Origin of the sequence: Luteimonas huabeiensis HB2 (assembly GCF_000559025.1) — a bacterium.
Classification (GTDB): Bacteria; Pseudomonadota; Gammaproteobacteria; order Xanthomonadales; family Xanthomonadaceae; genus Luteimonas; species Luteimonas huabeiensis.
The window spans coordinates 1-110,485 of the sequence record NZ_JAAN01000021.1 but is presented as its reverse complement, the minus strand read 5'-3'; the positions used below and the strand labels follow the sequence as shown (position 1 = coordinate 110,485).

At 73.1% G+C, this 110,485-nt stretch carries 109 protein-coding genes, 2 tRNA genes and 1 riboswitch (1 of these 112 cut by a window edge); of the genes, 79 read left to right on the top strand and 32 right to left on the bottom strand.

Going from position 1 to position 110,485, the window contains the following annotated elements; genetic code table 11:
* Positions 1–865, bottom strand: partial view of a long-chain fatty acid--CoA ligase gene (locus tag Z164_RS0108910; protein WP_024890360.1) — the 5' portion only. Its footprint begins 824 nt before the window's first position; 865 of the gene's 1,689 nt are visible here — the first part of the coding sequence; the start codon lies at positions 863–865; its stop codon lies beyond the left edge, outside the window.
* Positions 866–1,019: 154 nt separating this feature from the next.
* Here Z164_RS0108910 and Z164_RS0108905 point away from each other — a divergent pair, with 154 nt between their 5' ends.
* On the top strand, positions 1,020–1,463 hold the full coding sequence (locus Z164_RS0108905; RefSeq protein ID WP_024890359.1) for a DUF4440 domain-containing protein: 444 nt from the start codon (positions 1,020–1,022) through the stop codon (positions 1,461–1,463).
* A 22-nt stretch (positions 1,464–1,485) separates the two neighbouring features.
* Here the strand turns inward: Z164_RS0108905 and Z164_RS0108900 are convergent, their stop codons facing one another.
* The 3 genes from Z164_RS0108900 to Z164_RS0108890 form a co-directional block, all read right to left on the bottom strand.
* The gene (locus tag Z164_RS0108900; RefSeq protein WP_024890358.1) at positions 1,486–2,076 is read right to left on the bottom strand and encodes a manganese efflux pump MntP; all 591 of its coding nucleotides are present in this window, start codon (positions 2,074–2,076) and stop codon (positions 1,486–1,488) included.
* An 86-nt stretch (positions 2,077–2,162) separates the two neighbouring features.
* A riboswitch (yybP-ykoY riboswitch) is annotated at positions 2,163–2,256 on the bottom strand.
* Positions 2,257–2,292: 36 nt separating this feature from the next.
* The gene (locus Z164_RS0108895) at positions 2,293–2,868 is read right to left on the bottom strand and encodes a YiiX/YebB-like N1pC/P60 family cysteine hydrolase (RefSeq protein ID WP_024890357.1); all 576 of its coding nucleotides are present in this window, start codon (positions 2,866–2,868) and stop codon (positions 2,293–2,295) included.
* A complete protein-coding gene (locus Z164_RS0108890) occupies positions 2,865–3,266 on the bottom strand; it encodes a DUF4878 domain-containing protein (RefSeq protein WP_024890356.1) in 402 nt (133 codons plus the stop codon). The genes Z164_RS0108895 and Z164_RS0108890 overlap by 4 nt, the downstream gene beginning before the upstream one ends.
* Positions 3,267–3,404: 138 nt before the next feature.
* Between Z164_RS0108890 and Z164_RS0108885 the strand changes: the two genes are divergently transcribed.
* A complete protein-coding gene (locus tag Z164_RS0108885; RefSeq protein ID WP_024890355.1) occupies positions 3,405–3,926 on the top strand; it encodes a hypothetical protein in 522 nt (173 codons plus the stop codon).
* A 35-nt stretch (positions 3,927–3,961) separates the two neighbouring features.
* Complete coding sequence (tadA, locus tag Z164_RS0108880; protein WP_024890354.1) at positions 3,962–4,456, top strand: tRNA adenosine(34) deaminase TadA; 495 nt, start codon at positions 3,962–3,964, stop codon at positions 4,454–4,456.
* Between the two features lie 9 nt (positions 4,457–4,465).
* Here the strand turns inward: tadA and Z164_RS0108875 are convergent, their stop codons facing one another.
* Positions 4,466–4,957 carry a DUF2721 domain-containing protein gene (locus Z164_RS0108875; protein WP_024890353.1) on the bottom strand — a complete coding sequence of 164 codons (492 nt, stop codon included), beginning with the start codon at positions 4,955–4,957 and terminating at the stop codon, positions 4,466–4,468.
* Between the two features lie 91 nt (positions 4,958–5,048).
* Between Z164_RS0108875 and orn the strand changes: the two genes are divergently transcribed.
* Entirely contained in the window at positions 5,049–5,615 is a 567-nt protein-coding gene (orn, locus tag Z164_RS0108870; protein ID WP_024890352.1) for an oligoribonuclease, read from the top strand.
* 261 nt (positions 5,616–5,876) lie between these two features.
* On the opposite strand, the gene ppsA is transcribed toward orn, so the two are convergent.
* On the bottom strand, positions 5,877–8,252 hold the full coding sequence (gene ppsA / locus Z164_RS0108865) for a phosphoenolpyruvate synthase (protein ID WP_024890351.1): 2,376 nt from the start codon (positions 8,250–8,252) through the stop codon (positions 5,877–5,879).
* 101 nt (positions 8,253–8,353) lie between these two features.
* Here ppsA and ppsR point away from each other — a divergent pair, with 101 nt between their 5' ends.
* Entirely contained in the window at positions 8,354–9,193 is an 840-nt protein-coding gene (gene ppsR / locus Z164_RS0108860) for a posphoenolpyruvate synthetase regulatory kinase/phosphorylase PpsR (RefSeq protein WP_024890350.1), read from the top strand.
* A gap of 98 nt (positions 9,194–9,291) precedes the next feature.
* Positions 9,292–9,780, top strand: coding sequence for a DUF1249 domain-containing protein (locus Z164_RS0108855; protein ID WP_024890349.1), 489 nt, complete (start codon positions 9,292–9,294; stop codon positions 9,778–9,780).
* Positions 9,781–9,810: 30 nt separating this feature from the next.
* On the opposite strand, the gene Z164_RS20255 is transcribed toward Z164_RS0108855, so the two are convergent.
* The 6 genes from Z164_RS20255 to Z164_RS0108825 form a co-directional block, all read right to left on the bottom strand.
* Positions 9,811–10,479, bottom strand: coding sequence for an SAM-dependent methyltransferase (locus Z164_RS20255; RefSeq protein WP_024890348.1), 669 nt, complete (start codon positions 10,477–10,479; stop codon positions 9,811–9,813).
* On the bottom strand, positions 10,476–11,843 hold the full coding sequence (locus tag Z164_RS0108845) for an APC family permease (protein ID WP_024890347.1): 1,368 nt from the start codon (positions 11,841–11,843) through the stop codon (positions 10,476–10,478). Before Z164_RS0108845 ends, Z164_RS20255 begins: the two co-directional genes overlap by 4 nt.
* 210 nt (positions 11,844–12,053) lie before the next feature.
* Positions 12,054–12,129, bottom strand: a tRNA-Glu gene (locus Z164_RS0108840).
* A gap of 46 nt (positions 12,130–12,175) precedes the next feature.
* Positions 12,176–12,251 (bottom strand) — tRNA-Ala (locus Z164_RS0108835).
* A gap of 89 nt (positions 12,252–12,340) precedes the next feature.
* Positions 12,341–14,458, bottom strand: a complete 2,118-nt coding sequence (locus tag Z164_RS0108830; RefSeq protein WP_024890346.1) for a copper-transporting P-type ATPase — start codon at positions 14,456–14,458, stop codon at positions 12,341–12,343.
* Between the two features lie 190 nt (positions 14,459–14,648).
* On the bottom strand, positions 14,649–15,095 hold the full coding sequence (locus tag Z164_RS0108825; protein ID WP_024890345.1) for a heavy metal-responsive transcriptional regulator: 447 nt from the start codon (positions 15,093–15,095) through the stop codon (positions 14,649–14,651).
* Between the two features lie 258 nt (positions 15,096–15,353).
* Here Z164_RS0108825 and Z164_RS20250 point away from each other — a divergent pair, with 258 nt between their 5' ends.
* From Z164_RS20250 to Z164_RS0108810, 3 genes are all read left to right on the top strand, one after another.
* Positions 15,354–15,791 (top strand): response regulator transcription factor, encoded by a 438-nt coding sequence (locus Z164_RS20250; RefSeq protein ID WP_024890344.1) that lies wholly within the window; start codon positions 15,354–15,356, stop codon positions 15,789–15,791.
* Positions 15,792–15,907: 116 nt separating this feature from the next.
* Positions 15,908–16,861 (top strand): hypothetical protein, encoded by a 954-nt coding sequence (locus tag Z164_RS0108815; protein WP_024890343.1) that lies wholly within the window; start codon positions 15,908–15,910, stop codon positions 16,859–16,861.
* Between the two features lie 26 nt (positions 16,862–16,887).
* Positions 16,888–17,358, top strand: a complete 471-nt coding sequence (locus tag Z164_RS0108810) for a hypothetical protein (RefSeq protein ID WP_024890342.1) — start codon at positions 16,888–16,890, stop codon at positions 17,356–17,358.
* A gap of 47 nt (positions 17,359–17,405) precedes the next feature.
* On the opposite strand, the gene Z164_RS20245 is transcribed toward Z164_RS0108810, so the two are convergent.
* The 8 genes from Z164_RS20245 to Z164_RS0108770 form a co-directional block, all read right to left on the bottom strand.
* Entirely contained in the window at positions 17,406–18,542 is a 1,137-nt protein-coding gene (locus tag Z164_RS20245; RefSeq protein WP_043689641.1) for an aldo/keto reductase, read from the bottom strand.
* A gap of 104 nt (positions 18,543–18,646) precedes the next feature.
* A complete protein-coding gene (locus Z164_RS0108800) occupies positions 18,647–20,314 on the bottom strand; it encodes an ABC1 kinase family protein (RefSeq protein WP_024890341.1) in 1,668 nt (555 codons plus the stop codon).
* Positions 20,315–20,405: 91 nt separating this feature from the next.
* Positions 20,406–20,612, bottom strand: coding sequence for a hypothetical protein (locus Z164_RS23330; RefSeq protein ID WP_024890340.1), 207 nt, complete (start codon positions 20,610–20,612; stop codon positions 20,406–20,408).
* Between the two features lie 348 nt (positions 20,613–20,960).
* A complete protein-coding gene (locus Z164_RS0108790) occupies positions 20,961–22,256 on the bottom strand; it encodes a replication-associated recombination protein A (protein WP_081770132.1) in 1,296 nt (431 codons plus the stop codon).
* A gap of 127 nt (positions 22,257–22,383) precedes the next feature.
* Positions 22,384–23,010: an outer membrane lipoprotein periplasmic chaperone LolA gene (gene lolA, locus Z164_RS0108785; protein WP_024890338.1), complete on the bottom strand. Its 627-nt coding sequence runs from the start codon at positions 23,008–23,010 to the stop codon at positions 22,384–22,386.
* A gap of 102 nt (positions 23,011–23,112) precedes the next feature.
* Positions 23,113–24,240: a serine hydrolase domain-containing protein gene (locus Z164_RS0108780; RefSeq protein ID WP_201769585.1), complete on the bottom strand. Its 1,128-nt coding sequence runs from the start codon at positions 24,238–24,240 to the stop codon at positions 23,113–23,115.
* Between the two features lie 87 nt (positions 24,241–24,327).
* Positions 24,328–26,694, bottom strand: a complete 2,367-nt coding sequence (locus Z164_RS0108775; RefSeq protein ID WP_024890336.1) for a DNA translocase FtsK — start codon at positions 26,692–26,694, stop codon at positions 24,328–24,330.
* A gap of 89 nt (positions 26,695–26,783) precedes the next feature.
* Positions 26,784–27,851, bottom strand: coding sequence for an alanine dehydrogenase (locus tag Z164_RS0108770; protein WP_024890335.1), 1,068 nt, complete (start codon positions 27,849–27,851; stop codon positions 26,784–26,786).
* A gap of 213 nt (positions 27,852–28,064) precedes the next feature.
* On the opposite strand from Z164_RS0108770, the gene trxB reads away from it, so the two are divergent.
* From trxB to infA, 4 genes are all read left to right on the top strand, one after another.
* Complete coding sequence (gene trxB / locus Z164_RS0108765) at positions 28,065–29,018, top strand: thioredoxin-disulfide reductase (protein WP_024890334.1); 954 nt, start codon at positions 28,065–28,067, stop codon at positions 29,016–29,018.
* A 49-nt stretch (positions 29,019–29,067) separates the two neighbouring features.
* A complete protein-coding gene (locus tag Z164_RS0108760) occupies positions 29,068–30,207 on the top strand; it encodes a GNAT family N-acetyltransferase (protein WP_024890333.1) in 1,140 nt (379 codons plus the stop codon).
* Positions 30,208–30,219: 12 nt separating this feature from the next.
* Positions 30,220–30,969 (top strand): leucyl/phenylalanyl-tRNA--protein transferase, encoded by a 750-nt coding sequence (gene aat / locus Z164_RS0108755; protein ID WP_024890332.1) that lies wholly within the window; start codon positions 30,220–30,222, stop codon positions 30,967–30,969.
* A gap of 96 nt (positions 30,970–31,065) precedes the next feature.
* On the top strand, positions 31,066–31,284 hold the full coding sequence (gene infA / locus Z164_RS0108750; protein WP_024890331.1) for a translation initiation factor IF-1: 219 nt from the start codon (positions 31,066–31,068) through the stop codon (positions 31,282–31,284).
* A 74-nt stretch (positions 31,285–31,358) separates the two neighbouring features.
* Here the strand turns inward: infA and clpA are convergent, their stop codons facing one another.
* On the bottom strand, positions 31,359–33,638 hold the full coding sequence (gene clpA / locus Z164_RS0108745; protein WP_024890330.1) for an ATP-dependent Clp protease ATP-binding subunit ClpA: 2,280 nt from the start codon (positions 33,636–33,638) through the stop codon (positions 31,359–31,361).
* Positions 33,639–33,755: 117 nt separating this feature from the next.
* Positions 33,756–34,082: an ATP-dependent Clp protease adapter ClpS gene (gene clpS, locus Z164_RS0108740; protein ID WP_024890329.1), complete on the bottom strand. Its 327-nt coding sequence runs from the start codon at positions 34,080–34,082 to the stop codon at positions 33,756–33,758.
* A gap of 90 nt (positions 34,083–34,172) precedes the next feature.
* Here clpS and Z164_RS23325 point away from each other — a divergent pair, with 90 nt between their 5' ends.
* From Z164_RS23325 to Z164_RS0108710, 6 genes are all read left to right on the top strand, one after another.
* Positions 34,173–34,658 (top strand): hypothetical protein, encoded by a 486-nt coding sequence (locus Z164_RS23325; RefSeq protein ID WP_024890328.1) that lies wholly within the window; start codon positions 34,173–34,175, stop codon positions 34,656–34,658.
* Positions 34,655–35,113, top strand: coding sequence for an NUDIX hydrolase (locus Z164_RS23320; RefSeq protein ID WP_024890327.1), 459 nt, complete (start codon positions 34,655–34,657; stop codon positions 35,111–35,113). Before Z164_RS23325 ends, Z164_RS23320 begins: the two co-directional genes overlap by 4 nt.
* A 112-nt stretch (positions 35,114–35,225) precedes the next feature.
* Positions 35,226–36,341 carry a tRNA 2-thiouridine(34) synthase MnmA gene (gene mnmA / locus Z164_RS0108725; protein ID WP_024890326.1) on the top strand — a complete coding sequence of 372 codons (1,116 nt, stop codon included), beginning with the start codon at positions 35,226–35,228 and terminating at the stop codon, positions 36,339–36,341.
* 9 nt (positions 36,342–36,350) lie between these two features.
* Positions 36,351–36,962, top strand: coding sequence for a high frequency lysogenization protein HflD (hflD, locus tag Z164_RS0108720; RefSeq protein ID WP_024890325.1), 612 nt, complete (start codon positions 36,351–36,353; stop codon positions 36,960–36,962).
* 78 nt (positions 36,963–37,040) lie between these two features.
* Complete coding sequence (locus tag Z164_RS0108715) at positions 37,041–38,234, top strand: methyl-accepting chemotaxis protein (protein WP_024890324.1); 1,194 nt, start codon at positions 37,041–37,043, stop codon at positions 38,232–38,234.
* Entirely contained in the window at positions 38,234–38,449 is a 216-nt protein-coding gene (locus Z164_RS0108710) for a hypothetical protein (RefSeq protein ID WP_024890323.1), read from the top strand. The genes Z164_RS0108715 and Z164_RS0108710 overlap by 1 nt, the downstream gene beginning before the upstream one ends.
* A 453-nt stretch (positions 38,450–38,902) precedes the next feature.
* On the opposite strand, the gene Z164_RS0108705 is transcribed toward Z164_RS0108710, so the two are convergent.
* Complete coding sequence (locus tag Z164_RS0108705) at positions 38,903–41,677, bottom strand: bifunctional diguanylate cyclase/phosphodiesterase (RefSeq protein WP_024890322.1); 2,775 nt, start codon at positions 41,675–41,677, stop codon at positions 38,903–38,905.
* A gap of 158 nt (positions 41,678–41,835) precedes the next feature.
* On the opposite strand from Z164_RS0108705, the gene Z164_RS0108700 reads away from it, so the two are divergent.
* Positions 41,836–42,594, top strand: a complete 759-nt coding sequence (locus Z164_RS0108700) for a sensor histidine kinase (RefSeq protein ID WP_024890321.1) — start codon at positions 41,836–41,838, stop codon at positions 42,592–42,594.
* Positions 42,595–42,633: 39 nt separating this feature from the next.
* Positions 42,634–44,364 (top strand): EAL domain-containing protein, encoded by a 1,731-nt coding sequence (locus Z164_RS0108695; RefSeq protein WP_024890320.1) that lies wholly within the window; start codon positions 42,634–42,636, stop codon positions 44,362–44,364.
* 15 nt (positions 44,365–44,379) lie between these two features.
* Here the strand turns inward: Z164_RS0108695 and Z164_RS0108690 are convergent, their stop codons facing one another.
* The 4 genes from Z164_RS0108690 to flgA form a co-directional block, all read right to left on the bottom strand.
* A complete protein-coding gene (locus Z164_RS0108690; RefSeq protein ID WP_043689639.1) occupies positions 44,380–45,591 on the bottom strand; it encodes an ATP-binding protein in 1,212 nt (403 codons plus the stop codon).
* Positions 45,592–45,658: 67 nt separating this feature from the next.
* A complete protein-coding gene (locus tag Z164_RS0108685; RefSeq protein WP_024890318.1) occupies positions 45,659–46,006 on the bottom strand; it encodes a flagella protein in 348 nt (115 codons plus the stop codon).
* Positions 46,003–46,317 (bottom strand): flagellar biosynthesis anti-sigma factor FlgM, encoded by a 315-nt coding sequence (flgM, locus tag Z164_RS0108680; RefSeq protein ID WP_024890317.1) that lies wholly within the window; start codon positions 46,315–46,317, stop codon positions 46,003–46,005. Before flgM ends, Z164_RS0108685 begins: the two co-directional genes overlap by 4 nt.
* 100 nt (positions 46,318–46,417) lie before the next feature.
* Positions 46,418–47,071: a flagellar basal body P-ring formation chaperone FlgA gene (gene flgA, locus Z164_RS0108675; RefSeq protein WP_152540897.1), complete on the bottom strand. Its 654-nt coding sequence runs from the start codon at positions 47,069–47,071 to the stop codon at positions 46,418–46,420.
* Between the two features lie 93 nt (positions 47,072–47,164).
* Between flgA and Z164_RS0108670 the strand changes: the two genes are divergently transcribed.
* From Z164_RS0108670 to Z164_RS0108390, 57 genes are all read left to right on the top strand, one after another.
* Positions 47,165–48,112, top strand: a complete 948-nt coding sequence (locus Z164_RS0108670) for a chemotaxis protein (protein WP_024890315.1) — start codon at positions 47,165–47,167, stop codon at positions 48,110–48,112.
* A gap of 54 nt (positions 48,113–48,166) precedes the next feature.
* A complete protein-coding gene (gene flgB / locus Z164_RS0108665; RefSeq protein WP_024890314.1) occupies positions 48,167–48,565 on the top strand; it encodes a flagellar basal body rod protein FlgB in 399 nt (132 codons plus the stop codon).
* A gap of 4 nt (positions 48,566–48,569) precedes the next feature.
* The gene (flgC, locus tag Z164_RS0108660) at positions 48,570–48,977 is read left to right on the top strand and encodes a flagellar basal body rod protein FlgC (RefSeq protein ID WP_024890313.1); all 408 of its coding nucleotides are present in this window, start codon (positions 48,570–48,572) and stop codon (positions 48,975–48,977) included.
* Between the two features lie 17 nt (positions 48,978–48,994).
* The gene (locus Z164_RS0108655; RefSeq protein ID WP_024890312.1) at positions 48,995–49,663 is read left to right on the top strand and encodes a flagellar hook capping FlgD N-terminal domain-containing protein; all 669 of its coding nucleotides are present in this window, start codon (positions 48,995–48,997) and stop codon (positions 49,661–49,663) included.
* Between the two features lie 35 nt (positions 49,664–49,698).
* Complete coding sequence (gene flgE / locus Z164_RS0108650) at positions 49,699–50,922, top strand: flagellar hook protein FlgE (protein ID WP_024890311.1); 1,224 nt, start codon at positions 49,699–49,701, stop codon at positions 50,920–50,922.
* A gap of 164 nt (positions 50,923–51,086) precedes the next feature.
* The gene (locus Z164_RS0108645; RefSeq protein WP_024890310.1) at positions 51,087–51,812 is read left to right on the top strand and encodes a flagellar basal body rod protein FlgF; all 726 of its coding nucleotides are present in this window, start codon (positions 51,087–51,089) and stop codon (positions 51,810–51,812) included.
* Positions 51,813–51,987: 175 nt separating this feature from the next.
* Positions 51,988–52,773 (top strand): flagellar basal-body rod protein FlgG, encoded by a 786-nt coding sequence (gene flgG / locus Z164_RS0108640; protein WP_024890309.1) that lies wholly within the window; start codon positions 51,988–51,990, stop codon positions 52,771–52,773.
* Between the two features lie 8 nt (positions 52,774–52,781).
* The gene (flgH, locus tag Z164_RS0108635) at positions 52,782–53,477 is read left to right on the top strand and encodes a flagellar basal body L-ring protein FlgH (protein ID WP_024890308.1); all 696 of its coding nucleotides are present in this window, start codon (positions 52,782–52,784) and stop codon (positions 53,475–53,477) included.
* A 26-nt stretch (positions 53,478–53,503) separates the two neighbouring features.
* Entirely contained in the window at positions 53,504–54,676 is a 1,173-nt protein-coding gene (locus Z164_RS0108630; protein ID WP_081770130.1) for a flagellar basal body P-ring protein FlgI, read from the top strand.
* Positions 54,676–55,791 carry a flagellar assembly peptidoglycan hydrolase FlgJ gene (gene flgJ / locus Z164_RS0108625; RefSeq protein WP_024890306.1) on the top strand — a complete coding sequence of 372 codons (1,116 nt, stop codon included), beginning with the start codon at positions 54,676–54,678 and terminating at the stop codon, positions 55,789–55,791. Before Z164_RS0108630 ends, flgJ begins: the two co-directional genes overlap by 1 nt.
* Before the next feature lie 8 nt (positions 55,792–55,799).
* Positions 55,800–57,677, top strand: coding sequence for a flagellar hook-associated protein FlgK (gene flgK, locus Z164_RS0108620; RefSeq protein ID WP_024890305.1), 1,878 nt, complete (start codon positions 55,800–55,802; stop codon positions 57,675–57,677).
* Positions 57,674–58,876, top strand: coding sequence for a flagellar hook-associated protein FlgL (flgL, locus tag Z164_RS0108615; protein WP_024890304.1), 1,203 nt, complete (start codon positions 57,674–57,676; stop codon positions 58,874–58,876). Before flgK ends, flgL begins: the two co-directional genes overlap by 4 nt.
* 500 nt (positions 58,877–59,376) lie before the next feature.
* Positions 59,377–60,546, top strand: coding sequence for a flagellin (locus tag Z164_RS0108610; protein ID WP_024890303.1), 1,170 nt, complete (start codon positions 59,377–59,379; stop codon positions 60,544–60,546).
* 283 nt (positions 60,547–60,829) lie between these two features.
* Positions 60,830–62,212, top strand: coding sequence for a flagellar filament capping protein FliD (gene fliD, locus Z164_RS0108605; protein ID WP_024890302.1), 1,383 nt, complete (start codon positions 60,830–60,832; stop codon positions 62,210–62,212).
* Between the two features lie 17 nt (positions 62,213–62,229).
* The gene (gene fliS / locus Z164_RS0108600) at positions 62,230–62,646 is read left to right on the top strand and encodes a flagellar export chaperone FliS (RefSeq protein WP_024890301.1); all 417 of its coding nucleotides are present in this window, start codon (positions 62,230–62,232) and stop codon (positions 62,644–62,646) included.
* On the top strand, positions 62,643–62,945 hold the full coding sequence (locus Z164_RS0108595; RefSeq protein ID WP_024890300.1) for a hypothetical protein: 303 nt from the start codon (positions 62,643–62,645) through the stop codon (positions 62,943–62,945). The genes fliS and Z164_RS0108595 overlap by 4 nt, the downstream gene beginning before the upstream one ends.
* Positions 62,942–63,502, top strand: coding sequence for a PilZ domain-containing protein (locus Z164_RS0108590; RefSeq protein WP_024890299.1), 561 nt, complete (start codon positions 62,942–62,944; stop codon positions 63,500–63,502). The genes Z164_RS0108595 and Z164_RS0108590 overlap by 4 nt, the downstream gene beginning before the upstream one ends.
* A gap of 79 nt (positions 63,503–63,581) precedes the next feature.
* Complete coding sequence (locus Z164_RS0108585) at positions 63,582–64,214, top strand: response regulator (RefSeq protein ID WP_024890298.1); 633 nt, start codon at positions 63,582–63,584, stop codon at positions 64,212–64,214.
* A 193-nt stretch (positions 64,215–64,407) separates the two neighbouring features.
* Positions 64,408–65,817, top strand: a complete 1,410-nt coding sequence (gene rpoN, locus Z164_RS0108580; protein WP_024890297.1) for an RNA polymerase factor sigma-54 — start codon at positions 64,408–64,410, stop codon at positions 65,815–65,817.
* 9 nt (positions 65,818–65,826) lie between these two features.
* The gene (locus Z164_RS0108575) at positions 65,827–66,222 is read left to right on the top strand and encodes a response regulator (protein ID WP_024890296.1); all 396 of its coding nucleotides are present in this window, start codon (positions 65,827–65,829) and stop codon (positions 66,220–66,222) included.
* A complete protein-coding gene (locus Z164_RS0108570) occupies positions 66,219–67,640 on the top strand; it encodes a sigma-54 dependent transcriptional regulator (RefSeq protein WP_024890295.1) in 1,422 nt (473 codons plus the stop codon). Before Z164_RS0108575 ends, Z164_RS0108570 begins: the two co-directional genes overlap by 4 nt.
* A 172-nt stretch (positions 67,641–67,812) precedes the next feature.
* Positions 67,813–68,193, top strand: coding sequence for a flagellar hook-basal body complex protein FliE (gene fliE, locus Z164_RS0108565; RefSeq protein WP_024890294.1), 381 nt, complete (start codon positions 67,813–67,815; stop codon positions 68,191–68,193).
* A gap of 25 nt (positions 68,194–68,218) precedes the next feature.
* Positions 68,219–69,910, top strand: coding sequence for a flagellar basal-body MS-ring/collar protein FliF (gene fliF, locus Z164_RS0108560; RefSeq protein ID WP_024890293.1), 1,692 nt, complete (start codon positions 68,219–68,221; stop codon positions 69,908–69,910).
* Entirely contained in the window at positions 69,894–70,910 is a 1,017-nt protein-coding gene (gene fliG, locus Z164_RS0108555; RefSeq protein ID WP_024890292.1) for a flagellar motor switch protein FliG, read from the top strand. The genes fliF and fliG overlap by 17 nt, the downstream gene beginning before the upstream one ends.
* Positions 70,907–71,512 (top strand): FliH/SctL family protein, encoded by a 606-nt coding sequence (locus tag Z164_RS0108550; RefSeq protein ID WP_024890291.1) that lies wholly within the window; start codon positions 70,907–70,909, stop codon positions 71,510–71,512. The genes fliG and Z164_RS0108550 overlap by 4 nt, the downstream gene beginning before the upstream one ends.
* Positions 71,509–72,930, top strand: a complete 1,422-nt coding sequence (locus Z164_RS0108545) for a FliI/YscN family ATPase (protein ID WP_024890290.1) — start codon at positions 71,509–71,511, stop codon at positions 72,928–72,930. Before Z164_RS0108550 ends, Z164_RS0108545 begins: the two co-directional genes overlap by 4 nt.
* The gene (gene fliJ / locus Z164_RS0108540) at positions 72,927–73,379 is read left to right on the top strand and encodes a flagellar export protein FliJ (RefSeq protein WP_024890289.1); all 453 of its coding nucleotides are present in this window, start codon (positions 72,927–72,929) and stop codon (positions 73,377–73,379) included. Before Z164_RS0108545 ends, fliJ begins: the two co-directional genes overlap by 4 nt.
* Complete coding sequence (locus tag Z164_RS20240; RefSeq protein WP_024890288.1) at positions 73,376–74,389, top strand: flagellar hook-length control protein FliK; 1,014 nt, start codon at positions 73,376–73,378, stop codon at positions 74,387–74,389. Before fliJ ends, Z164_RS20240 begins: the two co-directional genes overlap by 4 nt.
* A gap of 216 nt (positions 74,390–74,605) precedes the next feature.
* Complete coding sequence (locus Z164_RS0108530; RefSeq protein ID WP_043689637.1) at positions 74,606–75,082, top strand: flagellar basal body-associated FliL family protein; 477 nt, start codon at positions 74,606–74,608, stop codon at positions 75,080–75,082.
* 10 nt (positions 75,083–75,092) lie between these two features.
* Positions 75,093–76,103, top strand: coding sequence for a flagellar motor switch protein FliM (fliM, locus tag Z164_RS0108525; RefSeq protein ID WP_024890286.1), 1,011 nt, complete (start codon positions 75,093–75,095; stop codon positions 76,101–76,103).
* A complete protein-coding gene (gene fliN, locus Z164_RS0108520; protein WP_024890285.1) occupies positions 76,100–76,438 on the top strand; it encodes a flagellar motor switch protein FliN in 339 nt (112 codons plus the stop codon). The genes fliM and fliN overlap by 4 nt, the downstream gene beginning before the upstream one ends.
* A gap of 86 nt (positions 76,439–76,524) precedes the next feature.
* Entirely contained in the window at positions 76,525–76,914 is a 390-nt protein-coding gene (gene fliO / locus Z164_RS0108515) for a flagellar biosynthetic protein FliO (protein WP_043689657.1), read from the top strand.
* A 55-nt stretch (positions 76,915–76,969) separates the two neighbouring features.
* A complete protein-coding gene (fliP, locus tag Z164_RS0108510) occupies positions 76,970–77,671 on the top strand; it encodes a flagellar type III secretion system pore protein FliP (protein ID WP_081770129.1) in 702 nt (233 codons plus the stop codon).
* Between the two features lie 141 nt (positions 77,672–77,812).
* Positions 77,813–78,082, top strand: coding sequence for a flagellar biosynthetic protein FliQ (locus Z164_RS0108505; RefSeq protein ID WP_024890282.1), 270 nt, complete (start codon positions 77,813–77,815; stop codon positions 78,080–78,082).
* Between the two features lie 7 nt (positions 78,083–78,089).
* Entirely contained in the window at positions 78,090–78,881 is a 792-nt protein-coding gene (gene fliR, locus Z164_RS0108500; RefSeq protein ID WP_024890281.1) for a flagellar biosynthetic protein FliR, read from the top strand.
* 175 nt (positions 78,882–79,056) lie between these two features.
* A complete protein-coding gene (flhB, locus tag Z164_RS0108495) occupies positions 79,057–80,190 on the top strand; it encodes a flagellar biosynthesis protein FlhB (protein WP_024890280.1) in 1,134 nt (377 codons plus the stop codon).
* Positions 80,187–82,265, top strand: coding sequence for a flagellar biosynthesis protein FlhA (gene flhA / locus Z164_RS0108490; RefSeq protein ID WP_024890279.1), 2,079 nt, complete (start codon positions 80,187–80,189; stop codon positions 82,263–82,265). Before flhB ends, flhA begins: the two co-directional genes overlap by 4 nt.
* 138 nt (positions 82,266–82,403) lie before the next feature.
* A complete protein-coding gene (gene flhF / locus Z164_RS0108485; RefSeq protein ID WP_024890278.1) occupies positions 82,404–83,732 on the top strand; it encodes a flagellar biosynthesis GTPase FlhF in 1,329 nt (442 codons plus the stop codon).
* On the top strand, positions 83,719–84,582 hold the full coding sequence (locus Z164_RS0108480; RefSeq protein ID WP_024890277.1) for a P-loop NTPase: 864 nt from the start codon (positions 83,719–83,721) through the stop codon (positions 84,580–84,582). The genes flhF and Z164_RS0108480 overlap by 14 nt, the downstream gene beginning before the upstream one ends.
* Positions 84,579–85,334, top strand: a complete 756-nt coding sequence (locus tag Z164_RS0108475) for an RNA polymerase sigma factor FliA (RefSeq protein ID WP_024890276.1) — start codon at positions 84,579–84,581, stop codon at positions 85,332–85,334. Before Z164_RS0108480 ends, Z164_RS0108475 begins: the two co-directional genes overlap by 4 nt.
* Positions 85,335–85,364: 30 nt before the next feature.
* The gene (locus tag Z164_RS0108470) at positions 85,365–85,757 is read left to right on the top strand and encodes a chemotaxis response regulator CheY (protein ID WP_024890275.1); all 393 of its coding nucleotides are present in this window, start codon (positions 85,365–85,367) and stop codon (positions 85,755–85,757) included.
* Positions 85,754–86,383 carry a protein phosphatase CheZ gene (locus Z164_RS0108465; RefSeq protein WP_024890274.1) on the top strand — a complete coding sequence of 210 codons (630 nt, stop codon included), beginning with the start codon at positions 85,754–85,756 and terminating at the stop codon, positions 86,381–86,383. The genes Z164_RS0108470 and Z164_RS0108465 overlap by 4 nt, the downstream gene beginning before the upstream one ends.
* 4 nt (positions 86,384–86,387) lie before the next feature.
* Positions 86,388–88,226, top strand: coding sequence for a chemotaxis protein CheA (locus Z164_RS0108460; protein ID WP_024890273.1), 1,839 nt, complete (start codon positions 86,388–86,390; stop codon positions 88,224–88,226).
* A 279-nt stretch (positions 88,227–88,505) separates the two neighbouring features.
* Positions 88,506–89,246 (top strand): flagellar motor protein, encoded by a 741-nt coding sequence (locus tag Z164_RS0108455; RefSeq protein ID WP_024890272.1) that lies wholly within the window; start codon positions 88,506–88,508, stop codon positions 89,244–89,246.
* Position 89,247: 1 nt separating this feature from the next.
* Positions 89,248–90,204 carry a flagellar motor protein MotD gene (gene motD / locus Z164_RS0108450; RefSeq protein ID WP_024890271.1) on the top strand — a complete coding sequence of 319 codons (957 nt, stop codon included), beginning with the start codon at positions 89,248–89,250 and terminating at the stop codon, positions 90,202–90,204.
* On the top strand, positions 90,204–90,983 hold the full coding sequence (locus tag Z164_RS0108445) for a ParA family protein (protein ID WP_024890270.1): 780 nt from the start codon (positions 90,204–90,206) through the stop codon (positions 90,981–90,983). Before motD ends, Z164_RS0108445 begins: the two co-directional genes overlap by 1 nt.
* Positions 90,980–91,609: a chemotaxis protein CheW gene (locus Z164_RS0108440; protein ID WP_024890269.1), complete on the top strand. Its 630-nt coding sequence runs from the start codon at positions 90,980–90,982 to the stop codon at positions 91,607–91,609. Before Z164_RS0108445 ends, Z164_RS0108440 begins: the two co-directional genes overlap by 4 nt.
* A gap of 147 nt (positions 91,610–91,756) precedes the next feature.
* Complete coding sequence (locus tag Z164_RS0108435) at positions 91,757–92,050, top strand: STAS domain-containing protein (protein ID WP_425477220.1); 294 nt, start codon at positions 91,757–91,759, stop codon at positions 92,048–92,050.
* The gene (locus tag Z164_RS0108430; RefSeq protein ID WP_024890267.1) at positions 92,047–92,412 is read left to right on the top strand and encodes a response regulator; all 366 of its coding nucleotides are present in this window, start codon (positions 92,047–92,049) and stop codon (positions 92,410–92,412) included. Before Z164_RS0108435 ends, Z164_RS0108430 begins: the two co-directional genes overlap by 4 nt.
* A gap of 23 nt (positions 92,413–92,435) precedes the next feature.
* A complete protein-coding gene (locus Z164_RS0108425) occupies positions 92,436–94,394 on the top strand; it encodes a chemotaxis protein CheA (RefSeq protein ID WP_024890266.1) in 1,959 nt (652 codons plus the stop codon).
* A gap of 56 nt (positions 94,395–94,450) precedes the next feature.
* Complete coding sequence (locus Z164_RS0108420) at positions 94,451–95,224, top strand: flagellar brake protein (RefSeq protein WP_024890265.1); 774 nt, start codon at positions 94,451–94,453, stop codon at positions 95,222–95,224.
* Positions 95,225–95,325: 101 nt separating this feature from the next.
* Complete coding sequence (locus tag Z164_RS0108415) at positions 95,326–95,805, top strand: chemotaxis protein CheW (RefSeq protein WP_425477219.1); 480 nt, start codon at positions 95,326–95,328, stop codon at positions 95,803–95,805.
* A gap of 98 nt (positions 95,806–95,903) precedes the next feature.
* Positions 95,904–96,287, top strand: coding sequence for a hypothetical protein (locus Z164_RS0108410; protein WP_052338392.1), 384 nt, complete (start codon positions 95,904–95,906; stop codon positions 96,285–96,287).
* Between the two features lie 70 nt (positions 96,288–96,357).
* Complete coding sequence (locus Z164_RS0108405) at positions 96,358–98,730, top strand: methyl-accepting chemotaxis protein (protein ID WP_024890262.1); 2,373 nt, start codon at positions 96,358–96,360, stop codon at positions 98,728–98,730.
* Positions 98,731–98,774: 44 nt separating this feature from the next.
* Positions 98,775–99,647 carry a CheR family methyltransferase gene (locus Z164_RS0108400; protein ID WP_024890261.1) on the top strand — a complete coding sequence of 291 codons (873 nt, stop codon included), beginning with the start codon at positions 98,775–98,777 and terminating at the stop codon, positions 99,645–99,647.
* Positions 99,644–100,246 (top strand): chemoreceptor glutamine deamidase CheD, encoded by a 603-nt coding sequence (gene cheD, locus Z164_RS0108395; protein WP_024890260.1) that lies wholly within the window; start codon positions 99,644–99,646, stop codon positions 100,244–100,246. The genes Z164_RS0108400 and cheD overlap by 4 nt, the downstream gene beginning before the upstream one ends.
* Positions 100,243–101,295, top strand: a complete 1,053-nt coding sequence (locus Z164_RS0108390; RefSeq protein WP_024890259.1) for a protein-glutamate methylesterase/protein-glutamine glutaminase — start codon at positions 100,243–100,245, stop codon at positions 101,293–101,295. The genes cheD and Z164_RS0108390 overlap by 4 nt, the downstream gene beginning before the upstream one ends.
* 133 nt (positions 101,296–101,428) lie before the next feature.
* Here Z164_RS0108390 and acnB read toward each other — a convergent pair whose 3' ends face one another.
* The 3 genes from acnB to Z164_RS0108375 are packed head-to-tail and all read right to left on the bottom strand — an operon-like array spanning position 101,429 to position 104,716.
* Complete coding sequence (gene acnB / locus Z164_RS0108385) at positions 101,429–104,026, bottom strand: bifunctional aconitate hydratase 2/2-methylisocitrate dehydratase (RefSeq protein ID WP_024890258.1); 2,598 nt, start codon at positions 104,024–104,026, stop codon at positions 101,429–101,431.
* 40 nt (positions 104,027–104,066) lie between these two features.
* Entirely contained in the window at positions 104,067–104,471 is a 405-nt protein-coding gene (locus tag Z164_RS0108380) for a type II toxin-antitoxin system VapC family toxin (protein ID WP_024890257.1), read from the bottom strand.
* The gene (locus Z164_RS0108375; protein ID WP_024890256.1) at positions 104,468–104,716 is read right to left on the bottom strand and encodes an AbrB/MazE/SpoVT family DNA-binding domain-containing protein; all 249 of its coding nucleotides are present in this window, start codon (positions 104,714–104,716) and stop codon (positions 104,468–104,470) included. The genes Z164_RS0108380 and Z164_RS0108375 overlap by 4 nt, the downstream gene beginning before the upstream one ends.
* A 140-nt stretch (positions 104,717–104,856) precedes the next feature.
* On the opposite strand from Z164_RS0108375, the gene acnA reads away from it, so the two are divergent.
* Positions 104,857–107,619, top strand: coding sequence for an aconitate hydratase AcnA (gene acnA, locus Z164_RS0108370; protein ID WP_024890255.1), 2,763 nt, complete (start codon positions 104,857–104,859; stop codon positions 107,617–107,619).
* A gap of 337 nt (positions 107,620–107,956) precedes the next feature.
* Here acnA and Z164_RS0108365 read toward each other — a convergent pair whose 3' ends face one another.
* Together Z164_RS0108365 and Z164_RS0108360 are read right to left on the bottom strand one after the other, a co-directional pair.
* Entirely contained in the window at positions 107,957–108,634 is a 678-nt protein-coding gene (locus tag Z164_RS0108365; RefSeq protein WP_024890254.1) for a YiaD family glycine zipper/OmpA-like lipoprotein, read from the bottom strand.
* A gap of 167 nt (positions 108,635–108,801) precedes the next feature.
* Complete coding sequence (locus tag Z164_RS0108360) at positions 108,802–110,232, bottom strand: cryptochrome/photolyase family protein (RefSeq protein ID WP_024890253.1); 1,431 nt, start codon at positions 110,230–110,232, stop codon at positions 108,802–108,804.
* Between the last annotated feature and the right edge of the window lie 253 nt (positions 110,233–110,485).

Below are 110,485 nucleotides of genomic sequence, written 5' to 3'. Positions count from 1 at the left end.
CGCGCGGGTTGGTGATCAGCAGGTTCTTGCCGCCGAGCTTCATGAAGACCAGGCCGTTGGCCGTCAACGCGAAGATGTGATAGAGCGGCAGCGCGGTGACGATGGTTTCCTCGCCCGGCCTGACGACCTGGCCGATCCAGGCCGAGGCCTGCTGCATGTTCGCCACCAGGTTGCGGTGGGTCAGGATCGCGCCCTTGGCCACGCCGGTGGTGCCGCCGGTGTACTGCAGGAAGGCGATGTCCTGGGCGTCGATGGCGACTTCCGGCAGCGGGTGCCGGCGGCCGGCGGCGAGCGCGTCGCGGAAGCGCACCGCGCCCGGGATGTCGTAGTCGGGCACCATCTTCTTCACGTGCTTGAGCACGAAGTTCACGATGGGGCCCTTGGGGAAGCCCAGCAGGTCGCCGAGCCCGGTGGTGATCACGTGGCGGATGGCGGTGTCGGGCAGCGCCTTCTGCACGGTGTGGGCGAAGTTGTCCAGCACCAGGATCGCGGTCGTGCCGGAGTCGGCCATCTGGTGCTTGAACTCGCGCACCGTGTACATCGGGTTGACATTCACCACCACCAGCCCGGCGCGCAGGATGCCGAAGGTGGCGATCGGGTACTGCAGGCAGTTGGGCATCATGATCGCCACGCGATCGCCCTTCTTGAGCTTCAGCTCGCCGAGCAGATAGGCGGCGAACTGGCGGCTGGCCTCGTCGAGCTCGGCATAGGTGATCGCCTTGCCCATGTTGGAGAACGCGGCGCGGTCGCGGAACTTCTCGATCGCGCCCTGCAGCACGGCGGGGATCGAGGGAAACTCGTCGACGTCGATCTCGGCGGGTACGCCGGCAGGGTACTGCGCCAGCCAGGGCCGGTCGTGGCTCATGCGGAATCTCTCCCTTCTGTCTGCGCTCGCGCGCGCCCTCTCACGTGGACGGGATCGTCGCACAGCTCCCGGGGGCTGGCAAAGCGTGCGCGCGCCGGATGGCGCCGATATGCTGCGAATGCACCGCGAACGGGTCGCGAACGGAGAGACGACGTTGCAACGCACCATCCGACGCCGCGCCGCCGTGATTCTGGCGGCTTGCGCGCTGCTGGCGGCCTGCGCGCGCACGCCGCCCGAGCAGGCGCTGCGGCGGACCCTGGACGCGATGCAGGAGGCGGCGACCGCGCGCGACGCCGCCGCGTTCTCGGCGTACCTGGCCGACGACTTCGTCGGACCGGGCGGCATGGACCGCGACGCCGCGCGGCGCACCGCGGCCCTGTACTTCCTGCAGCACGCCCGCATCGGGCTGGAGACCGGGCCGTTGACGATCGAGATGGGGCAGGGGCACGCGACGGTACGCTTCGCCGCCGCCGCGACCGGCGGCAGCGGGCGCCTGCTGCCCGACCGCGCGCAGGTGTACCAGGTCCGCAGCGGCTGGCGGCTGGAAGGCGACGAGTGGCGCCTGACCAGCGCCGAGTGGACGCCGACGCTGCGCTGATCCGGCGCCCGCGCCGGGGTCGTCAGCCGGCCGCGCCGTAGACGTGTTCATAGACGATGGTGGCGCCGATCAGGATCAGGATCGCGCCGCCGACGATCTCTGCCCGCTTGCCGACGATCGTGCCGAGCACGCGGCCCAGCATCACGCCCGCGGTCACCATCGCCAGCGTGCACAGGCCGATGATCGTCGCCACCACGGCGATGTTGACGTCGAGGAAGGCCAGGCCGACGCCGACCGCCAGCGCGTCGATGCTGGTGGCGAAGCCGGTCGCGGCCAGCGTCCAGAAACCGTGCCGGCGCCCCGGCGAGGCCGGATCGGCCTCGGCCTCGTGTTCGTCGGCGCCGGCGAGGCCGGCGTGGATCATGCGACCGCCCAGCAGCACCAGCAGGCCGAAGGCGATCCAGTGGTCGAAGGCATCGACCAGCGGCAGCGCGCTGCGGCCGAGCCACCAGCCGATGACCGGGGTCAGCGCTTCGATGACGCCGAAGATGAGACCGGCGCGCAGCGCATCGCGCAGGCGCGGCTTGCGCATCGCCGCGCCCTTGCCGATGGCGGCCGCGAAGGCGTCCGTCGACATCGCGATGCCGATGAGCAGGATGGAGAATGGGTGCATGGGGGAGGGATCGGCGGCCGGGCGGACGCAGGCGCGGCCACGGACACGCCCGACCGCTCGTGCATCCGCGAACCGCTGGTCTCGCCAACCCGGACTGGTTGCCCGCGCCACGGCCAGGACAGGCCGAGCATGTTGACGCGGGCGCTTCCGAGAGCCGGAAGCAGGCTACTCCCCAAGGGGACGCGCATGGTAGCACAGCGGCCGCGTACCGCGGCCTCAGCGCAGCGGCAGGCGGCGCAGCCGGGGCGACGCCATCAGCTCGCCCGGCAGCAGGTAATCGCCCTGCATCAGCGGCAACGCCAGGCGCACGAAGCGCACGTCGAGATCGACGCCGGCAGCCCGCCACGCGTCCCAGACCAGCGCGGTGCAGTAGGTGCCGGACGGGTCCGCCAGCCGGAAGCGGCGGCCGACGCGCTCGCGCGCATGCGCCAGCGCGCGGGCGCGCTGCTCCTCATCGGCGCGCACCGCGTAGACGACGTGGCGCCGGGCGCGCTGCGGGTCGAGGAAGAACGCGAGCGGATCGATCACCACCCCGTCCGGCCGTCCCGGGACTTCGGACGGCGTGGCGTGCAGGACCTGCCAGCGGCCCGGGCCGCCCAGCAGCATGCCGACGTGGCTGTAGCCCGACCGGTCCACGGCGATCACCGCGGCGCTGACCGCCTCGGTGCCCTCGCGGAAGATCAGGTCGCCGGCCCGCGCGCCGGGCGGCAGCGGGTCCGCCGCGGCAAGCGCGGCTAGCGGCGCGAGCAGCAGCGCCGCCAGCCACGCCCCGAGGCGGCGCGTCGCGCTCACCGCAGGACGATCTTCCAGTCGCCGTCCTCGCGGACCAGCCGGTGGGTCTCGCTCGTATCCTTGCCGTTGCCGAAGACCAGGCGGGTACGCACGCGCGCGGTGTCGCCGGCCTCGTCGATCTCGGACTCGACCACCTCGATCGCGTCCAGGCCGTCGTTGGCCTCGACCCGGCTCTGCATCTCGCCGACGATCATCTGCACCTTGCCCTTGGCCTGCACCATCTGGTTGGCCGGGACATCGGCGAAGGAGATCTGCGCGGTGGCGCGCTCGACGTCGCCCTTGGCGGCGGCACGGTAGAACGCCTCCACCGTCGCCTCCGGCTTGGAAGACGAACAGGCGGACAGGCCCAGCGCCAGGCACGCCAGGAACAGGAAGGAAAGAACACGGAAGGCGCGCATGGCCGGCTCCGAAGAGGTGGGAAGGTCGGAACATCGTACTCCCCCGCGAGGTCCCTGCCGGCCGCCTGCGGGGACGTGTCCGCGCCTTCATGCCGGCGCCGCCAGAATCGCCGCGAGGCATCTGCGCGAGGCACGCCCATGCGATCTCCCGACATCCTTCGGCTCGAACCCGGCAGCGGGCGCATGACCCATCCGCGCCTGCCGGTGGTGATCCATCGCCGCGTCCTGGCCGGCGCCGGGCGCGAGGGCACGGCTTCGGCGTTCGAGCGCCTGTTCGCCGCCAACGCCTGGCCGCCGCGGTGGCGCGACGGCATCTTCGGCTACCACCACTACCATTCCACTGCCCACGAGGCCCTGGGCGTGGCCGGCGGCGAGGCGCGCGTGCAGCTCGGCGGGCCGGGCGGCGAAATCGTGGCGCTGCGCGCGGGCGACGTGCTCGTGCTGCCCGCCGGCACCGGTCACCGGCGCGTGCGGGCCTCGCCGGATTTCCTGGTCGTGGGCGCCTACCCGCGGGGCCAGGACTACGACCTGCGCACGCAGCCGCCCACGCCGGCGATCCTGGCCCGCATCGAAGCGGTGCCGATGCCGGCGGCGGATCCGGCGCACGGCGGGGCGGGGCCCTTGCCGGGCGCCTGGGAGGCGGGCGAGGGCACGGGCTAGAATGGCCGCATGAGCCTGTCTTTCGCCGTGCGCGCTTGATCCCGCCTCCGGAACCTGCCGACGACGACGAACGCTGGATGCGCCATGCGCTGGCGCTGGCCGAACGCGCCGAGCGCGAGGACGACGAGATCCCGGTCGGCGCGGTGCTGGTGTCGGCCGCGGGCGAGGTGCTGGGCGAGGGCTGGAACCGCAACATCGGCGAGTCCGATCCCAGCGCGCATGCCGAGATCGTGGCCTTGCGCGCGGCCGGGCGGCGCCTGGGCAACCACCGCCTGCTCGGCACCACGCTCTACGTCACCCTGGAGCCCTGCGCCATGTGCGCGATGGCGGTGGTGCACGCGCGGGTGGCGCGGCTGGTCTACGGCGCGGCCGATCCCAAGACCGGCGCGGCCGGCAGCGTGTTCGACCTGCTGCTGGATCCGCGCCACAACCACCGCGTGGCGGTTTCCGGCGGCGTGCTGGCGCACGAGGCAGGCACGCGGCTGAGCAACTATTTCCGCCGCAAGCGCGGCCGCGCGCCGCTGCCGTAGGCGGCCGCTCTACCGATCCGCCTGCCGCGCCCGGTTCCTGCGGTTGGCCTTGACGTAGGCGTCGTCCATCTCGTGGTTGACCGCGGCCACGGCGTGCGAGGCCTCGCTGGCGAGCAGCACACTGGCGGCCAGCATCGACAGCACGCCGAACACCGCCAGCACCGTGGGCAGCTGGGCCACGCGGTGGCCGAGGAAGGAATCGCCGGCCACGCTCAGGCTGGTGCCCACGAAGCAGCTGATCGCCACGTACAGCAGCTGGCTGGCGCGCAGGATCATCCGGCTGCGCGTGCGCTGCAGGCGGATGCGCTGCTCGATGATCGCGCGGTCTTCGGCGTCCTCGCTTTCCTCCAGCTCGCGCAGCAGCGCGCGGCTGCGGTCGATGACCCGGGCCAGGCGCGCGTTGGCCGAGGTCAGCAGGCCGGCGGTGGCGGTCAGGAAAAACGCGGGCGCCAGCATCGCGGTGAGGATGGCGTAGTGGTTCGGCTCGGTCGTCAGGGGCATCGGGCGGGCGCGGCGCGGGCGTATGGCGGGAAAGGGCTGCGATATCATGCGCCGTCGCGTCCGCCGGTGCGAACGCACGGATCCCGAGGAGATGTCAGTGGAGCACGAGGGCGAAGGCCGGCTGGTCTGGATCGACCTGGAAATGACGGGGCTGGACACCGACCGCGACTCGATCCTGGAGATCGCCACGGTGGTGACCGATTCGCAGCTCCGGGTGCTGGCCGAAGGCCCCGAATTCGCGATCGCCCATCCGCTCGACGCGCTGGAAGCGATGGATGAGTGGAACCGCAACCAGCACGGCCGCTCCGGCCTGTGGCGCCGGGTGCTGGAGGAAGGCGTGCCGATGGCCGAGGCGCAGGCGCGCACGCTGGCCTTCCTGCGCGAATGGGTGCCGCCGCGGGCCTCGCCGATGTGCGGCAACTCGATCTGCCAGGACCGGCGTTTCCTGCACCGGCAGATGCCGGAGCTGGAGCGCTACTTCCACTATCGCAACCTCGACGTCAGCACCCTGAAGGAACTGGCGCGGCGCTGGGCGCCGGCCGTGCTGCAGGGCGTGCGCAAGCAGTCGGCGCATACCGCGCTCAGCGACGTGCGCGATTCCATCGAGGAACTGCGGCACTACCGCCGGCACCTGGCGGACTTCGCCATCGCCGACTGAGCGGGACCTGCGGGCAGCCGGCGCGAAGGCGCCTTCCCCGCAAGCGGGAGCATCCTGTTTTTGCCTTCCCCCGCAAGCGGGGGGGCATCTTGTTTTTCCTGCTCGCGGGAGAAGGGACGACATGCACCCGCTCGCGGGAGAAGGGACGACATGCACCCGCTCGCGGGAGAAGGAACGACGTGCCGTACAGGCCAAGAAGCGGCGCGGAAATGGACCGCTCGGCGAGGCGCGCAGCCCGGACGGCTTCCGCCGCCCGCGCTCCTAGCCGCGGGCCTTGAGCTTGGCCAGGCGCAGCCAGGTGTCGACGACGGTGTCCGGGTTGAGCGAGACCGACTCGATGCCTTCCTGCATCAGCCACTCGGCCAGATCCGGATGGTCGCTGGGGCCCTGGCCGCAGATGCCGACGTACTTGCCCCGGGCGCGCGCGGCCTGGATCGCCATCGAGAGCATCTTCTTGACCGCCGGATCGCGCTCGTCGAACAGGTGCGCCACCACCGAGGAATCGCGGTCCAGGCCCAGGGTCAGCTGGGTCATGTCGTTGGAGCCGATCGAGAAGCCGTCGAAGATGTCGAGGAACTCGTCGGCCATCAGCGCGTTGGACGGGACCTCGCACATCATGATGATCTTCAGGCCGTCCTCGCCCTGGCGCAGGCCGTTGGCGGCCAGCACCTCGACCACCTTGCGGCCTTCGTCGAGGGTGCGCACGAACGGGATCATCACCCAGAGGTTGTCCAGGCCCATCTCGTTGCGGACCTTCAGCACCGCGCGGCACTCCAGCGCGAACGCGTCGGCGAAGGAGGGATCGACGTAGCGGCTGGCGCCGCGGAAGCCGATCATCGGGTTCTCCTCCTCCGGCTCGTAGCGCTGGCCGCCGATGAGGTTGGCGTACTCGTTCGACTTGAAGTCCGACAGCCGCACGATGACCGGGTTCGGCGCGACCGAGGCGGTGAGGGTGGCGATGCCCTCGGCGAGACGATCGACGTAGAACGACACCGGATCGGCGTAGCCGGCGGTGCGCGCGTCGATGGCCTTCTTCGTGGCCGCGTCCTGCTGGTCGTATTCGAGCAGCGCCTTCGGGTGCACACCGATGTGGCTGGCGATGATCATCTCCAGCCGCGCCAGCCCGATGCCGGCGTTGGGCAGCTGGCCGAAATCGAACGCGCGCTCCGGGTTGGCGACGTTCATCATGATCTTGAGCGGCGCCTCGGGCATCGAGGACAGGTCGGTGGTGGTGCGCTCGAACGGCAGCCGCCCCTCGTAGATGAAGCCGGTATCGCCCTCGGCGCAGCTGACGGTGACCTCCGCGCCGTCCTCGATCGCCTCCAGCGCGTTGCCGGTGCCGACCACCGCCGGCACGCCCAGCTCGCGGGCGATGATCGCCGCGTGGCAGGTCCGCCCGCCGCGGTTGGTCACGATCGCCGCCGAGCGCTTCATCACCGGCTCCCAGTCGGGGTCGGTCATGTCCGCGACCAGCACGTCGCCGGGCTGGACCTTGCTCATGTCGTCGAGCGAGCGCACCACGCGCGCCACGCCGGAGCCGATCTTCTGGCCGATCGCGCGGCCCTCGGCGATCACCTTGCCGCGCTGCTCCAGCGCGTAGCGCTCGATCTGGGTGGCCTTGCCGCGCGACTTCACCGTCTCCGGGCGCGCCTGCACGATGAACAGCTTGCCGCTGACGCCGTCCTTCGCCCACTCGATGTCCATCGGCCGGCCGTAGTGCTTCTCGATGACGAGCGCCTGCCGGGCCAGCTCGTGGACGTCCTCGTCGGAGACCGAGAAGCGGCCGCGCAGCTCGGCGGGGGTGTCCTCGTTGCGCACGCGCTCGCCGGGCTGGTCGGAATACACCATGCGGATCTGCTTGGCGCCCAGCGAGCGGCGCAGGATCGCCGGCTTGCCCTGCTCGAGGGTGGGCTTGTAGACGTAGAACTCGTCGGGGTTGACCGCGCCCTGCACGACGTTCTCGCCCAGGCCGTAGCTGGCGGTCACGAACACCACGTCGCGGAAGCCGGACTCGGTGTCGAGGGTGAACAGCACGCCCGAGGCGCCGACGTCGGAACGCACCATCAGCTGCACGCCGGCCGACAGGAACACGTCCTCGTGCTTGAAGCCGTGGTGCACGCGGTAGGCGATGGCGCGGTCGTTGTAGAGGCTGGCGAAGACCTCCTTGACCTTGCGCGCCACGTCGTCGGCGCCGACGACGTTGAGGAAGGTCTCCTGCTGGCCGGCGAAGGAGGCGTCGGGCAGGTCCTCGGCGGTGGCCGATGAGCGCACCGCCACCGCCACGTCGCCGCCGCCGTTCTCCTCGCAGAGGCGGGCGTAGGCATTGCGGATGTCGCGCTCGAGCTCGGGGTGCAGCGGCGCCTCGACCACCCAGCCGCGGATCTCGCGGCCGGCGGCGGTCAGCGCACCGACGTCCTCGACGTCCAGGGCGGCCAGGCGGTCGAAGATGCGCTGGTGCAGGTCGTTGTGGGCGATGAATGCCTTGAACGCGTCGGCGGTGGTGGCGAAGCCGCCCGGCACGGACACGCCCAGCTGGGCCAGGTTGCCGATCATCTCGCCGAGCGAGGAGTTCTTGCCGCCGACCTGGGCGAGGTCGTCGAGTCGCAGATCGTGCAGCCAGAGGATGTTGGCGCTCAAAGGGGGGCTCTCCTGGAGGAAAACGGGAACATGCGGCCCGCAGGGCGCGTCCCGGCGGAAGCGGCTATTTTAGCGTTCCCGATGCCAGCGCGCCGAACCGCATGTCCCAGGTCCCCGACCACGCCCCCGTCCGCCCGGTCTTCTACGTCTCCGACGGCACCGGGATCACCGCCGAGACCATCGGCCACAGCCTGCTGACCCAGTTCGTCGGCTTCCGCTTCGTCACCGACCGCATCCCGTTCGTCGACACGCCCGAGAAGGCCCGCGAGGCGGTCGCCGAGATCGTGCGCGCCGGCGAGGTGCACGGCCATCGCCCGATCGTGGTCAGTTCCTGCGTGGACCCGGCGCTGAACGGGGTGCTGGCGCAGAGCGGGGCGCTCATCCTCGACGTCTTCGCGCCCTTCATCGCGCCGATGGAGGGCGAGCTCGGCGTCTCCCGGCAGTCGCGGATCGGCCAGGCCCACGGCATGGTCGATTTCGACACCTACCACCGGCGCATCAACGCGATGAACTTCGCGCTGGCCCACGACGACGGCATGGCGGTGAACTACGACGAGGCGGACGTGATCCTGGTGGCGGTCTCGCGCGCGGGCAAGACCCCGACCTGCGTCTACCTGGCGCTGCATTACGGCGTGCGCGCGGCCAACTACCCGCTGACCGAGGAAGACCTGGAATCCGACCGCCTGCCGCCGCGCCTGCGCCCGTACCGCCGCAAGCTGTTCGGGTTGACCATCGACCCGCAGCGCCTGCACCAGATCCGGCAGGAACGGCGCCCGAACTCGCGCTACGCCGAGCTGGAGACCTGCCGGCGGGAGGTCGCGGCCGCCGAAACGCTGCTGCGGATGGAAGGCATCCCCATGCTCAGCACCACCAACGCCTCGATCGAGGAGATCTCCAGCCGCATCCTGGAAGACCTCGGGATCAACCGCGTGATGTTCTGAGCGACGCGGGCGCGTTCCGGATCGATCCTGAACCCCGTGGCCGCCGCGCGCCGGCGCCGAGGCTGCCCCGGGCTGCGGGCAACGTGTAGGATCGGGACATGTCGCAGGTCCCGTCCCCCGCCACGCGCATCCCCAGGATCGGCCGCTTCGGCTGGCTGATGGGGCTGTACGCGGAGAACCACGCGCGCCTGGTCGCGTTGTTCGATCCCGGCCACCTGGCGGTGGGCGGCTACGTGTCCTCGGTCGGAGACGGCCTCGACGTGCGCCTCGACGTCCTCGACCAGCACCGCTACACGACCGAGCTGCGCCTGTCCTACGCCATGACCGATCCCGTGACCGGCGAGCCCGACCCGTCGGCCTACCTGCGCCTGTACCGCGACGCGCGGCAGGTGGAAGCGACCCACTGCTACGTGGGCCGGCGCTGGCAGGACGTGATCGGCATGTTCCCGCCGCCGGCGGAAGTGGTGGGCCACCGCATGCGCATGAACACCTTCCTGGGCAAATGGCTGCAGTACCTCGGCGAGCGCGGCCACGGCGTGGCCACGCTGGCGCCGGGCGCCGAGGCCGCGCGCCTGGCCGAGGCGTAGGCGCGCGGTCGGCGCGGGGCGCCGGGGCGTTCAGCGCTCCGGCACCGTCCACAGGTAGATCGTGCTGTCGCCGACCTGCTGGGTCTGCTCCGGCTCCCACTCGTTGGCCATGTCGAACGCGTGGCTGACGATGCGGGTGCCCGGGCGCAGCTCGCTCAGCAGCTTCGGCCGCAGCTTCACGTTGAGGCTCTGCAGCAGGTACAGGGTGACCACCGTGGCCTCGCTGATGTCGGCCTCGAACAGGTCTTCCTCGCGGAAGCTCACCAGGTCCGTCACCCCGGCGCGCTGCGCGTTGGCGTTGGCCTCGCGGATGCGCACCGGGTTGATGTCGATGCCGACCGCGCGAATGCCGAACTCGCGCGCGGCGGTGACCGGAATGCGGCCGTCGCCCGAGCCGAGGTCGTAGAGGACGTCGTGCTCGTTCACCCGCGCGAGCTTCAGCATGGCATCCACCACCGGCTGCGGTGTGGGGACGTAGATCACGTCCGGCTCGCGCGCCGGCTTGGGCAGCTCCTCCTCGGCGTAGGGCGAACGCGGCTCGGTGGCCGCGGAAACCGCCGGCATCGCCTGCGCGTCGGCCTCCGCCTGCGGCTCTTCCGCCTGCTGGACCGGCTTGTAGGCATTGATCGCGTCCTCGGCGCAGGACGCAAGCAGGGGCACGCACAGCAGCAGGCAGGCGAACGTCTTCGGAAATCTCATGGCGAGGACTCCTTTCGTTGGCTCGGTACGGGTCGCAGGAACAGCAGCAGCATCGCGCCGAGCGCCAGGACCGCGATGCCGAACAGGGCGCCGATGCCGGTGTAGACCAGGCTCGAGTACAGCAGATAGGCGCTGGTGGCGCAGAACAGCAGGGGCAGGGCGGGGTAGAGCGGCACCCGGAACGGGCGCGGACGCGCCGGATCGCGCCGGCGCAGGACGAACAGCGAGACGCCGACCAGCAGGAAGAACAGCCAGAACACCGGCGCGGTGTACTCGACCGCGGTGCGGAATCCGTCCATCGCGTTCGCCGCCACCGCGACCAGCGCCAGCGACAGTCCGCCCTGGGCCAGCATCGCCGCGCGCGGCGTGCCGCGGGCCTGGTCCCAGCGGCCGATGAAACCCAGCGCGGGATAGTCGCGGCCCACCGCGTAGACGCTGCGCGCGCCGGTGATCATGGTGGCGTTGGCCGAGGTCAGCGCCGCGGCGACCACGATCGCGCTCATCAGCGCCGAGCCGGTGGGGCCGAACACCGCGCGCATGGCGTCGGCGGCCACCGCCTCCGAGGCGGCCATGCCGCCCAGCCCCAGCACGCGCAGGAAGGCCAGGTTGACCAGCACGTACAGCGCGGCGATCGCGATCAGGCTCAGCACCAGGATGCGCGGCATCAGCCGCCGCGCATCGCGCACCTCGGCGGTGATGTAGACCGCCTCGTTCCAGCCGCCGTAGGTCAGCAGCACGAAGACCAGCACCAGGCCCAGCGCGCCCTCGCCGCCGGCGCCGGTGCCGGGCAGGGCCGCGCCGTCCGGGGCGAACAGCAGGCCGGCGACGATGATCAGGCACACCCCGGCCACCTCGATCGCGGTCAGCGCGTTCTGCACCGCGGTGCCCTGGCGCACGCCGAGCCAGTTGACCAGCGTCAGCACCGCGACGATCGCGGCCGCGTAGAGCGACGACGACGCCGGGCCCAGCGCGAACAGCTGGGTCAGGTAGTCGCCGGCCACGTAGGCCATCAGCACGATCGAGCCGGTCTGGATGACGGTCAGCCGCGCCCACGCGTACAGGAACGCCGGCCGCACGCCGTAGGCGCGGCGCAGGTAGCTGTAGTCGCCGCCCGACTGCGGATAGGCGGTGGCGAGCTCGGCATAGCACAGCGCCCCCACCACCGACAGCGCGCCGCCGACCGCCCAGGCCAGCAGCATCATGAAACCGCTGGACGAGGCGCCGGCGACCAGCGAAGGCGTGCGGAAGATGCCGGCGCCCACGACGATGCCGATGGTGATCGCGAACGCCGCGGCGGGATGGAGGATGGGACGCGGCTCTAGGGCCTCGGCGTCGATCGTGGCGCGGGCGACTCGAGAATCCATGAGGCTCCGGTGATCGCGGGGCGATGCGCCGGAACGCACCGCGCAGGTCCGCGTCCGATTGGAGCAGGGGGCGCATTCGCGCAACGTGAACGCAGGGCAACGCCCAGGCCCCGGGCGGCGCGACTCGAACGTTTCCATCGCCTGCGCTCCAGCCGCGCCCGAAACGAAAAACGCCCGCGAGAGCGGGCGTTCGTCGTGCGTCCTGGTGCGTGGCGTCCCCACGGGGATTCGAACCCCGGTCGCCACCGTGAAAGGGTGGTGTCCTAGGCCTCTAGACGATGGGGACGCGGTTCGCGAAGCGGACACCGCACCGGCCTTTGGTGCGGAAACCGTGGTGGAGCCAGGCGGGATCGAACCGCCGACCTCCTGCATGCCATGCAGGCGCTCTCCCAGCTGAGCTATGGCCCCAATGTGTCGGGAGCGCGAGATTGTAATGACGCCTTCGGGAGAGCGCAACCGCTTTTTTCGCGCGATGCGCTCCGCGCGCGAACGCCCGCTCAGGCCGCGCGCGCGGGCGGCTCCGGCCGCTGCGCCGCGCGGTCCTTCGCGCCCAGGCGCAGCGCGTTGCCGATCACCGACACCGAGCTCAGGCTCATCGCCAGCGCTGCCGCCATCGGGCTGAGCAGCAGGCCGGTGGCGGGGTAGAGCACGCCCGCGGCCAGCGGCACGCCGAGCGCGTTGTAGACCAGCGCGAAGCCGAGGTTCTGCTTCATGTTGCGCACCGCCTCGGTGGCGATGCGGCGCGCGCGCAGCAGGCCGCGCAGGTCGCCGCCGACCAGCGTCACCTGCGCGCTGGAGATCGCCACGTCGGTCCCGGTGCCCATGGCGATGCCGACATCGGCCGCCGCCAGCGCCGGCGCGTCGTTGATGCCGTCGCCGGCCATCGCCACGCGCCGGCCCTGCGCCTGCAGCGCGCGCACGATGCCGACCTTGTCCTCGGGCCGGACCTCGCCGTGGACCTCGTCGATGCCGAGGCCCGCGGCGACGCTGCGCGCGGTGGTCTCGCCGTCGCCGGAGGCCATCACCACGCGCAGCCCGGAGGCGCGCAGGCCCTGCAGGGTCTGCGCGGCGCCGGCGCGCAGCGGATCGGCCAGCACCACCATGCCCGCGGCGCGCCCGTCGACGCCCACCAGCACCACGCTGCCGCCTTCGCCGCGCGCGGCCTCCGCCGCAGCGTCCAGCGCCTGCGTGGCGATGCCGGCCTGGGCCATCAGCGCGCGGTTGCCGAGCACCACGTCGCGTCCGTCCACGCGCCCGCGCACGCCGATCCCGGTGGAAGACTCGAACTCCTCGGCATGCGCGAGCGCCAGCCCGCGGCGACGCGCCTCGGCCACGATCGCCTCGGCGAGCGGATGCTCGCTGGCCTGGTCCAGGCTCGCCGCCAGGCGCAGCACGTCGTCCTCGCTCGCGCCTTCGGCCGCGATCACCTCGCGCACCGCCGGCCGGCCCTCGGTCAGCGTGCCGGTCTTGTCCACGACCAGCACGTCGGCGCGGGGCAGGGCCTCGATCGCCTCGGCGTCGCGGAACAGCACGCCGGAGCGGGCGGCGCGGCCGGTGGCGACCATGATCGACATCGGCGTGGCCAGGCCGAGCGCGCAGGGGCAGGCGATGATGAGCACCGAGACCGCGGCCAGCAGGCCGTGGGTCCACGACGGCGGCGGGCCGAACCAGCCCCAGGCGAAGAAGGTCGCCACCGCGGTCAGCAGCACGCCGATCACGAACCAGCGCGCCACGCGGTCGGCCAGCCGCTGCATCGGCGCGCGCGAACGCTGCGCCTGCGCGACCAGTTGCACGATCTGCGCCAGCACCGTGCGCGAACCCACCTGGTCGGCGCGCATCAGCAGCGCGCCGGTGCCGTTCTGGGTGCCGCCGACCACGCGTTCGCCCGGCGTCTTCGGCACCGGCACCGGCTCGCCGGTGAGCATGGATTCGTCCACGTTCGAGCGGCCTTCCAGCACCTCGCCGTCCACCGGCACGCGTTCGCCGGGGCGCACCCGCAGGCGGTCGCCGACGTGGACGTGAGCGAGCGGCACGTCCTCCTCGCCGCCGTCCTCGCGCACCCGCCGCGCGGTCTTCGGCGCCAGCGCCAGCAGCGATTTCAGCGCCGCCGACGTGCGGCCCCGCGCACGCAGTTCCATCAACTGGCCGAGCAGGGTCAGCGACACGATCACCGCCGCGGCCTCGAAGTACACGCCGACCCGCCCGTGCTCGTGGAAGGCGGCCGGGAACGCCTGCGGCGCCACCGTGGCCACCACGCTGTAGGCGAAGGCCATCGAGACGCCGATGCCGATCAGCGTCCACATGTTGGGCGTCAGCGTGCGGATCGAGCGCACGCAGCGCGCCAGGAACGGCCAGCCCGCCCACAGCACCACCGGCGCCGAGAGCGCCAGCTCGACCCAACTGCGGGCCGCCGGCGCCAGCCCCGGCGCGACCCGGTGCCCGAACATCGCCAGCACGAACACCGCCGCGGTCAGCGGCAGCGTCCAGCGGAAGCGGCGACCGAAGTCGATCAGCTCCGGATCGTCCTCGTCCTCCAGCGACGGCATCTCCGGTTCCAGCGCCATGCCGCAGATCGGGCAGATCCCGGGGCCGGCCTGGCGGATCTCCGGGTGCATCGGACACAGATAGACCGCACCTTCGACCGGTGCCGCCGGCACGACCGGCGCCGCCGCGGCATGGCCGCCGTGGCAGCAGGCGTGCGCCGCGGCGGGTGCGGGCGCCTGGGCGTCGTGCGAAGCGCAACCGCCACCGCCGTGCCGGTGCCCATGCGCGGCGGAATGTCCCTCGGGACCGGGCGGGCGGATTTCATGCGGCATGGGAGGTCTCCCGGTCCAGGGCAAGGGATTGCGTGGTCAGCGCCCCCAGGATCGGGCAGGCCGCCGCCGGCCCATGGCCCGGACAGGCTTCGACCAGCCCGGCCAGGGCGTCGCGCACCCGGCCCAGTTCGGCCAGCTTGCGCTCCAGCGCCTGCAGCCGCGCCCGGGCCAGCTCGCGCAGCGCGGTGATGTCGCGATCCGCATCCGGGCGGGCGCCGGCCCGGTCCGACAGCGCCAGCAGCTCCCGGATCTCGGCCAGGGTGAAGCCCAGCGCCTTGGCGCGCGCGACGAAGCGCAACCGCTGGACGTCCGACGCGCCATAGCGCCGGTAGCCGGAAGGCTGCCGCGCCGGCGCGGGCAGCACGCCGTGCCGCTCGTAATAGCGCACGGTGTCGATGGATACGCCGGACAGGCGCGAGAGTTCGCCGATCTGCATGGGAGAAGCCCGTCGTTGGAAGCGGGGCCAGCTTAGACCCTGGAGTCTGGTCCAGGGTCAAGCCAGCCCCTTGTTTTACATAATCTACATTATGCGAAATTAAGGATATCGCCCGGAACCACCCGCGATGGCCGTCGGCTCGCACGCGGCCGACACCGTGCTAGCTCTGCTCGTCGGCCGCCCGGTCGGCGCTGCGCAGGCAAATCCACGGCCGGCGCCGGCGCGTCACACCGAACGTCGCGCTCGCGGACCAGGCACATGGCCAGACTCACGTCCAGGGAATGGGACGTCCTCCGATCGATCGCACGCGGCCGTACGACCGCCGAGATCGCCCGCGAACTCGGCATCGCCTATTTCACCGCGCGCACCCATCGGCGACACCTGCTGGATAAGCTCGACCTGCACAGCGCGGCGCAATTGACCGCCTACGCCATCGAGCACGCCAGCGCTGCCAGCCGGCCGGCGCCACCGGCGAGCGCCCACGGGCTCACACCGCGCCAGCGCGAGATCGTCCTGCTCGTGGGGCGCGGGCTCACCAGCAAGCAGATCGCCCGGGTGCTGGGCCTCAGCCCGGCTACCGTGCGCAAGCACCGGGAACACATCGCCACCCGCCTCGGCCTGCGCTCGCTGTCGGCGCTGATCGGCTATGCGAGGCGGCTGGACCCGGGCGGCGGCGGGCATACGGCAAACGAGTGATTTACCGCCGCCATCCGCGGCGGGATCGTGGCCGGGCCGGAGCGGCAGATGAGGACGAACGCGGGCCCGGCGACCGGCCGCCGAATGGCCCGTACCCCAGCCAAGGAGCATGCGAAATGGGCAAGTCGAATTCGATCGAGCAGCAGCAACGCGAGAACCAGGCCTTCAACGATTATGTCGAGAAGATGCGTCGCGATCTGGACGAGCAGCTGGCGAAGGAGCAGAAGGCGCTCGCCGGCCGCATCGAGGCGCATTACCGCAACTACCGGGACGACAACTCGCTGATCGCCAGCACGTATCAGCACCTGACCACCGTCGACGAGTGGTCGCTGGATTCGGTCAACGCGGCGATCTCGCGTTGCAAGACGGCCATCTTCGGCGGGCAGCTGCCCGACGGCGCCACCCGCGACACGCCCACCCCTGAGGCGAGCGCGGCGATCAAGGCGATGGCCAACCTGGACCTGCTGATCGCCAACGCCGCATTCGACGCGGTGCAGTCGCTGCTGCGCAGCGCCGGCAGCCGGACCGAGACCAGCGTCTTCGCCAAGTCCGACGTGCGTCCCCTCGCCCCCGGGCTGACGCTGTTCATCGCGGTCGTGGAGAACAGCTTCAGCCGCAAGGACTTCTTCCGCAACAAGACGATCGTGCAGAACTTCTTCGTGTTCGATGCGCGTTTCTCGATCAAGGAAGGCCAGACGGTGTCGCAGTTCAACGATCTGCGCGCCTACGAGGACCAGAAGCAGTCCTTCCGCGAACAGCTGCGCAAGATCGACGACATCGTCATGGATCTCGATCCCACCCAGGACGACTACCTGACCCAGCTGGCGCGCTACAGCGGCATCGCCGACACCCTCAACGCCCGGCTCGAACTGATCGACCAGAAGCTGCAGGCCCTGCGTCCGCCCGCGAAGGCCGCCGCGCTCGCGGCCAAGGCGCGCATTCCGGCGTCCCCATCGCTGGGCACGGCCGCGGCCCTGGCCAGCGAGCGCTGGGCGATCGTCGCGCGCGTCCGGTCGCGGTTCGAGACCGCCCTCGCCGCCCGCGACTTCGCCCACGCCGCCTCGAAGTAACGAACCCGCCACCCGGAGAAGACATCATGCAGACCGCAAGAACGATCGCCCTGTTCGCCTGCCTCGCGCTCGCCGCATCGCTGGCCTCCGCCGCGGAACGGGCCTCCCGGACCGTCGCCGGCGCCAGCGTCTACGCCTACGACGCACCGACCGACCAGGCCGAAGTCTTCCGCACCCTGCGCCGGCTGGTCGCCGAGGACGCGAACGCCGGCACGCATCGCCAGATCTACGTCGTCACCGGCACCCACGGCAATCCGGACGGCACGGTCACGGGCGACTGCGCCGAGATCCGGTTCAAGGCCGAGGATCTCGACAGCGCCCGCATCACCCGGTCCCACATCCACATCCGCGATTACCACCTGACCGCACCGAACCGCTGGCGCGAACTGGACGAGCGCGGGCCCAACGCGGTCATCGTGCTCGCCTGGTGCTACAGCCATCAATGGACCCGCAACCCGGGGCCGGACGGCAACGACGGCAAGCTCACCATGCGATGAACCCCGTCGGGCGGGGCGGCGCCGTGCCGCTCCGCCCTGCGGCGCATTCACGGCACCGGCGCGTCCTCGGCCACGATCCCCTCGTGCTTGAGATCGCGCCAGAAGCCGTCCGGGATCGCGACGCGCATCGATTCGGCGTTCGCCCTCGCCTGCGCCGCGGTGCGCGCGCCCGGGATCACCGCCGACACCACCTCCGGGGCGGCGGCGAACTGCAGGGCGGCGGTGCGCAGGTCGATACCGTGGGCGTCGGCGACCGCCTGGGCGCGGGCGCGCTTGCCGGGCGCCCACTCGGGCAGGCGGCCGTCGTAGAGGTAACGGTCGCGGCCGGCGAGATAGCCGGCCAGCAGCGGCGAGCCGACCACGACCGAGGCGCCGCGCTCGGCGATCTTGGGGAAGGTCTCGCGCAGGGCCTGCTCGTGGTCGAGCAGCGAGTACTGGCAGGCCAGCAGGAAGATGTCGGGATCGGCCTCCTGCAACGCGCGCAGCGCCGGCTCCGGGCGATTGACGCCGAAGCCCCAGGCGCGGATCAGGCCCTCCTCGCGCATGCGGGTCAGCTCCGGCATCGCGCCCTTGGCGGCCTCGGCGAAGCGCTGCTCCCAGGGCATGCCCAGGTCCTGCTCGTTGTCGGGCGAGAGATCGTGGATGAAGACGATGTCGATCCGTTCGATGCCCAGCCGCTGCAGGCTGTCCTCGATCGAGCGCCGGGTGCCGGCGGCACTGTAGTCGTAGCGGTAGTCGAACGGCGACGGCTGCTGCCACATGGTCTCGGGCGGCGCGTCGGTGGCGGTGAGCAGGCGCCCGACCTTGGTCGAGAGCACGTAGCTGTCGCGCTCGCGCGCGTGCAGCGCGTGGCCGAAGCGGCGCTCGCTCAGGCCCAGGCCGTACCAGGGCGAGGTGTCGAAGTAGCGGGCGCCGGTATCGTAGGCGGCATCCAGGGTCTCCCGAGCCTGCGCGTCGGTCGTCGGGGCGAAGCCGTTGCCGATCGCCACCCCGCCCAGGCCGAGCCGGAACGGCGGCCGGTAGCGTCCGTCGCGCGGCCGCATCGCCTGCGCCGGCTCGCGCGAGAGGCGGCCCCGGGTGGGCAGCACGCTGCCGGGCGCGGACGGCTGTGCGAACAACGGCGCGGCGGCGATGGCCGCGGTCCCGAGAGCGGCCTGGGACAGAAAACGACGACGTGGGAGCATGGCGCTCTCCTCTGGTTGGCAATGGAAGCGCCGCGCGCGGCGCTGTCGGATGCTGCGCCGGCAGCCGTCGATGCGGCGTCGAACGCCGGCCGCGGCGACATTGCTCAATCCAGCGGCCCGCGCTCCTCGCGCGGGCGTACCTTGCGGTCGGACAGCAGCGCCGAGACCACCAGGGTCACCCCGAGCGCGGCGGCCAGCAGGAACAGCACCAGCGCGAAGGCGGGATAGCCGAACAGGGTGTGCGGGGTGTCGACCCGCGCGAGCATGGCCGCGCCCACCACCAGCGAGGCGGTGATGACCCCGGTGGAGATGCGGTTGGCGATCTTCTGCAGGCTCTCCATGAGGTGCGATTCCTCGAGCCCGGCCAGGCGCACGCGCAGCTTGTTGTCGGCCACCAGCGAGAGGATGTCGGAGACCTTGCGCGGCGCCGCGCGCAGCAGCTGCTGAGTCTCCAGCGCCTCCATGCCCAGCCGCTGCGGCGACAGCGAGGAGCGCAGGCGCTCGCGCATGATGCGGTAGGCGTGGTCCTCCACCGCCGCCTTGACGTCGAGCCCCGGCTCCAGCGCGCCGGCCACCGCCTCCAGGTTGAGCATGGTCTTGCCCAGCAGCGTGGTGGCCGCCGGCAGGCGCAGCCGGCACGCGGTGCCGATCCGCGCCAACTCCAGCAGCAGCCGGCCTTCCGACAGGCCGGCGCGCTCGGAGCGCACCGCGTAGCGCGCCACCAGTTGCGAGACCTCGTGCACGTAGCGCGCCTCGTCGAAGCCCTCCAGCCGCGCGCTGATGGCCATCGATTCGGCCGCCACGTCCTCGCCGCGGCCGTCCACCGCCGCCAGCACCAGCTTCAGCAACCGCTCGCGCTGGCGCGGCGGGACGTGGGCCACCATGCCGAAATCCAGCAGCGCGATCCGGTCGTCGTCGGTCAGCAGCACGTTGCCCGGATGCGGATCGGCGTGGATCTCGCCGTGCACGAACACCTGGTCGAGATAGCCTTTCAGCAGCGCGGTGGCCACCGGACCGTAGGCGTGCTCGGTGCGCCGCAGCCCGCCGATGTCGGTCACCTTGGTCCCCGGCACGTACTCCATCGTCAGTACGTGGCGCGAGGTGTAGTCCCAGATCGGGGCCGGCACCAGCAGTTCGGGATAGACCGCGAGCCGCTCGCGGAAGCGCTCCAGGCTCTCCGCCTCGTCGACATAGTCGAGCTCGGCCAGCAGGGTGCGCTGCATCTCGGCCACGATCTCGGCGAAGCGCATGCGCTGGCCGATCGAGGTGAAGCGATCGGCGCCGCGGGCGAAGCGGTCGAGGACGGAAATGTCCGCGCGGATGAGTTCCGCCACGCCCGGCCGCTGGATCTTGACCGCGACCTCGCGGCCGTCGTGCAAGGCGGCGCGATGCACCTGGGCGAGCGAGGCCGAGCCCAGCGGCTGTTCGTCGAAGGCGGCGAAGGCCTTGCTCAGGCGCACGCCGAGCGAGGCCTCCAGGACCGGCTTCAGCTCGGCGAACGGCAGCGGCTGCACGTCGTCCTGCATGCGCTCGAGCGCTTCCAGGTACGCGGGCGCGACCAGATCGGTGCGGGTGGACAGCAACTGCCCGATCTTGACGAAGGTCGGGCCGAGCTTCTCGATGTCGTCGGCGAACGCGGCGGCCCGCTCGCGCTCGCCGGGCCGCATGCGCCCGACCGCGCTGTCGAACACGCCGGCGCGGTAGTACTTCAGCGCGAAGCGCATGATCCGCGACGAGCGGTCCAGCGCGCCGGTGTGCTGCAGTGGACTCATGCCTGTTCTCTCCCATCTGCCGGCCCGGGGCCGGAGCGGAGAGCGTCTCAGCGGATTCGTGAACAGGACGTGCCGGCGCCCGGGCCCGCGATCAGCCGCGGCGCCAGAACTCCCGCACCTGGGCGCGGGCGCTGGCCCAGTCGTTGCCCGGGCGGCGCTGCCAGACCCGATACAGGATCGGCTCGACCTCGTGCCAGGCGCGGCCCGGGTACAGGTCGCGGAGTTCGCGCGCGTAGAGCGCATACAGCTGCGGCCCGGTGATCACCGCGGGCGGTGCGGGTGCGTCGTGACGGTTCATCGAACGGCCCTCCTGCGGTTCGGATGGCCCCCTGTCCCGGCAGTATGGCCCCTGCCGGCCGGCGGCGGGCGCCGTTCGTCGCCGGCTCCGGCCCGTCGGCTGACTCGTTCATTGTGGACGTTTCCCCCCTGCCCCCCCTCCCGCAAGCGGGTCATGTCGTTCCTTCTCCCGCGAGCGGGTGCATATCGTCCTTCTCCCGCAAGCGGGGGGAAGGAAAAACAAGATGCTCCCCGCTTGCGGGGGAAGGGAAAAACAAGATGGCGCCCGCTTGCGGGGGAAGGAAAAGACGACATGGCCTCGCTGGCGGGGGCGGGGTGCCTTTTCGCACCGTGGAGGCCGATTCGGGCCCTAAGGACCCGCGCCCTCCCCCTCCCCGCGCTCGCCCCGCGCCTGCGCGCGCGCTGCGCGCAGTTGCGCGAGCTTCTCGCCGAGCTTGAGTTCCAGCCCGCGCTGCACCGGCCGGTAGTAGATGCGTTCGCCCATCGCGTCGGGGAAACCGGTCTGGTCCAGCGCGATGCCGCCCTCGGCATCGTGGTCGTACTGGTAGCCGCGGCCGTAGCCCAGCGTCTTCATCAGCTTGGTCGGGGCGTTGCGGATGTGCATCGGCACCTCCTGGGTGCCGTACTCGCGCACGTCGGCGCGGGCCTGGTTCCAGGCCATGTAACCGGCGTTCGACTTGGCGGTGCTGGCCAGGTAAAGGGTGAGCTGGGCCAGCGCCAGTTCGCCTTCCGGGCTGCCGAGGCGATCGTAGGTGTCCCAGGCGTCGATGGCCATCTGCAGCGCGCGCGGGTCGGCCAGGCCGATGTCCTCGACGGCCATGCGGGTCAACCGCCGCGCCAGGTAGGCGGCGTCGCAGCCGCCGTCGAGCATGCGCGCCAGCCAGTACAGGGCGGCATCGGGATTGCTGCTGCGCACCGACTTGTGCAATGCCGAGATCTGGTCGTAGAACTGCTCGCCGCCCTTGTCGAAGCGCCGCGTGCGGTCGGCCAGCACCTGCAGCAGGGTCTGCTCGGTGATCCGCCCGCCCTCGTCCTGGGCCAGCTCGGCGGCGATCTCCAGCAGGGTCAGCGCGCGGCGCACGTCGCCGTCGGCGGCGCCGGCGATCTCGCGCAGGGCGCTGTCCTCGATGCGCACGCCCTGCCCGCCCAGGCCGCGCTCGTCGTCGGCCAGCGCGCGGCGCAACGCGTCCTGGATGTCGTCGGCGGACACCGCCTCCATCACGTGCACCCGGCAGCGCGACAGCAGCGCGGAGTTGAGCTCGAACGACGGGTTCTCGGTGGTGGCGCCGACGAAGACGATGGTGCCGCGCTCGATGTGCGGCAGGAAGGCGTCCTGCTGGGCCTTGTTGAAGCGGTGGACCTCGTCCACGAACAGGACCGTGCGGCGGCCTTCGTCGAAGCGGTGACCGGCCTCGGCCAGGACCTGGCGGACCTCGGGCAGCCCGGACAGCACCGCGGAGACGGCGCGGAATTCGGCATCGGCGTACTGCGCCAGCAGCAGCGCCAGGGTGGTCTTGCCGCAGCCGGGCGGGCCCCAGAGCACCATCGAGTGCACGCGGCCCGATTCCACCGCGCGCCGCAGCGCCGAACCCGGCGCGAGCAGCCGCCGCTGCCCGACCATCTCGTCCAGGCTGCGCGGCCGCATGCGCTCGGCCAGCGGCCGCAGCGCGCTGCGATCCACGCTCAGCAGGTCCTCGCCTTGCGGCGGGCGGGAAGGTTTCCGGGCCACCCGCGCATTCTACCGGCGCGCGTCGCGACCCATGAGACGCGCGTTACTCGCCGATCACGTCCACACCGGCCGGCGGCGTATAGCGGAAGGTGTCGGCGGCGAAGGCGGGGTTGCGGCGCCAGCCGGAGAAGGCGATCTCGGTCCGCTGCCCCAGCGCGTCGATCACCTCCATCCGCGCCAGTCCCTGGCCGTCGAAGCCCAGCCGCGCGGACTGGAAGCTCGCCTCCTGCTCGCGCTTGGGGGTGAGCGTCATCCAGTGCAGGCCGTCGGCCGGCGCCGCTTCCTCGCTGACATCGAAGTCGCGGTCGAGCCGGGCCGGATCGGTCAGCGTGGCCAGCGGGCTGTTCTGCTCCTCGGCGCCCTGCGGCCGCACGGTCACCTGCTCCAGGTCGGGATCGTAGACCCAGACCTTCTCGCCGTCGGCGACGATCAGTTGCGGGTAGGGCTCGACGTACTCCCAGCGGAACAGCCGCGGCGCCGCCAGCGCCACCCGCCCGCTCGAGGTCTCCTTGACCCGGCCGTTGCCGTCGAAGACGCGTTGGGTGAACTGGCCGTCCAGCCCGCGCAGGTCGCGGGTGAAGGCCTGCAGCGTGTCGCGCGCGCCGGCGAACGCGCCGGCGGGCAGCAGCAGGGCGGTGGCGAAGGCGGCGGCCAGCAGGACACGACGCATGGCGGGTCTCCAGGTCAGGATTCGGATGGCGCGCAGTGTGACCGCAGCGGCCTGAACGGGCCAGCCCTCCGGCGCGGGCGATCGGCCGCGCCGCGGCAGCGCTCAGCTCCGGTTGCGCTGCGGCTGCGGGCCGCGTGCCGCGTCGCGCCGGCCCGCCGCCTCGGCCTGGGCCTGCGATGCGCGGCCGGCCCCGGTCCGGCAGTCGCCGGCCTCGACCTGCGCGGCGAGAATCGCGGCCAGGATCGCCTCGGAACGGCGCTGGCCATAGCCGCGGCCGTAGGCCGCGGACGTGATCGCCACGACCAGCTCGCAGGCCGGGGCCACGTAGATCTTGTTGCCGCCGTTGCCGGAGGCGAACCAGACCGGGACCAGCGCATCGCCGATCCGGTGGTCCTTCCGGTACCAGAACCAGCCGTAATCGTCGGCATAGGGGTCGACGTCGCCGATGGCCACCCGCGGCGCCAGCATCCGTCGGATCCAGTCCTCGCCGACCACCTGGCGGTCGCCGGCGCGACCGTCGTTGCGCACCAGCTCGCCGATGGCGGCGAGCCCGCGCGTGGTCAGCCGCAGGTTGCCCTGCCCCTTGGTCGCGCCCGATGCGTCCGCATCCCAGCGCCAGTCCGCGATCCCGAGCGGCGCGAACAGCGCGCGGCCCGCGAGCGCGGCCATCGTCTCGCCGGTGGCGTAGGCCACCGCCAGCCCGGCGACGTAGGCGGTCGCCGAGTTGTAGCGGTAGCGCGTGCCCGGCGGATCCGCCTGCGGCAGGCCGAGGACGAAGGCCTGCGGATCGGCGGCGGCGTCCATCCGGTCCTCGTGGCCGGGCGAATCCGGGTCCTCGTCGAAGGCGTCGAGGCCGGAGCGCATCGCGAGCAGATCGCGCAGCGCCACCGCACCGACCGGGCGGCCCGCCGCCGCGGCCCAGTAGCGCTGGACCGGATCGTCCACCGAGCCGATGGCGCCGCGGTCGATGGCGATGCCGACCATCAGCGCGGTCACGCTCTTGCCGGCCGAGCGGACGTCGTGGAGCTCGTCGGCGCCGGCGCCGTGGTAGTAGCGCTCGGCGACGCGGCGGCCGCGGTGGAGCACGACCACGCCGCGCAAGTCGGGATGCGGGTCGCGGTCCCACCGGGCCAGCAACGCGGGCAGGTCCGGCGGCTCGGCCGCAGCCGCAGGCGGCACCATCCAGGCCAGCACGGCGCAGGCCAGCCACGACGCGATCTTCGAGCGCATGGTCTTTTCACGGAGCCGGCGCGCCGGCGATGGGCCGATGGTAGCTCGCCGCAGCGCGAGCCGGCCGCGGAAAACCGCCTGCGCGGCCTACTTCGGCGGCGGCGGCGCCAGCACCGAGCGGTCGCCGTTGTGCTCGGGCGCGCTGACCACGCCCGCGGCCTCCATCGCCTCCACCAGGCGCGCGGCGCGGTTGTAGCCGATCTTCAACCGGCGCTGCACGCCTGAGATCGAGGCGCGGCGGGTCTCGGTGACGATCTTGACCGCCTCGTCGTACAGCGGGTCGCTCTCGTCCCCCGCCCCGCCGCCGGACTCCGGCAGACCGGTGGCGCCGATCACGGTACCGTCGCCCATGGTCTGCACCTCGTCCAGCACGCCCTCGATGTACTCGGCCTTGCCGCTCTGCTTGAGGTGCTCGACGACGCGGTGCACTTCCTCGTCGCTGACGAAGGCGCCGTGCACGCGCTCGGGCAGCGCGGTGCCGGGCGGCAGGTACAGCATGTCGCCGTGCCCCAGCAGGGTCTCGGCGCCGGACTGGTCGAGGATCGTGCGCGAGTCGATCTTGGAGCTGACCTGGAACGCGATGCGGGTCGGGATGTTGGCCTTGATCAGGCCGGTGATCACGTCCACCGACGGCCGCTGGGTGGCCAGGATCAGGTGGATGCCGGCCGCGCGCGCCTTCTGCGCCAGCCGCGCGATCAGCTCCTCCACCTTCTTGCCGACGATCATCATCATGTCGGCGAATTCGTCGATGAAGATGACGATGTAGGGCAGCGGCTCCAGCGGCTGGGCCACCTCCTCGGTCTCCGGATTGGGCCGGAACAGCGGGTCGAGCAGCGGCTGGCCGGCGTCCTGCGCGTCCTTGACCTTCTTGTTGAAGCCGGCCAGGTTGCGCACCCCGACCGCGCTCATCAGCTTGTAGCGGCGTTCCATCTCCGCCACGCACCAGCGCAGGCCGTTGGCGGCCTCCTTCATGTCGGTGACCACCGGCGCCAGCAGGTGCGGGATGCCCTCGTAGACGCTGAGCTCCAGCATCTTCGGGTCGATCATCAGCATCCGCAGCTCCTGCGGCGTCGCCTTGAACAGCAGGCTCAGCACCATCGCGTTGACCGCCACCGACTTGCCCGAGCCGGTGGTGCCGGCCACCAGCAGGTGCGGCATGCGCGCCAGGTCGGCGACCACCGACTGCCCGCTGATGCCCTTGCCGAGCGCCAGCGTCAGCACGCTGGGCGACTTGTCGTACTCGCGCGAGCGCAGCAGCTCGGAGAGATAGATCATCTCCCGGCGGGTGTTGGGGATCTCCAGGCCGATCACCGACTTGCCCGGGATCACGTCCACCACGCGCACCGACTTCACCGACAGGCCGCGGGCGATGTCCTTGTCCAGCGAGCTGATCTGGCTGACCTTGATGCCCGGCGCCGGCTCCATCTCGAAGCGGGTGATGACCGGCCCGGGCTGCGCTTCCTTGACCTCCACGTCGATGCGGAAGTCCTTGAGCTTGAACTCGATCTGCCGCGACAGCGTCTCCAGCGTCTCCTCGTCGTAACCCTTGGGCTGCGGCTTCGGGTCGTCGAGCAGCGACAGCGGCGGCAGCCCGGAGGCGTCGCCGCCGGTGCCCTTGAACAGCGGGATCTGCTGCTCGCGCTTGGCGCGCTCGCTGCGCTCCACCACCGGCGGCGCGACCGGCGGCTCGATCCGCACGGGGGTGCGCTTGGCGCGCTTCTCGGTCTCGCTGCGGCGCACTTCCTCGCGCTCGCCGCGCAGCTCGCGGGCCTGCTGCCATTCGCTAGCCTGCCGCGTGCCCCGCCGCAGCAGGTCGGGCACCTTCATCGCCCAGGCGCCGATGCGGTCCATCACCCGGAACCAGGACAGCCCGGTGGCCAGGGTCACCGAGACCAGCACCAGCGCCAGCAGGAACAGGTTGCCGCCCACCGGGCCGAAGCCGCCGTAGAGCGAGTTGCCCACCAGCCGCCCGAGGATGCCGCCGCCACCGGCCGACAGGTCGGCGGCGTTGGGAATGCGCAGGGCCAGCAGGCCGGTGGCCGAGACCAGGAAGCCGACGATGCCCACCAGCCGCAGCGCCGGGCCCAGGTCGGCCTTGCCGTCGCCGTCGTGGTCCATGCCGAACATCGCGATCCACGCGATCGCCGCCAGCATCAGCGGCAGCAGGTAGGCGACGAAGCCGAACAGGTGCAGCAGCACGTCGGCGATCCACGCCCCCACCGGCCCGCCGACGTTGTGCAGCGGCGCGGTGACGCTGCCCGAACGCGACCAGCCCGGGTCCTCGGGCGAGAAGGTCAGCAGGCTGGCGAACAGGTACAGCAGCAGCGGCGCGATCAGGATCATCGCGATGTCGCGCCACAGCCGCTGCCGGCGCGGGTTGGGCGCCGACGGCTCGGCGGCGCCCGCGCCGCCGCGGGGACGTTTGCTGCTGCGTTCCTGGAGAGGCCGTGCCACCGTGCGCGATTACCTGAGGTTTGACATGCAGGGCATTGATCTTACTTCAAAAGTTGAAGCCCGAGGGAATTCGATACCGGCACCGTGCTTCAGAGCGCCATGCCCTGCAGCGCGGGGTGCACCAGCCGGCCGTCCTCGACGTTGATGCCGCGCGTGAGCGGCGCATCGTCGCGCCAGTCGCCGGAGGCGAGCTTGTCGACCCACGGCAGGATCGCCGCGCAGATCGCCTGCGAGCTGGTCTGCGGCACCGCACCGGGCATGTTGGTCACCGCGAAGTGGATCACCCCCTCCTCCACGTAGGTCGGGGCCTGCCAGGTCGTGGCGCGCGAGGTCTCGAAGCAGCCGCCCTGGTCGATCGAGATATCGACCAGCACGCTGCCCGGCTCCATCTGCGCCAGGTGCGCGCGGGTCAGCACGTGCGGGGCGACCGCGCCGGTCACCAGCACGGCGCCGATCACCAGGTCCGCGCCGGCGACCTCGCGGGCGACCACCTCGTCGTAGGGATAGAGCGCGGTGACGTTGGGGCCCAGCGCCATCATCTGCCCCATGCGGTCCTGGCGCTTCTCGAACACCACCACGTTGGCGCCGCCGGCGGCCGCCAGCGCCGCGGCGTTGCCGCCGGCCGCGCCGGCACCGAACACGACCACCTTGCCGCGCTCGGTGGACGGCAGGCCGCCCAGCAGCTTGCCCTTGCCGCCCTCGGGCTGGTGCAGCAGGTGGGTGCCGACCTGCACGCCGATGCGCCCGGCGATCACCGACATCGGCGCCAGCAGCGGCAGGTCGCCGTTGTCGAGCTCGACGGTCTCGAAGGCCACGCCGGTCAGGCCGATGTCGAGCAGCCGCCGGGTCAGCGCCGGCAACGGCGCCAGGTGCAGGTAGCAGAACAGCAGGTGCTCGCGGCGCAGGTGCTGCAGGTCGCCCTCGATCGGCTCCTTGACCTTCACGATCAGCTCGCCGCGTTCGTACAGGGCGGCGGCATCGGGCGCGACGCGCACGCCCAGGCGCGCGTAGTCCTCGTCGGAGAAACGCGATTTCTCGCCCGCGCCGGCCTCGATCCACACCTCGTGGCCGCGCTTGACCAGGTCGCCGGCGGCCGCCGGCACCAGGGCCACGCGGCCCTCCAGGGTCTTGGTTTCCTTCGGCACGCCAATCCGCATCGCCAGCTCTCCACTGTCCGGGTCGCGCCGGCCGCGCCGGCGCCACGAAAAAACCCGCACACGGGTGCGGGCGGCCGCTGCGCCGTGGGGTGCGCGCCGGCGAATCGGGATGGACCGTTCCGGCCGCCGGTGCCCGCGCGCCTTGTGCCGGGGCGCCCGCGCCGCCAAGCTATGCGGCTCGAAACCTCACGTTTTCCAGGCCCGCGAGTATACATGAGCACCCCCAAGCACTGCCGTCTGCTGATCCTCGGTTCCGGCCCCGCCGGCTGGACCGCCGCCATCTACGCCGCGCGCGCCAACCTGAAGCCGGTGGTGGTGACGGGCCTGCAGATGGGCGGGCAGCTGATGACCACCACCGAGGTCGACAACTGGCCGGGCGATGCCCACGGGCTGATGGGTCCCGATCTGATGGCGCGGATGCAGGCGCATGCCGAGCGCTTCGAGACCGAGGTGGTGTTCGACCACGTCCACACCGCCGACCTGTCGCAGCGGCCGTTCCGGCTCAAGGGCGACAGCGGCGAGTACACCGCCGACGCCCTCATCATCGCCACCGGCGCCACCGCCAAGTACCTGGGCATCCCGTCCGAGGAGGCGTTCAAGGGCCGCGGCGTGTCCGCCTGCGCGACCTGCGACGGCTTCTTCTACAAGGACCAGGACGTGGCCGTGGTCGGCGGCGGCAACACCGCGGTCGAGGAAGCGCTGTACCTGTCCAACATCGCCCGCAAGGTCTATCTGGTGCACCGCCGCGACACCCTGCGCGCGGAAAAGATCATGCAGGACAAGCTGTTCGCCAAGGTCCAGGCCGGCAAGATCGAACCGGTCTGGCACCACACGGTGGACGAGGTGCTCGGCAACGCGCAGGGCGTCACCGGCCTGCGGGTGAAGTCCGTGCTCGATGGCGCCACCCGCGATCTCGACGTGCACGGCTTCTTCGTCGCCATCGGCCATACCCCGAACACCTCGCTGTTCGAGGGCCAGCTGGCGATGAACAACGGCTACCTGGAGATCCGCTCCGGCCTGGGCGGCGGCGCCACCGAGACCTCGGTGCCCGGCGTGTTCGCCGCCGGCGACGTCGCCGACCAGCACTACCGCCAGGCGATCACGTCCGCCGGCTTCGGCTGCATGGCCGCGCTCGACGCCGAGCGCTTCCTCGACCAGCAGGGCTGACGCGGATCACGCGGCGCCAGCGCCGCGGGGCTTCGGCTAACCTGCACCGATGACGCAAGCGTTCGAGGCCGCCTCACTCGCGGAGATTCCCGCCGACGCCTGGGACGCGCTGCACGACGGCCGCAATCCCTTCGTCGGCCATGCCTTCCTGCACGGGCTGGAACGCGAGGGCTGCCTGCGCGCGGGCTGGGGCTGGACGCCGCGCCATATCCTGCTGCGCGATGGCGACCGCCTGCTGGCGGCGGCGCCGGGCTACCTGAAGACCAATTCCCACGGCGAGTTCGTCTTCGACCACGCCTGGGCGCACGCCTACGCCCGCCACGGGCAGCATTACTTCCCGAAATGGCTGGGCGCGGTGCCCTACTCGCCGGTCACCGGGCCGCGCCTGCTGGCGGTCGACGACGACGCCCGCCGCGCGCTGCTGGCGGCGATCGTGGCGCACGCTCGGGCCGGCGGCCTGTCCTCGGCGCACGTCAACTTCCACACCGAGGCCGAGGACGCCGCGTTCGGCCCGGACTGGCTGCCGCGCGTGGACGTGCAGTACCACTGGCGCAACCCGGGCGGCTGGACCTGCTTCGACGACTACCTGGCGGCGATGGACCACAAGCACCGCAAGAACATCCGCCAGGAGCGCGCGCGGGTGGCGCGCGCCGGGGTGCGTTTCCGCGTGCTGCACGGCGACGAGGCCGGCGACGACGACCTCGACGCGATCTACGGCTTCTACCTGCGCACCTTCGCCGAATACGGCAACTCGCCGGCGCTGACGCCGGGCTTCCTGCGCCACCTCGCCCGCGCCATGCCCCGGCAACTGGTACTGGTGCTGGCCGACCTGGACGGCGAGCCGGCGCCGATCGCCGGCGCCCTGTGCCTGCGCGGCGCCGACACCCTGTACGGCCGCTACTGGGGCGCCGACCGCGCCCTGCCCGGCCTGCACTTCGAGACCTGCTACTACCAGGGCATCGAGTACTGCCTGCGCGAGGGGCTGACGACGTTCGAGCCCGGCGCGCAGGGCGAGCACAAGATCGCGCGCGGCTTCCTGCCGACCTTCGTGCGCAGCCGGCACTGGATCGCCGACGCGGGCTTCGCCGCGGCGCTGCGGCCCTGGTGCGCCGAGGAGGCCGCCTCGGTGCGCGCCTACAAGGCGATGCTGGACGCGCACTCGCCGTTCAAGCCGGTCGCGGCCGGGTAGCGGCCGCCGGCGATGCACCCGCGCCCGTTCCTGCTCGATCCCGATCCCGATTCGCCGTTCCCGCCGGTGGCCTTCGCCCTGCGCGAGCCCGACGGCCTGCTGGCGATGGGCGGCGACCTGACGCCGGCGCGGCTGCTCAACGCCTACCGCCACGGCATCTTTCCCTGGTACTCGCCGGGCCAGCCGATCCTGTGGTGGTCGCCGGACCCGCGCGCGGTGTTCGCCAGCGACGGCGTGCGCCTGGGTTCGCGTTTCCGCCGCACGCTGCGCCGCAGCCGCTGGACCCTGCGCGCGGACACCCGCTTCGAGGAGGTGGTGCGCGCCTGCGCCCGGGCGCCGCGCCGCGGCCAGGGCGGCACCTGGATCACCCGGGAGATGCAGGCCGCCTACGCGCGCCTGCACGCGCTGGGCCATGCCCACAGCATCGAGGTCCTCGACGGCGAGCGCCTGGTCGGCGGGATCTACGGCGTCGCGCTCGGGCGGATGTTCTTCGGCGAAAGCATGTTCAGCGCCGAATCCGGCGGCTCCAAGGTGGCACTGGCCGGGCTGGCCCGCCACCTGGCCGCGCACGGCTGGCCGCTGATCGACGCCCAGGTGGAGAATCCGCACCTGACCCGCCTGGGCGCGCAGGCGTGGCCGCGCCCGCGCTTCGTCGAGGCGGTCGGGCGATTGGCGGCCCAGGACGGCGTGCCGGGCCCCTGGACCGGCTGGTTCGGCGCGCCGGCGGCCGCCTCGCTGGGCGCGCGCGACGGTGCGGCTTAACGGAACTTTTGCCTCGACGGCCCGGACGTGTGAGAATGGCGCGTTTTCCGGGCCGCGAACCCGCGCCCGACATACCCAGAGCGACAACCAGGACGCATGGCGAAAGACGACGTCATTGAATTCGAAGGCACCGTTTCCGAGACCCTCCCGAACACGATGTTCCGGGTCAAGCTGGAGAACGGCCACGAGATCATCGCCCACATCTCGGGGCGGATGCGCAAGAACTACATCCGCATCCTGACCGGCGACCGGGTCAAGGTGGAGATGACTCCCTACGACCTGACCAAGGGCCGCATCACCTACCGCATGAAGTAGGCTCCGGCCCGGACGCGAAGAAGGCGGCCCGAAGGCCGCCTTTTCGTTGCGCCGGTTCCGGACCGGACCGCCCGCTACTCGACGGTCGCCGGCAGCAGCTTCTCCGGCTCCGGCCGGGCCTCGACGACCAGCCGGTCGTCGCGCACGTCGATGCTCACCCGGCCGCCGCCGACCAGCTTGCCGAACAGCAGTTCGTCGGCCAGCGGGCGCTTGACCTGGTCCTGGATCACCCGCGCCATCGGGCGCGCGCCCATCTGCGGGTCGAAGCCGTGCTGGGCGAGCCATTCGCGCGCCTCGGCGGTGGCGGTCATCGACACGTTCTTCTCGTGCAGCTGGCTCTCCAGCTCGATGATGAACTTGTCCACCACGCGCAGGATGTGCTCGAAGCCCAGCGGCTGGAACTGCACGATCGCGTCCAGGCGGTTGCGGAACTCCGGGCTGAAGCTGCGCCGGATCACCTCCATCGCGTCGGTGCTGTGGTCCTGGCGGGTGAAGCCGATCGAGCGCCGCGACGCCTGCGCCGCGCCGGCGTTGGTGGTCATCACCAGCACCACGTTGCGGAAGTTCGCCTCGCGCCCGTTGGTGTCGGTCAGCACGCCGCGGTCCATCACCTGCAGCAGGATGTTGAAGATGTCCGGGTGCGCCTTCTCGACCTCGTCGAGCAGCAGCACGCAGTGCGGCGTCTTGACGATCTTCTCGGTCAGCAGGCCGCCCTGGTCGAAGCCGACGTAGCCCGGAGGCGCGCCTATCAGGCGGCTGACCGAGTGCGGCTCCATGTACTCCGACATGTCGAAGCGCACCAGCTCGATGCCCAGCTGGTGGGCGAGCTGGCGGGTGACCTCGGTCTTGCCCACGCCGGTCGGCCCGGCGAACAGGAAGTTGCCGATCGGCTTGTCCGGGTTGGCCAGCCCCGAGCGGGCCAGCTTGATCGCCGAGGCCAGCGACTCGATCGCCGGGTCCTGGCCGAAGATGACCATCTTCAGGTTGCGCTCCAGGTGCTGCAGCACGTCCTTGTCGGAGGCGCTGACCTGCTTGGCCGGGATGCGCGCCATCTTGGCCACGATCGCCTCGACCTCCTCCACGTCGATCAGCCGCTTGCGCACGTCCTCGGCCAGCAGGCGCTGGCGCGCGCCGGCCTCGTCCATGACGTCGATGGCCTTGTCCGGCAGCAGGCGGTCGGCGATGTGCTTGACCGACAGCTCCACCGCCGCCTGCAGCGCCTCGTCGGCGTAGGTAACGTCGTGGTGCGCCTCGTACTTGGGCTTGAGCCCGCGCAGGATCTCGATCGCCTCGCCGGTGGTCGGCTCGACGATGTCGATCTTCTGGAAGCGCCGCGCCAGCGCGCGGTCCTTCTCGAAGATGCCGCGGTACTCCTGGAACGTGGTCGAGCCGATGCAGCGCAGCTCGCCCGAGGCCAGCGCGGGCTTGATCAGGTTGGAGGCGTCCATGGTCCCGCCCGAGGCCGAGCCGGCGCCGATGATGGTGTGGATCTCGTCGATGAACAGCACCGCGCCCGGGTGCTTGCGGATCGCCGCCAGCACCGCCTTCAGGCGCTTCTCGAAGTCGCCGCGGTACTTGGTGCCGGCGACCAGGGCGCCGAGGTCGAGGGAGTAGATCACCGCGTCGGCCAGCACCTCCGGCACCTCGCCGTCGACGATGCGCTTGGCCAGGCCCTCGGCGATCGCGGTCTTGCCCACGCCGGCCTCGCCGACGTACAGCGGGTTGTTCTTGCGCCGGCGGCACAGCACCTGGATGGTGCGCTCGATCTCCTCGGCGCGCCCGACCAGGGGATCGATGCGGCCCTCGCGGGCGGCGGCGTTGAGGTCGGTCGCGTACTCGGCCAGGGCGTCGCCCTTGCCCTCGCCGCCCTCGCCCGCCGGGCCCTCGGCCTCCTCGCCCGACGGCGCGGCCTCGCCCTCGCCGGTCTTGGCGATCCCGTGCGACAGGTAGTTGACCACGTCCAGCCGGGTGACGTCCTGCTGGTTGAGGTAGTAGACGGCGTGGGAGTCCTTCTCGCCGAAGATCGCCACCAGCACGTTGGCGCCGGTGACCTCCTTCTTGCCCGAGGACTGCACGTGGTAGACCGCGCGCTGGAGCACGCGCTGGAAGCCCAGGGTGGGCTGGGTGTCGCGCCCGTCGGCCTCGTCGAGCTTGGAGACGCTGGTGGCGATGGCCTGCTCGAGGTCGGCGCGCAGGCGCTGGAAATCCACGCCGGTGGCCTTCAGCACGGCTTCTGCGGACGGGTTGTCCAGCAGCGCCAGCAGCAGGTGTTCGACCGTCATGTACTCGTCGCGGGCCTCGCGGGCCCGCTTGTAGCACTGGCCGATGGAATACTCGAGATCCTTGCTGAACATGGGGCGGATGCCTCCGGAAAGTCTACGGCCGATGTGGGGTCGGTCCGCCGCAATTCCATCCGGCGTGACCGCCACCCGCGTTGCGGAACCTCAGCGCTCCGGAGGCTCCCCGTCCTTTTAGGCCCTTTCCATGGTGCACAGCAAGGGATGCTGGTTGAGACGGGAGTATTCGTTCACCTGCGCCACCTTGGATTCGGCCACCTCGCGACTGTAGACCCCGCACACGCCACGGCCGCGTGTATGCACGTGGAGCATGATCTGGGTGGCCTTTTCCATGTTCATGGCGAAAAAGCGCACCAGCACGTCGATGACGAAGTCCATCGGCGTGTAGTCGTCGTTGAGCAGGACGACCGAGTACAGGGGCGGCCGCGCCAGCTCCGGGCGGCCGGTCTCGACGGCGACGCCGTGCTCGTGGTCGTGCGGGTGTGCGGGATCGCGTGGCATGGGCGCAATTATACGTTCCGCCGGCGTCGCCGCATGGACGTCGCCGGGCCCCGGAGCGCAGAATGGAACGCTGTTTCCCGGGATTTCCGCATGCGCCCCGCCCTCGCCACGCTCCTCGCCCTGCTCTGCACCCCCGCCCTCGCGCAGGAGGCGGCGATGCCCGCGCCGCAGCCCGACGACCCGGTCGCCGCGCGGCTGGCCGAGCGCGGGATCGACTACGAGATCGACCGCGACGGCGACTACCGGGTGGTCTATTCCTGGGCGCGCGAGGAACGCAGCCAGCTGGTGTTCGTGTCCGGGCGCGCCGAGGAAATCGCCGGCCAGCGCATCCGCCAGGTGTTCTCGCCCGCCGCACGCCTGACCGGCGACCTCGACGCCGCCGCCGCCAACGGCCTGCTGCGCGACAGCCAGACCCGCAAGCTGGGCGCCTGGGAGGTCTCCGGCGACATCCTCTACTACGTGATCAAGCTGCCGGAGGCGTCGGACGCGGCGCTGCTGGAGCTGGCGATGTCGGCGGCGGCCGAGATCGCCGACGACAAGGAGCTGGAACTGACCGGCGGGCAGGACGCGCTGTGAGCGGCGGCGAGGCGCGCTGGCAGCCCGACGTGACCGTGGCCGCCCTGGTCGCCGACGGCGGCCGGCTGCTGTGCGTGGAGGAATCGATCGGCGAGGGGCTGGTGCTGAACCAGCCCGCCGGGCACCTGGAGCCCGACGAAGGGCTGGTGGAGGCGGCGGTGCGCGAGACCCTGGAAGAGACCGGCTGGACGGTGCGCGCGACCCACTTCGTCGGCGCCTACCAGTGGACCGCGCCGGGCGGCCGCCACTTCCTGCGCTTCGCCTTCGCCGCGCAGCCGCTGGCGCACGATCCGCAGCGGCCGCTGGATGCCGGCATCCAGCGCGCGCTGTGGCTCACGCCGGCCGAGCTGCTGGCCGCCCGCGCGCGCCACCGCAGCCCGCTGGTGTGGCGCGCGGCGGCCGACTACCTGGCCGGTCGCCGCTACCCGCTCGACCTGGCCGCGCGGCTGCCGTGAGCGCGCCTGCGATCATGGCCGGCGCTCGCCCCCTCCCATCCTCCCCCGCAAGCGCGGGAGGTGAACGCGTGCCGTGCGCAATCGGCCACGAGTACATGCCAATTCCCCGAACATGACAGCGAGGATCATCGTCGGTGTTTCAGGCGGCGTGGATTCGTCGGTGGCCGCGCTGCTGCTGCGCGAGGCCGGGGAGCCGATCGCCGGGCTGTTCATGCAGAACTGGGCCGACGACGGCAGCGGCGACTGCCGCGCCGAGGACGACCGCCGCGACGCGGTGGCGGTGTGCGGGCGGCTCGGCATCCCGATCCACTTCCGCGACTTCTCCACCGAGTACTGGCAGGGCGTGTTCGAGCACTTCCTGGCCGAGTACGCCGCCGGGCGCACCCCCAACCCGGACGTGCTGTGCAACCGCGAGATCAAGTTCCGGCACTTCCTCGACGCCGCCCATGCGCTGGGCGCCGAGCGCATCGCCACCGGCCACTACGCGCGCATCGACCGCAGCCGCGGCGCCTGGCGGCTGCTGCGCGCGCGCGATGCCGGCAAGGACCAGAGCTACTTCCTGCACCAGCTCGGCCAGGCGCAACTGGCGGCCACCCGCTTCCCGCTGGGCGACCTGCCCAAGCGCGAGGTGCGCGCGCGCGCCGAGGCCGCCGGCCTGCCGACCGCGGCGAAGAAGGACTCCACCGGCATCTGCTTCATCGGCGAGCGCGACTTCCGCGCCTTCCTCGGCCGCTACCTGCCGGCGCGGCCCGGCGAGATCCGCACCCCCGACGGGCGCGCGGTCGGCACCCACCCCGGGGTGTTCTTCTTCACCCTCGGCCAGCGCGAGGGCCTGCAGCTGGGCGGCGTGCGCGGGTTCGCGGCCGCGCCCTGGTACGTGGTCGGCAAGGACGTGCCCGGCAACGTGCTGGTGGTCGACCAGGACCGCGACAGCCCCTGGCTGATGTCGCGCACGACCTGGACCGAGGCCGCGCACTGGATCGCCGGCGCGCCGCCGGCGGCGCGCTTCGAGGCCCTGGCGCAGACCCGCTACCGGCAGGCGGCCGAGCCCTGCAGCGTGCGCATCGGCGACGACGGCGCGCTGGAGGTGCGCTTCGCGCGGCCGCAGCGCGCGGTGACGCCGGGGCAGTCGCTGGTGCTCTACGACGGCGAGGTCTGCCTGGGCGGGGCGGTGATCGCGCGCACGGATGCGCCCGCGGGGCGGGCGGTCGCAGGCGACACGCTCTAAACTAGCGGGATGAGTGCATCCTTCGACGATCGCGTGCTGGCGCTGGGCGCGCTGGCCCAGTCCCTGCAGCAGGTCCGTTCCACCGCCGAGACCGGGCAGTCGCGCAGCGACGCCGCCGAGGCGGTGCTCGACAGCGTGTTCCGCATCGACGCCGATTCCGTCGCCGACGTCTACGGCGGCGTGCCGCGCCTGCACCCCGGGCTGCGCCTGCTGCGCGACTCCCTGCTCCGCCAGGCCCAGGACGAATCGATCCCGCGGCTGGCGCTGGCGGTCATGCGCCTGGAGCGGCGCTTCAGCGCCGAGCCCGGCGCGATCGAGGCGGTCGCCGCCGGCCTGCAGCGGATCGCGCCGCAGGCCCGGGCCCAGGGCAGCACCCACCCCGAGGTGCTCAACGCGCTGGGCGCGCTGTACGCCGAGACCATCAGCCAGCTGCGGCCGCGGGTCATGGTGCAGGGCTCGCCGCACTACCTGGGCCAGGCGGCGGTGGTGGCTGAGATCCGCGCGCTGCTGCTGGCCGCGGTGCGCGCGGCGGTGCTGTGGCGCCAGCTCGGCGGCAGCCAGTGGGACCTGCTGTTCTCGCGCGGACGCATGCTGGAGTCGCTGCAGCGCCTGCTGCCCTGAGCGCGCCCCGCGCGAGGCCGGGCTAAAGCCCGCCGCGCCGGGGCCGATACCGGGATCGTAGAACCTCCCGGAGCGCCCATGTACGCACGCCTCATGATCCGTCTCGCAGCGCCGCTGTCGCTGACCCTGCTGCTGCCGGTCGCGTTCGCGCTGGGCTGGCCCGCGCCCGTGCGCTGGGCGATCCTGCTGACCCTGGCCGCGAGCTGGCTGGTGCTGGGCTTCTGGCTGGTGCGCCGCGAGACCGGGCGCTCGCCCGAGCACGCGCGCATCCTGCAGGAGCAGGACGAGCTGCTCGGCGAGCTGCGGCAGTTCGTGGGCGCCGAGATCGAGGGCTCGCGGATGGAGGTGGAGCGCGCGCGCGAGCTGATCCGCCAGGCGGTCAGCGGCCTGGGCAGCAGCTTCGAGGCGATGAACCGCAAGTCGCGGCAGCAGGCGCAGGCGATGTCGCGCATCCTCGACCGCACCGGCGATGCCGAGGGCGCCGGCGGCGCCGACGTCGCCCGCTTCGCCCAGCACGCCAGCCAGCGCATGGGGCAGCTGGTCGAGGCGCTGGAGCAGGTCAGCGGCCAGAGCACGGTCACCGTGGCCCACATCGACGAGATGGCCGGGCACCTGGACGGCATCTTCGCCCTGCTCGAGGACGTGAAATCGATCGCCGACCAGACCAACCTGCTCGCGCTCAACGCCGCCATCGAGGCCGCGCGCGCCGGCGAGGCCGGGCGCGGCTTCGCGGTGGTGGCCGACGAGGTGCGCAACCTGTCCGAGCGCTCCACCGCCTTCAACGAGCAGATCCGAAAGCTCGCCCACAGCTCCAAGGAGTCCATCGCCAAGGTCCGCGACACCGTGTCCGGCATGGCCTCGCGCGACCTCGACCGCTCGCGCGAGGCGCGCGCCGAGGCCGCCGGCATGCTCGACCAGGTCGCGGCGATCAACCGCTCGCTCAGCGAGGGCATGCGCGAGATCTCCGAGTGCGGGCGCGCCATCGACGGCAACGTCGCCGAGGCGGTGCGCGCGCTGCAGTTCGAGGACATCGCCACCCAGGCGCTGGGCGGCGTGCATGCGCACCTGGAGCGGTTGAACGCGATCAACCGCGAGGCCATCGAGCTGCAGGACCTGCTGCGCCGCAACGGCGGCGCGCTCGACGAGGAGCTGCTGCGCGCGCTGCAGCGCATCGGCCAGCGCCTGCGCGAGATGCGCCGGACCTGGGAGAAGCCGCCGCACAAGCCGGTGACCCAGGAAGGCATGGGCGCCGGTACCGTCGAACTGTTCTGATGCGCCGGACCGGTGCGCCCGCGGCCTCCGCGCCGCGGGCGCCGCACCCGCCGCCCGCCGCCCCGGCGCGCCGCCGGCACGACGAGGCGCTGCAGCGGCTGGAAGACCTGGCGGCCGAGGAGCTCCGGCGCCTGGCGCGCGCGCACGAAGCCCCGGCCGCGCCCGGCGACCCGCTCGGCGGCTGCATCGACTGGGACCTGGGCATCGCCGGCTAGGAGCGTGGGCGGCAGAAATGTTCGAGGCGAAAAGGCGACTGCGCGAGGACAGATTTTCGACGATTCGCCGGCCTGTAGTGGTGCTACAGGCCCAGAATCGGCGGAAATATGGACCGCGCAGGTGGCTTTGCAGCCCGGACGATTTCTGCCGCCCACGCTCCTATGGCCGGCGGACGCCGTCCGGGCGGCACGGCGCCCCGCGCGTCCATTTCCGCGCCGCGTCTTGGCCTGCAGGCCGACGACAGGCCGGCGAAGCGACACGAACCCCCCTCGCCCGGCACGCCGTTCACCTCGAACGTTGCCGTCGCCCGGGCTCCACGTCGCCAGGCCGTAACGCCGCCAGCGCGCCGCATCGTTCCGCCGGCGTTCGGGCTCTTTTCCGAATGCCCGCGCCGGGACGCGGCACGGGGCCAGGCGCTCGCGCGCCGCAGGAGCCGCCGGCAGCCGGCGCGCTCAGGCGCGCAGCGCGTTCGCGCCGCAGCCGCACCCGGCGGCCGCCGGGTGGCGGTCGCGCCCGCGCAGGCGCAGCCAGTCGGCCATGTCGCGCGCGGCCAGCGGACGCGAGTACAGATAGCCCTGCACCTCGTCGCAGCCGTGCTCGCGCAGCAGCCGCTCGTCCTCCGGCTGCTCCACGCCCTCGGCCACGACCTGCATGCGCAGCGACTGGCCGAGGCCGATGATCGCGCGGGTGACCTCGCCGGCGCCCCGCCCCTGGCACAGCGCCGAGATGAAGCTGCGGTCGATCTTCAGGCGCCCCACCGGAAAGCGGCTCAGGTAGCTCAGGTTGGAGAAGCCGGTGCCGAAGTCGTCGATCGCCAGCGCGATCCCCGCCTCGGCCAGCACGTCGAAGCACGCGCGCAGGGCCTGGGTGTCGCGCAGCAGGGCCGATTCGGTCAGTTCCAGCTCGAGCCGCGCAGGCGGCCAGCCGGCGGCGGCGCAGTGCGCCACCGCGCGCTCGGCGAAACCCGGGTCGCGCAGCTGCATGGCCGAGACGTTGACCGAGATGCGGCCGAAGGCCAGGCCCGCCCGGTGCCAGGCGGCGGCCTGCCGGCAGGCCTCGCGCAGCACCCAGTCGCCGATCGCGACGATGTCGCCGCTGGCCTCGGCGATCGGCACGAACTCGTCCGGCGGGCAGTGGCCCAGGCCGGGCCGGTGCCAGCGCAGCAGCGCCTCGATCGACGGCGGGCGGTCGTCGGCCAGCGAGATCAGCGGCTGGTAGGCCAGCGAGAACTCCTCGCGCTCCAGCGCCACGCGCAGCGCCTGCTCGATGTCGATGCGCCGGCGCGCGCGGCTGCAGCCGTCGGCGGAATGGAACTCGATGCGGTTGCGGCCGCCGCGCTTGGCCGCGTGCAGGGCGCTGCCCGCCGCGCGCAGCAGGTCGTCGAAGCCGGCGCCTGCGGGCAGCATGGCGATGCCGACGCTGGCGCCCAGCCGCAGCGATTCGCCGCCCACCGTCAGTGGCGCGGCCAGCGCCGCGGCGATGCGCTGGGCGGCCGCGAACGCGCCGGATCGATCCCCGGCCTGGCGCAGCAGCACCAGGAACTCGTCGGCGCCGAAGCGCCCGAACGGGTCGCCGGCATCGACGTGGGCGTGCAGCCGCGCGGCGCAGGCCTTGAGCACGGCATCGCCGGTGGCGTGGCCGAGCGATTCGTTGATCCCGGCGAAGCCGTCGAGATCGATCAGCAGCAGCGCCGGAGGCGCCGCGGCGGCCTGCAGCGCGGTCTCCACCTCGCGCCGCAGCAGCGCCCGGTTGGGCAGGCCGGTCACCAGGTCGTAGTGCGAAAGCAGCTCGATGCGCTCGCTGGCCGCACGTTCGCCGGTGACGTCGCGAAACAGCACCAGGTGGCGCGGACGGGCGTCGCCCGGCCGCTCGAAATCGACCACCGCCTGCACCCAGACCTGGCGCCCGTCGGGACGGTAGAAGCACAGCTCCAGCGTCTGCGGCGGCGCCCCGTCGGCGGTGCGCAACAGCGCCGCCTCCAGCGCCTGGCGGGAGTCGCTGGCGTACTGGCCGAGCAGCGCGTCGAGCGCCGGCGGCGCCGCGTCGCGCCCGTGCAGGCGCGCGCATTCCTCGGTCCACTGCAGGGCGCGGGTGGCGGCGTCGATCTCGCAGCCGCCGATGCGGCCGAGCCGCGAGACCCGCCGCAACAGTTCGGTGCGGTGCCGGATCAGCGCGTCGGCGCGGCGCTGCGCGCTAACGTCCTGTACCTGCGCCAGCACCCGCTGCGGCGCCCCGCGCGCGTCCAGGCGGGACTCCGCCCAGACCAGCAGGTGCAGCCGGTCGCCATCCGGGTCGTCGAGCGCCAGCTCGAAGCGCGCCAGTTCCTCGCAGCGGCGCAGCCTGCGCCAGGCTCGGCGCAGGGCGTCGCGGCCCGGCCGGGCGCAGCGCCGCAGCCAGTCGCGCATGCGCAGGCCCTCGCCCAGGCCCACCAGCGCGCGCAGTGGTGCCGAGCACCAGACCACGTCGCTGTGCACGTCCCAGGTCCAGCTGCCCATGCCGGCGATGCGCTGGGTCTCCTCCAGCAGCGCGCGATGCTCGCGCAGCCCCTGCTCCAGCTGCTTCTGGGTGCCGATCTCGGTGTGGGTGCCGGCCATGCGCAACGGCGCGCCCGCCGCGTCGCGCGCGACCACGCGGCCGCTGTCGCGGATCCAGCGCCAGCTGCCGTCGCGGTGGCGGATGCGGTACTCGCACTGGTAGCTGGGCGAGCGCCCGGCCAGGTGCGCCTGCAGGCTGGCGCGCACGCGCTCGCGGTCCTCGCCATGCACGCCCTCGAGACTGTCGGCCAGCGAGCCGGGCAAGGGCTCGTCCGGCGCGTAGCCGAGCATGCTGCGCCAGGACGCCGAGCGCTGCAGCGCGTCCCGGCCCACGTCCCACACCCACAGGCCGTGGCCGGCGTGGTGGATGGCGTCATGCCAGCGCCCGGCGGGCTCGGGCTCCGGCACGCTCAGCGAAAACGCGGCGCCGGCCTCGCCGCCGATGCCGATCGCGCGCATGCATGCCTGCAGCAGGCCATCCGGCCCCGGCAGCAGGCACTCGACCGCGGCCGCGCCCTCGCGCAGCCGCCGGCGGGCATCGGCCAATGCGCCGGCATGCCGCTGCACGGTCCGGTCCAGGCCGAGCGCGCGCGCCGCGGCATTGGCCGCAAGGCAGCGCCCGTCCCGGTCGAGCAGCAGCAGCGCGCTGGGCAGCGGATGCTGCAACAGGCTGGCGATGACGCCGGAATCCATCGAGCCGTCCACTCCCCTCGCTGCGCGTCGCGTCGTCGCCTGCGTACCCATCAACCCCATAGCGGCGGCGCGGCGGCGAAATTGAGCGCGCCGGCGCCTGTTCCCGCGCTTTCGCAGGCCCTAGACTGGCCGGCGAAGTGGAGACGAGGGCGCCGCGCATGGGACCCGGCCGCACCGACGACGGCACCGATCCGAAGCCCGATACCGAATCGCGCCAGCGCCTGGCCCGGCCGCCGCTGGCGTCGGCGGAGGCGCCGCCCGCCGACAGCCGCGAGCTGCGGGCGCTGGCCGCGCGCATCCTCACCGTGCAGGAGGACGAGCGCCGCACGGTCTCGCGCGCGCTGCACGACGACGTCGGCCAGTCGATCACCGCCATCCGCATGTCGGCGGCCGCGGCGATGGACGAGGCCGATCCCGCGCGGCGGCGCGACGACCTGGAGGACATCCTGGTCCTGGCCGACGCCACCCTCGCCCGCCTGCGCGACCTCTCCACCCTGCTGCGCCCGCCGCAGCTCGACGCGCTGGGCCTGGAGGCGGCGCTGCGCTGGCATGCCGAGCGCCTGTTCCGCGGTACCGCGACGACGCTGGAGCTGGACATCGCCGCGCTGCCGCGGCGGCCGGCGCGGGAGATCGAGCAGGCCGGCTTCCGCATCGCGCAGGAGGCGCTGGACAACGCGCTGCGCCATGCCGGCGCCGGCCGGGTGGCGCTGCGGTTGCGGGCGCATGCGCACGGGCTGGACCTGCACGTGGAGGACGACGGCACGGGCTTCGACCCGGCGCGGGCCGGGACGCCGGGGCTGGCGCTCATGCGCGAGCGCGCGCGGCTGGCCGGCGGCGCGCTGCGGATCGAATCGGCACCGCGGCGCGGCACGCGCGTGTCGGCCGCGTTGCCCTACGAGCCGCCCGCCGTCAGCTGAGCGCGCGGCGCGGCGCGCGCGGCCGCTTAGAATGTCGTCATGCTGCACGCCGATCCGGACATTCCGCCGCCCCTGCCCCGCCTCGGCGCCGGGCATCCGGAAATCGCCGCCAGGGTGCGCGCGGCCGCGGAGGGCGGACCGCCGCTGGTGCTGCTGCACATCGACATCGAGCACTTCGCCTCGATCAACCAGAACATGGGCGTGGAGGTCGGCAACGCCGCCCTGCGCACCGTCGGCCAGCGCCTGGCCGGCCGCCTGCGCGGCCGCGGCCGGGTCTGGCGGCACGGCAGCGACGAGTTCGTGGCGGTGGCCACGCTCGAGGACGGCGCCGAACCCGCGCAGGCGCAGGCGCAGGCGTTGGCGCAGTCGCTGGTCGCGGAGATCGAGCAGCCGCTCACCGTGCTGCCCTACACCCTGTTCCTCGGCGCGAAGGTCGGGATCAGCCTGTGCCCGCAGCACGGCACCGATCCGAGCGACCTGCTGCACCTGGCCGAGAACGCGGTGCGCCACGCCTCGCACCTGATGCACGAGCCGGTGCACGTGCACACCGGGGCCGCCAGCGAGCGGGTGCAGAGCGAGAGCGCGATCGCCCGCCAGATCGTGGACGCGCTGCCCAACGGCGAGCTGCGCCTGCGCTACCAGCCCAAGATCAGCGCCCGCGACGGCCGCGTGGTCGGCATGGAGGCGCTGGTGCGCTGGCAGTCGCCGGTGCTGGGCCTGCTGCTGCCCGAGCGCTTCCTGCCCACCGCCGAGCGGCTGGGCGTGATCGTGCAGATCGGCGACTGGATGCTGGAACGGGTGATCGCCCAGGTCCGGCACTGGCGCGAGCAGGGCTTCGACGACTTCTTCGTCGCGGTCAACGTCTCCACCCTGCAGCTGCTGCAGCCGAACTTCGTCGACCGGCTGCTCGGGCAGATGCAGCAGGCGGGCCTGCCGATGTCGGCGATCGTGCTGGAAGTCAACGAGAGCGCGCTCAACAACAACGCGCAGGCGGTGTTCCAGGCGATCAGCGCGCTGCGCCACGAGGGCATCGGCCTGACCCTGGACAACTTCGGCACCGGCGATGCCAGCCTGGGCGCGCTGGTGCGCTACCCCGCCGACATGCTCAAGATCGACCGCAGCTTCATCAACGCCGCCCACGACGGCAGCCGCGAGACCGCGATCGTGCGCGCGATGATCGCCATGGGCCACCAGCTGGGCATGAAGGTGATCGCCAACGGCGTGGAGACCGAGGCGCAGCTGGGCTTTTTGCGCCGCGCCGACTGCGACTGCTTCCAGGGCTACCTGTTCGGCGAGCCGATGAGCGCCGAGGGCGCCGGCCAGGCGCTGCGCCGGCGCTACCTGCGGCCGGAGCTGTTCGCCGCCAGCAAGCCCGACCGCACGCTGCTGCTGGTCGACGACGAGGAGAACGTGCTGCGCTCGCTGGTGCGCCTGTTCCGCCGCGACGGCTACCGGATCCTGGCCGCGGGCAACGTCCGCGACGCCTTCGGCCTGCTGGCCACCAACGAGGTGCAGGTGATCCTGTCCGACCAGCGGATGTCGGAGATGGACGGCACCGAGTTCCTCGGCCGGGTCAAGATGCTCTACCCCGACACCATCCGCCTGGTGCTGTCGGGCTATACCGACCTGGCCACGGTGACCGACGCGATCAACCGCGGCGCGATCTACCGCTTCCTGACCAAGCCCTGGGACGACCACGAACTGCGCGAGCACATCCGCCAGGCGTTCCGCACCTACGACGGCCAGCGCGCGCGCGAACCCGCGTTGTAGCGCCGCGCCGGCGGGTCAGCCCGCGCGCGCGGGCTGGCGCACCGGCAGCACCACCTTGAAGCGGCTGCCCCGGCCCGGCGCGCTGTCGACCTCGATGCGGCCGTGGTGCTTGGCGACGATGCCGTAGGAGATCGACAGCCCCAGCCCGGTGCCGGTGCCCACCGGCTTGGTGGTGAAGAAGGGATCGAAGATGCGCTGCTGCATGTCGGCGGGAATGCCCGGGCCGTCGTCGGAGATCTCGACCCAGACCATGCCGTCGGCGTGCCCGGTGCGCAGCCCGATCGTGCCGCGCTCCTCGATCGCCTGGCCGGCGTTGAGCAGCAGGTTCATGAACACCTGGTTGAGTTCCGACTGCAGGCACTCGACCATCGGCAGGGTGCCGTACTCGCGCTCCAGGGTGACCTTGTAGCGCAGCTCGTTCCAGACGATGTTGAGGGTGGATTCCAGGCCGGCGTGCAGGTCGGCCAGCTTCCACGCGCTGTCGCGGTCGGTGCGCGAGAAGTCCTTGAGGTCGCGCACGATCCGGGTCACCCGCTCGATGCCCTGCCGCGACTCGGTCATCAGCTGCGGCAGGTCGCGGCTGATGAAGTCGATGTCCAGGCGTTCGCGGGTGGTGTCGATCTCCGCCTGCATGGCCTGCGGGTCCGGCGAGTGCAGCGCGCGCTCGTAGACGTCGATCAGCGCGAACAGGCTGCTCAGGTATTCCTGCAGGCTGGCCAGGTTGGAGTGCACGTAGCCGATCGGGTTGTTGATCTCGTGCGCGACGCCGGCGGCGAGCTGGCCGATCGAGGCCAGCTTCTCGGCCTGCAGCAGCTTGGCCTGCGCCGCGGTCAGGCGCACGTTGAGCTCCTCGTGCCGGCGCAGCAGCTCCTGCTCGCCCTCGCGCACCAGTCCCGGGTCCTGCAGCAGCAGCAGGAAGCGGCCCTCGTGCTCGTCGAGCACGTACAGGCGCGCGGCGAGCATGCGGCCCTCGCCGAACGGCAGGTAATCGCTCCAGCGGCCCTCGTCGCGCGCCTGCGGCAGCGCGTGCGGCGGCAGCAGGTCCTCGATCCGGGCATGGGTTTCCGACCACAGCGGGTGCGCCCGGCACAGCACCTGAGCCGCGGGATTGGCGTAGACGAGGCGGCCGTCGTCGGCGTAGAGCAGCACGCCTTCCTGCAGGCGGCACAGTACGGCGGCGAGCAGGTCGGGCGGCAGCGACGCGGAATCCTGGAACGAAGGCGTCACGGCGGGCGGCGGGACGTGGGCATCGGCCGCATTCTACGGGGCCGGCATCGCGCGCAGGCCACGGCGCTCAGGCCACCGCCAGCCGGCGCGGCCCCGGGCCGCGTTCGGCGCGGCCGCTGGCGTCGTAGGCGGGCGCGCTCTCGCTGCGGCCCAGGTGGCGCAGCGCCCAGTTGATCTCGCGCCGCCGGCGCGCCAGCAACGCGCCGTTGGCGCGGTTGCGCTCGGCCAGTTCCGCCAGCGGACCGGCGAGATCGCCGCCGTCGCCGTCGGCCGCGCGGCCCTCCAGCTCGCGCAGGGCGGCCAGCTTGGCCTGGGTCGAGCGCATCAGCGCCTCGGCGTCGCGGCCCAGCAGGGCCTCGCGCTCGTCGGCCAGCGCCCCGGCCAGGCGCTCCAGGCTGGCGGCGAGATCGCTCATCGGCCGCCGAGCCGGGCGTCGAGGTCGAGCATGGCCGCGGCGATGGCCTCGGCATCGACGCGGTAGGTGCCGGCCGCCAGCGCCTCGCGCGCGGCCTGGACCCGCGTCGGGTCGATCGCCGGCTGCGCCGACGCCTCGCGCTGCATCGCCCGCAGGCCGGCGGCCTCGCCGGTCAGGCGCAGGCTGTCGCCGGCGGCGGCGGCCTCGACCGGCGCCTGGCGGGCATCGCCCGCGCGGGCGACCTGGCCGCCGAGCGCAGCGGCGCCGCGCAGCGCGGCCGGCGGCGGCAGGCCTTCGATCTTGTGGCTCATGGCAGGGGTCCTCGCATGCAAGCCGTGAAAGGGGACGTTGCCGGTATCGGCCGATCCGGCGAGGTCTTTAGGGCGAACGTGGAGAGGCCGGCCATGCGGCTCAGCGCCCCACCAGGATATCGCCGTCGGCGCCGACCACGCCCTGCACCACCCGGCGCGAGGACAGGTTCTCGGCGCTGACCCGCTCGCGCTCGCCGGCATCGCCCAGCGCACGGCCGGCCATGCGCACCTCGACGCCGCCGCGGCGCGAGACCAGGGCGACGGTATCGCCGCGGCGCACCAGCCGCGGCGCGGCCAGGTCGTTGGCGGTGAGCACGCTGCCGGCGACCAGGGTGCGCCGCGCCACGCGGCCCTCGGCCTCGGCCGGATCGGCCAGGGCGACGCCGGCGATGCGCCCGGGATCGCGGCGCTCGAGCGCAAACATGCCCGCGGCGACCGGCTCGCCGGCCGCCACCGCGCGCGAGAGCACCAGCACCGTCTGGCTGCGGCGCACCCGCACCGGCACGAACAGGCGCCAGCCCGCCGGGCAGCTCACCTCCACCGTGCCGGCGCCGGTGCGCTGCGCCTCCAGCGGCTGCGCGCAGCGCGGCATGCGCAGCGCCAGATCGAGGGTGGCCTCGGCCTCGCCCGCCTCCACCGCGCCCAGCGCGGCGGCGCGGATCGTCTCCACCGGCTGGAAACCGTCCTGCGCCGCCGCCGGCAGGGCGAGCGTGAAGAGCAGGGGCAGCAGGCGGCGCAGGCGGGCGGGCGGCATGGCATCGGGGCGCGACGGGTTGCCCCTTCCCGGTGCAAGGCCCGTGCCGGGCCGCGCGCTCAAGGGCGCGCGCGCCGGGCCGATACCGGCGGCATGTCGCAGGATCTGCTCGACCGCATCGACCAGCGCACCCGCCTGGCCGGCCACAACCGGCTGGCGCTGCTGCTGTTCCGCCTCGGCGGCCGCCAGCTTTTTGGCGTCAACGTGTTCAAGGTGCAGGAAGTGCTGCGGCGCCCGCCGCTGTTCCGCGTGCCCGGGCTGCCGGCGCAGTTTTCCGGCGTGGCCGACGTGCGCGGACGCAGCGTGCCGGTGCTGGACCTGGGCCTGGCGATCGGCCACCCGGAACGGCGCGACGAGCAGTCGCCCGGCTACCTGGTGGTGACCGAGTTCAACCGCTCGGTGCAGGGCTTCCTGGTCGGCGAGGTGGAGCGCATCGTCAACATCGCGGTGGCCGAGATCCAGCCGCCGCCGGACCTGGGCGCGGAAGGCGGCTACCTGACCGCGGTCACCCGCTACCAGGGCGAGCTGATCCAGGTCATCGACGTCGAGAGCGTGCTGGCCGACATCTCGCAGGCGCGCATGGACGCCGAGCTGCCGCCCGAGTACGCGCTGCCGCCGGGCGCGCCGCCGATGCAGGTGCTGGTGGTGGACGATTCGCGGGTGGCGCGGCAGCAGATCCGCAGCGTGCTCGACCAGCTCGGGGTCGGCGTCACCCTGCTCTCCGACGGCCGCCAGGCGCTCGACCACCTGCTGCAGCTGCACGCCGCCGGCGAACCGCCGGCCCAGCGCTACGCGATGGTGGTCTCCGACATCGAGATGCCGGCGATGGACGGCTACACGCTGACGACGGAAATCCGTCGGCACCCGGGCCTGGCCGACCTGTACGTGCTGCTGCACACCTCGCTGTCGGGGGTGTTCAACACCTCGATGGTGCAGCGCGTGGGCGCCGACGCCTTCGTCGCCAAGTACAGCCCGCACGAACTGGCCGACCAGGTGGTCGCGCGGCTGCGGCGGGTCGCCGAGCGCGCCGGCGCGGCGTAGCGTCTGGCACACGGCTTGCAGCGCCTGCCGACGGGAGTCCGCCGGAGCGCTGCGATGTCCAACCCGATCTCGTCCTACCTCGGCCTGCAGGCCGACGCGCTGCCGCTGCGCGAGCAGCGGCTGAAGCTGATCGCCAGCAACCTCGCCAACGCCGACACCCCGGGCTACCTCGCCCGCGACCTCGATTTCGACGCCGCGCTGCGCGCCGCCGCGCAGGCGCGCGAGGCCGGCCGCCCCGCCGCCGAGCCGCACCCCGGCCACCTGCCGCTGCCGGCGGCCGAGTCGCCGTTCGCCGTCGCCCGCACCGCCGCGCAACCCAGCCTGGACGGCAACAGCGTCGATCCCGACGCCGAACGCGCCGCCTACGGCCGCGCGGCGCTGGAATACCGCGCCTCGCTGAGCTTCCTGGAATCCAAGGTGCGCAGCCTCATGACCGCCATCACCGGACAGTGACCCGATGAGCAACCTGCCGATCTTCGACATCGCCGGCTCCGCGCTGCAGGCGCAGTCGGTGCGCATGAGCACGCTGGCCAGCAACCTCGCCAACGCCGATTCCGTGGCCGGCTCCCCGGAGCAGGTGTACCGGCCGCTGGAGCCGGTGTTCCGCGCGACCGCGCACGCCCACGACCCGGCGCTGACCGGGGTCGAGGTGGGCGGCATCGTGCGCCGCGACACGCCGCCGGTGCAGCGCTACGAACCCGGCCATCCGCTGGCCGATGCGCAGGGCTACGTGTACGCGCCCGACGTCGATCCGGTCTCGCAGATGGTCAACCTGATCTCGGCCTCGCGCAGCTACCAGGCCGGCGTGGAGATCCTCAACACCGCCAAGGACCTGGCCGTGGCCACCCTGACGATGGGCCGCTGAGCGCCCCGGAGCCCCGCATGAGCGCCATTTCCAGCGATCTCCATTCCAGCCTCGGGCTGAGCGGCGCCGCCGCCGGCGCCGACAGGAAGAACGGCGCCCTCGGCCAGGCCGACTTCCTGCGCCTGATGACCGAGCAGCTCAAGCACCAGGACCCGCTGAACCCGATGGAGAACAGCGCCTTCCTCGGCCAGCTGGCGCAGTTCTCGACGGTACAGGGCCTGCAGGACCTCAACGGCACCGTGAACGGCTTCGCCGAGGCCATGAACACCGACCAGATCCTGCGCGGCGCGACCCTGGTCGGGCGCGAGGTGCTGGTGCCCTCGGCCCGGCTGGCGCTGGGCGAGGACGGCGGCGCCAGCGGCCTGGTCGCCGCGCCCGGCCCCGGCACGGTGACCTTCGAGGTCCGCGACGCCAACGGCCAGACGGTGCGCGAGTTCGCCGCCACCGCGACCGCCGCCGGCGAGGTGCCGTTCGCCTGGGACGGCACCGACGCCGGCGGCCAGCGCCTGCCCGCCGGCCAGTACGCGATCAGCGCGCGCTACACCGGCGCCGACGGCAGCGGCGGCTCGCTCGAGACCTACGTCCGCGGCCGCGTCGAGAGCGTCTCGGTCGGCAGCGACGGCCTCTATCTCGACCTGCAGGGCCTCGGCACCGCGCCGATCGGCTACGTGCTGCGCGTCGTCTGACCCTTCCGCCCGCGTTCCCTTCCACGGAGTCCGCCATGAGCTTCAACACCTCGCTGTCCGGCATCAACGCGGCCAACGCCGACCTCAACGTCACCGCCAACAATATCGCCAACGTCAACACCACCGGCTTCAAGGAATCGCGCGCGGAGTTCGCCGACCTGTTCTCCTACACCGCCTACGGGCTGGCCCGCAACGCGATCGGATCCGGGGTCAAGCTGAGCAACGTCGCCCAGCAGTTCTCGCAGGGCAGCATCGACCCGACCGGCCGCAACCTGGACATGGCCATCGACGGCGAAGGCTTCTTCACCCTGAGCAAGAACGGCGCGCGCGTGTACTCGCGCGCGGGCAACTTCCAGACCGATGCCCAGGGCTACGTCGGCACGCCCGAAGGCGCGCGCCTGCAGGTGTACCCGGCGCGCGCCGACGGCCAGGGCTTCGACATGGGCCGGGTCGGCGACCTGCAGTTGCTCACCACCGACAGCCCGCCGCGGCAGAGCCGGCTGGTCGAACTGACCGTCACCCTGCCCGGCAACGCCGCGGTCCCGGCGATGGCCGACTTCGATCCCGCCGAACCCGGCAGCTACAGCCATTCCAGCGGCGGCATCACCGTGTTCGACTCGCTGGGCGTCAGCCACGTGCAGACCTCGTACTTCGTCAAGACCGCCAACCCCAACGAATGGCGGGTGCACAACTACGTCGACGGCGAAGCGGTCGGCCAGCCCACGACGGTGCGGTTCTCCGACAGCGGCGCCCTGCTCGAACCCGCCGACGGCCGCATCGCGATGGACCCGTTCACTCCTTCCACCGGCGCCGGCGTACTGGACCTCTCGCTGGACCTGACCGGCTCCACCCAGTACGGCGAGACCTTCCAGCTGCGCGGCACCCGGCAGGACGGCTACGCCGCCGGCAAGCTCAACGAGATCAGCATCTCCGCCGACGGCGTGGTGTTCGCGCGCTATTCCAACGGCGCCGACACCGCGCTGGGCCAGGTCGCGCTGACCAGCTTCGTCAATCCGCAGGGCCTGCAGCCGCAGGGCAACAACACCTGGGCCGAGACCCACGCATCCGGCAGCCCGCGCACCGGCGCGCCGGACACCTCCGACTTCGGTCAGATCCAGGCCGGCGCGCTGGAATCCTCCACCGTCGACCTGACCGAGCAGCTGGTCAACATGATCGTCGCCCAGCGCAACTTCCAGGCCAACGCGCAGATGATCTCCACCCAGGACCAGGTCACGCAGAGCGTCATCAACATTCGTTGATGACGCGGGGGCCGGGGGCCAGCGGCCGGAGGCCAGGGGCCAGGGGCCAGGGGCCAGGGGCCGGGGGCCAGGGGCCAGGGAAAAGCGTCCCTGCGCCCCCTGACCCCTGACCCCTGGCCTCTGACCCCTGACCCCTGACCCCTGACCCCTGACCTCACGTCGCCATGACCGGCGCCCGCGCCACGCTGCAGGCGCAGGGGACGGTGGCGCACAACCTGGCCAACGCCGACACCGCGGGCTTCAAGGCGGCGCTGGCGAACGCCCGCTCGTTCCCGGTCGAGGGCGCAGGCTTCGCTTCGCGCATCGCCGCGATGCACGTCGATCAGGGCTTCGACGCCCGCGTCGGCGCGCAGCGGGTGACCGGCAACGCGCTCGACGTCTCGCTGCGGCCCGACCGCTGGCTGGCGGTGCAGGCGGCCGACGGCGGCGATGCCTACACCCGCGCCGGCAACCTGTCGCTGACGCCGAACGGGCAGCTCCTCGCCGGCGGCGGCCGCCCGCTGCTGGGCGAGGACGGGCAGCCGCTGGCGATCCCGCCGCACCAGGCGATGGAAATCGGCCACGACGGCACCGTCTCGGTGATCCCGCTGGGCGAAGGCCCGCAGACCCTGGCCATCGTCGGCCGCATCCGCACGGTCGAGGCCGCGCCCGAACGCCTGGCGCGCGGCGCCGACGGGCTGATGCGCAACGCCCAGCCGCAGCAGCCGCTGGCGCAGGCTGCCGGCGACGCCCTGACCACCGGCGCGCTGGAAGCCAGCAACGTCGATGCCGCCGGCGCGCTGGTGCAGATGATCCAGTTGCAGCGGCAGTTCGAGATGCAGGTGAAGCTGATCCAGCGCGGCGACGACAACGCGCAAGCGGCCAACAGCCTGCTGCGGCTGGGCGGCTGAATGTGACGGGGCCAGGGACCAGAGGCCAGAGGTCAGAGGTCAGGGAAAAAACGCACCTGCGCTTTTCCCTGGCCCCTGGCCCCTGGCCCCTGGCCCCTGACCCCTGGCCCAGGCACGCCGCTTGCATCCCTTCCATCCGACGGCGCCGAGGCGCCCGCATTGAGAGGAACGCGCAATGAACCAGGCCCTCTGGGTCGCCAAGACCGGTTTGGACGCGCAGCAGACGCGGATGTCGGTGGTGGCCAACAACCTCGCCAACACCAACACCACCGGCTTCAAGCGCGACCGCGCCAACTTCGAGGATCTGCTGTACCAGCAGGTGCGCCAGCCCGGCGGCGCCAGCTCGGCGCAGACCCAGTTACCCACCGGCCTGCAGCTCGGCACCGGCGTGCGCGTGGTGTCCACCGCCAAGGACTTCAACCAGGGCAACCCGCAGCAGACCGGCCGCGCGCTCGACGTGATGATCAACGGCCGCGGCTTCTTCGAGGTGCTGCTGCCCGACGGCACCCCGGCCTACACCCGCGACGGCGGCTTCCAGATCAACCCGCAGGGCGAGCTGGTCACCGCCAGCGGCTTCCCGGTGCAACCGGGCATCCAGGTGCCCGAGGGCGCGCAGTCGATGACCATCGGCAACGACGGCACCGTCACCGTGCAGATCGCCGGCGAGGCGCAGGCGCTGGAGATCGGCGCGCTGACCATCGCCGACTTCGTCAATCCGGCCGGCCTGCAGGCGCGCGGCGAGAACCTGTATTTGGAGACCACCGCCTCGGGGCCGGCGCAGAACGGCACGCCCGGGCTCAACGGCCTCGGCCTGATCGAGCAGGGCGCGCTGGAGGGCAGCAACGTCAACGTGGTGGAGGAGCTGGTCAGCATGATCGAGACCCAGCGCGCCTACGAGATGAACGCCAAGGCGATCTCCACCACCGACGCGATGCTGGGCTATCTCAACAACAACGTCTGAGGCCGCGCATGGACCGTTCCGCTTCCCGCCTCCGCTTCGCCTGCGCGCTCGCCGCGCCGGCGCTGCTGGCCGGCTGCGTCGCCGCCGGCGACGTGCGCCCCTACCCGCCGCTGGCGCCGCTGCCGGTCGCCGCGGCCCATGCCGCGCCTGCCGCGCAGGGCGCGATCTACCAGGGCGGCGCCGGCGGCCTGTCGCTGTTCGGCGACAAGCGCGCGCGCGAGGTCGGCGACCTGCTGACCATCCTGCTGGTGGAGAACACCACCGCGCAGACCAACGCCAGCACCCGGATCGGCAAGGAGAGTTCGATCGACATCGGCGCGCCGAACCTGTTCGGCGCCCCGGTCACGATCGACGGCCGCGAAGTGCTGGGCGCCTCCGCGCAGGGCGCGCGCGACTTCGACGGCAACGGCCGCAGCACGCAGAGCAACCGCGTGCAGGGCAGCGTGACGGTGACGGTGGTGCAGCGCCTGCCCAACGGCAACCTGGTGGTCGAGGGCAGCAAGCACCTGCGCCTGAACCAGGGCGACGAACTGGTGCAGGTGCAGGGCATCGTGCGCCCGTCCGACATCGGCCCCGACAACAGCGTGTCGTCCAACCGCGTCGCGGAGGCGCGCATCGTCTACGGCGGCCGCGGCGCCATCGCCCAGTCCAACGCGATGGGCTGGCTGGCGCGGTTCTTCCATTCGCGGTTGTATCCGTACTGAGGGGCAGGGACGTCATGAAGATCGCGATGAGGGACCGGGGACCCGGGGCCAGGGGCCAGGGAAAAGACGAGGTCCGCCGCAAGCCCCGCTTCCCCTGGCCCCTGGCCTCCGGCCTCTGGCCCCTGCTCTTCCTGCTCGCCCTCCCCCTCCAAGCCCAGGAGCGGATCAAGGATCTGGCCAGCGTCGGCGGCGTGCGCGGCAACGCGCTGGTCGGCTACGGGCTGGTGGTCGGCCTGGACGGCAGCGGCGACCGCACCAGCCAGTCGCCGTTCACCGTGCAGAGCCTGCGCAACATGCTCAACGAGCTCGGCGTGACGGTGCCGCCGAACGTCAACCCGCAGCTCAAGAACGTGGCCGCGGTGGCCATCCACGCCGAGCTGCCGCCGTTCGCGAAACCTGGGCAGACCATCGACGTCACCGTGTCCTCGATCGCCAACGCGGTGTCGCTGCGCGGCGGCACCCTGCTGATGGCGCCGCTCAAGGGCGCCGACGGCCAGGTCTACGCGATCGCCCAGGGCAGCCTGGTGGTCGGCGGCTTCGGCGCGCAGGGCCGCGACGGCTCGCGGGTCTCGGTCAACGTGCCCAGCGTCGGCCGCATTCCCAACGGCGCGACCGTCGAGCGCGAGGTCGGCGGCGGCTTCGGCGGCGACGGCGAGCTGACGCTCAACCTCAACCGCGCCGACTTCACCACCGTCTCGCGCATGGTCGCCGCGCTCGACGCCCGCTTCGGCGCCGGCACCGCGCGCGCCGTGGACGGCGTCACCGTGGCCGTGCGCGCGCCCTACGACCCGGCCGCGCGGATCGGCTTCCTGGCCCAGCTCGAGAACGTCGAGCTGACCCCGGGCGCGGCGCCGGCCAAGGTCATCGTCAACTCGCGCACCGGCACCGTGGTCATGGGCGCGCAGGTCAAGGTGCTGCCGGCGGCGATCGCCCACGGCTCGCTCAGCGTGACCATCACCGAGAGCATGGACGTCAGCCAGCCCGCGCCCTTCGGCCGCGGCGCCACCGTGGTCGCGCCGCGCTCGGACGTGGCCATCGACCAGGACGGCAGCCGCATGTTCCGCTTCGCCGGCGGCACCTCGCTGGACGAGATCGTGCGCGCGGTCAATGCGGTCGGGGCCGCGCCGGGCGACCTGATCGCGATCCTGGAAGCGCTCAAGCAGGCCGGCGCGCTGCGCGCGGAGCTGGAGGTGATCTGATGCGCATCGCCGCCGCGCCGATCGGGCTGGAGAGCGCGCCGCGCCCGGACGCGGCGCGGATCGACGCGGCCGCGCGCGAGTTCGAGGGCGTGTTCGCGCGGATGCTGGTCAAGAGCATGCGCGACGCCAGCTTCGGCGATGCGCTGTTCCCCGGCGAGAACACCCTCTACCGCGACCTCTACGACCAGCGCCTGGCGAAGTCGCTGACCGAGGGCCGCGGGCTGGGCCTGGCGGCGACGATCGCCCGCCAGCTCGGCGGCGCGACGCAGGCGCCGCCGCCGCTCGACACCGCGCTGGGCGCCGGCGCGCCCGGCGATCCGGCGCCGGCGGCCGCGCCCGCGGAGGGGGCGCGCCTGCTCGACCTGATCGCCGGCCGCCCGCCAAGGGCCGACGACGCGCCCGCCGAGCCGGCGCGCTCGCCGCTCGACGGGCTGGTCGATCGCCTGCTCGCGCGCGCGCAGCCGGCGGTCGAGGCCGCCGCGGACGCGGTCGCCGCGGTGCCGGCGGCGCTGGAATCGGCCGCCCGCGCCGCCGCCGAGGGCTTCGCCCCGCGTTCGCCGGAGCGCTTCGTCGCCTCGATCTGGTCGCACGCCCAGGCCGCCGCCCGCGAGCTGGGCGTGGACGCGCGGGCGCTGGTCGCGCAAGCCGCGCTGGAGACCGGCTGGGGCCGGCGCAGCATCCAGCGCGGCGACGGCGACAGCGCGCACAACCTGTTCGGGATCAAGGCCGCCGGCTGGCAGGGCGAGCGCGCCACCGCCACCACCCACGAGTACGTCGACGGCGCGCGCCGCAGCGAGCGCGCCGAGTTCCGCGCCTACGCCTCGCCGGCCGAAAGCTTCGCCGACTACGTGCGGCTGCTGAAGCAGAACCCGCGCTACCGCCAGGCGCTGGAATCCGGCGGCGACGTGCGCCGCTTCGCCGGCGCGCTGCAGCGCGCCGGCTACGCCACCGATCCGCGCTACGCCGACAAGATCAGCGCGATCGCCCAGGGCCCGACGCTCGCGCGCGCGCTGTCGGCGATCGACCGCGTGGCCGCCGGCGCGGGCGACGCCGTCCACATCGCACGCGACGCGGTCCGCACCGCCGGCGCCGCCGCCCGCGCCCTCACCCGCTAGAGACCGCCATGCCCGACGCCCTGTCCACCGGCACCAGCGCCCTGCTCGCCTTCCAGCGCGCCCTGTCCACGGTCAGCCACAACGTGGCCAACATCGAGACCGCCGGCTACAGCCGTCAGCGCGTCGAGATGGAGACCCGCAATCCCGCCTACGTGGGCGTGGGCTACATCGGCGGCGGCACCCGCGTCGGCGGCATCCACCGCGTGGTCGACGAGCTGGCGAACGCGCGCCTGATCGACAGCGGCGGCGAGCTCGCGCGCCTGCAGCAGTTGTCCAGCCTGTCCAACCGCGTCGACAAGCTGATGTCCGACGGCGCCACCGGCGTGGCCGGCCTGTGGTCGGGCTTCTTCGACGCGGTCAGCGCGCTGTCGGCCAACGCCGCGGCGCCGGCCGAACGCCAGAACGTGCTCGGCCAGGCCAACGCGCTGGCGACCCGCTTCCAGCAGTTGCAGGGCCAGTTCGATGCGATGTCGGCCGAGGTGGACGCCGGGCTCGCGGCCGGCGCGGAGGAGATCAACCGCCTGGCCGAGGAAATCGCGCGGCTCAACGGCCGCATCGGCAGCGCCGCCGACGCCGCGCCGGACCTGCTCGACCGCCGCGAGCGCCTGATCGCCGAACTGGTCGGCTACACCGGCGGCAGCGCGCACCCGCAGGACGGCGGCGCGGTCAACGTGTTCACCGCCGGCGGCCAGGCGCTGGTGGTCGGCACCCAACCGTCCCGCCTGGGCACCGTGGCCGATCCCTACCGCCCGGGCCGCGTGCAGCTGGCGCTGGAATCGCAGGGCCAGAGCGTGCGCCTGGACGAGCGCGCGATCGGCGGCCGCCTGGGCGGCCTGCTGGAGTTCCGCAGCCAGGTGCTCGACCCCACCCAGGCCGAGCTGGGCCGCATCGCGGTGGGGCTGGCCAGCCGCTTCAACGCCGGGCACGCCGCCGGCGTGGACCAGTACGGCCAGCCGGGTGGCGCCTTCTTCTCCATCCCGGCCCCGCACGTGGCCGCCCACGCCGGCAACGCCGGCGACGCCGCGCTCGGCGCGACGATCGGCGACCCCGGCGCGCTCGACGGCCGCGACCTGCTGCTGCAGTGGCGCGACGGCGCCTGGACCGCCGCACGCGCGGACACCGGCGAGCCCGTGCCGCTGACCGGCAGCGGCACCGCCGCGGATCCGTTGCGCGTGGGCGGCGTCGAACTGGTGGTGTCGGGCGCGCCCGCCGAGGGCGATCGCTTCCTGCTGCAGCCGACCGCGCAGGCCGCCGGCGGGCTGGCGGTGGCGATCTCGGACCCGGCGCGCATCGCCGCGGCCGCCCCGGTCCGCGCGCAGGCCGCGCTCGACAACCTCGGCACCGGCATCGCCGGTGCCGTGCGCGCGATCGACGCCTCGCATCCCGCGCTGCGCACGCCGGCGACGATCGAGTTCATCGACGCCGACCACTACACCATCGACGGCGAAGGCCCCTACCCCTACGCCCCGGGCGAGGTCATCGCCGCCAACGGCTGGTCGTTCGTGCTCGACGGCGTTCCGGCGGCCGGCGACCGCTTCGAGATCCGGCCCACCGGCGCGGGCTCCAGCGACAACGGCAACGCCGCGCTGCTCGCCGGGATCGACGATGCGCGCGTGCTCGACGGCGGCCACCTCAGCCTCAACGGCGCGATCTCCGGCCTGACCACCCGCGTCGGCTCCGCCGCGCGCCATGCCGGCTACGCCGCCGAGGCGCAGGCCGCGCTGCACGCCCAGGCGCAGTCCGCGCGCGACTCGGTCTCCGGCGTCAACCTCGACGAGGAGGCGGCCAACATGCTCCGCCTGCAGCAGGCCTACCAGGCCGCGGCGCAGATCATCTCCACCGCCGACACCCTGTTCCAGACCGTCCTCGGAGCCGTGCGCCGATGAGCGAGCGCATTTCCACCAGCATGCTCTACAGCCAGTCGATCGCCAGCCTGCAGGCCAAGCAGGCGCGGCTGGCGCATCTTCAGCAGCAGCTGGCGACCGGGCAGAAGCTGCTCACCGCCAAGGACGATCCGGTGGCCGCCGGCGCCGCGGTCGGCCTGGACCGCGCGCTGGCCGAGCTGGAGCGCTTCGGCGCCAACGCCGACACCGTGCTCAACCGGCTCGGCCTGCAGGAGAACGCGCTGGAGCAGGCCGGCAAGGTACTGGCGCGGGTCTCCGAACTGACCGTGCAGGCCAACAGCGCCGGCGCCTCCGCGGCAGACCGCAAGACCATCGCCGCGGAGATCGCGAGCCTGCGCGACGCCCTGCTCGACCTGGCCAACGGCAGCGACGGCAGCGGCCGCTACCTGTTCGGCGGCACCGCCGACGACCGCGCGCCCTTCGCCGCGGCCGCCGGCGGCGTGGTCTACAACGGCGACCAGACCCAGCGCCGGGTGGAGATCGGCCCGCAGATGTTCGTCGCCGACGCCCTGCCCGGCAGCGAGGTGTTCCTGCGCGTGCGCACCGGCGACGGCCGCATCGACGCCGCCGCCGAGGCCGGCAACGCCGGCACCGGCGTGCTGGCCCGCTCGCAACTGGCCGACGCCTCCGCCTGGGACGGCGGCCGCTATCGCGTGGTGTTCGAGGCCGACGCCGCCTACCGCGTCGAGGACGCCGCCGGCCAGACCGTGGCCAGCGGCGAGTACGTCGCCGGCGAAACGATCGCGTTCGCCGGGCTGCAACTGGTCGTGCAGGGCGAGCCGGCGGAGGGCGACGCGTTCTCGATCGGCCCGGCCGGCACCCGCGACGTGTTCGCCACCCTCGACGGCCTGATCGCGGCCCTCGAAAGCCAACCGACCAGCGACGCCGAGCGCGCCGCGCAGCAGAACGCGCTGCAGACCGCATTGCGCGACATCGGCACCGCGCAGGGCCACTTCATCGACGCGCGCGCCAGCGGCGGCGCGCAGCTGGCGCTGATCGACACCACCGACGCCCTGCGCGACGCGCAGACGCTGACCCTGGAAAGCACGCTGTCGGGCATGCGCGATCTCGACATGGTCGAAGCCTATTCGCGTTTCACCCTGGAAAAGACCGCGCTCGAAGCCGCGCAGCTGAGCTTCATGCAGATGCAGCAGCTGTCGCTGTTCAAGCTGATCCGCTGACCGACAGCCCCGCGCGCCCGCCGCGAGCGGGCCTACGCGCATCCTGTTTTTCCCTTGCCCCGCAAGCGGGGGGGCATCGTGTTTTTTCCTTCCCCCGCGAGCGGGGGAGCATCTTGTTTTCCCTTCCCCCGCAACGCTTGCGGGAGAAGGAGCAACATGCCCCCGCTTGCGGGAGAAGGGACGACATGGCCCCGCTTGCGGGAGAAGGGACGAGATGCACCCGCTTGCGAGAGAAGGAACGACACGGTTCCGCTCGCGGAAGAACCTGCGGAAGACGACGTCGCCTCCGCGCCACGGGGCGACTTGATTCGCCCTGGCGGCCGGCACGGCGGCCGGTCGCGGCCACGCCTGACGCGCGCGCCATCCCCGCTAAAGGTCGGTCCCCGGGCGCCGTTAACCCCTACAGCAGAGGACAGGGCCGCATCCACGGCATCCCCCTGCGGAGCCCCCCGGCCAGGCCCTGTACCCGTGCCGGATTCCCACCCAAGGAGACCCGCGTCATGTCCGTCATCAACACCAACACCATCGCGCTGAACGCGCAGCGCAACCTGGCCACCAACAGCGCCAGCCTGTCCACCACGATCCAGCGCCTGTCCTCGGGCCTGCGCATCAACAGCGCCAAGGACGATGCCGCCGGCCTGGCGATCTCCGAGCGCTTCAGCACCCAGATCCGCGGCATGAACCAGGCCGCGCGCAACGCCAACGACGGCATCTCGCTGGCGCAGACCGCCGAGGGCGCGCTGGGCGAGATCGGCAACAACCTGCAGCGCATCCGCGAACTGGCGGTGCAGTCGCGCAACGCCACCAACTCCGCCTCCGACCGCCAGGCGCTCAACGCCGAGGTCGAGCAGCTCAAGGCCGAGATCCAGCGCGTCGCCGAGCAGACCCAGTTCAACGGCACCAACCTGCTCGACGGCAGCTTCTCCGGCGCGGTGTTCCAGGTCGGCGCCAACCAGGGCCAGACGATCACCGTCGATGGCATCACCAACGCCAACACCGCCAATCTCGGCCAATGGACCGCGCCGACCGAGCCCGCCCGGATCGCGCTGACCGCCGCCGACCTCGCGGCGCCGACCGGCGACGTCGACGCGGGCTTCGGCTACGCGGAAGCCACCATCACCGTCAACGGCACCGAGCTGACGCTGGCCGCGGTCGCGGACGCCGCGACCGCGGACGCGGCGCGTGAAGCCCGCCTGGCGCAGATCCAGAGCGCCTTCGCCGGCGTCCAGGGCGTCAGCGCCTCCACCGCCGACGGCACCCTGACCATCGTCTCCAACGCCGACATCGAGATCGCCGACGGCGCCGCCGTCGCCGCCGCCCTGGTCAGCGCCGAGACCACGCCCGGCGAGGCGGTCACCGGCTTCGCCGCTGAGACCGTGCTCACCACCGAGGCCGCCGACCGCATGATCCTGGCCATGGACGCCGCCCTGGGCGCGGTCAACTCGGCGCGCGCCGACCTGGGCGCGGTGCAGAACCGCTTCAGCTCGGTGGTCGCCAACCTGCAGACCAGCTCGGAGAACCTGTCGGCCTCGCGCAGCCGCATCATGGACACCGACTTCGCCAAGGAGACCGCGGAGCTGTCGCGCACGCAGATCCTGCAGCAGGCCGGCACCGCGATGCTGGCGCAGGCCAACCAGATCCCGCAGAACGTGCTGAGCCTGCTGCGCTGATCCCTTCGCCGCGCCCGCGGGCGCACGCGACCACGCGAACCCCCGGCTTCGGTCGGGGGTTTCGCTTTGCGCGCGCGGCGGGTTCCCGGCCAGCGAGGCGCGATGCCGGCCGTGGCTTGCCGTCGTCCGCGCAAAACCGCGGCGCCCGGCGCGAGCGCGCGCCGCCGTATCGCCGGCATGCCGCTTGCATGCCTCAAGAACCGCGGCGAGACGCCGCTATCTGCAGTGGCCGCCGCTGCGCGGCGCGAAGCGCTCCGGCCGGCCCCGGGGCATGGAGACAGGCATGGCGGACTATTCCTTCGGCTACGGCGGCGTCGGCTCCGGGCTAGACATCAGCACCATGGTCAACCAGCTGGTGGCGGCCGAGCGCGCGCCGCAGGAGTCGCGGCTGAACAAGCTGGAATCGGCGGCCAAGTTCAAGCTCTCGGGCCTGGCCAGCGTCGGCGCCGCGTTCTCCAGCCTGAAATCGGCGCTCGATGCGCTGCAGAAGGCCGACGCGCTCGGCGCGCGCACCGCCACCTCCAGTTCCCCGGGCAGCGCCGCCGGCGCCGACGACGTGCTCGGCGCCAGCGCCGGCCGCAATACCCCGGTGGGCCGCTACACGGTGGAGGTGCTGCAGCTGGCCACCGCGCACAAGCTGCAGGGCGCCGGCGTGGCCCCGGACACCCGCTTCGGCGCCGGCACGCTGCGGCTGACCATCGGCGAGGAAAGCGTGGACGTCGAGATCGCCGCCGATGCCACCCTCGCCGACGTGCGCAGCGCGATCACCGATGCTGCCGGCCGCTACGGCGTGCAAGCCGCGCTGCTGACCTCCGACGCCGGCCATCACCTCAGCCTGGGCGCTACCAAGACCGGCACCGAGTACGCCCTCGGCCTGCAGCTGGTCGAGGGCGGCGCCGACCTGCAGTGGCTCGTCGACGGCCTGCAGGAGCAGTCGCCCGCGGCCGACGCCCGGATCGTGATCGACGGCCTGCTGACCACCTCGGCCAGCAACACCGTGACCGACGCGGTGCCCGGCCTGTCGCTGAAGCTCAAGCAGCCCGGCACCAGCACCGTCGAGGTCGCCACCGACCCGGCCGGCAGCCGGGCGGCGGTGGAATCCTTCGTCAAGGCCTACAACGCGGCACTGAAGGCGATCTCCACCGCGACCGCCTACAACGCCGAGACGCAGACCCCGTCGGCGCTGACCGGCGACGCGCAGATGCGCGGCGCCGCCTCCCAACTGCGCAACGTGATGGGCGAGCTGCTGAGCGGGCTGGCCGCGCAGGGCCTGGACGCCAAGACCCTGGGCCTGCAGACGCAGGGCTATCCCAGCGCCGACGGCAGCCTGGTGCTCGACGCCGCCAAGTTCGACGCCGCGATGGCCGCCAACGCCGGCCAGATCGCCGCCGCCTTCACCGGCCCGGACGGCGTGGCGGCCACGCTCAACGAGGCGGTGAAAGGCTACATCGGCACCGACGGCGCGTTCACCCTGCGCAACCAGGGTCTCAACGACCAGATCGAGGCCGTGGCCCGCCAGCGCGAAGCCCTCGACACCCGCATGCAGAGCGTGGCCGAACGCTACCGCGCGCAATTCGTCGCGCTGGACTCGCTGATGGCGCGGATGACCACCACCAGCAACTACCTCTCGCAACAGCTCGCGGCGCTGGCCGCGCAGACGGGCTGACCGCCAGGAGCCGCCCCATGATGCCCCGTGCCTACGCCCAGCAGTACCGCCAGACCCAGCTCGACGGCGCGGTGATGGACGCCGATCCGCACCGCCTGGTCGCCCTGCTGCTGGGCGGCGCCTGCGAGCGCATCCGCCTGGCCGAAGCCTGCCTCGCCCGCGGCGACCACGCCCGCAAGGGCAAGGCCATCGGCGAGGCCTGCGCGATCGTCGGCCATCTCGACGGCTCGCTCGACCACGAAGCCGGCGGCGAGATCGCCGCCAACCTGTCGGCGCTGTACGACTACGTGGTGCGCCGCCTGACCGAGGCCAACCTGCACAACGACGGCGAAGCGCTGGGCGAATCGCTGGCGCTCTTGGGCGAGATCTCGCAGGCCTGGAACGCGATCGCGCCCGACCAGCGCGGCGGCCGCGCCGCGGGCGCGCCGGCATGAGCGCGCCCGGCCTGCAGGCCCTGCACGCCGGCCTCGCGGCGCTCGGCGAGGCCGTGGGCCGCGACGACCTGGAGCGCGCCGACCGGATCCTGGCCGACTACGACCTCGCCCTGCGCCGCTACGTCGAGCAGGCCGGGACGCAGGCGCCGCTGGACGGCCTGCGCGAGCTGCTGCGGCTGCAGAACGCGGTGGTCGCCGACCTGCGCGCGCGCCGCCAGCGCGCCGCCGACGCGCTGCGCCAGGACCGGCAGGCGCGCTGCGCGCAGCGCGCCTACGCCTCCGCCGGGACCGCACCGTGACCGGGACCGCGCCGGCGCAGGCCGAACGACGCCTGTTCGACGGCGTGCTGAGCTGCGAGCTGGTGCTGCCGGCCGCGCTGCTGCCCGCCGCCGGCCCGGACCGCCAGGGGCAGGCCGCCGCCCTGCTGGGCGCGCTCGCGCAGGTGGAGGATCTGCGCAAGGACGAACCCGGCGACGAGCACGGCGAGCTGCCGCTGCTGGCGCAGCGCATGGACGCCAAGCTCGACCTGATCCTGGCCCTGCTGGGTCGCCTGGCGCGGCAGGCCGACGGCCTGCCCGAGCGCGCGCTGCGCTGGTCCGCGCGCGGCCTGCGCCTGGAGCTGGACACCGCCACGGCGCCGTCGCCGGGCGATCCGGTGCGGCTGCGCCTGCAGCCCGCCGACTGGCTGCCCGATCTCGTCGAGCTGCCCGCCTCTGCGATCGCGCGCGAGGATCGCGACGGCGCGACGCGGGTGTGGATCGCCTTCGACGCCCTGCGCGCCGACCTCGCCGAGGCGATGGAACGGCACCTGTTCCGCCTGCACCGCCGCCAGGTGGCCGAACAGCGCCGGCGGTGATCGCGGGCTTGGCTTATGCTTCGTGGCCGGGTCCGCTCCAGGACCCGCGCCCACCAGGCCCGGAGAAGAAGCGATCCCCGTGCGCGTGCTGATCGTCGACGACCATACCCTCGTGCGGGCCGGCCTCAGCCGGCTGCTGCAGGGCTTCGAGGGCGTGGACGTGTGCGGCGAAGCCAGCCGCGCCGACGAAGCGCTCGACCTGAGCCTGATCCACCGCCCCGACCTGGTGCTGATGGATCTCTCCCTGCCCGGCCGCAGCGGCCTGGAGGCGATGACCGCGATCCTGGCCGAACTGCCCGCCACCCGCGTGCTGATGATGTCGATGTACGACGACGCCCAGCACGTGCGCGGCGCGCTGGAGCGCGGCGCCGCCGGCTTCATCGTCAAGGACGCCGCGCCGCTGGAACTGGAACTCGCCCTGCGCACCGCCGCCGCCGGCCAGACCTTCCTCAGCCCGCGGCTGTCGTCGCGGATGATGGCGCCGATGCTCGGCCGCGAGAAACCCGTCGGCATCGACGCGCTGTCGCCGCGGCAGCGGCAGATTCTCGGCATGATCGGCGGCGGCCTGAGCAACAAGGAGATCGCCGCCGAGCTCGGCATCAGCGTCAAGACCGTCGAGACCCATCGCGCGCGGATGATGGAAGCGCTCGGCTGCCGCCGCGCCACCGACCTGCTGCTGCTCGCCGCCCGGCATCGGCAGGTGCCGACTTAGCGGCCGGATGCGCGCCGCCGCTTCCGGCGCGCCGATCGACCGACGCCGAGCGACAGCCGCGATGTCGGGAATTCCCCGACATCCGTCGGGACCGCCCCGGCCCTGACCGGAATCCCCCCGATACCCTTTCCGTCGCGGCCCGCGCACGATGTCGCCCAGCGCGCCGCCTTGCCGGCGCGGGGGGACCATCGCGATGAAGACCACCGCCACCGCCTCGATGCAGCTGGGGCAGGCGCTGCAGATGACGCCGCAGTTGCTGCAGTCGATCCGGCTGCTGCAGCTCGACGGTCTGCAGCTGGAGCTGGAAATCCGGCGCACGCTCGAGCACAACCCGTTGCTGGAGCTGGAGGCCGAGGAGGTCGCCGCGCCCGCCGAGGCGGAGCCGGCGCGGGCCGTGGTCGAGACGGCGGCGTTCGACGAGCTGCCGGAGCCGTCGATGTGGGACGTGCCGGCGGGCGGGTGGTCCGAGGGCGCCGACGACGGGCTGCAGCGCATCGCCGCGGGCGAGTCGACCGATCCGCAGCTGCGCATCCTGCAGCGGCTGGCGACCAGCTTGGCCGCCGACGAGTTGGAGATCGCGGCATTCTGGCTGGAGCACTGCGACGACGCCGGCTACCTGACCGCGCCGCTGGAGGCGCTGACGCTGCGCGCCTGCGCCCGCTTCGACCGCGCCGCGGCGCGGGTGGAGGCGGTGCGCCAGCGGCTGCTGCACGGCGATCCCGCGGGCGTGGCCGCGCGCGATCTGCGCGAGTGCCTGCTGGCGCAGCTGGCCGCCCTGCCCGGCCGCGTGCCGGGCCGGCGCCTGGCGGCGCGCATCCTGGCCGAGGCGCTGGCGCCGCTGGCCGCGCACGACCTGGCCGCGATCGCCGCCAGGCTGGGGCGCGACGAAGCCGACGTGCGCGAGGCGGTGCGGCTGATCCTGTCGCTGGACCCGCGCCCGGGCGAGGCCGGCGCGCCCGAGACGGCCGCGGCGGTGGTGCCCGACGCCGTGGTCAGGCGCATCGATGGCGGCTGGCAGGTGGCGCTGAACCCGGCGGCGGCGCCGCGGGTGGCGCTGCACGCCGGCTACGAGCGCGCGGTGGGCGAGTCCGGCGGCGCGGCGATGCGCGAACTGCTGCACGAGGCGCGCTGGTTCGCGCGCGCGCTGTCGATGCGCTACGACACCCTGCTGCGCACCGCGCGCGCGATCGTCGAGCGCCAGGCTGCGTTCCTGGAACGCGGCGAGGAGGCGATGGCGCCGCTGACCCTCAAGGAGATCGCCGACGCCATCGGCATGCACGAATCCACGGTCTCGCGCATCACCACCGGCAAGTACCTGCAGACCCCGCGCGGTACCATCGAGATGAAGCGCTTCTTCGCGGTGCGGCTGGAAGGCGCGAGCGTGTCGGGCGCCGCGGTGCGGGCGATGGTGCGGCGCCTGATCGAGGCCGAGCCTGCGCAGCGGCCGCTGGCCGACGAGGCGATCGCCGCGCTGCTCGCCCGCCAGGGGGTGCGCATCGCGCGCCGCACCGTGGCCAAGTACCGCGAGCAGCTGGGCATCGCCCCGGCGCGCGCGCGCGGCCGCGGCGGGTGCCCCCCTTCCCTGCTGGCCCGCGCGGGCTGAGGAACCCGGATGGACACCATCACCGTCCTGCTCGTCGACGACCACGAAGGCTTCATCAACGCCGCGCTGCGCCACTTCCGCAAGGTGCCGTGGCTGCGGGTGGTCGGCACCGCCGGCAACGGCCTGGAGGCCATCGAGCGCTCCGAGGCGCTGCGGCCGCGGGTGGTGCTGATGGACCTGGCCATGCCGGAGATGGGCGGCCTGCAGGCCGCCCGGCTCATCAAGGCCCAGGACGATCCGCCCTACATCGTCATCGCCAGCCATTTCGACGACGCCGAGCATCGCGAGCACGCCACCCGCGCCGGCGCCGACAACTTCGTCAGCAAGCTGTCCTACGTCCAGGAGGTCATGCAGATCCTCGAAGGGCTGCACGACGCCGGCGACGCCACCGGAGACCCCTCATGAGCGAACCCCGCATCCTCGTCATCGACAGCGATGGCGGCCGCGCCGAGCGCCTGTGCACGCTGCTGGAGTTCATGGACCTGCGCCCGCGCTGGGTGGCCGACGCCGCCGAGGTGGCGCTGGCGCGGCACCGGCCCAGCGACTGGATGGCCGTCCTGGTCGGCGAGCTCGGCGAGGCCGCGCCCGCGCGCGCCTTCTTCGGCTGGCTGGCGCAGGCCGGGCTGCCGCCGCCGGTGCTGGTGCTCGACCAGGAACCGGCGGCCTTCGCCGCGGCGCACGGCCTGCACCCGGCCGGGGTGTGGCCGCTGGAGTCCCCGCTGCGCCACGCCCAGCTGGAGAACCTGCTGCGCATGGCCAGCCTGCGCCGGATCGATGCCGACGCGCAGTCCGGCGCCGGCCGCGGCCCCACCGGCGCCAGCGCGGCGGTGCAGCGGCTGCGGCGGATGATCGAGCAGGTGGCGCCGTTCGACACCACCGTGCTGGTGCTGGGCGAGTCCGGCAGCGGCAAGGAGGTCGCCGCGCGCGCCATCCACGAGCGCTCGCCGCGCCGCGACGGCCCGTTCGTGGCGATCAACTGCGGCGCGATCCCGGCGGAACTGCTGGAGAGCGAGCTGTTCGGCCACGAGAAGGGCGCCTTCACCGGCGCGCTGACCGCGCGCAAGGGCCGCTTCGAGATGGCCGAGGGCGGCACCCTGCTGCTCGACGAGATCGGCGACATGAGCCTGCCGATGCAGGTCAAGCTGCTGCGCGTGCTGCAGGAGCGCTGCTTCGAGCGCGTGGGCGGCAACCGCTCGATCGAGTGCGACGTGCGGGTGATCGCCGCGACCCACCGCGACCTGGAGGCGCGCATCGGCGAGGGCCAGTTCCGCGAGGACCTGTTCTACCGCCTCAACGTGTTCCCGATCGAGATGCCGTCGCTGCGCGAGCGGCGCGAGGACCTGCCCGAGCTGGTGCGCACCATCGCCGCGCAGCTGGCGCGCAGCGGCCGCGGCGAGATCCGCTTCGCCGCCGACGCGCTGGACGCGCTGGCCGGCTACGCCTGGCCGGGCAACGTGCGCGAGCTGAGCAACCTGGTCGAGCGCCTGGCGGTGCTCAACCCCGGCGGCCTGGTGCGCGCGGCCGACCTGCCGCAGCGCTACCGCGAGCACCTGGCGGCCGCGCCCGCCGGCGTCGCCGCGACGACCGCTCAGGCGCCCGCACCGCGCGCGGATGCGGCCGACGCCGCCACCGCGGCCTTGCCCGAGGACGGCCTGGACCTGCGCGACCACATCGCCGGGATCGAACTGCGGCTGATCCGCGAGGCGCTGGCGCGCACCGGCGGCGTGGTCGCGCACGCCGCGCAACTGCTGGGCCTGCGCCGCACCACGCTGGCGGAAAAGCTGCGCAAGTACGGCATCGAGCGCGAACTGGCGGGGGCGTGAGGGCCGGGGGCCAGAGGCCAGAGGCCAGGGGCCAGGGGTCAGCGAAAGCCTGAAGGCACGATCGAAGCCCTGCTCCCCCTGACCCCTGACCCCTGACCCCTGGCCTCTGGCCCCTGCCCCCCGGCACGCGCCTTGCATCGGTCGGTTCGTCCCGTGCACGCCGACGTTTCGCATGAGCCATTCGGTCGATTCGATCCTCTCGCAGATCCGCAGCTACCAGAGCCAGATGGGCGTGCCGCGGCCGGCGGTGGCCGCCGACGCGCCGCGCAGCGACGCGATTCCGTCGCCGGGCGCGATCGGCGCGCCGGGAAGCGTCGCCGGCGCGGCGACGCCCAGCTTCGGCGCCACCCTGCGCAACGCGCTGGAGGGCGTGAACGCCGCCCAGCACCGCACCGGCGAGCTGGTGCGCGCGTTCGAGCTGGGCGAGCCGGGCGCGGACCTGGCCAAGGTGATGGTGGCCGCGCAGCACTCCCAGGTCGCCTTCCGCGCCACCGTCGAGGTCCGCAACCGGCTCGTCCAGGCCTACCAGGACGTCATGAACATGCCGCTCTGATCGCGGCCCCGACCGAGGACACCACGTGGCGATTTCGCTTTCCAAGGGCGCGCTCAAGGCGGGCCAAGCCGGCGACAAGGCGGTCGAGGTGCTCGACCGCCTGGAGAAGATGCAACTGGCGCGGCGGCTGGGGAAGATGCTGCTGCTGGCCGCGGCGATCGCGATCGGGCTGATCGTGTTCTTCTGGTCGCAGAAGCCGGGCTACGTGCCGCTCTACGCCGGGCTCGACGCCAAGGCCACCGCCGAGGCCACCGACCTGCTGCGCGCGGCGCAGATCCCGTTCGAGATCGACCGCGCCACCGGCGCGATCTCGGTGCCGGAAGCGCACGTCCACGACGCGCGGCTGAAGCTGGCCGGCTCCGGCCTGACCGAGTCCGGCCGCCTGGGCTTCGAGCTGATGGAACGCGATCCCGGCTTCGGGGTGAGCCAGTTCGTGGAGAATGCGCGCTACCAGCACGCGCTGGAGACCGAGCTGGTACGCACCATCGCCGCGCTGCGCCCGGTGCGCGACGCGCGCGTGCACCTGGCGATCCCGAAGCCCTCGGCCTTCACCCGCCAGCGCGAGGCGGCCAGCGCCTCGGTGGTGCTGGAACTGCGCGGCGGCGCCGCGCTCGAGCGCGGCCAGGTGGACGCCATCGTGCACCTGGTCGCCTCCAGCATTCCCGACCTGGCGCCGGAACGGGTCACCGTGGTCGACCAGAACGGCCGCCTGCTCAGCAACGACGGCCAGGACCCGGCCGCGGCGCTGAGCGCGCTGCAGTTCGAGCAGGTGCGCCGGCAGGAGACCTCGTTCAACCAGCGCATCCGCGAGCTGCTGGAACCGATGACCGGCCCCGGCCGGGTCAATGCCGAGGTGACCGTGGACATGGACTTCTCGGTCAGCGAGGAGGCGCGCGAGCTGTACGCCGCCGATCCGCCGAAGCTGCGCAGCGAGCAGGTCAGCGAGACCGCCACCCGCGACGGCGGCCCGCAGGGCATTCCCGGCGCCACCAGCAACCTGCCCGAGACCGTCGACGACCCGGGCGTGGAGGCGGCGGTGGCCGCGGCCGCCAGCGCGCCGGGCGACACCTCGCGCAGCGCCACCCGCAACTACGAGCTCGACCGCACCCTGCAGCACGTGCGGCAGCCGCCGGGCCGCATCCGCCGGGTCACCGCGGCGGTGCTGGTGGACCACGTGCCGCGCGCGGGCGCCGACGGCGCCGCGTCGTTGCAGCCGCTGACCGACGCCGAACTGCAGCGCATCGAGGCGCTGGTGCGGCAGGCGGTGGGCTTCGATGCCGCGCGCGGCGACGTGGTCTCGGTGATGAACGCGCCGTTCGTGCGCGAGGACGCCGGCGAGCCCGCCGGGCCGGCCTGGTGGGAACGGCCGCTGCTGCACGACATCGCCCGCCTGCTGCTGGGCGCGGCGGTGGTGCTGGCGCTGCTGTTCGGCGTGGTGCGCCCGGCGGTGCGACAGATCGCCGGGCCGATGCCGCGCCGCCGCGACGACGCCGCGCAGGCGCAGCTGTCGGCGCCCGGCGACGACGACGGCGCGCTGCCGGCGCTGGCCGAGGACACCGCGCGGATCTCCGCCGCGGGGCCCGGCCCCGCGCCGATCGCGCTGGCCTCGGACGCCTACGAGGACCGCGTGCGGCAGGCCCGCGAGGCGGTGAAGACGGATTCCAAGCGCGTGGCGCAGGTGGTCAAGGGGTGGTTGGGCGATGAAGCAGCCGTCTAGCGGTGACGGCCTCACCGGGGTGCAGCGTGCGGCGGTGCTGCTGCTGTCGCTGGGCGAGGCCGACGCGGCCGAGGTGCTCAAGCACATGGCCGCGAAGGAAGTGCAGAAGCTCGGGCTGGCGATGGCCACCGTGGGCGCGGTCAGCCGCGAGCAGCTGCTGGGGGTGATGGAGGAATTCCACGCCGCGCTGGAGCGGCAGACCTCGCTGGGCGTGGGCGCCGACGACTACATCCGCGCGGTGCTGGTGCAGGCGCTTGGCGCGGACAAGGCCGGCAGCCTGATCGACCGCATCCTGCTCGGCCGCAACACCACCGGCCTGGACACGCTCAAGTGGATGGACCCGCGCGCGGTGGCCGACCTGGTCCGCCACGAGCACCCGCAGATCATCGCCATCGTGCTCTCGCACCTGGACCCCGACCAGGCCGCCGACACCCTGAAGCTGCTGCCCGAGCGCGCGCGCGCCGACGTGCTGCTGCGCATCGCCACCCTCGACGGCATCCCGCCCAACGCGCTCAACGAACTCAACGAGATCATGGAGCGCCAGTTCGCCGGCAACCAGAACCTGAAGTCCTCGGCGGTGGGCGGGGTCAAGGTGGCCGCCAACATCCTCAACTTCATGGACTCCGGCCAGGACCAGAGCCTGCTGGGGGCGATCCGCAAGATCGATGAGCCGCTCGGCCAGCGCATCCAGGACCTGATGTTCGTGTTCGACGACCTGGTCGAGCTGGACGACCGCGCCTTGCAGACGCTGCTGCGCGAGGTCTCCGGCGAGCGCCTCGGCGTCGCCCTGCGCGGCGCCGACGTGCGCGTGCGCGAGAAGATCACCCGCAACATGTCGCAGCGCGCCGCCGAGATCCTGCTCGAGGACATGGAGGCGCGCGGGCCGGTGCGGCTGTCCGACGTGGAGGCGGCGCAGAAGGAGATCCTGGGCATCGTGCGGCGGCTGGCCGACGAGGGCGCGATCGCGCTGGGCGGCGGCGCCGCCGAGGAACTGGTATGAACGCGGTGCGCTGGCGCGCGCCGGCCCTGGACGCGCCGCCGCCGGCCGAACCCGCGCCGGTCGCGCCGCCGCGCCCGCCCTCGCTGCAGGAGATCGAGCGCATCCGCGAGCAGGCGCGCGAGGAAGGACTGGCCGAGGGCCTGGCGCGCGGGCATGCCGAGGGCCTGGCCCAGGGCCAGGCCGAGATCCGCCGGCTGACCGCGCAGATCGAGGGCATCCTGGACAACTTCTCGCGGCCGCTGGCGCGGCTGGAGAACGAAGTGGTCGCCGCGCTGGGCGAGCTGGCCGCGCGCATCGCCGGCGGCCTGGTCGGCCGCGCCTACGAGGCCGATCCCGGCCTGCTGGCCGAGCTGGTCGCCGAGGCCGTCGAGGCGGTGGGCGGCGCGGCGCGCGAGGTCGAGGTGCGGCTGCACCCGGACGACATCGCCGCGCTGGCGCCGCTCTTGTCGCTGCCCGAGGCCGCGCGGCTGTCGCCGGACCCGGCGCTGGCGCGCGGCGACCTGCGCGTGCACGCCGAGAGCGTGCGCATCGACGGCAGCCTCGATGCGCGCCTGCGCGGCGCGATCGAGACCGTGCTGCGCCGCGCCGGGGCCGGCGCATGAGCGCCGCGCCCGCCCAGGCCGGCGCGCGCGCCGCCGCCCTGCCCGCGGCCGATCCCGCCGACTGGCTGGCCGCGCGCAACCTGCGCCTGGCCGCGCGGCTGGACGCCACCGGCCCCGACCCCTCCGCCGGCCGCGGGCTGATCCGCGAGGGCATCCTGCGCCGCGCGGTCGGGCTGACCCTGGAAGCGGTCGGCTGCGAGGCGCCGATGGGCGCCACCTGCAAGGTGGAAGTCGCCGACGGCGGCTGGGTCGAGGCCGAGGTCGTCGGCTTCGCCGGCGAGCGCACCTCGCTGATGCCCAGCGCCGAGCTGCACGGCCTGCTGCCGAACGCGCGGGTGGTGCCGGTGCGCCGCCGCGGCGGCGTCGAGGTCGGCGAGGGCCTGCTCGGCCGCGTGATCGACAGCGACGGCATCCCGCTCGACGGCAAGGGCACGGTGCGCGCCGAGGGCAGCGTCGGCATGGCCGGCACGGCGATCAACCCGCTCGCGCGCGAGCCGATCACCCAGCCGCTGGACGTGGGCGTGCGCGCGATCAACGCGTTGCTGCCGATCGGCCGCGGCCAGCGCGTGGGCCTGTTCGCCGGCTCCGGCGTCGGCAAGTCGACGCTGCTGGGCATGATGACCCGCTTCACCGCCGCCGACGTGATCGTGGTCGGCCTGATCGGCGAGCGCGGCCGCGAGGTGCGCGACTTCGTCGAGACCACCCTGGGCGAGGACGGCCTGAAGCGCGCGGTGGTGGTCGCCGCGCCGGCCGACCGGCCGCCGCTGGCGCGCCTGCACGGCGCCTACCGCGCCACCGCCATCGCCGAGTGGTTCCGCGACCAGGGCCTCAACGTGCTGCTGCTGATGGACTCGCTGACCCGCTTCGCCCAGGCCCAGCGCGAGATCGGCCTGTCGGTCGGCGAGCCGCCGACCACCCGCGGCTACCCGCCGAGCGTGTTCGCCAAATTGCCGGCGCTGGTCGAGCGCGCCGGCAACGGCGCCAAGGGCCGCGGCTCGATCACCGCGTTCTACACCGTGCTCACCGAGGGCGACGATCCGCAGGACCCGATCGCCGACGCCGCGCGCGCGATCCTCGACGGCCACATCCTGCTGTCGCGACGGATCGCCGACGCCGGGCTGTACCCGGCCATCGACGTCGAATCCTCGGTCAGCCGCGTGGTCACCGAGATCGCCGACGCGGCCTGGCGCGAGCGCATCCGCGCGCTCAAGCGCCTGGTCGCGGCCTATAACGCCAACCGCGACCTGATCGCCATCGGCGCCTACCAGCGCGGCGGCGATCCGGTCGTCGACGAGGCGCTGGCGCGCTGGCCCGGGATCGTCGGCTTCCTGGGCCAGGACATCGCCCATGCCGCCGACCTGGACCACAGCCGTCGGGCGCTCGAACGCCTGCTGCACCCGGAGGAACCCGCCGCATGACCTCGTCCCGCCGCATCGATCCGCTGTTGAACCGCGCCCAGGACCACCAGGACGCGATCGCGCGCGCGCTCGCCGAGCGCCAGCGCACGCTGGCCCAGCACGAGGCGCGGCTGGAGGAGCTGCGCCGCTACGCCGAGGACTACGCGCAGAGCCAGCTCGCCGCCACCAGCCCGGCGCAGCTGGCCAACCGCCGCGCCTTCCTCGATCGGCTGCAGAGCGCGGTCGAGCAGCAGAGCCGCACCGTGGACCACAGCCGGCAGACGGTCGAGGTCGAGCGCGGCCGGCTGCTGCTGGCCAGCCGCGACAAGCAGGTGCTGGAACAGCTGGCCGCCAGCTACCGCGCGCAGGAGCGCCAGGTCGACGAGCGCCGCTCGCAGCGCGAGCTGGACGACCTGGGCGCGCGGCGCGCCCGGCTGGCCGCGCAGGCCGCCGAGGGCGCCGGCCCATGACGCCGGTGGTGCCGGCGATGCCGACCGCCGCCGGCGCGTCCCCGGCGCCGCGCGGCGCGCGGGCGCCCGCCGCCGCCGACGACGGCTTCGCCCGCGCGCTCGCGCGGCGGCAGCCCGCCGCGCCGGCCGGCGAGGGCGAAGGCGGCGACGCGGCGCCGGCGCAACGGCCGGCACCGGAGCAGGCCACGCCCGACGAGACCGCACCCGAGGCCCCCTACGGCGCCGCGATCGCGCCCACGGCGCCGGCGCAGCCGCAGTGGCCGCCGCCAGGACTCGCCGCGCTGGGGCTGGCCGAACCGCCCGCCGCCGCCGCCGCGCCGCCCGGCGGCGAGGCCCCTGTCGTTCCCGCGCCGAGGCCGGCGGCGCCCCCCGGCGCGCCCGCCGCGGGCGCTCTGCCGACCGCGGGCGCCCTCGCCATGCCCGCGGCAGCGGCGGCGGTCGCGGAACCGGAACCGGACCTCGCCGCGCCCGCCGCCGAGGCCGCGCCGCCGGCCGACACGGGCGACGCCGAGCCGCCGTCGTTCGCGTTGCCTTCGCTGCCCGCGCCCGTCGCGCCGCGCGAGGCAGCGGCGCCGCCCGCAGCGCCGCTGCCGCCGGCCGAAGTCGGCGCCGACGACTTCGGCGAACGCGTCGGCGCGCAATTGCACTGGGCGGCCGAGCGCGGCATCGGCCATGCCCGCATCCGCGTCTCGCCGCAGGACCTGGGCCCGGTGGAGGTCCGCCTGCGCCTGGACGGCGACCGGCTCTCGGCCGACTTCGTCGCCGCCCAGCCCGAGGTGCGGCAGGCGCTGGAACAGCAGCTGCCGCGGCTGCGCGAACTGCTCGGCGAGCAGGGCTTCGTGCTGGCGCACGCCGACGTCGGCGGCCAGGGCGCGCAGCGCGACGGGCCGATGGCCGACGCCGACGCGCCCGCGCGGCACGACGCTGCCGGCGCCGCCGACATCGCGTCGGCGACCGCGCCCGCCGGCGCGCGCGCGCCGCGTCGCGGCCTGCTCGACGCCTACGCCTGACGCCGGGAAACCGGCGCGCCCGGCGGCGACGGCTTTCCGGCGCCACCTCGCCGGTCGCCGCGCGCCCGCTGCCTGCGCGACGCGTTCCCGGCGCGGCGTCGGCGGGCGACGGGGACGCCAACGCGCACGCACCCGCGATCGCCGCCTCGCCCGCCCCGCGCCCGCATGGCACGCCCGTTGCATCGCAACGGGCAGCTTCCAGAAGGTAGAGCCCCCTTGCCCGCCGCCGACGACGCCCGCTCGAAACCTGCGCGCGCACCGCGCCGCCGCCTCCCGCTGCTGCTGGCCCTCGTCGCCGTACTCGCCGCGGCCGCCGCCGCGGCATGGTTCGTCCTCGTCCGCCCGCAGGCGCCGGCCTCGTCGCTGCCGGCGCCCGCGCAATACGTGCCGATGGCGCCGCCGTTCGTGGTCAACCTCGACGAGACGCCCGCCGGCCCGCGCTACCTGCAGGTGGAGGTGCAGTTGCTCAGCCGCGATCCGCTCGCGGTGGAGCAGTTGCGCCGCCACGAGCCGGCGCTGCGCGCGCGGTTGCTGATGCTGTTCGCGCAGCAGACCTACGCCGGCATCGCCGACCGCGCCGGCAAGGAACGGCTGCGGGCCGAGGCGCTGGCCGAGGTGCAGGCGCTGATGCGCGCCGAGACCGGCGGGCCCGGCGCCGAGGACCTGCTGTTCACCAGCTTCGTCACCCAGTGAGGCGCGCGCGATGAGCCAGGACCTGCTGTCCCAGGACGAGATCGACGCGCTGCTGCACGGGGTGGATTCCGGCGCGGTCGATACCGAGCCCGGCCCCGCGCCCGGCGAGGCGCGCGCCTACGACTTCGCCAGCCAGGACCGCATCATCCGCGGCCGCATGCCGACGCTGGAGATGGTCAACGAGCGTTTCGTGCGGCTGTGGCGGATCGGCCTGTTCAACCTGATCCGCCGCTCCGCCGACCTCTCGGTGCGCGGCATCGATCTGGTCAAGTTCGGCGACTACCTGCACCAGCTCTACGTGCCCACCAACCTCAACCTGATCCGCGTCAAGCCGCTGCGCGGCACCGGCCTGATCGTGTTCGAGCCGAAGCTGGTGTTCGCGGTGGTGGACAACTTCTTCGGCGGCGACGGCCGCTACCCCACCCGCATCGAGGGCCGCGAGTTCACCCCCACCGAGATGCGGGTGATCCAGCTGATGCTCCGGCAGACCTTCGCCGATCTGGCCGAAGCCTGGGCGCCGGTGCTCGACATCGAGTGCGAATACCTCAACTCCGAGATCAACCCGCACTTCGCCAACATCGTCACCCCGCGCGAGTACGTGGTGGTCAGCCGCTTCCACGTCGAGCTGGAAGGCGGCGGCGGCGAGATCCACGTGACCCTGCCCTACTCCATGCTCGAGCCGATCCGCGAGCTGCTCGACGCCGGCATCCAGAGCGACCGCGTGGACCGCGACGAGTCCTGGAACGCCAGCCTGCGCGAGCAGCTGATGAGCGCCGAGGTCGTGGTGTCGAGCGTGCTCGCGCAGCGCCGCATCGATCTGCGCCAGCTCACCCGGCTGAAGGTGGGCGACATCCTGCCCATCGACCTGCCCGAGGAAGTGCCGGTCTGCGTCGAGGACATCCCGGTCTTCAGCGGCCGCTTCGGCACCGCCAACGGCGCCAACGTCGTCAAGATCACCGCCACCCATCCGCCCGGCACCAGCGCGCCGCGCCGCCCCGAGCCCCAGGACCCGCCCGCATGACGCCCCAAGACGCCCCCGAGGCCGCCCCGGCCCGCTTCGACGACCTGCGCGCGGAGACGCCCGCCGACGCCCAGGACCTCAACCTCGACGTCATCCTCGACGTGCCGGTGGCGCTGTCGCTGGAAGTCGGCCGCACCCGCATGCCGATCCGCAACCTGCTGCAGCTCAACCGCGGCTCGGTGATCGAGCTGGAACGCGGCGCCGGCGAGCCGCTCGACGTCTACGTCAACGGCACCCTGATCGCGCACGGCGAGGTGGTGGTCATCAACGATCGCTTCGGCGTGCGCCTGACCGACGTGGTCAGCCCCAGCGAACGGATCCGGAGACTGCGTTGATCCTCGCCAGCGCCCTGCATGCCCTGCCCACGGCGGGCGCCGTCGAGGCCGCCGCCGCCGCCGTCGCGACGCCGCCGCCCGCGCCGGTGCGCGCGGAGACCGTGCGTCCCGCGCCGGCGATCGGCGCCCACGCCCCGCAGGCGCCGGGACTGGGCGGCGCCTTCTTCGCCCTGGTGCTGGTGCTCGGGCTGATCCTGGGCCTGGCCTGGCTGCTCAAGCGCCTGCCCGGCGGCGGCTTCCGCCAGGCCGACGGCCTGCGCGTGGTCGCGAGCATCCCGCTGGGCGCCAAGGAGCGCGCGGCGGTGGTGCAGGTTGGCGACGAACAGCTGCTGCTGGGCATCGGCGCCAATGGGGTGCGCACCCTGCACCGCCTGCCGCGGCCGCTGCCCGAAGCGCCGCCGGCGCAACTGCCCTCGCTGCAGCGGCTGCCCGACTTCAAGCAACTGCTCGCGCAGCGACTGCGCAAGGACCGCTGAGGTGACCGCCCGTTCCCGCCGGCTCGCGGTGCTCGTCGCCGCGCTGTGCCTGTCGATGCCGATGCTGGCGCTCGCCGCGCCGCAGCTGCCGGCGCTGCCCGACGTCACCGTCGGCCGGATCGGCGAGGCGCCGGTGAGCCTGCCGCTGCAGACCCTGCTGCTGATGACGGCGATCACCCTGATCCCGTCGATGCTGCTGGTGCTGACCGCGTTCACCCGCATCATCGTGGTGCTGGCGCTGCTGCGGCAGGCGCTGGGCACCGGGCAGACGCCGTCGAACCAGGTGCTGGTCGGCCTGGCGCTGTTCCTCACCGCGCTGGTGATGACGCCGGTGTGGGAAGCGGCCTGGCGCGCCGGCTTCGGGCCCTGGCTCGACGGCACGCTCGACTTCCGCAGCGCCTGGGACCTCGGCACCGCGCCGCTGCGCGCCTTCATGCTGGCGCAGGTGCGCGAGACCGACCTGATGACCTTCGCCGGCCTGGCCGGGCACGGCGCCTACGCCGGCCCCGACGAGGTCCCGTTCCAGGTCCTGGTTGCCTCCTTCGTCACCAGCGAACTCAAGACCGCCTTCGAGATCGGCTTCCTGATCTTCATCCCCTTCATCATCATCGACCTCGTGGTGGCCAGCGTGCTGATGTCGATGGGCATGATGATGCTCTCCCCGATGCTGGTCTCCGCCCCCTTCAAGATCCTGCTGTTCGTCCTCGTCGACGGCTGGGTGCTGACGGTGGGCACGCTGGCGGCGAGTTTCAATTGAGCGGGGGCCAGGGTCAGGGGCCAGAGACCAGGGGCCAGAGGCCAGGGAAAAGCGGCAACTGCTTCGGCCTCGATGCGTCCTGCTTTTCCCCCTGACCCCTGACCTCTGACCTCTGACCTCTAGTCCCGGCTCCCTGACCCCATGCCCCCCGAACTCGCCCTCACCGAACTGCGCCGCGGCCTGGAGGTCGCGCTGTGGGTGGGTGGGCCGCTGCTGGTGACGGTGCTGGTGGTGGGCGTGGTGGTGGGCGTGCTGCAGGCGGCGACGCAGATCAACGAGCCGACCATCGCCTTCGTGGCCAAGGCGGCGGCGCTGACCGCGGCGCTGTTCGCGCTGGGGGCGTTCCTGCTGAGCTACCTGGTGGACTATACGGTGACGCTGTTCCACCGCATCCCGCACCTGATCGGCTGAGCGCCCGATGGACGCCGTCACCGCGGTCGCCATCGACGGCGAGCAGGCCTTCGGCATGATCGGCACCCTGCTGTGGACCGCGCTGCGGGTCGGCGGGCTGCTGATGGCGATGCCGCTGATCGGCACCCGCGCGCTGCCGGCGCGGATCCGGGTCATGGCCGCGCTGGCGCTGGCCCTGGCGCTGGCGCCGCTGCTGCCGGCGCCGCCGGCGTGGCGCGGCTTCGATGCCGCCACCGTGCTGTCGATCGCGCGCGAACTGGCGGTCGGCGTGGCGATGGGCTTCATGCTGCGGCTGGTGTTCGAGGCCGGCGCGCTGGCCGGCGAGCTGATCTCGCAGGGCACCGGCCTGTCGTTCGCGCAGATGAGCGACCCGCTGCGCGGGGTCAACTCCGGCGTGGTCGGGCAATGGTTCTATCTCGCGTTCGGGCTGCTGTTCTTCGCCGCCAACGGCCACCTGGCGATGGTCGCGCTGCTGGTGCGCAGCTACGACGCGCTGCCGATCGGCGCGGCCCTGCCCGATCCCGCCGCCGCGCTGGCGGTGGCGCCGGCCTTCTTCGCCGCGGTGCTGCGCGGCGCGGCGACCCTGGCGTTGCCGGTGATGGTGGCGATGCTGGCGGTCAACCTGGCCTTCGGCGTGCTCTCGCGCGCCGCACCCGCGCTCAACCCGATCCAGCTCGGCCTGCCGGTCTCGGTGCTGATCGGCCTGTTCCTGATCGCGGTGCTGGCCGGCGAGCTGGGCCCGCCCGTGCAGGCGCTCTACGACGCCGCCTTCGACGCCGCCGCGCGGCTGACGCGGTAAGCCAGGGGTCGGGGGCCAGAGGCCAGGGGCCAGGGTGAAGCGGGCTCTCGCGATCATCGCGATTCCCCTGCTTTTGCCCTTCCCTGGCCTCCGGCCTCCGGCCTCTGGCCCCTGACCCCTGCCCCCCGGCACATCGCTTGCATCGTCCGCGCCGTACCCGTGAGCCGCTGCGATCATGGCCGAGAACGAGGACGGTCAGGAAAAGACCGAACAGCCCAGCGAGAAGCGCCTACGCGAAGCCCGCGAACAGGGCAACGTGGCGCGCTCGCGCGAGCTGTCCACGGTGGCGGTGTTCGGCGCCTGCGTCGCCGCGCTGCTGGCGCTGGGCGGCGGCCTGAGCGCGCGCGCGCTGGACTGGATGCGGCAGGCGCTGAGCCCGGACCGGGCGCTGCTGGATGCGCCGCACCTGCTGCTCGGCCACATGGGCGGGCTGATGCTGGGCTTCGCCTGGATCCTGGCGCCGCTGCTGCTGGTGGCGCTGCTGGCGTGCTTCGTGGCGCCGGCGCTGATGGGCGGGTTCAACGTGTCCTCGAAGGGCCTGGTGCCCGACCTCAAGCGCCTCGATCCGCTGGCCGGCCTGAAGCGCATCTACGGGCCGGAGGGCCTGGCCGAACTGCTGAAGTCGCTGCTGCGCGTGGCGCTGGTGGGCGCCGCCGCGGCGCTGTGCCTGTGGCCGCGCCTGCCCGCCCTGCGCGCGATGCTGCAGCAGCCGCTGGAGCATGCCGCGCGCGACGGCCTGCGCTTCGCGCTGTGGGTGCTGATGGCCACCGCCGCCGCGCTGGCGCTGCTGGCGCTGCTGGATGCGCCGTACCAGAAATGGAACTGGCGGCGGAAGCTGAAGATGACCCGCCAGGAGCTGCGCGAGGAACTGAAGGAAAGCGAGGGCCGGCCGGAGGTCAAGGGCCGCATCCGCCAGTTGCAGATGCAGATGTCGCAGCGGCGAATGATGGAGGCGGTGCCCACCGCCGACGCGATCGTGGTCAACCCGACCCACTACGCGGTCGCGCTGCGCTACGACGGCGGCCGCATGCGCGCGCCGCGGGTGGTCGCCAAGGGCGTGGACGAGGTGGCGCTGCGCATCCGCGAGATCGGCCAGGCGCACCGGGTCGCGCTGGTCTCGGCGCCGCCGCTGGCACGGGTCTTGTATCGGGAGGCGGAGATCGGCCAGGAAATCCCCGTGAAGCTCTACGCCGCCGTCGCCCAGGTGCTGTCCTACGTCTACCAGCTGCGCGCCTGGCGGCCGGGCACGCCGCCGCCGGCGCTGGACGCGATCGAGATCGACGAAGGCGACGCCGGGGGCGCGCGATGAGCGCGCTCGCCCCGGCCGCGCCGCGGCGCCTGCTGGACCTGCTGCGCACCGGCCTGGGCGCGCCGCTGCTGGTGCTGGCGCTGCTGGCGATGGTGGTGGTGCCGCTGCCGCCGGTCGTGCTCGACGCGCTCTTCAGCTTCAACATCGCCATCTCGCTGGTGGTGCTGCTGGCGGTGATCCACGTGCAGCGCCCGCTGGACCTGAGCATCTTCCCGATCGTGCTGCTGTTGACCACGATGCTGCGCCTGGCGCTCAACGTGGCCTCCACCCGGGTGATCCTGCTGCACGGCCAGGACGGCCACGGCGCGGCCGGCCAGGTCATCGAATCGTTCGGCGAGTTCGTGGTCGGCGGCAACTTCGCGGTGGGCATCGTCGCCTTCGCGATCCTGACCATCATCAACTTCGTGGTCATCACCAAGGGCGCGGGGCGGGTGTCGGAGGTGACCGCGCGCTTCATCCTCGACGCCATGCCCGGCAAGCAGATGGCCATCGACGCCGACCTCAACGCCGGCCTGCTGACCCGCGACGAGGCCAAGGCGCGCCGCGACGAGGTGCGCCAGGAGGCGGACTTCTACGGCGCGATGGACGGCGCCAGCAAGTTCATCCGCGGCGACGCCATCGCCGGCATCCTGATCCTGCTGGTGACGATGATCGGCGGCCTGGCGATCGGCGTGCTCCAGCACGGCATGAGCGCCGCCGATGCGGCGTCCACCTACACCCTGCTGTCGATCGGCGACGGGCTGGTGTCGCAGATCCCGGCGCTGCTGGTCTCCTCCGCGGTCGCGCTGCTGGTCACCCGCGCCTCGCGCGCGCAGGACCTGGGCGGCGCGGTCGGCGGCCAGGTCTTCGGCCAGCACCGCGCGCTGGCCATCGCCGCGACCATCCTGCTGCTGGTCGGCCTGGTGCCGGGCATGCCGAACCTGGCGTTCCTGTCGCTGGCGGCGATCGTCGGCTACGCGGCCTGGGCGCTGCGCCGCCGCAGCCTGGGCGCGGAGGCCGGCGAGCGCGCGGACGCCGCGCTGCCCGCGCCGGAACAGGCCGCCGCGACCGAGATCGGCTGGGACGACCTGCGCCCGGCCGATCCGCTCGGCCTGGAGGTCGGCTACCGGCTGATCCCGCTGGTCGACACCGCCCAGGGCGGCGAGCTGATGGCGCGGATCAAGGCGGTGCGGCGCAAGCTCACCCAGGACATCGGCTTCCTGATCCCGCCGGTGCACATCCGCGACAACCTGGAACTGGCGCCGGCCGCCTACCGGCTGCTGGTGCACGGGGTGCCGGTGGCCAGCGCCGAGGTCCACCCCGACCGCCTGCTCGCGCTCGATCCCGGCGGCACCCTCGGCCCGATCGAGGGCCTGCCCGGCAAGGACCCGGCGTTCGGGCTGGACGCGCTGTGGATCCTGCCGCCGCAGCGCGCCCAGGCCGAGGCGGCCGGCTACACCGTGGTCGATCCGGCGACCGTCATCGCCACGCATCTGTCGCACGTGGTGCGCGAACAGGCGCCGGAGCTGCTCGGCCACGAGGAAGTGCAGCAGTTGCTGGCCACGCTGGCGCGCAGCGCGCCCAAGCTGGCCGAGGACCTGTCGCCGAAATCGCTGCCGCTGTCGGTGGTGGCGCGGGTGCTGCAGAACCTGCTGGTCGAGCGGATCCCGGTGCGGCAGCTGCGGCGCATCGCCGAGGCGCTGGTCGAGCACGCCGCGCACACCCAGGACCCGGGCCAGCTCACCGCCGCAGTGCGCACCGCGCTGGGCCGCTTCATCGTGCAGGAGATCGCCGGCGGCGCCGAGGAACTGCCCGTCTACACCCTGGCCCCGGCGCTGGAACGGGTCTTGCAGGACTCCGCCCAGGGCGGCGGCACCGCGCTGGAGCCCGGCCTGGCCGAGCGCCTGCAGCAAAGCCTGGCCGACTGCGCAAGCCGCCAGGACGCGCGCAACGAGCCCGCGGTGGTGCTGGTGCCCGGCCCGGTACGCGCCGCCCTCGCGCGCCTGGTGCGCCACAGCGTCCCCAGCCTCTCGGTGCTGGCCTACGGCGAGGTGCCGGAGGAAAAGCGGCTGAAGCTGGTGGGGACGGTGAGTTGACCAGGGCCAGGGGCCAGGGGCCAGAGGCCAGAGGCCAGAGATCGAATCGGAGAGGCACATGAGCGCAAGACATCAACACGAGTTCGGATTCCCCGCGCCTTCCCCGGCCTCCGGCCCCTGGCCCCTGGCCTCTCGCGCATGAAACTCCACCGATTCGTCGCCGCGGACATGCGCGGTGCGCTGCAGCGGGTGCGCGAGGCGCTCGGGCCGGAGGCGGTGATCCTGTCCAATCGCCGCTCCGAGGAGGGCGTGGAGATCGTGGCGGCGAGCAACTACGACGAGGCCTTCGTCCAGCATGCGCTCGACGAGGCGCGGCGCGAGATCGAGGATGCGCGGCCGGGCCCGGCCGTGCCGCCCGCCGCACCCGCCGCGCCGCTGGCGCCGTCGGAACGCTGGCTGCGCTCGCTGGCGCCGGCGGACGCGGCGCCGCCGGCGGCCGGACCGCGCGCCGCCGCCGGCTCGCCGTCGCCGGCGATCGCGGCGCGGCGGCCGGCCGTCGCGGCGGCCCCGCGCGAGGCGATCCCGGCGCCGCCGGCACCGGCCAGCGACGGCGAACTGGCGCGCATGCGCGAGGAACTGGCGCAGATGCGGCAGTTGATCGAGCGCGAGATGCTGCGCCTGACCGACGAGCGCCTGCGTGGCGCGCCGGTGCGCGCCGAGGCGATGGCGCTGATGGAGGACTACGGCTTCGATGCCGGACTCACCCGCGACGTGGCCATGCAGATCCCGGCCGACGCCGCCGCGCATCGCGCGCGCGGGCTGATGCTGGGCCTGATCGCGCGCAGGCTGCCGATCTGCCCGGTCGATCCGCTGCACGAGGGCGGCGTGATCGCCCTGGTCGGCCCCACCGGCGCCGGCAAGACCACCACCATCGCCAAGCTGGCGGCGCTGTACGCCGCCCAGCACCAGCCGCGCGACGTCGCCCTGGTCACCACCGACACCCAGCGCATCGGCGGCCGCGAGCAGTTGCACGGCTACGGCCGCCAGCTCGGCATCGCCGTGCACGAGGCCGACAGCGAGGCCGCCCTGCTCGGCCTGCTGCAGCGCCTGGACGACTACCGCCTGGTGCTGGTGGACACCGCCGGGCTGAGCCAGCGCGACCGCGCGCTGGCGCGCCAGCTGCACTGGCTGCGCGCGGCGCGCCAGGTCCGCACCCTGCTGGTGCTGCCGGCCAACACCCATTTCGCCGATCTGGACGAGGCGGTGCGCCGTTTCGAGGGCGCGCGCCCGCAGGGCGCGGTCCTGACCAAGCTGGACGAGACCGGCCGCCTGGGCGGCGCGCTGTCGGTGGCGGTGGACCACCAGCTGCCGCTGACCTGGATCGCCGACGGCCAGCGCGTGCCCGACGACCTGCACCGCGCCAACGCCGCCCGCCTGGTCCTGCGCCTTGAAGATCTGCGCCGCGATGCCGATAAGCCCATCGACCCGGTGCACGCCGACCCGGAGCCCCACCATGCCGTCGCCTGAGCCCGTGCAGATGCCCACGCCCTCGATGCCGCTCAAGCCCGTGCGCACGCTCGCCGTGACCGGCGGCAAGGGCGGCGTGGGCAAGAGCAGCGTTTCGGTCAACCTCGGCATCGCCCTGGCCGACCTCGGCCGGCGCGCCCTGCTGCTCGACGCCGACCTGGGCCTGGCCAACGTGGACGTGCTGCTGGGCCTGTCACCGCGCCGCACCCTGGCCGACCTGGTCGCCGGGCGCTGCGGCCTGGAGGACGTGCTGGTGGAAGGCCCGGGCGGCCTGCTGATCGTGCCCGCCGCCTCCGGCCGCCGGCACATGGCCGAGCTGCGGCCGGCCGAGCACGCCGGCCTGGTGCACATGTTCGACGAGCTGCAGCGCGAGCTGGACGTGATGCTGATCGACACCGCCGCCGGCATCACCGACTCGGTGCTGACCTTCTGCCAGGCCGCGCAGGACACCCTGGTGGTGGTCTGCGACGAGCCCGCCTCGATCACCGACGCCTACGCGCTGATCAAGGTGCTGTGCCGCGAGCGCGGCGTGGACCGGGTGCAGGTGGTGGCCAACATGGTGCGCGGCGCCAGCGAGGGCCGCGCGCTGTACGACAAGCTCGCCCGGGTCTGCGAGCGCTTCATCGGCGACGTCTCGCTGAACTACCTGGGCGCGGTGCCGCAGTGCGACTGGCTGCGGATGTCGGTGCAGCGGCAGCAGGCGGTGGTGCGCGCCTATCCGGGCAGCCCGTCGGCGCGCGCGCTGGTGGAGATCGCCCGCCGCGCCGCGCGCTGGCAGGCGCCGCCGGCGCCGCGCGGCCATGTCGAGTTCTTCGTCGAGCGCATGCTCCGGCAGGGAGCGCCGGCATGAGCCTCGCCGCCCGCCAGTACCAGGCGGTCCAGCGCGCGACCGCCCCCGACCCGCTGGAGCGGCACGCCGAACTGGTGCGCCGCATCGCCCACCACCTGGCCGCGCGGCTGCCGGCCAGCGTCGAGGTCGACGACCTGATCCAGGCCGGCATGATCGGCCTGCTGGAGGCCTCGCGCAGCTACGACGCCGACCAGGGCGCGTCGTTCGAGACCTACGCCTCGATCCGCATCCGCGGCGCGATGATCGACGAGATCCGGCGCGGCGACTGGGTGCCGCGCTCGGTGCACCGGCGCGCGCGCGAGGCCGCGGCGGCGATCCGCGAGATCGAGCAGGCCAGCGGGCGGCCGGCCACGCCGCAGCAGGTGGCCGAGCGCATGGGCCTGCCGCTGGACGAGTACCTGCGCCTGGTCGAGGACGCCGCGCGCGGGCAGGTGCTGAGCCTGGATTCGCACGTCGAGGACCACGGCGAGGTCGAGCCCGCCGCGCGCGGCGGCGGCCCGACCCCGCAGGAGGCGCTGCTGCGCGGCGAGTTCGGCCGCGAGCTGGTCGCCGCCATCGGCCAGTTGCCCGAGCGCGAGCAACTGGTGCTGTCGCTCTACTACGAGCGCGAGCTGAACCTGAAGGAGATCGGCGCGGTGCTGGGCGTGAGCGAATCGCGCGTGTGCCAGATCCACGGCCAGGCGGTGCTGCGCCTGCGCGGCCGCCTGAGCGCCTTCGAACTCGCCGACACCGGCATCGCCGACGAGGCCTGAGCCCATGCCACGCCCCTCACGGAGCACGCCTTGAACAAGAACATGCGCATCCTGATCGTCGACGACTTCTCGACGATGCGGCGGATCATCCGCAACCTGCTGGCCGACCTCGGCTTCAACGACACCGTGGAGGCCGAGGACGGGCACAGCGCGCTGGCGGTGCTGCGGCAGGAGGCGGTGGAGCTGGTGATCACCGACTGGAACATGCCCGGCATGACCGGCATCGAGCTGCTGCGCGCGATCCGCGCCGACGCGCGGCTGCGCGCGCTGCCGGTGCTGATGGTCACCGCCGAGGCCAAGCGCGAGCAGATCGTGGAGGCCGCGCAGGCCGGCGTGAACGGCTACATCATCAAGCCGTTCACCGCGCAGACCCTGGCCGAGAAGCTGGGCCGCATCTTCGACCGGCTGGGGGCCCCGGCATGAGCGCGGCGCCCGCCGCCGCGACCGACGCCGGCGACCGCGCCTGGCTGCTGCAGCGCCTGCACGATGCGCTCGACGCGCTGGAGCGCGACGACGAACCGGCCTGGCGCCGCCACGTCGATGCCCTGGCCGGGGCGCGCACGCGCAGCCTGGTGCAGGGCCTGAGCCGGCTGGCGCGCGAACTGGAGCAGGCGCTGGGCGCCCTGCCACCGCCCGCCGAAGGCGACGGCGGCCTCGATGACGCCTGCGCCCGCCTCGACCACGTGGTGGCGATGACCGAGCAGGCCACCCACCGCACCCTGGACCTGATCGACCACGCCCGCACGCTGGTCGCGCGCCTACAGGACGGCGCGCTCGATCCGGCGCAGGCGCAGCTCGCCGCGGCGTTGCGCCTGGACCTGCAGGACATGGCGCTGGCGCAGAGCCACCAGGATCTCGGCGGCCAGATCGTGCGCCGGGTCGCCGGCATCGTCCGCGGCGTGCACGAGAACCTGGGCGCGCTGGGGCTGCCGCCGCGCGAGCCGGGCGCGGCCTCCCCGCGCGGCCACGGCCCGGCGGTCGCCGGCCTGGATCGCGATGCCGTGGACCAGGACGCCGCCGACGACCTGCTCTCGCGCCTGGGGCTCTAGCGCCGTGCCGGCCTGCTCGCCCGAGATCGCCGCCGACTTCGTGATCGAGGCGCGCGAGCTGCTCGACGACCTGGGCGCGCAACTGGTCGAGCTGGAACGCGCGCCGGACGACCGCGCGCGCCTCGACGCGGTGTTCCGCGCCTTCCACACCCTCAAGGGCGGCGGCGGCTTCCTCGGCGCCACCGCGCTGGTGGCGCTGTGCCACGCCGCCGAGGAAACCCTGGGCGCCGCGCGCAGCGGCGATGCGCGCCTGCTGCCGCGCCACTTCGACGCCGCGCAGCGTTCGCTGGACTGGCTGCAGGCGATGGTGGCCGCGATCGAGGCCGGCGCGCCGGTGCCGTCCGCCCCGGCGGAACTGCTCGCCGCCTTCGCGCTGGAACGGCCCGCCGCCGACACCATCGACGACGACGAGTTCGAGGCGCTGCTGGACCGGCTCCACGGCGGCGGCGCCCCGGGCCAAGCGCCGACCGCCGCCGCGCCGCCGGCCGGCGCGGCGGCCGACCCGATCGGCGACGACGAATTCGAGGCGCTGCTGGACCAGTTGCACGGCGGCGGCGCCCCGGGCGCCGCAAGCGCGGCCGCGCCCGCCCCGCCCCCGCCGGCCTCCCCGCCGCCACCACCGCCTCCACCACCGCCGGCCGCACCGGTCGCGAGCGCCGAGCGCGAGCACAGCGTGCGCGTGGACACCCGCCGGCTCGATGCCATCGTCGATCTGGTCGGCGAGCTGGTGCTGGCCCGCAACCGCCTCAAGACCCTGCGCGCGCGCCTGCGCGACGAGGCGCTCGACCACGCCGTGGGCAGCCTGGACAACGCCACCGCCCGCCTACAGGGCGCGGTCATGCGCATGCGCATGCAGCCGGTCGGCAAGGTGTTCTCGCGCTTCCCCAAGGTCGCGCGCGACGTCGCCCGCTCGCTGGAGAAGGAAGTCGAGCTGGAGCTGGTCGGCGCCGAGACCGAGCTGGACCGCAACCTGGTCGAGGCCCTGGCCGATCCGCTGGTGCACCTGGTGCGCAACGCCATCGACCACGGCATCGAGCCGCCGGCGCTGCGCGAGGCCACCGGCAAGCCGCGCGCCGGGCGCGTGCGGCTGGTCGCCCAGCAGCTGGGCGACTACGTCGGCATCGAGGTCGAGGACGACGGCGCCGGCATCGACCCCGAGCGCCTGCGCGCCAAGGCCCGCGAGAAGGGCCTGATCGACGCAGAATCGGCGGCGCGGCTGAGCCCGGAGGAATGCCTCAACCTGGTGTTCCTGGCCGGCTTCTCCACCCGCAGCGAAGTCAGCGACATCTCCGGGCGCGGCGTCGGCATGGACGTGGTGCAGTCGCGCATCCGCGAGCTGAGCGGGCAGATCCAGGTCCATTCCGAACTGGGCCGCGGCAGCCGCTTCTCGCTGCGCGTGCCGCTGACGCTGGCGATCCTGCCCACCCTGCTGGTGCACGCCGCCGGCGACGCCTACGCGCTGCCGCTGGCGCGGGTGCAGGAGGTGCTGCACGCACCGGCATCCGCGGTGAACTGGTTCGACGGACGCGCCGCCCTGGACCGCCGCTCGCACACCCTTTCGCTGCTGGACCTGCGCCGCTGGCTGGGCCAGCCGGCACCCGACGCACCGCTGCTGACCATCGTCGTGCTGCAACGCGGCGACCACCGCTTCGGCCTGGTGGTGGACGCCGTGCGCGGCCGCGAGGAAGTCGTCATCAAGCCGCTGCCGCGCGCCCTGCGCGGCCTGCCCGGCTACGCCGGCGCCACCCTGATCGGCGACGGCCGGCTGGCGCTGATCCTCGACGTGGACGCGTTGAAGCCGGGACCCGGGACCCGGGACTCGGGTCCCGGGATCGCAGGCTGAGACGAACCGGGAGGAGGCGAACCGTCGCTGCTCCCGCAAGCGAGGCACGTTGTTCCTTCTCCCGCAAGGCAGCGCCGGATGAGGGCGGCTTTTGCACGCCTGCGGCCTGCCCCCATCCGCCTTCGGCACCTTCCCCCGCTTGCGGGGGAAGGGAAAAGCGGAATGGCCCCAGCTTGCGGGGCATCGGCTTTGCCGAGTCCCGAGTCCCGAGTCCCGAATCTCGAGTCCCGGCTCCCTCCAGCCCTCAAGTCCGGCCCCCTCCGCGCCGATACCGCGGTCATGGACATCTTCAGCGTCGTCGGACTCCTGCTCGCGCTGGCCGCCCTGGTCGGGGGCAGCGTGCTCAAGGGCGCCGGGCTCGGCGCGCTGTGGTCGCCGGCGGCGTTCGTGATCGTCATCGTCGGCACCATCGCCGCGATCCTGCTGCACACCCCGCGCCCGGTGTTCGCGCGCGCGTTGCGCATCTCGCGCTGGACGCTCAGGCCGCCGGTCGCCGATCGCCGGGCGCTGGTCGCGCAGTTGCTGGAATGGAGCCACGTCTCGCGCCGGCAGGGCCTGCTCGGGCTGGAGAGTCATGTCGAGGCCCACCCCGATCCGTTCGTGCGCAAGGGCCTGCAGATGCTGGTCGATGGGCTGGAACCGGAATCGATCCGGCACATGCTGGAGATCGACCTGGAGGGCGAGGAGCGCCAGGACCTGGCCGCGGCGCGGGTGTTCGAGAGCATGGGCGTGTACGCGCCGACGCTGGGCATCGTCGGCGCGGTACTGGGCCTGATCGCGGTGATGCAGAACCTGGCCGATCCCAGCAAGCTCGGCCACGGCATCGCCGCCGCGTTCACCGCCACCATCTACGGCATCGCCTCGGCCAACCTGCTGTTCCTGCCGATGGCGGCCAAGCTCAAGAGCCTGATCGGCCGCCGCAGCGGCGAGCGCGAACTGGTGATCGAGGGCCTGATCGCGATCGCCCAGGGCGAGAACCCGCGCAACATCGAGGCGCGTCTGGCCGGCTTCCTGCACTGAGATGGCGCGGCGCAGGCGGCAGCACGAAGAGCACGGCTACCACGAGGCCTGGGCGATCCCCTACGCCGACCTCATGACGCTGCTGCTCGCCTTCTTCGTGGTGATGTACGCGGTGTCCTCGCTCAACGAGGGCAAGTACCGGGTCATGGCCGACTCGCTGGCCAACGCCTTCAGCGGCACCCCGCGCGCCATCGCGCCGATCCAGCTCGGCGAGAGCAACCGCCGCGAGTCCGACTTCGGCCGCCCGACGCCGATCCCCTCCGGCGCCCGCCACGGCCCGGAGGCGCCGTCGCCGGTGCTGGACTCGCCGCTGCAGCCGCTGCTGGAGTCGCGCCGCCGCAGCGACCGCGCGGGCGGCGCCGAGCGCGAGGCGGCGGCCGCCTCGCGCCGGCAGCTGGGCGCGATCGCCGCGCAGCTGGAGGACGCGCTGTCGGACATGGTGCGCGCGCGCCTGGTCAGCGTGCAGCGCGCCGACCTGTGGCTGGAAGTGGAGATCAACAGCGACATCCTGTTCGCGACCGGTTCCGCCGCGCTCGATCCGTCCGCGCAGGCGCTGCTGGCGCGCGTGGCGCGGTTGCTGCGCGACACCCCCAACCCGGTGCGGGTGGAGGGCTACACCGACGACCGCCCGATCCGCACCGCGCAGTTCCCGTCCAACTGGGAACTGTCGGCCGCGCGCGCGGCCAGCGTGGTGCACCTGTTCGTGCGCGAGCGCGTCGCCCCGGAACGGCTGGTGCTGGTCGGCTACGGCGAGCACCGGCCCAAGGCCGACAACGCCTCCGAGGCCGGGCGCAACGCCAACCGCCGCGTGGTGCTGATGGTACTGGCCGCGCCCGACACCCCGGGCGCGCGCCAGGCCGACCTGCCGCCGGCGCCGCTGCCGCAGCGCGACGCCGGCGCGGTGGCCGCCGCCGCGCCGTCCGCTTCCCACCGACCCCACGAGCGAGGACACGGCTGATGCACGTCTGGGCGATCGCCAACCAGAAGGGCGGCGTGGGCAAGACCACCACCACGCTGGCGCTGGGCCGCCTGCTGGCCGCGCGCGGCCAGCGCGTGCTGCTGCTCGACCTCGACCCGCACGCCTCGCTCACCCGCGCCTTCGGCGTGTCCGGCGAGCCGCAGCCCGACGGCACGGTGGACCTGTTCGCCGCGCCGCCGGCCACCCTCGCCGCGCTGCTGCGGCGCTCGCCGGTCGACGGCCTGGACTTCGTCTGCGCGCAGACCGCGCTGGCCACGCTGGAGCGGCGCAGCGCCAACCAGCCGGGCCTCGGCCTGGCGCTGTCGCAGGCGCTGGAACGCCACCGCGGCGCCCACGATCACGTGCTGCTCGACTGCCCGCCCACGCTCGGCCTGCTGATGGTCAACGCGCTGGCGGCCGCCGACCGCCTGGTGGTGCCCACCCAGTGCGAGCCGCTGGCGCTGCACGGGCTGGCCGGCATGTGCCGCACCGCGGCCATGGTCGAGCGCTCGCGCCAGCGGCCGCTGCCGGTCGCGGTGCTGCCCACCCTGTACGACCGCCGCACCCGCGCCGGCCGCGAGACCCTGGCGCGCCTGCACGAGGACTACGCCGACCGCGCCTGGGACCAGGCGGTGCCGGTGGACACCCAGCTCGCCAACGCCGAGGTCCTGGCGCGGCAGGTCTCCAGCGGCGAGCCGCCCGGCCGCGCGATGGGCGCCTACGCGCGCGCGCTCGACTGGCTGCTCGCCGCCGGCCGGCCGATGGAGCGCGCCGCGTGAGCGCCGAGGCCGCGATCGACGACTACGTCGGGCTGTTGCTGGCACCGCAGCCGGCACCGCCGACGCCGCCGGCAGCCGCACCGGCACCGCCCGCCACCGCTCGCCCGGTGCCGCCGGCGGCCGCGGCCGCCGCGGTCGATGCCCCCGAGTCCCCGGCCGGCGATGCCGCCGCCCCGCGCCGCCGCGCCGCCGAGCGCAGCGCCCGCTGGCTGCGCCTGCGCTGCGGCGGCCAGGTCTACGCGCTGGAGCTGCTGAAGATCCGCGAGGTGGTGCGGCCGGCGCCGCTGCTGCCGCTGCGCGGCGCCGATCCCGCGGTGGCCGGGCTGATCAACCTGCGCGGCCAGGTGGTGCCGGTGGTCGATCTCGGCCTGCACCTCGGCGAGGCCGCGGTCGCCGACACCCCGGCCACGCGGGTGATCGTGCTCGAGGCCGGCGGCGACGTGCTCGGCCTGCGGGTGGATTCGATCGACGACGTCGCGGAAATCGGCGACGACCGCATCGAGCCCGCGCACACCGCCCGCCTCGCCCCCGTCGGCGACCCGCGCGTGCGCGGCATCGCCCGCGTCGGCGGCGAGGTGATCCTGCTGCTCGACGCCGCGCGGCTGCTGGAGGCGCCGCTGCACTGAGCCCCGATCGCATAGCCAGCGCGCTTCCGCGACGCGCAACATCCGCTGGATTCGGCCGGCCATCCCAGATACGCCACTCCTAAAGAATCCCGCATCAACGCCGCTATCGGGTACGGACCGTCCGCAACCGGGGAGCCCATGGGCGTCGTGACACTGGAACCAGATCTCGGCATCGAGCGCTGCGAGGCGCTGAAGGCGACGCTGGCCGCCGCCGCCGGCCCGCAGCGGGTGGACGGCGGCGCCGTCGAGCGCGTGCACGCGGCCGGGCTGCAGGTGCTGCTGGCCTGGCGCCTGGCGCGCGAGGCCGCCGGCGAGGACACCGCCTGGTCGGCCTGCAGCGATGCGCTGCGCGGCGCCGCGCGCACCCTGGGCCTGGAGGCCGCGCTCGGCCTCGCGGACGTCCCCGAAAACCAACAGCAGCCCGTGGAGAACGCCGCATGAGCGCTCGCATTCTTGTAGTGGACGATTCGGCCTCGATGCGCCAGATGGTGTCCTTCGCCCTGACCTCGGCCGGCTTCGCGGTGGACGAGGCCGAGGACGGCGCGATCGCGCTGGAGCGGGCGCGCGGGGCGCGCTTCAACGCCGTGATCACCGACGTCAACATGCCCAACATGGACGGCATCGCGCTGATCCGCGAGCTGCGCCAGCTGCCGGACTACAAGTTCACCCCGCTGCTGATGCTCACCACCGAGTCGGCCGCCGACAAGAAGGCCGACGGCCGCGCCGCCGGCGCCACCGGCTGGCTGGTCAAGCCGTTCGATCCCGACCAGCTGGTCGCCACCGTCCGCCGCGTCGTGGGCTGAGCGGCCGCCGCCGGAGCGCGCACGTGAGCATCGACCTGCAGCGGTTCCACGCCACCTACTTCGAGGAAAGCCGCGACGGGCTGGATGCGATGGAGGCCGGCCTGCTGGCCATGGACGCCGGCGAACGCGGCGCGGAGACCCTCAACTCGGTGTTCCGCGCCGCGCACTCGATCAAGGGCGGCGCGGCCACCTTCGGCTTCGACGCCGTGGCCGCGCTCACCCATGCGCTGGAGACCCTGCTCGACCGCATCCGCGCCGGCACGCGCGCGGTGGGCGCTGCCGACATCGACGCGATGCTGGCCTCGGTGGACGTGCTGCGCGCGCTGCTGGCCGAGGCCGAGCACGGGCGCCCGGCCGACCCGGCGCAGGTGCGGGCGATGGACGCGCGCCTGCAGGCCCTGCTGGGCGAGGCCAGCGACGGGCCGCGCGCGACCGCGCCGGACACGAACGCCGCCGCGGGCTGGCGGATCGAGTTCCAGCCCGAGCCGACGCTGTTCATGCGCGGCAACGACCCCATCGCCCTGCTGCGCGCGCTGGAGGCGCTGGGCCCGCTGCAGGTGCAGGCGCGGCTGGACGCGCTGCCCCCGTTCGAGGCACTCGACCCGCTGCAGGCGGCGATCGGCTGGTCGCTGCGGCTGGATGCGCCGGTTCCGCGCGCGGCGGTCGAGGACGTGTTCGCCTGGGTCGAGGACGAGTGCCGGCTGGCGATCGAACCGTTGCCGCCGCCGTCGCCCGCGGCCGGCGACGCATCCGCCGTGGCCGCCGACGAAGCGCCGGCCGCAAGCGCCGCGCGCGGCGCGCCGGCGCACGAGGGCGAGAGCTCGATCCGGGTCGACGTGGCCAAGGTGGACGCGCTGGTCAACCTGGTCGGCGAGCTGGTCATCACCCGCTCCATGCTGCAGCAGCTCGGCACGGGCCTGGGCGTGGAGGTCGCCGAGCGCATGGAGGCGGCGCTGGCCCAGCTCGAGCGCAACACCCGCGAGCTGCAGGAGGCGGTGATGGGCATCCGCATGCTGCCGGTGGACGCGGTGTTCCGCCGCTTCCCGCGGCTGGTGCGCGACGCCTCCGCGCGGCTGGGCAAGCGGGTGCGCCTGCAGACCCGGGGCGAGAGCACCGAGCTGGACAAGGGCATGATCGAGCGCATCGCCGATCCGCTGGTGCACCTGGTGCGCAACGCCATCGATCACGGCCTGGAGCCCCCTGAGGCGCGCGTCGCCGCGGGCAAGGACCCGACCGGCACCGTCACCCTCGCCGCCGCCCACCGCGACGGCCACATCGTCATCGAGGTCGCCGACGACGGTCGCGGGCTGGACCGCGCGCGCATCCTGGCCAAGGCCCGCGAGCGCGGGCTGGCGGTGCCCGAATCGCCCACCGACGCCCAGGTCTTCGACCTGGTGTTCCAGCCGGGCTTTTCCACCGCGGACACGATCACCGACCTGTCCGGCCGCGGCGTCGGCATGGACGTGGTCCGCAACAACATCCGCCAGCTCGGCGGCAGCGTGCAGCTCGACAGCCGCAGCGGCGCCGGCACCCGGGTCGAGATCCGGCTGCCGCTCACCCTGGCCATCGTGGACGGCATGGCGGTGGCGGTCGGCGGCGAGACCCTGCTGCTGCCGCTGGCGCACGTGCGCGAATCGCTGCGCCCCGGCCCGGGCGACATCCGCACGGTCAAGGGCGAGGGCCGGCTGCTGAGGCTGCGCGACGAGTTCCTGCCGCTGCTCTCGCTCGGCGAGGCCTACGGCTACGCGCGCTCGCGGGGCGACGAGACGGTGGCGGTGGTGGTCGAGGGCGAAGGCCAGCGCCTGGCGGTGGAGGTGGACGCGCTGATCGGCCAGCAGCAGGTGGTGGTCAAGAGCCTGGAGCGCCACTATCGCCACGTGGACGGCATCTCCGGGGCGACCATCCTGGGCGACGGACGCGTGGCGCTGATCGTGGACGTGGGCGGGCTGGTCCGCGGCCGGCGCCTGCCGCAGGCGGCCTGAATCGTGCGCCGCGCGCCGCCCCCCGCCGCGGCGCCGCCGTGCCGAGGGCGCGCGGCGTGAGCGCGCAGCACGAGGACGCACCGCCGCTGCCGGCGCCCGCCGCCGGCGCCGACGACCTGCGGCGCTACGAGAAGCGCGCGCGCGAGGACGTGCGCCGGCTGCTGAAGGCCCTGGCCGCGGCCCGGGCGCTGGTCAGCGCGCACGCGGTCCCCGGCGAACGGCCCTGCCCGACCGCGGTCCTGGAGGTCGGCGATGACGACACCGTGCTGATCGACGGCCACGCGCACGAGGCGGTCAACCGCCGGCTGCTGCAGGCCCACCACCTGGTCTGCGTCTGCCGGCTCGACCGCGTACGCATCCAGTTCCGCCTGCAACGCCTGCGCCCGGTGCGCATCGACGGCCGCGCGGCGTTCCTGGCGCCGCTGCCCGGCGCGATCCTGGAACTGCAGCGGCGCGAGGCCTACCGCCTGGCGATCCCGCCGCTGCAGCCGGTGCACTGCCGGCTGCCGGCGACCGGCGCGGCCGAGGCGCGTCGGCTGCGCGTGTTCGACCTCAGCGCCGGCGGGCTGTCCTTCCGCTGCGGCGCCGAGGACACCGCCTACGCGCCGGCGCGCGAGCTGGGCGCGTGCGGGCTGGAGCTGCCGGCCGCGCCGCCCCTGCAGGTGGTCCTGACCGTGGCCCACGCGAGCCTCGTGCGCGCGCGCGACGGCGGGCGCGAGCAGCGGATCGGCTGCCGTTTCGGCCCGCTGCCGGCCGCCGCCGAGCGCGCGATCCAGCGCTACATCTTCGCCGTCGAGCGCCTGCGCAGCGCCCGCGAGCGCGGCGCGTAGCGACCCGCCGGCATCGACGGCGCGACTCAAGTTCCCGCCGCCGCGGCCGATCTCTGCTGGGCGACGAGTCCCCCGCGGCCACGACCATGCAGGCATCTTCCTTGAGCAGCCCCGACGCCCTGCCCGAACCGGGCGAGTACCTGAGCTTCACCCTCGGCGACGAGCACTACGCGCTGGACATCCTCAAGGTCCGCGAGATCCGCGGCTACGAGGGCGTGACCCGGGTGCCGGACACGCCGGCCTACATCCTCGGCGTGGTCAACCTGCGCGGCACGATCGTGCCGGTGCTGGACCTGCGCCTGAAGCTCGGGCTCGAGCGCGCGCGCTACGACGCCTTCACGGTGATGATCGTGCTGAGCCTGGACGACCGCCTCGCCGGCATCGTGGTGGACGCGGTGTCCGACGTGGTGCGGCTGGAGGCCGGGCAGATCCGGCACACGCCGGAACTCGGCGCGCAGGTGGACACCCGCTTCATCTCCGCGATCGGCACCACCGACGAGCGCATGGTGATCCTGCTCGACATCCCCTCGCTGATCGACTGGGCCGACGCGGGCGCGGACGCGCAGGCCAGCGCGGCATGACCGGCGGCTCAAGTTCCGTCGCGCGCCGCCGATACGGGGGCCGCGGGCTTCCGTCCGCCCCTTTCGTTCCGCCGAATCCACCGCCAGGAGTCTTTCCCATGAACGCGCACCGCCTGCTGACCGCGCTCTGCGTCGGCGCCGCCGCCTTCGCCGCCCTTCCCGCTACCGCCCAGGAGATGATCCCGGCCGAACAGGCGGTCCGCCACGTGGGCAAGACCGGCATGGTCTGCGGCCGCGTCGAGCGCACCCGCCACGCCCAGAACACCGAGGGCGAGCCGACCTTCCTCTACATGGGCGGCGCCTTCCCCCGCCACACGTTCTCCGCGCGCATCCCCGGCAGCATCCGCGGCAGCTTCCGCCCCACGCCCGAGGAACTGCAGGGCAAGGACGTCTGCGTGGTCGGCGCCATCCAGCGCGACGCCAGCCGCGCCGAGATCGCGGTGAGCTCGCCGTCGAACATCAAGCTCGCCGACATCCGCTGAAGAACACCGCCGGGCCGCCGCGCGCGCCCGGCCCCATGCCGCTTTCCGCCTCCCGGGGGCCCCGCCCATGATGCAGCGCCTGAAGCACCTCAGACTCTCCCACAAGCTCATGCTGGCCTTCGGCATCGTGCTGGCCCTGATGGTGGTCCAGGGCCTGGTCTCCTACGTCGGCATGTCCTCGCTGGCGCGCGAGACCGACCACCTGGTCGACGACACCATGCGCTCGGTCGCCACCGCCGCCGAGGTGCGCACCCTGCTGGGCGAGTACCGCGACGCCGCCTACCGCGGCCTGATCCGCGCCAGCGACGCGGTCAAGCGGCAGGCGCGCGAGCAGACCGCGACCCTCGACGGCCGCATCGCCGCCGTCCTGGCCGACTACGAGACCCTGCTGGTCCGCGGCGACGACGCCCGCGAGCGCGAACTCTACGAGGCGCTGAAGACCCGCTGGGAGGCGGCGCGCGGCTCCTACCGCGAGGTCGAGGAGATGATCGACCTCGACCTGCCCGACGACGCGGTCGACACCTTCCTCGGCGACACCCACCGCCTGCACGCCGACGCCGTCGCCGCGGCCAGCGCGCTGATCGAGCACGACAACGCGGCGGCCGACGCCGCCCGCGCCCAGGCCCGCAGCACCCACGCCGCCTCCAATGCGCTGGTGCTGGTGGTGCTGCTGGCCGGCGTGGTCGGCGGCCTGGCCATCGCCTGGGCCTTCGCCCGGCAGATCGCGCGCAGCCTGGAGGGCGCGGTGCACGTGGCCAACGAGATCGCCGCCGGCAACCTCGACAACGAGATCGCCGTGGACGGGCAGGACGAGATCGGACGGCTGCTGGCCGCCATGCAGCGCATGCAGGACGACCTGCGCGCGCGCATCGAGCGCGAGCGGCACGAGGCCGGCGAGAACCTGCGCATCCGCACCGCGCTCGACGGCGCCGGCACCAGCGTGATGATCGCCGATCCCTCGCTCACGGTGATCTACGCCAACCACGCGGTCGCCGCGCTGTTCGACGAGTACGCCGGCGAGATCCGCAAGGACCTGCCGGACTTCGACCCGGCGCGCATCGTCGGCAGCCGGATCTGCGAATACCACGCCGATCCGGAGCGCACCGCCGCCCTGCTGGAACGGCTGGAAGGCGCCTACCAGACCGAGATCGCGCTCGGCGAGGCGCACTTCGTGCAGACCGTGGCGCGCGTCGAGGACGCCGGCGGCGGACTGCTGGGCTACGTGGTCGAATGGCGCGACCGCACGCCGCAGGTGCGCGTGGAGGCCGAGCTGGCGCGGGTGGTCGATGCCGCCAGCCGCGGCGACCTGGCGCAGCGCATCGGCCTGGACGGCAAGCAGGGCTTCTACCTGCAGCTCGCGCAGCGCCTCAACGGCCTGCTGGACGCCAACGGCGCCAGCCTCGCCGGCGTCTCCGGCATGCTGCAGGCGCTGGCCGAAGGCGATCTCGGCTACCGCATGGAAGGCGAGTTCCACGGCGTCTTCGCCCGCATGCGCGACGACGCCAACCGCACCGCCGAGCAGCTCACCCGCATCGTCGGCCGCATCCAGGCCGTCTCCAGCGCCATCGACACCGCGTCCGGCGAGATCGCCTCCGGCAACAACGACCTGTCGCGCCGCACCGAGCAGCAGGCCGCCAGCCTGGAGGAAACGGCCGCCTCGATGGAGGAACTGACCTCCACCGTGCGCCAGAACGCCGAGCACGCCCAGCAGGCCAACCGCCTGGTGATCGGCGCCGGCGAGGTGGCCACCCGCGGCGGCGAGGTCGTGGGCCAGGTGGTGACCACCATGGGCGAGATCGAGCGCGCCTCGCGCCGCATCGCCGAGATCATCTCGGTCATCGACGGCATCGCCTTCCAGACCAACATCCTGGCCCTCAACGCGGCGGTCGAGGCCGCCCGCGCCGGCGACCAGGGCCGCGGCTTCGCCGTGGTCGCCGGCGAGGTCCGTTCGCTGGCGCAGCGCGCCGCCAACGCCGCCAAGGAGATCAAGGCGCTGATCGACGACTCGGTCGACAAGGTCGGCAACGGCTCGGCGCTGGCCGCGCAGGCCGGCGCCACCATGGGCGAGATGGTCGCCTCGGTCGAGCGCGTCACCGGCATCATGGCCGAGATCAGCGCCGCCTCGCAGGAGCAGGCCTCGGGCATCGAGCAGGTCAACCGCACCATCGCGCAGATGGACGAGACGACCCAGCAGAACGCCGCCCTGGTCGAGGAGGCGTCCGCCGCGGCGCGCAGCATGGCCGAGCAGGCCGGGCAGCTGACCGAGCTGGTGGCGCGGTTCCGGCTGAAGGACGCCGGCGGGGCCGACGACCTCGAGGCCGCCACCGCCACCGCGACCGCGGTGCGCCGCGCCGCCCGTCCCGCCCGCGCGCCCGCCGCCGCCGTGCGGCCGCGCCCGGAACCGGCGCTGGCCGCGGCCGATGCGGACTGGCAGGAATTCTGAGCCCGCGCGGCGGCGCGTCCGCGCGCCGCCGCCCACCGTCGCCCATGCCCGCGCCACCCGCCCCGCACGCCACCGCCGGCCGGCGGGAATTCCCCTTCCACGACCGCGACTTCCGCCGCGTCTGCGAGCTGATCCGGCGCCACGCCGGCATCGCGCTGGGGCCGGCCAAGCGCGACATGGTCTACGGGCGCCTTTCGCGCCGGCTGCGCGCGCTGGGCGTGGACAGCTTCCGCGCCTACCTCGACCGCATCGAGCACGGCGACGACGACGACGAGCTGCAGGCCTTCGTCAACGCGCTGACCACCAACCTCACCGCGTTCTTCCGCGAGCCGCACCACTTCGAGCGCCTGCGCGAGGAACTGCGCGCGCGCGCCGGCGCCCCGGCACCGCAGCCGCTGCCGCTGTGGTCGTGCGCGGCCTCGACCGGCGAGGAGCCGTACTCGATGGCCATCGCCGCCTGCGAGGCCTTCGGCAGCCTGGCCCCGCCGGTGCGCATCCTGGCCACCGACATCGACACCCAGGTCCTGGCCGCCGCGGCGCAAGGGGTCTACCCGCTGGAACGGGTCGCGGGCCTGGAGCCGGCGCTGCTGCGGCGCTACTTCCTGCGCGGCGCCGGTCCGCAGGCCGGGCGTTGCCGGATCAGGCCCGAACTGCGCGCGCTGGTGGAGTTCCGCCCGCTCAACCTGCTGGCGCCGCGCTACGACGCGCCCCACGGGATCGTCGCGCTGTTCTGCCGCAACGTGATGATCTACTTCGACAAGCCCACCCAGCGCGGGATCCTGGCCCGCCTGGTGCCCCACCTGGCCGAGGACGGCCTGCTCTACACCGGCCATTCCGAGAACTACCTGCATGCCGGCGACCTGATCCGGCCCTGCGGGCGCACCCTGTACCGGCGCGCCGACGGGGCACCGGCATGAGCCCGCCCGCCGAGGCCCTGCTGCGCTATCGCGATCCGCGCTTCCAGGTGCAGGCGGTCAAGCTGCTGCCCACCCAGTACCTGGCGGTCGACGACGGCACCGCGCTGGTGACGGTGCTGGGCTCGTGCGTGGCCGCCTGCCTGCGCGATCCGCTGCTCGGCATCGGCGGCATGAACCACTTCATGCTGCCCGATGCCAGCGGCGGAGACGGCGCCCGCGACGGCGCGCCCGCGCGCTACGGCAGCTATGCGATGGAGCTGCTGATCAACGACCTGCTCAAGCGCGGCGCCAGCCGCCAGCGCCTGGAAGCCAAGGTCTTCGGCGGCGCCAACGTGCTCAAGGGCTTCGCCAGCAACCCGGTCGGCAGCCGCAATGCGGAGTTCGTCGGCGACTACCTGCGGGCCGAGCGCATCCCGGTGGTGGCCTCCGACCTGCGCGGCATCCACCCGCGCAAGGTGTGGTTCTTTCCCGACAGCGGCCGCGTCGTCGTGCAGCGCCTGCCGCACGCGCACGGCGCCGAGGTGGTCGCCGCCGAGACCGCGGTGCGCGCGCGCCTGTCCGGCGGCCCGGCCAGCGGCGGCGTGGAGCTGTTCGCATGAGCGCGCCGGTGCGCGTGCTGGTGGTCGACGACTCCGCGGTGGTCCGGCAACTGCTGGCCGGCATGCTCGCGCGCGCGCCCGGCATCGAGGTGGTGGGCACCGCCGCCGACCCGCTGATCGCGCGCGAGAAGATCCTGCGCCTGCGCCCGGACGTGCTCACGCTCGACATCGAGATGCCGCGCATGAACGGGCTGGAATTCCTCGAGCAGCTCATGCGCCTGCGGCCGATGCCGGTGGTGATGGTCTCCTCGCTGACCGAACGCGGCGCCGCCGCGACCCTGCAGGCGCTCGCGCTGGGCGCAGTGGACGTGGTCGCCAAGCCGAGAGCGGCCAGCGCGGCCGAGTTCGACCGTTCGGCGGCCGAACTGGCCGCGCGCGTGCGCCACGCCGCGCAGGCCCGCGTGCAACCGCGGCGCACGGCCCCCGCACCGGCACCGCCGCGCGCGCTCGCGGCCAGTCCCGCCGCGCGCACGCGCCTGATCGCCATCGGCGCCTCCGCCGGCGGTACCGAGGCGATCCGCCAGGTGCTCGAAGCCATGCCCGCCGAGGCCCCACCGGTGCTGATCACCCAGCACATCCCCGCCGCCTTCAGCCGCCCCTTCGTGGAACGGCTGGACCGGCACAGCGCCCTGCGCGTGCTGGAAGCGACCGACGGCGATCCCATCGTGCCGGGCCATGCCTACCTGCCGCCGCCCGATCGCCACCTGGGCATCGCGCGCGACGGCGCCGGCTGGCGCTGCGTCGTCGTCGACGGCGAGCCCGTCAACCGCCACCGCCCGGCGGTGGACGTGCTGTTCCACGCCGTCGCCCGCCACGCCGGCGCGCGCGCGATCGGCGCGCTGCTCACCGGCATGGGCGACGACGGCGCGCGCGGCCTGCTGGCGATGCGCGAGGCCGGCGCCGCCACGCTGGTCCAGGACGAAGCCACCAGCGTGGTCTGGGGCATGCCCGGCGCCGCGGCGAAGCTGGGCGCCGCCGACGAGATCGTGCCGCTGCCGCGGATCGCCGCCAGGATGCTGGAGCTGTCGCGCCGGGAGGCGGCGGCCTAGGCGTCAGGGCGGACGCGCAGGCAGCGCCGTTGCGATCGCGCAGGCGCGTTCCGGCCTTCATCGTCGCGGACCGGGAAGCGACGAAAAAGGCCCGGCATGCGCCGGGCCTCTTCGTTGCCGCGTCAGGCGGCGATCACGCCGCCACCGAGGCCGCGACCTCGCGGTACTCCTCGATCTGGTCGAAGTTCATGTAGCGATAGATCTCGGCGCCGCGGTCGTTGATCACGCCGATGTCGGCCATGTACTCGGCCTTGGTCGGGATGCGGCCCAGGCGCGAGCAGATCGCGGCCAGCTCCGCCGAGCCCAGGTACACGTTGGAGTTGCGGCCGAGGCGGTTGGGGAAGTTGCGGGTGCTGGTCGAGAACACCGTCGCGCCCTCGCGCACCTGCGCCTGGTTGCCCATGCACAGCGAGCAGCCGGGCATCTCCATCCGCGCGCCGGCGGCGCCGAAGGTGCCGTAGTGGCCTTCCTTGGTCAGCTCGCTGGCGTCCATCTTGGTCGGCGGCGCCACCCACAGCCGCGTGGGGATGTCGCGCTTGCCCTCGAGCAGCTTGGCGGCGGCGCGGAAGTGGCCGATGTTGGTCATGCACGAGCCGATGAACACCTCGTCGATCCGGGTGCCCGCCACGTCGGACAGCGTCTTCACGTCGTCCGGGTCGTTCGGGCAGGCCAGCAGCGGCTCGTGTACCTCCGCCAGATCGATCTCGATGACCGCGGCGTACTCGGCATCGGCATCCGGTTCGAGCAGCTGCGGATCCGCCAGCCATTCCTCCATCTTGCGGATGCGGCGGGCCAGCGAGCGGGCGTCCTGGTAGCCTTCGGCGATCATCCACTTCAGCAGGGTGATGTTGCTGTTGAGGTATTCGATGATCGGTTCCTTGTCCAGGCGCACCGTGCAGCCGGCGGCGGAGCGCTCGGCGGACGCGTCGGACAGCTCGAACGCCTGCTCCACCTTGAGCTGCGGCAGGCCCTCGATCTCCAGGATGCGGCCGGAGAAGATGTTCTTCTTGCCCTGCTTGGCGACCGTCAGCAGCCCCTGCTTGATCGCGTAGTACGGGATCGCATTGACCAGGTCGCGCAGGGTCACGCCCGGCTGCAGCTCGCCCTTGAAGCGCACCAGCACCGATTCGGGCATGTCCAGCGGCATGACCCCGGTGGCCGCGGCGAACGCCACCAGGCCGGAACCGGCCGGGAACGAGATGCCCACCGGGAAGCGCGTGTGCGAATCGCCGCCGGTGCCGACGGTGTCGGGCAGCAGCATGCGGTTGAGCCAGCTGTGGATCACGCCGTCGCCCGGGCGCAGCGAGATGCCGCCACGGGTGGAGATGAACTCCGGCAGGGTGTGGTGGGTCTTGACGTCCACCGGCTTCGGGTAGGCCGCGGTGTGGCAGAACGACTGCATCACCAGGTCGGCCGAGAAGCCCAGGCAGGCCAGGTCCTTCAGCTCGTCGCGGGTCATCGGCCCGGTGGTGTCCTGCGAACCGACGGAGGTCATCTTCGGCTCGCAATAGGTGCCGGGGCGCACGCCCTGCCCCTCCGGCAGGCCGCAGGCGCGACCGACCATCTTCTGCGCCAGCGAGAAGCCGCGGCCGCTGTCGGCCGGCTGCTGCGGCTGCCGGAACAGGTCGGCCGCCGGCAGGCCCAGCGCCTCGCGCGCCTTGGCGGTCAGGCCGCGGCCGATGATCAGCGGGATGCGGCCGCCGGCGCGCACCTCGTCGAACAGCACCTCCGACTTGACCTGGAACTCGGCGATGACCTGCCCGTCCTTGAGCGCCTTGCCCTCGTAGGGCCGCAGCTCGATCGTGTCGCCGTGCTCCATCTTCGACACGTCGAGCTCGATCGGCAGCGCGCCGGCGTCCTCCATCGTGTTGTAGAAGATCGGCGCGATCTTGCCGCCCAGGCAGACGCCGCCGAAACGCTTGTTGGGAATGAACGGGATGTCCTGGCCGGTCCACCACAGCACCGAGTTGGTGGCCGACTTGCGGCTGGAGCCGGTGCCGACCACGTCGCCGACGTAGGCCACCAGGTGCCCCTGCGCCTTGAGCCGGAGGATCTCGCCGATCGGGCCGCGCTTGCCGTCCTCCTCCGGCACGAACGGCGCGTCGGGGCGCTTGTTCTTGAGCATCGCCAGCGCGTGCAGCGGGATGTCCGGGCGGGTGGTCGCATCGGGGGCCGGCGACAGGTCGTCGGTGTTGGTCTCGCCCGGCACCTTGAACACGGTGATCGTCAGCGATTCCGGCACTTCCGGCCGGCTGGTGAACCACTCGGCCTCGGCCCAGCTCTTCAGCACGGCCTGCGCGTTGGCGTTGCCGGCCTCGGCCTTCTCCTGCACGTCGTGGAAGGCATCGAACACCAGCAGGGTGTGCTTCAGGCCCTCGGCCGCGACCTCGCCCAGCTCGGCGTGGTCGAGCAGCTCGATCAGCGGATGGATGTTGTAGCCGCCCAGCATCGTGCCCAGCAGCTCGGTGGCGCGGCGCGGCGGGATCAGCGGCGTGGTCTCGGTGCCCAGGGCGAGCGCGGCCAGGTACGAGGCCTTGACCTTGGCGGCATCGTCCACGCCCGCGGGCACCCGCTGGCTGAGCAGTTCGACCAGGAACGCGCGTTCCGCCTCGTCCGCCGGCGGCTGCTTGATCAGCTCGATCAGGTCGGCGGTCTGCTGCGCCGACAGCGGCAGCGGGGGAATACCGAGCGCTTCGCGTTCGGCGGCGTGTTGGCGATAGGCTGCGAGCATGGGAACTCCGGGGTGACGCGTACCGGTGGACGGTTTCGCCTCAAGCCGACGGTACGATCAGCTTGAGACCCTTGAAATAGTCGCGGAAGAACGCCGCGTCGCGGGTGATGAGCCCGTCGCACTGGAGCAGCGCGTGGGCGCCGATCAGGAAGTCGGCGATCACCCGTTCGCGCTGTCCGCCGCGGGTACGGAAACGGCGGTACATGTGGCCGGCGCGCATGGCCGCCGCCTCGTGGGTCGGCTCGTAGCGGATGCCCAGGCCCGACAGCACGTCCATCAGGCTGGCGGAGGTGTCCAGCATCGCCTGCACCTCGGCCACCACCGCGTCGCAGACGACCACGTCCTCGCGCGCCAGCGCATCGCCGATGCAGGTCTCCGACGCCTCGGCGTGGACCGGATCGCCGGCCAGGATGTCGAGCAGGACGGATGCGTCGAGCGCGATCATGGGTCCACCGGATCGCCCGGCGCGCGACCGCGCACGGCACGCAGCGCCTCGTCGGTGGAGGCGTGGCCGTCGACCAGCCGGAACTTGCCGCGCACCTTGCGCAGCGCCTCGCTGACGTCCTTGCGCAGGATGATCCGGCCGCCGTCCAGCTCGACCTTGAGGATGGTGCCCTTGGTCAGGCCCAGCGCGTCGCGCACGGCCTTGGGCAGGGTGATCTGCCCCCGTTCGGCTACGGTGGCTTCCATCGGACGACCCTCGCGGACCTTGAGTATGCGAGAATTGTACATACCTCAGGCGCCATACCCAAGTCATCGTACCGAATCGTCACGAACGATCCGCGACAATTCAGCAATCCCCCTCCGCCCCAGCTACAGGAGTGCCGCTCATGAGCGATTCCTTCGCCACGCGATCCGAACTGACCGTCAACGGCCAGACCTACCGCTACGCCAGCCTGGCGAAGCTGGGCGAGCGCTTCGACATCGCCCGCCTGCCCTACTCGCTGAAGATCCTGCTGGAGAACCTGCTGCGCCACGAGGACGGCGAGACGGTCACCGCGCGCCACATCGAGGCGGTCGCGACCTGGCGGGCCGAGGCCGAGCCCGACACCGAGATCGCCTTCATGCCCGCGCGCGTGGTGCTGCAGGACTTCACCGGCGTGCCCTGCGTGGTCGACCTGGCGGCGATGCGCGACGCGGTGGTGCGCCTGGGCGGACGCCCCGAGCAGATCAACCCGCTGATCCCCTCGGAGCTGGTGATCGACCATTCGGTGCAGGTCGACGTGTTCGGCCGGCCCGACGCGCTCGACCTCAACGGCAAGATCGAGTTCGAGCGCAACAAGGAGCGCTACGGCTTCCTGCGCTGGGGCCAGAAGGCGTTCGACAACTTCAAGGTGGTGCCGCCCAACACCGGCATCGTCCACCAGGTGAACCTGGAGCACCTGGCGCGGGTGGTGATGGAACGCGAGATCGACGGCGCGCTGTGGGCGTTCCCGGACACCGTGTTCGGCACCGACTCGCATACCACGATGATCAACGGCATCGGCGTGCTGGGCTGGGGCGTGGGCGGCATCGAGGCCGAGGCCGCGATGCTCGGCCAGCCCTCGTCGATGCTGATCCCGCAGGTGGTCGGCTTCGAGCTGACCGGCAAGCTGCCCGAGGGCGCCACCGCCACCGACCTGGTGCTGACCGTCACCCAGATGCTGCGCAAGCACGGCGTGGTCGGCAAGTTCGTGGAGTTCTACGGCGACGGCCTGCAGCACCTGCCGCTGGCCGACCGCGCCACCATCGGCAACATGGCCCCTGAGTACGGCGCCACCTGCGGCATCTTCCCGATCGACGCCGAATCGCTGAACTACCTGCGCCTTTCAGGGCGCAGCGAAGCGCAGATCGCGCTGGTGGAAGCCTACGCGAAGGCGCAGGGCCTGTGGCACGACGCCGCCAGCCCGCATGCGACCTACAGCGCCACCCTGCGCCTGGACATGGGCGACGTGAAGCCGTCGCTGGCTGGCCCCAGGCGCCCGCAGGACCGCGTGCTGCTCGAGGACGTGCAGGCCAACTTCCGCGAGAACCTGGGCCCGCTCATCGCCCGCCGCAACGGCGCACGGGATCCGCAGATCGACCGGTTCGAGAAGGAAGGCGGCGGCCAGCCGCAGGCCGAGCACCTCGCGGCGAAGCCGATCTCCCGGATCACCCTCGACGACGGCGAGCACGAGCTGACCGACGGCTCGGTGGTGATCGCCGCGATCACCTCCTGCACCAACACCTCCAACCCCGCGGTGATGCTCGGCGCCGGCCTGCTGGCCCGCAATGCCGTGGCCCGCGGCCTCAAGGCCGCGCCCTGGGTCAAGACCTCGCTCGGGCCCGGCTCGCGGGTGGTGACCGACTACCTGCAGAAGGCCGGGGTCATCGACGACCTGGAGAAGCTCGGCTTCTACGTGGTGGGCTACGGCTGCACCACCTGCATCGGCAACTCCGGCCCGCTGCCGGAAGCGGTGTCGCGCGGCATCGCCGAGAACGACCTCGCGGTCGCCTCGGTACTGTCGGGCAACCGCAACTTCGAGGGCCGCATCCACGCCGAGGTGAAGATGAACTATCTCGCCTCGCCGCCGCTGGTGGTCGCCTACGCGATCGCCGGCACCGTGGACATCGACCTCACCCGCGAGCCGCTCGGCCACGATCCCGAGGGCCGGCCGGTCTACCTGCGCGACATCTGGCCCAGCAACAAGGAGATCGGCGACGTCATCGCCGCCACCGTCGGCCCGGAGATGTTCAAGCAGAACTACGCCGACGTGTTCAAGGGCGACACCCGCTGGAACACCATCGAGTCGCCCGACGGCGAGCTCTACGCCTGGGACGAGCGTTCCACCTACATCAAGAACCCGCCCTACTTCGACGGCATGACCATGCAGGTCGGCCACATCGCCGACATCCGCGGCGCCCGCATCATGGGCCTGTTCGGCGATTCGATCACCACCGACCACATCTCGCCCGCCGGCAGCATCAAGAAGGACTCCCCGGCCGGCCGCTTCCTGCAGTCGCGCGGCGTGCAGCCGGCCGACTTCAACAGCTACGGCAGCCGCCGCGGCAACGACGACGTCATGGTCCGCGGCACCTTCGCCAACATCCGCATCAAGAACCTGATGTTCGGCGGCGAGGAAGGCGGCAACACCCTGTACTTCCCCAAGGACGGCGGCGAGCCGGAGAAGCTGGCGATCTACGACGCCGCGATGAAGTACAAGGCCGACGGCGTGCCGCTGGTGGTCTTCGCCGGCGAGGAGTACGGCACCGGCTCCTCGCGCGACTGGGCCGCCAAGGGCACCAACCTGCTCGGGGTGAAGGCGGTGATCGCGCAGAGCTTCGAGCGCATCCACCGCTCCAACCTGGTCGGCATGGGCGTGCTGCCGCTGCAGTTCCGCAAGGGCGAGAACGCGCAGACCCACGGCCTGGACGGTTCCGAGACGATCGACGTCACCGGCCTGGAAGACGGCAAGGCCCGGACCGCCACCGTGACCGCCAGGCGCAAGGACGGCAGCACCGTGAGCTTCGAGGTCGACGTGCTGCTGCTGACGCCGAAGGAAGTCGAGTACTTCCGCAACGGTGGCCTGTTGCACTACGTCCTGCGCCAGCTCGCCGCGAAGCAGGCGGCCTGACCGGCTCCGGACGGGCGGAAGACCGGCCCGGGCGCACGGCGCCCGGGCGTTCGGGGACGCGCGAAGCCATGCTTCGCAAGCGCGCCCCCTCACCCGCAACGGCGGCCTGTTGCACTACGTCCTGCTGCGCCAGCTCGCCGCGAAGAAGACGGCCTGACCGGCTCCGGACGGGCGGAAGACCGGCCCGGGCGCACGGCGCCCGGGCGCGCTGGCCGGATACCGAGCGCCCGACCGCCACGCGTCCGCTCGCCACTGGCAACCTCACGAGCAAGCACGAAAAAGGGCCGCGATGCGGCCCTCTTCCGTGCGATGGACGCGCCGCGGCCGGCGCGAACGCTTACTGCTGGATCGGCACCAGGGTGATCTCCACGCGGCGGTTCTGCGCGCGGCCGGCCTCGGTGCTGTTGTCGGCGATCGGGCGGGTGAAGCCGGCGCCGACGGTGATGATGCGCTGCTGGGCCACGCCCTGCGCGGTCAGGTAGGAGGCGACCGCCTGCGCGCGACGCTCCGACAGCTGCTGGTTGTAGCTGGCGCTGCCCACGTTGTCGGTGTGGCCGGCGACCTCGATCACGGTCTGCTCGTACTGCTTCAGCGTGTTGGCCAGGTTGTTGAGCACCGGATAGAACTGCGGCTGGATGTTGGTCTCGTCGAAGCCGAAGGTCACGTTGCCGGGCATGTTCAAGGTGATGTTGTCGCCCTGCCGGACCACGTCCACGCCGGTCCCGGCCATCTGCCGGCGCAGCTCGGCTTCCTGGCGGTCCTGATAGACGCCGACGGCGCCGCCGGCCAGCGCACCGACGCCGGCGCCGATCATCGCGTGCTGCCGGCGCTCGGTCGCGCTGTCGCCGCTGAGCAGGCCCGCGACGGCGCCGATGCCGGCGCCGACCAGCGCGCCCGTCCTCGTGCGGTTCGGGTCGTTCGGGTCCGAGGACTGACCGGTATAGGTGGCACAGCCGGTCATCAGCAGGGCGCCGGAGAGGGCGGCGGTCAGACCGGCGGTCACGGACTTGCGCATGGGTGGTCTCCCTTTCTGGTTTCGCGCCGGCCGCAACCGGCTTGTGATGGACGTCCGCATCCTAGTCACGCCAGGGTGGCGGGTGGGTGATGGGCGAACGGCCCGGATAGACCCCATTCATCTTGTCGCGCCTGCCGCCGCACGGAGACGCGCCGCGGCCGTCGCCGTCACCTTCGCGCCTTGCCGGACACCTGCGCGTAGGCCTCGAGCGCGGCCTGCCGGCCGGCGGCCAGGTCCACCACCGGCGCGTGCGGATAGCGTTGCAAGCGCCGCAGCGCCGCCTTCGGCGCCTCCCAGGGCGCATGCCGATACTCGCGCGGAAGCGATTCCAGCTGCGGCAGCCAGCGCAGCAGGTAGGCCGCCTCGGGATCGAAGCGCCGCGCCTGCAACACCGGATTGAAGACACGGAAGTAAGGCGCCGCGTCGGCACCGGTGCCGGCGGTCCACTGCCAGCCGAGGGTATTGTTGGCGAGATCGGCATCGACCAGCGTGTCCCAGAACCAGCGCGCGCCGTGCCGCCAGTGCAGGCGCAGGTGCTTGGTCAGGAAGCTGGCGACGATCATCCGCACGCGGTTGTGCATCCAGCCGGTGCGCCACAGCTCGCGCATGCCGGCATCGACGATCGGCACGCCGGTGCGGCCGCGCTGCCAGGCGGCGAGCGTGCGCGCCTCGGCACGGGCCCAGGGAAAGTCGGCAAAGCGCGGGTCGAGGCTGTCGTCGGGTGTTTGCGGGTAATGGTGCAGCAGGTGGTGGGCGAACTCGCGCCAACCGAGCTGGGCGAGGAAGGGGTCGGCGACTTCCGGCGGCGCGGCGGCCTGCACCGCCGCGGCGACCCGGGCGACGGCGATCTCGCCGAAGTGCAGATGCGGCGACAGCCGCGAGGTGCCGCGCAAGGCGGGCCGGTCGCGCGCGTCGGGGTAGCCGGCCAGGCCCTCGGCCAGGAAACGATCCAGCGCAGCGCGCGCGCCCGGCTCGCCGGGTTCGAAGCGCTCCCAGCAACCGCGATCCCAGCGCCGCTCGGGCCGCAGGTGCAGCCCCTCCAGGGTCACCCCGTGCGGCACCGCGTCCTCGTCCTCGACCGTGGCGAATTGCGCGGGCGCGTCCCACAGCCGCGGCGCGCGCCACTGGGTGCGGGCCTTGCGCCAGAACGGCGTGAACACCCGGTACGGATCGCCCTGCCCGGTCTCGACCTCCCAGGGCTCGAACAGCAGCGAGCCGTTGTAGCTCTCCGCGCGCAGGCCGCCCTCGCGCAGCGCGCGCTTGATCGCGGCGTCGCGGGTCTCGATCGCGGGCTCGTAACGCCGGTTCCAGAACACCGCCTCGGCGTCCACCGCGGTGGCCAGGGTCTGCAGCGTGGCCAGCGTGGGGCCGTGGAAGCAACGCAGCCGCGCGCCGCGCTCGCGCAGGCGCGCATCCAGCGACGCCAGCGCATGGTGCCGCCAGGCGTCCGAGGCGGCGCCCGGGCGCCAATCGCCCTCCTCCGCCGGCGCGTGGACGTAGACCATCAGCGGCACGTAGCCGCCCTCCACCGCCGCGCGCAGCGCGGGGTTGTCGTCGAGCCGAAGGTCGTTGCGGAACCAGACGAGCGCGATGGCCATGGCGGAGTATGGACGGTCGCCGCCCCCGCCGCGTCAAGCCCCCAGGTGTGGGCATTCGACCGCAGCGCCGCAGCTGCCCCGTTCCAGCGAGCGGGTGCATGTCGTTCCTTCTCCCGCAAGCGCGGTTCATGCCGTCCCTTCTCCCGCAAGCGGGGGCATGTTGTTCCTTCTCCCGCAAGCGGGAGAAGGTGGCGCGAAGCGCCGGATGAGGGCCGCTCTGGACGCCTGCGGCGTGCCCCCATCCGCCTTCGGC

Excerpts from the sequence above, each read along its gene's own strand:
- Z164_RS0108900 (WP_024890358.1), bottom strand. The coding sequence starts at position 2,076 with ATGCACCCATTCTCCATCCTGCTCATCGGCATCGCGATGTCGACGGAC.
- Z164_RS0108890 (WP_024890356.1), bottom strand. The coding sequence starts at position 3,266 with ATGCGCGCCTTCCGTGTTCTTTCCTTCCTGTTCCTGGCGTGCCTGGCG.
- Z164_RS0108885 (WP_024890355.1), top strand. The coding sequence starts at position 3,405 with ATGCGATCTCCCGACATCCTTCGGCTCGAACCCGGCAGCGGGCGCATG.
- Z164_RS0108875 (WP_024890353.1), bottom strand. The coding sequence starts at position 4,957 with ATGCCCCTGACGACCGAGCCGAACCACTACGCCATCCTCACCGCGATG.
- orn (WP_024890352.1), top strand. The coding sequence starts at position 5,049 with ATGTCAGTGGAGCACGAGGGCGAAGGCCGGCTGGTCTGGATCGACCTG.
- ppsR (WP_024890350.1), top strand. The coding sequence starts at position 8,354 with ATGTCCCAGGTCCCCGACCACGCCCCCGTCCGCCCGGTCTTCTACGTC.
- Z164_RS0108855 (WP_024890349.1), top strand. The coding sequence starts at position 9,292 with ATGTCGCAGGTCCCGTCCCCCGCCACGCGCATCCCCAGGATCGGCCGC.
- Z164_RS20255 (WP_024890348.1), bottom strand. The coding sequence starts at position 10,479 with ATGAGATTTCCGAAGACGTTCGCCTGCCTGCTGCTGTGCGTGCCCCTG.
- Z164_RS0108845 (WP_024890347.1), bottom strand. The coding sequence starts at position 11,843 with ATGGATTCTCGAGTCGCCCGCGCCACGATCGACGCCGAGGCCCTAGAG.
- Z164_RS0108830 (WP_024890346.1), bottom strand. The coding sequence starts at position 14,458 with ATGCACCCGGAGATCCGCCAGGCCGGCCCCGGGATCTGCCCGATCTGC.
- Z164_RS0108825 (WP_024890345.1), bottom strand. The coding sequence starts at position 15,095 with ATGCAGATCGGCGAACTCTCGCGCCTGTCCGGCGTATCCATCGACACC.
- Z164_RS20250 (WP_024890344.1), top strand. The coding sequence starts at position 15,354 with ATGGCCAGACTCACGTCCAGGGAATGGGACGTCCTCCGATCGATCGCA.
- Z164_RS0108815 (WP_024890343.1), top strand. The coding sequence starts at position 15,908 with ATGGGCAAGTCGAATTCGATCGAGCAGCAGCAACGCGAGAACCAGGCC.
- Z164_RS0108810 (WP_024890342.1), top strand. The coding sequence starts at position 16,888 with ATGCAGACCGCAAGAACGATCGCCCTGTTCGCCTGCCTCGCGCTCGCC.
- Z164_RS20245 (WP_043689641.1), bottom strand. The coding sequence starts at position 18,542 with ATGCTCCCACGTCGTCGTTTTCTGTCCCAGGCCGCTCTCGGGACCGCG.
- Z164_RS0108800 (WP_024890341.1), bottom strand. The coding sequence starts at position 20,314 with ATGAGTCCACTGCAGCACACCGGCGCGCTGGACCGCTCGTCGCGGATC.
- Z164_RS23330 (WP_024890340.1), bottom strand. The coding sequence starts at position 20,612 with ATGAACCGTCACGACGCACCCGCACCGCCCGCGGTGATCACCGGGCCG.
- Z164_RS0108790 (WP_081770132.1), bottom strand. The coding sequence starts at position 22,256 with ATGCGGCCGCGCAGCCTGGACGAGATGGTCGGGCAGCGGCGGCTGCTC.
- lolA (WP_024890338.1), bottom strand. The coding sequence starts at position 23,010 with ATGCGTCGTGTCCTGCTGGCCGCCGCCTTCGCCACCGCCCTGCTGCTG.
- Z164_RS0108780 (WP_201769585.1), bottom strand. The coding sequence starts at position 24,240 with ATGCGCTCGAAGATCGCGTCGTGGCTGGCCTGCGCCGTGCTGGCCTGG.
- Z164_RS0108770 (WP_024890335.1), bottom strand. The coding sequence starts at position 27,851 with ATGCGGATTGGCGTGCCGAAGGAAACCAAGACCCTGGAGGGCCGCGTG.
- trxB (WP_024890334.1), top strand. The coding sequence starts at position 28,065 with ATGAGCACCCCCAAGCACTGCCGTCTGCTGATCCTCGGTTCCGGCCCC.
- Z164_RS0108760 (WP_024890333.1), top strand. The coding sequence starts at position 29,068 with ATGACGCAAGCGTTCGAGGCCGCCTCACTCGCGGAGATTCCCGCCGAC.
- aat (WP_024890332.1), top strand. The coding sequence starts at position 30,220 with ATGCACCCGCGCCCGTTCCTGCTCGATCCCGATCCCGATTCGCCGTTC.
- infA (WP_024890331.1), top strand. The coding sequence starts at position 31,066 with ATGGCGAAAGACGACGTCATTGAATTCGAAGGCACCGTTTCCGAGACC.
- clpA (WP_024890330.1), bottom strand. The coding sequence starts at position 33,638 with ATGTTCAGCAAGGATCTCGAGTATTCCATCGGCCAGTGCTACAAGCGG.
- clpS (WP_024890329.1), bottom strand. The coding sequence starts at position 34,082 with ATGCCACGCGATCCCGCACACCCGCACGACCACGAGCACGGCGTCGCC.
- Z164_RS23325 (WP_024890328.1), top strand. The coding sequence starts at position 34,173 with ATGCGCCCCGCCCTCGCCACGCTCCTCGCCCTGCTCTGCACCCCCGCC.
- mnmA (WP_024890326.1), top strand. The coding sequence starts at position 35,226 with ATGACAGCGAGGATCATCGTCGGTGTTTCAGGCGGCGTGGATTCGTCG.
- hflD (WP_024890325.1), top strand. The coding sequence starts at position 36,351 with ATGAGTGCATCCTTCGACGATCGCGTGCTGGCGCTGGGCGCGCTGGCC.
- Z164_RS0108715 (WP_024890324.1), top strand. The coding sequence starts at position 37,041 with ATGTACGCACGCCTCATGATCCGTCTCGCAGCGCCGCTGTCGCTGACC.
- Z164_RS0108710 (WP_024890323.1), top strand. The coding sequence starts at position 38,234 with ATGCGCCGGACCGGTGCGCCCGCGGCCTCCGCGCCGCGGGCGCCGCAC.
- Z164_RS0108705 (WP_024890322.1), bottom strand. The coding sequence starts at position 41,677 with ATGGATTCCGGCGTCATCGCCAGCCTGTTGCAGCATCCGCTGCCCAGC.
- Z164_RS0108700 (WP_024890321.1), top strand. The coding sequence starts at position 41,836 with ATGGGACCCGGCCGCACCGACGACGGCACCGATCCGAAGCCCGATACC.
- Z164_RS0108695 (WP_024890320.1), top strand. The coding sequence starts at position 42,634 with ATGCTGCACGCCGATCCGGACATTCCGCCGCCCCTGCCCCGCCTCGGC.
- Z164_RS0108685 (WP_024890318.1), bottom strand. The coding sequence starts at position 46,006 with ATGAGCGATCTCGCCGCCAGCCTGGAGCGCCTGGCCGGGGCGCTGGCC.
- flgM (WP_024890317.1), bottom strand. The coding sequence starts at position 46,317 with ATGAGCCACAAGATCGAAGGCCTGCCGCCGCCGGCCGCGCTGCGCGGC.
- flgA (WP_152540897.1), bottom strand. The coding sequence starts at position 47,071 with ATGCCGCCCGCCCGCCTGCGCCGCCTGCTGCCCCTGCTCTTCACGCTC.
- Z164_RS0108670 (WP_024890315.1), top strand. The coding sequence starts at position 47,165 with ATGTCGCAGGATCTGCTCGACCGCATCGACCAGCGCACCCGCCTGGCC.
- flgB (WP_024890314.1), top strand. The coding sequence starts at position 48,167 with ATGTCCAACCCGATCTCGTCCTACCTCGGCCTGCAGGCCGACGCGCTG.
- flgC (WP_024890313.1), top strand. The coding sequence starts at position 48,570 with ATGAGCAACCTGCCGATCTTCGACATCGCCGGCTCCGCGCTGCAGGCG.
- Z164_RS0108655 (WP_024890312.1), top strand. The coding sequence starts at position 48,995 with ATGAGCGCCATTTCCAGCGATCTCCATTCCAGCCTCGGGCTGAGCGGC.
- flgE (WP_024890311.1), top strand. The coding sequence starts at position 49,699 with ATGAGCTTCAACACCTCGCTGTCCGGCATCAACGCGGCCAACGCCGAC.
- Z164_RS0108645 (WP_024890310.1), top strand. The coding sequence starts at position 51,087 with ATGACCGGCGCCCGCGCCACGCTGCAGGCGCAGGGGACGGTGGCGCAC.
- flgG (WP_024890309.1), top strand. The coding sequence starts at position 51,988 with ATGAACCAGGCCCTCTGGGTCGCCAAGACCGGTTTGGACGCGCAGCAG.
- flgH (WP_024890308.1), top strand. The coding sequence starts at position 52,782 with ATGGACCGTTCCGCTTCCCGCCTCCGCTTCGCCTGCGCGCTCGCCGCG.
- Z164_RS0108630 (WP_081770130.1), top strand. The coding sequence starts at position 53,504 with ATGAGGGACCGGGGACCCGGGGCCAGGGGCCAGGGAAAAGACGAGGTC.
- flgJ (WP_024890306.1), top strand. The coding sequence starts at position 54,676 with ATGCGCATCGCCGCCGCGCCGATCGGGCTGGAGAGCGCGCCGCGCCCG.
- flgK (WP_024890305.1), top strand. The coding sequence starts at position 55,800 with ATGCCCGACGCCCTGTCCACCGGCACCAGCGCCCTGCTCGCCTTCCAG.
- flgL (WP_024890304.1), top strand. The coding sequence starts at position 57,674 with ATGAGCGAGCGCATTTCCACCAGCATGCTCTACAGCCAGTCGATCGCC.
- Z164_RS0108610 (WP_024890303.1), top strand. The coding sequence starts at position 59,377 with ATGTCCGTCATCAACACCAACACCATCGCGCTGAACGCGCAGCGCAAC.
- fliD (WP_024890302.1), top strand. The coding sequence starts at position 60,830 with ATGGCGGACTATTCCTTCGGCTACGGCGGCGTCGGCTCCGGGCTAGAC.
- fliS (WP_024890301.1), top strand. The coding sequence starts at position 62,230 with ATGATGCCCCGTGCCTACGCCCAGCAGTACCGCCAGACCCAGCTCGAC.
- Z164_RS0108595 (WP_024890300.1), top strand. The coding sequence starts at position 62,643 with ATGAGCGCGCCCGGCCTGCAGGCCCTGCACGCCGGCCTCGCGGCGCTC.
- rpoN (WP_024890297.1), top strand. The coding sequence starts at position 64,408 with ATGAAGACCACCGCCACCGCCTCGATGCAGCTGGGGCAGGCGCTGCAG.
- Z164_RS0108575 (WP_024890296.1), top strand. The coding sequence starts at position 65,827 with ATGGACACCATCACCGTCCTGCTCGTCGACGACCACGAAGGCTTCATC.
- Z164_RS0108570 (WP_024890295.1), top strand. The coding sequence starts at position 66,219 with ATGAGCGAACCCCGCATCCTCGTCATCGACAGCGATGGCGGCCGCGCC.
- fliE (WP_024890294.1), top strand. The coding sequence starts at position 67,813 with ATGAGCCATTCGGTCGATTCGATCCTCTCGCAGATCCGCAGCTACCAG.
- fliG (WP_024890292.1), top strand. The coding sequence starts at position 69,894 with ATGAAGCAGCCGTCTAGCGGTGACGGCCTCACCGGGGTGCAGCGTGCG.
- Z164_RS0108550 (WP_024890291.1), top strand. The coding sequence starts at position 70,907 with ATGAACGCGGTGCGCTGGCGCGCGCCGGCCCTGGACGCGCCGCCGCCG.
- Z164_RS0108545 (WP_024890290.1), top strand. The coding sequence starts at position 71,509 with ATGAGCGCCGCGCCCGCCCAGGCCGGCGCGCGCGCCGCCGCCCTGCCC.
- fliJ (WP_024890289.1), top strand. The coding sequence starts at position 72,927 with ATGACCTCGTCCCGCCGCATCGATCCGCTGTTGAACCGCGCCCAGGAC.
- Z164_RS20240 (WP_024890288.1), top strand. The coding sequence starts at position 73,376 with ATGACGCCGGTGGTGCCGGCGATGCCGACCGCCGCCGGCGCGTCCCCG.
- fliM (WP_024890286.1), top strand. The coding sequence starts at position 75,093 with ATGAGCCAGGACCTGCTGTCCCAGGACGAGATCGACGCGCTGCTGCAC.
- fliN (WP_024890285.1), top strand. The coding sequence starts at position 76,100 with ATGACGCCCCAAGACGCCCCCGAGGCCGCCCCGGCCCGCTTCGACGAC.
- fliP (WP_081770129.1), top strand. The coding sequence starts at position 76,970 with ATGCCGATGCTGGCGCTCGCCGCGCCGCAGCTGCCGGCGCTGCCCGAC.
- Z164_RS0108505 (WP_024890282.1), top strand. The coding sequence starts at position 77,813 with ATGCCCCCCGAACTCGCCCTCACCGAACTGCGCCGCGGCCTGGAGGTC.
- fliR (WP_024890281.1), top strand. The coding sequence starts at position 78,090 with ATGGACGCCGTCACCGCGGTCGCCATCGACGGCGAGCAGGCCTTCGGC.
- flhB (WP_024890280.1), top strand. The coding sequence starts at position 79,057 with ATGGCCGAGAACGAGGACGGTCAGGAAAAGACCGAACAGCCCAGCGAG.
- flhA (WP_024890279.1), top strand. The coding sequence starts at position 80,187 with ATGAGCGCGCTCGCCCCGGCCGCGCCGCGGCGCCTGCTGGACCTGCTG.
- flhF (WP_024890278.1), top strand. The coding sequence starts at position 82,404 with ATGAAACTCCACCGATTCGTCGCCGCGGACATGCGCGGTGCGCTGCAG.
- Z164_RS0108480 (WP_024890277.1), top strand. The coding sequence starts at position 83,719 with ATGCCGTCGCCTGAGCCCGTGCAGATGCCCACGCCCTCGATGCCGCTC.
- Z164_RS0108475 (WP_024890276.1), top strand. The coding sequence starts at position 84,579 with ATGAGCCTCGCCGCCCGCCAGTACCAGGCGGTCCAGCGCGCGACCGCC.
- Z164_RS0108465 (WP_024890274.1), top strand. The coding sequence starts at position 85,754 with ATGAGCGCGGCGCCCGCCGCCGCGACCGACGCCGGCGACCGCGCCTGG.
- Z164_RS0108455 (WP_024890272.1), top strand. The coding sequence starts at position 88,506 with ATGGACATCTTCAGCGTCGTCGGACTCCTGCTCGCGCTGGCCGCCCTG.
- motD (WP_024890271.1), top strand. The coding sequence starts at position 89,248 with ATGGCGCGGCGCAGGCGGCAGCACGAAGAGCACGGCTACCACGAGGCC.
- Z164_RS0108445 (WP_024890270.1), top strand. The coding sequence starts at position 90,204 with ATGCACGTCTGGGCGATCGCCAACCAGAAGGGCGGCGTGGGCAAGACC.
- Z164_RS0108430 (WP_024890267.1), top strand. The coding sequence starts at position 92,047 with ATGAGCGCTCGCATTCTTGTAGTGGACGATTCGGCCTCGATGCGCCAG.
- Z164_RS0108410 (WP_052338392.1), top strand. The coding sequence starts at position 95,904 with ATGAACGCGCACCGCCTGCTGACCGCGCTCTGCGTCGGCGCCGCCGCC.
- Z164_RS0108405 (WP_024890262.1), top strand. The coding sequence starts at position 96,358 with ATGCAGCGCCTGAAGCACCTCAGACTCTCCCACAAGCTCATGCTGGCC.
- Z164_RS0108400 (WP_024890261.1), top strand. The coding sequence starts at position 98,775 with ATGCCCGCGCCACCCGCCCCGCACGCCACCGCCGGCCGGCGGGAATTC.
- cheD (WP_024890260.1), top strand. The coding sequence starts at position 99,644 with ATGAGCCCGCCCGCCGAGGCCCTGCTGCGCTATCGCGATCCGCGCTTC.
- Z164_RS0108390 (WP_024890259.1), top strand. The coding sequence starts at position 100,243 with ATGAGCGCGCCGGTGCGCGTGCTGGTGGTCGACGACTCCGCGGTGGTC.
- acnB (WP_024890258.1), bottom strand. The coding sequence starts at position 104,026 with ATGCTCGCAGCCTATCGCCAACACGCCGCCGAACGCGAAGCGCTCGGT.
- Z164_RS0108380 (WP_024890257.1), bottom strand. The coding sequence starts at position 104,471 with ATGATCGCGCTCGACGCATCCGTCCTGCTCGACATCCTGGCCGGCGAT.
- Z164_RS0108375 (WP_024890256.1), bottom strand. The coding sequence starts at position 104,716 with ATGGAAGCCACCGTAGCCGAACGGGGGCAGATCACCCTGCCCAAGGCC.
- acnA (WP_024890255.1), top strand. The coding sequence starts at position 104,857 with ATGAGCGATTCCTTCGCCACGCGATCCGAACTGACCGTCAACGGCCAG.
- Z164_RS0108365 (WP_024890254.1), bottom strand. The coding sequence starts at position 108,634 with ATGCGCAAGTCCGTGACCGCCGGTCTGACCGCCGCCCTCTCCGGCGCC.
- Z164_RS0108360 (WP_024890253.1), bottom strand. The coding sequence starts at position 110,232 with ATGGCCATCGCGCTCGTCTGGTTCCGCAACGACCTTCGGCTCGACGAC.